The following is an 81,624-nucleotide window of genomic DNA, read 5'->3' on the forward strand; positions in this document are numbered from 1 at the left end:
CCTCCAGATAATCAATAGTTAAGAACCAATAAAATGAAAAAAGCTGCCTCAAATTAATGAGACAGCTTCTTTTATTTCCATCAACGCTATGTTTTATCCATGCCTTTTCTAAATATATAAGCCAAAACGGAGCCTCCTAAACAGACCTGTTTTTCTAATCTAAGCTTGACCCCCTCATTAGTTGCATCACGATTTTTTTAAGAGTTAAATCAATACTATAAAGTTTCGATCTTTTCCATTCTCCAAATCTTACACCTCGTAAATGTAAAAAAGCAGCTATCCTTCGGATTTCTAAATATTCAGGAAAAATAAAATGAGCACTGGCTACTAATTAAAAAGCTCTTAGTACTTAATTCATTTCATTGCCCTAAAACTTCAATTCACCTACACTTGAAAGGCATTCAACGAAAAATTAAAAAATCTACGCCCTTAGCTAGTAGTTTTACCTCATTATTAATCTTAAATCTTATTATTATGAAAAATTTTAAATCAATTTTCGCGTTAGCAGCAGTAATCGGTTTCCAGCAATTAAGTGCACAGGATAACAACGATACGAATATTGCTTCACACATTTTAGATGTAAACGTTCCTGAAGTTGCCTTATTGGATATTTATGATTCCAACACGGGAACTGAAGCAGCAGCTATTATGTTCGACATGACCAATGTAACGCTCTCCGGAACTAATGCGGAGGCCGGGCTTTATGCTTTTGAAGACATTAGTTATACAGATTTGTATCTGAATTATACGAGTGTTGTAGCTAATGCAGCGAATACGGAAGGCTATGATCTAACAAGGAAGATCAATGTGCAATTTGAACCAGGTAGTACCTTCCCCGGAAACCTTGATCTGAGAATTATGCCAGAAGCACCAGTAATCATTACTGATGGAGGAACAGCAGACTCTGCAGGGACCGTGATGCCAGGAGGTGTAGCCTTAGGTGCTACAGTGCCAGTTGGAACTGACGCTTTACTGGTAGATAGTATTGAAAGTGTATATACCGGTGACCAGGACTATGGTGTAAGACTTACTTATAGCCTGGAGCAGAATGGAAACTTCGCAGGATATAATGCAGGAAGCTACCAGTCTACCATTGTATATACCCTTACAGATTTATAGTACCTTTTTTGCCCCATTTTTTCCAAGGCTCTTTACATCTACGTAAAGAGCCTTTTTTTGATCAATAATGATTCGTTAGCATAGCTTTTCGGGTAGTGTCCCTGAAACAACCATTCAACTATACTAACATTCCATCTATCGAAAATAACCTGGTAAAGTAACCTTAGCTTCTAGCTTTGTAGATATATCATTTAAGACAAAACACATGAAAAATCTTATTCTAGCCACAGCCTTCTTTCTACTAGTTATAGGCGATGCCTTTAGCAGCGTAGTGATCTTAAACGGACTTACCCATACTTACTCTGGAAGACCAGGAGATTATATACAAGGAGAACTAGTCCTAATGAATACTACAGACCGGGAACAACGAATCACTTTCAGGCTAAATGATGTGCTATTCTCCTGCGGAACCACAAGAGTATTTAGTGAAAATACTTCACATGACCAGTCTTCAAAAACATGGTTTGAGGGGAGTCTTATGGATAAAGTCTTACTTCCCAGAGAAAAATACATTTATAAGTATAGTATTCATATTCCAAAGAATTCTACTCTAAAGGGGTCTTTCTGGAGTGCTCTTATGATTGAAGTTGAAAAACCGGTAAAGGAGGAAAGATTAACTGCTAACATAGATCTGAATACAAAAATTAGGTACGCTGTAGGACTTATTACGAATGTTAATCAATTCAGTGAAATAAGCCTTGATTTTGAAAATATTGAAATGGTTAGAGATACCCTAAAAAACAACATGTTGGAAATAAATCTATTCAATGCTTCAAGGTTTGTTGAAGGAGTAAGACTTTCTCTTGAAGTTTATGACGCCAAAGGTGAAAAGGTTTTGGAAAAAAATTCTGAAAGGCCAATGGTTTTTCCAAATATGTGCAAAGAATTTGTACTAGATATAAATGATCTGGAGAAAGGAGATTATGAATGTATTCTGATAGCAGATTCCAGAAAGGAATTTGTGGGAACAAATCTTAGCCTTAGCATTCAATAAATCGAAACCTGTCTAATCTTTAAAACTTAACCCATGAAAAATATCGCATCAAATATCAGTTATGTTATCCTGCTGCTTTTTTTTAGCTGTAAGGGAGAGTTGAAGAACGATAGTTTTGATGCAAATCCCAGTCCTATTTCTACAGAAGAGGAAAGCTTTATTATAGAGAACGAATTCATTGAGGAAGCTAGTGATAACAGCCAGGCTGGGGGAGAAAATTCCATTAAAGAAAAAGCGCCTTCTAAATCAAATCAGAAAGTTCAAAAAGAAATAGAAAGCGTTTTAACACCTTTAAAACAGCAAAGCAAACAAGTAGAGAAACAAACAATCGCGGCCTTTACTCCTTTGAAAAATAATTCTGAACCCGTAGAACTGGAGATTGAACTAATGAATACAAAGGAAATATATACACCTGGAAAAAAACAAACCCTTTCCCTGGAAGTGGAAATAAAAAAAGGTCAGGCAGATTCATTATTCATCCAGGCGAAAATGCCAGAGAACTGGAGTCTTATTTCATCAAGCACGCTGGAGAATATTCAGTCGGGAAACAAGAAGCTTGCTTTAATAAGCCTTTACATCCCGAAGAATGCATCTCCCGGGCAGAATACCTTTACTGTACTGGTGATAGATGCCAATGGCAGGCTTATTAAAGAAAAGGAAATAAACATTGAAATAGCTGAAAATTATGAGTTAGAGGTTTTTAATATTTCAAGTCCTCAAAGTGTAAAGGCTGGAGAAGAAATAGAGGCTATTTATGGGATTAGGAATAACGGCAACATGGTCCAGGAATTAATTTTGGATTCTAACGGTAAAATTAATGAAGAAGAATTCCTCATTATTGCCCCCGATTCTTTAATGACTATACAGGTGTCAAAAAAAACTGAGGCAAAGGTCTATTATCTTATGAACGTAAGCACTTATTTGAATGTAAAAAGCACTGCAGAAGATAAATCATATAGGGCATATTCCAGTACTACCGTTTTTCCCAGTAAGATCAAGGAGAAAGATGCATTTTTCAGGTTTCCCGTAAGAGCCAGTTTAAATTATAACAGCCATACTTTTAAAAAGAATCATTTTTCCACCATTTCAGCGGAATTAAGAGGAGACGGTTATCTTGACCTGGCGAAAAACCATCATCTTAACTTTATATTTAGAGCTCCGCAACAGCAAAACCTTAAAAGATTTGGAGTGACAGATCAATATAGCCTTATCTATAACTATAAAGACCAAACTACAGTCTATCTTGGCGACCATGCCTACTTCATCAATAGGTTGGGTTTTGACAGTAGATATGGAATGGGGTTCAGGATAGATCAAAAATATAAAGACTGGTTATTTACGGCCTATTATTCCAATCCACGATTGTACAGCTTTAATTCTGCTCCCTTGTATGGGGTGAAAAGTGTATACCGGGTGAATGATTCGCTATTTATAGGAGCCTCCCTGGCAGCTTCTAAAGGCACTTTACAAGGAGCCAGCCACCAGATCGAGGCCAACCCTGATGAAAAAGGCCAGATCGCTACGGTTAATCTGGATTATAGAAATCACGGAACAATCATAGAAGCTGAATTTTCGGGAAGTTTTACTAATAAGGCTTCAGACTTTGCCGGTTTCCTAAACCTTGTACAGAATTTTGGCAATTTAACCTATAGTGGCACATTTAGTATTTCAGGTGAAGATTATTTCGGAGCCATGAGAAACAGCCTGCAATATTCCAACAGTTTTTTCTATAAACTTAATAAATGGAATTTTGCTACAGGCCAAACCGTATCAAAGGTAAATCGGAATTTAGATCCGCTTTTTTATGCGGCAGAGCCTTACTATGAAAACTTCTATGGGCTTATTGGCTATAGATTCAATAAAAAACATTTTGTAAGCGTACGAGGTGATATGCGGCAACGAGAAGACCAGCTTGAACCCAAATCTTATTTTTATAAAGAGCACGGTTTGCTATATCGCTATTTATATTCTGGAGAAAGGTTCCACTTCAACTTCAATGGACGCATCGCAAAAACCCGTAATTTATTGCTGGAAGAAAATATTTATCGAAATTCTTTTTCCCATAATATTAATGGATCCTATCGCTTAATAGATGGAATAACAATAAGAGCAGGTGTTAATCATAACTATAATAATCGCTACGGGAGAAGTGGCAATAGCACCAATTATACCCGTTATCACCTAGGCTTCAACTACAATTTAAATAGAAACATACGTATTAATGCCACTTATAATAGCGGGTTTAGTCCTGATGACAGCTACCTGAGGAGAGATTTTATAAATTCCAATATTCTGTTAAGACTTAATAAAAACCATCAATTTGAACTCAGAGCAAATTATTATGAGAATGCTGGGGTTTTAAACAGAAAGGAACTTTTAGCGCTGGGAAAATATACCTATACCTTCGGTGTGCCTTTAAAAAGAGTACTTGAGCAGGGCAGTGTGGAAGGAGTGATATTTTCTGAGAATCCAGCAATATCAGTTGAAAATATTAAAATTATAGCTGCGGGGCATAAAATTGCTACCGATAAAAAAGGAAGATTTGAAATTAATAATCTTCCCTTGGGTAAAAACTATTTATTTATAGAGGAAGCTTCTCTGCCAGAAGGAGTAGTTGTTAGTAAAAAAGCTCCATTAGAAATAATCATCAGAAAAGATAAAACCCAAAATTTGTCTTTTGAACTGGTGCAGGGTGGAAAGGTGAACGGTAGCATTCAACTCATAAAGAGAAAAGATACTTTAGGATACCAGGGTTATATAAAACTTACCAATGAAGAGTTTAGCTATTTTGTAGAGTCTAATACCAACGGCCTGTTTTCATTTAAAAACATTGTGCCGGGTAATTACAATCTGGATCTGGTAAGGTTTAAAGAAGAAGACTATGAAAGTATGGAAAGTACGCAGGTAAATGTGAAAAGTGGAAGTATAGCTACTATTCTAATACCACTCACCGCGAGAGAACGGAAAATAAAATTCAGCAAAAAGAATTTCACCTTAGGTAAATAATTATGAAAAATAAGCACATACATAGCGCCCTTTTCCTTTTCTTGTTTCTTTGGATAGGAATAAGTTCCCGGGCTCAGGAAACACTTAACGCATTTGATCCCAATACATTTATTTTGGGTGGAGGCCAGGAATCTACTACCGCGGTTGTTGACTTACAGCGAATAGCGATCACAGATCTGGAGCCAGATCCTGCTACCGGTTTTTCCGACAGTACATTAGGAATGGAGGCTGGAAATCCTTTTACCGGAACCGGAAGTCCTACTACTGGAGAATTCTGGCTTAATTTCACTTATAGATCGCTGAACTTTCAAAATGCAAGAATTTTTGTACGGGTTAATCAGCCTATTCCCAGTGATATGACTATTAAAGTCCAGATCATTAACACTGCAAACATAAATGGAGTATATAATGCCAATCCCAACTCCAATCCAATTAATCTATCTACCAGTGAACAGATTATTGTCTATGATTTTGCCAGTGGATATACCGGTGATGGAGAAGGAACAGGATATCTTATAGAATATAATATTATAAACCCCAGTGCTCTTTCACTACCACCCGGTTTTGAAATAATATTTGAAATTAAATAAAACTGTTATGAAAAAGCTACTTACACTTTCGTTAATCCTTTTAATTTCCAGCTCAGTTTTAAGCCAGATTTTACCAGGCACTTTGGATGTTACAGGAATGCCTACTTTTATCCAATCTTTTGACGAGGTTGTGAAAGAAGCAGGACTTGATGATACTACCGTAGGTTTTGAGAGTGAGTTTGATGCCAACCTGGTAGGATTTGTTTTAAATCCTCAATTATTATTAGGGTCAGACTTGGTTTGTGAAGCTAACGTATTTAGATATAGTGTTTTTATACACACACAAAATGCTCCGGCTAATTTTATATTAGAGGCCAGAACATCTCTTAACAGCGGACAACGTTTTCCACAGGTTAGTACCTATGACAACTTACCACTTCAACCTTTGGGACCAAGAGATCTTACTCCGGAAAACGGTGGCAACTATATTCCTGTCCCAAATGACGGATCTCAGGCTATTAAAATTTTTGAATTCATTGGCTGTAGGACAGACATACCTGTTCAGTTTAGAATTAAGGGCAGTGCTTTGGTTCCTGCAGGCAACAGTAATTTTCAAATAGTTTACACAGTGGTGGGTAGTTTAATGTAATTTAATATGCCTTTCCAGTATTTTACCAGAATATGAATACCTTAATAAAAAGCAGTATAATTTTAAATGCACAACGGGTTCTATTATTTTATAAAAATGTGTTCATAAAAACTAAGGGGAATAGCAAGAGGATAACACGCTGCGCGATGTTATTAATTTTCAATACATTGTATTTCAGTACGTTATGTCTATTGAAAAGATGGTGTTGCAGCCAGTTTTTACTAAAATACCTCTGAAGCCCCTGTAAACTGGTTGATTTTTTAGTAAAATTTGATTTTAGATGAAGATTATGCTGTGATCCTCACCACTTTCCCTTCCATTGCATTCCAGGAAAAGCGGTTCATCCTATGGTCTTGGACACGAGCCAAAAAAGATGATGATTTTAATTATTAGAGAAAGGGAATAACTTTTTCGGCTCAAGTCCGCCGATGCTAACTAAGAACATTATTTTCTGCTTTGAAAGAGTTTTTTTTCAAAATTCACCCTTATACCTACAACTTCAGATGCCTTACCTTTTGATGTGAAAGGAACAGCATTTGAAATTAGCGGCCTGCATAAAGCCGCTATGCTTCGCGCCGCTTTTTATAAGGCCTTTCCTAATTTCAAATCCTGAAAAGTAAAGCCACATCAAAAGGTAATGCGAACGGCTCTGAAAGAAGTAAATGAAATGGTTAGCAGCCGTTTTCATTTTGAATTTGCAAATTCTATCATCAAGTAGTGCGGTAAATCAAAGGAAAATGCACCGGGTAAAAAAAGTAAATGTTAAATTAGTATGTGAGGGTATTGAAATCCAGTGTTTTAAATAGATTATTTTAAATCTTTTTTTAAATTAAACAAATCATTTTTTGCCCTATAAAAAATGATAAAATGAAGAGGGAATTACAGGTAACAGCGTAGTTCTCTCTTTTTATTTGGCAGATGATCTCCTGATAAATTGTAATTTTATACCTTATTACACAATGATTGCTTACTATACTTCTGTTGAACTGTAATCTTCCAAGGGTTTTTCTGACGTTTCATGAGGATTTATAATGAAGAGGTTTATTTCGCTGGAAAGATTTCATCCTTAAGTAGTCCAGGTGATGTTCGGTTATGTTTTCAGCTTCAGCAATAAATCGGGTACAGAGATGATATGCTTTCTCTGTGTCTTTTTCAGTTACTTTAAGCGGACAAGTATAATTAATATGCTGCTGGGCATGGGTGATCAAATAATAAATACGCTGAGATTCAAAAGAGGTGTTTAGAAGAATATCTTCTGGAAAATCACAAAAATTACCGCATAAATGAATTAGGTAAGGTAAGGAAGTGTAAGAAGGCTGGTATTCCCAAAATACGCATAACATTCCAATACAGGTTTGTACAAGCGCATTCTGTATAAGCACTAAATTAGCAAGAAGATCTTCCTTAAAATCAATAACATCAGCTAAACCAAGAATGTAGTTTGCGCGGGAGATCCTTGCTTTCCATCTTTTATTTATCTTTTGCCAGCTTTGCGGATAATAAGATGGCTTTCCATCCATAAATTTGGAAAGCTGTTCATCAGCCTGAAAAATAGTATTTCGCTAATTTAATACGTGATCCAGGAAATTATTCCCGTAATCCAGTTTAACCAGAATCTTAGGAAGGGTTTCAAAAATAAAATAAACTTTTATTCGCTTTTTGGTATGGTTAAACACCAGGTCCATAAGCTCAGCGGGATTTAATGATACAGGTTTTTTAGTGACCAGCAAAACCGTAGAGCAAAAGGTATGATGCTGAAATTCCTTTGTTTGGAAATATCGATTTTTAAAAATGCTCTGTTGCTCTTTACTGATTAAGAAAATGGAATGTACTTTAAATTTTAAACGTAAAAAATCCACGACTTCCTGAATTGCCACGTCAAAAGGAAGATGCAGATTTTCTCCAGATATAATTGGTTTTATCACCGGATTACGCTGTAGTTCCAGGTTGTAACAATCGGAAAGTATTCCTTCAGTGATATCGTATACCATTTGAAATACAACTTCTCCCAAAACAAAAATCTCGTGGCACTTACTACGGTAAATTTTATGCTCTCTAGGATCAAGTCCCGCCAAATAGATATCATCCAGAAAAAGTAGTATTTCCGTTAATCTATCGTTGCCGGGATCAAATAGCTTTTGAAACTCAGGATCTAAGGCAGCTAAATATTTTACGTGCTCCGAAAGGGAATTGACATTAATGGCTTCTCCTTTATATAAGGTTTCGGTATAATTAAATAACTCAAGGAAAATATCTATGACTTTAAGAGTTGCTTTGTCGTATTTTTCCTTTTGAAATAGATCATAAGTAGTACTGAAAAGTTCAACTACCTCATTATAATCATGCGTTGTTTTTTCTTTCGCTTTTTTAAGCAGCGTGCTGCCCTTTATTGTAGATTTAGCCAGAGGATCTTTTGAACTTTCGCTTAAATAAATAAGCTCAGCATAAAAGCATTGGCTAATATGATAGAGCTCCCCGGCCATTAAATGTTTTCTTACCTGGCCGGCCGTACTCCACTGAATAGAGAACTGCGGAAATTTTTCAACTAATTGTTTCAGTCGGTTCAACACCTCCGTGGAAAATTCATTTGCAGAACTTCTAATTAAATGCAAGGCATAGAATGAAGGTGGTTCTTTTCGAACTGTGCAAAGGTATATTGCATCGGGTGCAAAGACATCTGGCAGTTGCTGAATGAGTTCCTGGAGTTCCATTTTAAATGGAAAGAGCGGCGGAAGATTGAGATTTTGTTTCATATCTTAAGTTTTTGGTTCAACTTCATTTGCAGTACCTGGTTAAAAACTTGTTGAATAGTCTTCTGAACCTGTACCTTTCCAGTAGGATAAATTCCTATATTTGTTAATGCCTTCATGATGCTGATATTTTTATTCCTGTTGAAGGTAGAAGTGGACAAGGCGGTACCCTACCAAAATGCCTTGTATAATACCCGAAAGAGTTTGTATTTTACCCGTGAGGGTTACCCGTAAAATTTTAGAAGAAGAAATCGTTATATTTGAGCTATGACAACAACCACCAAATCAAACCACATCGGCCGTAAAATTGCCCGGATACGCGAACTACGCGGAATGAAGCAGGAAACGCTTGCCGAAGAATTAGGCATTAGCCAGCAAAGTGTTTCTATTCTAGAGAAAAGTGAAATCCTGGAAGATGAAAAATTAGAACGTGTTGCTAAGGTTTTAGGAGTGACTAAGGAAGCTATTCAGAATTTTTCTGAAGATTCTGTTTTTAATTATTTCAACAATTTTCACGATAACAGTGCTTTCAATACTCACTGTACATTCAATCCTCTAGACAAATTAGTTGAAGCTTACGAAGAAAATAAAAAGTTATATGAGCGCCTGGTTCAAGCGGAAAAGGATAAAAATGATTTTCTAAAAACTTTTCTGCAAAATAAGTAGTCTAGCTTTTAAAATGTCGAATTTTCGCATTTATACTATTTCTAATTATTCTTCCAAACTCATAGTAAATGGAGTCCATTGTTGTATTTAATAATAAGGGAGGTGTAGGAAAAACTACACTTCTTTGCAATGTTGCATCTTACCTGCAAATAATCGAAAACAAGAAAGTAATGATTGTCGATATGGATCCTCAGTGTAATGCAACGGCATATATGTTTCCATATCCTCAAATTGAAAATTTATATTCTAAATCGAAAAAAACAATATATGAAATAGTAAAGCCTTTACAACGGGGAAAAGGTTTTCAAAAAGGTGAATTGCCTATAATTAAAAGCCCGCATTTTAAAGTTGATGTCATAATTGGAGATCCAGATCTATCTCTAAGTGAAGATTTTCTTAGTAAGGACTGGTTAGATGGAAAAGCTGGTGATTTCCGAGGACTACAAACTACTTTAATGTTTAGGGATTTACTTTCTAAATTAGAAGAATATGACTATGTCTTTTTTGATGTAGGTCCCTCATTAGGAGCTCTTAATAGATCAGTTTTGGCCTCCTCCGACTATTTCATTGTACCTATGTCATCGGATATTTTTAGTATTCAAGCTATAGAAAATATTGCGAAATCCTTAAAAGAATGGAAGAAACAGCTTTCAAGAGGATTAAATGATTTTAAAGAAAGAGAAGGTGAACCATTTTTGATCGATGAAAAGGAAGTGCAATGGCACATTCAATTCGGCGGATACATAACTCAACAGTATACTGCTAAAACCGTTGGAGGTAAAAAACAGCCTGTCAAAGCCTATGAGAAAATTATAAAAAAAATACCGGGCACAGTAAAAAAACACCTAATGGAATTAAATAAAGATGACTTAAACACACCGAAACTTGGAGAAATTACAAATTTACATAGTTTAGTTCCATTATCTCAAAACAGCAGTGTTCCGATTTTTGCCTTAAAGGCTGAACATGGTGTTGTTGGTGCTCATTTTAATAAGGTTAAGGAATTTGAAAAGACGCTCAAAACAATATCCGATAATTTAATTACAAATTTAAATTATTTGTCATGATCGAATGGCCGAATAATTTAGTTGAAGATATTGCTCGGAGAAGATGTGTACTTGTGCTGGGTTCGGGAGTTTCAAAAAATTCAGTTAATGATGAAGGATTACGACCTAAAGACTGGAACGAATTTTTAAGAAGTGCTTCTGAAAATATTAATGGAAAAACTGAAATTAGAAAGCAAATAAAAGCAGGAGATTATCTTACTGCATGTGAACTTATTAAGAAGGAATTAGGAAGAGAAGATTTTAATACTTTGGTTAAAAAGGAATTCTTAACGCCAGGTTTTAAGCCGGCCAAAATTCATGAGCATATATTTAACTTAGACTCTAGAGTAATCATTACTCCTAATTTCGATAAAATTTATGATACATATGCCAACACCGCATCGCATGGTAATATAATTGTGAAGAAATTTACTGAACATGATATTGCTGACAATATTAGACGACCAGAACCTTTAATAATAAAAATCCATGGTTCAGTTGAATCGCCTGATGATCTCATTTTTACTCGCAAGGATTATTCTGAAGCGAGAACAAAATATCGTGATTTCTATCATTTAATAGATGCATTATCTGTTACACATACATTTGTCTTTATCGGGTGTGGAACAAATGACCCGGATATAAGATTAATATTAGAAGATTATTCGTTTAGATTTTCAAGAAACAAAAAACACTTCATGGTTATGCCCAAAAATGCTCTACATGCAAAGGTTAGAACAATTATAAATGAAACTATGAGCTTAAAATCTTTACTATATGATCCTAAAGATAACCACACATTATTAACTAGTTCACTCGAAAATCTAGTCAAGGAAGTTGAAATAAAAAGAGAAGATTTAGCAAATACAAGAAAATGGTAATTCTATATTAATTTGTATCTTTATGCAACTAAAGGCGATCAAATTAAATAGGATCGTGTTGTTCTTTCAAGTTTAGTGAATGATTCAGTGAATAAATCCACTCGATAAGAAATAAAGTGGCTGGTAGCGGGCATTCAAAGTCGCCTTCTTATTTCCTGCCACCCCGACTTTTACAAGTTATTTATAACATACATAAAGGGTAATTATATGGTTTTCATATAGTTACCCTTTATTTTTTGGTTTAAATATTAAATATTGTTAATATTAAGGTGAGTTTATCTTTAATTGATGAGCTAAAAATCTTATAATTTTACTTAATCTCCCCTAATGGCCCTTAGGAAATCCAAAATTTTATATTGAAGGAGTACGGAAATATCCTATTAACATATTTCAGAATTGATTAAAGCAGATTTAATTAGGGTTTAATTATTATCTAACTTACTACCACCCTTTAAAATCCTTTCGTGGTTTTATTCCAAATAAAATACATGTTATCTTAGATCTCTTTACAATTTCGAATAATAGCCATGAAACAAGAAATGTTACTATTGTTAGAATGATAAATTTTATCCCAATCATAAGGTCTTTGTCATACAAATAGTAAGCTGCAACCACCGTAACTGTCTGATGAAAAATATAAAAAGGGTATACTGCCCTGTTACAATATTGAACTAACTTACTCTTCCTGTTTAGGTATTTTGCAGCATACCCAAAAATTGCTATTATCCAGCTCCCGATATTCAAAAATTTTGAAATCACATAAATTGCCCGCTGCAGGTTCGTTTCCGGCTGATTTATGGATAATATAAAAATGAAAAATGAAATCATTCCTATGGCTAGTGCTGTTTTCCTACAGCGGTTTACCATTTTCCAAAAAGCATTTTTGAATGAAATAAAGAGATATCCATAGAAGAAAAATATAAAGTTAAGTGCCAGGTAGTACCAGTCTCCCACCAGGGAGTGTGTTACGGGGAATAGGGGTTCCAGTAAAAGGAAAATAAGTAGTAGCGGCAGCAGGAGTAAGAAGATCCCGCCTTTCGTGCTAATTAATTTCCTCATTAGGTGAACAAATATGTTTTGAGGAAATTTTCTAAATAAAATAAAAACGGGACTAAGAAGAATTGAATAAATAAAGAGATATGGCAAAAACCACAAATGGTGCCAACTAAAATTCCCTTCAGGATATGGCTTTTTTGTAAAATAATCGTACAGATAAAAATCCAGATAATTACCGGTGGCACTTCCATCTAGTATGCGTTCTATATAAACCTGCGGAGCTACCACCACTATCATTCCAACCAGTAAAGGGACCATTAATCGGTTATGACGTTCTTTTACGAACTGCCACCAGGTTCTTTTTGAAAGAGCAAAACATGTTCCCATTCCTGAAATTATAAATAAAAGGGGAATTCGCCACTGGTTTAAAAAAAGCATTGGTATGGTAAGACTTTCAGAAATCTCATTATTTTTAATATGCCATTCCCATGGAACAAAAAACATCCCTACATGATAGATAATAAGCAAAGCAAATACAAGAACACGTAACCAGTCTAAATCATACCTTCTTACATTTTTCATGACAAAACATTTTTAATTGTTTTATCAAATGTAGTTGCATGAAATGGCTGGATCCTAATCTATGTGATGGGCAACAAACTTTTGTGACGAATTACAGAAATAATGAAAATATTCACATTTATCCATTCATCACTTGCTTAAAAATTGGGATCTGCCTACGAGAAACAGGAATTTTTTCAGTATTTTTCTTTAGCGAAAGTTGTAATCCCTGTGCGTTTCCTTCCACTTTTTGAACATGTAATGTATTTACCAAATAGGCGCGGTGGGTTTTAACAACGCTTTGAATATCCTTAAATATCGCTTCCACCCGCGTGAGGGTAATTCTACATAATTTCTTGTCAATCACACCCTTATTCAGGAGAAAGAATTCCACATAATTTCCATCTGCCTTTGCAAAAAGAAATTCATCGATTGTAAGAGAAAAATAGTCTGATTCAGTATTCGTTTCAATAATAAGTTTAGTTTTATCTCGTGTTACCGGCTGCGGTTCCCTACTCACCTGTTCTGCAAATTTTTTATGGATCCTTAAAAGCCTCTCCGTATGGCTAATAGTAAAAATAACAGTTAGCAGGGTGCCTATCAAAAAGGTATGCACAACTTCTTCCAGAAAGTACTGGAAAGAAAAATTTTTAGGATTATTATAAATAAAGTTTCTTACCAGGAAATTTCCAAAACCTATCATGAAAAAAACCACGCACAAAAGCCCTATTTCTCTCAAAACCGTCCAGTGCTCTTCAACTTTTTTACCTACTAAACCATTGAAAGTTGCAATCGTCAAAAGAAAAACCAGACTGGAGCAAAAAGCCTGAATAAATACAGTGATTATATATGGATACCGGTGTTCGGTCTCTTCAATATTAAAAGGCCTGAAGAACACCAGAAAGATAAATACGATTAAGAATACCACCCCGGCTATTTTAATCAATCTTTTATTCTGAAAAAAATACGGATATGGCTGCCAAAGAATATATATATAGTTACCTTGGAACAATTTCTTGATCTATTTGCAAAACTATATTTTCAATTTCTATTTGTGCTTTCTCGTAAATATCTTCTTTTTCATTCATAAGCTCTATAAACAATACAAACATATTCTGATAGCGGTAGTCAAACAGCACTTCGGGTTTCTTAACTGTGAGCGTACTAAAATTCATTACATCCACAAGGGTAGGCACGGCAAAATTCATAATGGCCGTGTTGTGGGTTTCTTCGAGTCGGTTAATAAGCGTATAGGTCTCTTCAAGACTTTGCAGGTTTCCAATAATTTCATAATTAGTTATATATTTTACCTCCCCACTGTTTATGAGGCTTTGATAAACATTACTTTTCCTTCTGAAGTCTGAATACTTAGAAAGATCCGCGCTTATTTTTCCGAGGGTATCAACATTGGCCTGATCATTTAATTGAATAATTTTAATTGCAGTTGAAAATTCTTTCAGGTATTTTTGATTATATTCTTTATTACCCCTTATTTCTTCCAGATCTTCCTGAAGCTGGCGTTTTATATTTTCAAGATATTGCTTTTCTATCTGAGAATTTTCCCTGAGTTGTTTCCAGTTATGGATTTGGAGCGCCATTAATATTCCAAGCACAATGAGTAACATCTCTCCTAAAAGATAAAGGAGATACCTTTTAAACTTGCCGTCCTTTAAATTTACTTTCCTTAAGAATTTCAGCATACCTTAAAAATCTATTATTTAAAAGATTTACTTTTTTAAAAGAGGTATTTATTCTTCAATTTGTTCAATGGCCTCTTTATACAAACTTGATATTAATTCTTCCTGGCCGGTCAATTCCCAGAACCTTAATTGAAATTGTATAAGTATTTTATCGATATTCTCCAGATCGTGTGCTTCACTATTAAAGTAATAATCCAAAATTTTTTCAATGGTCTTTTGAGTAATTTCTTCCTGCATTGAATATACATTGGTAAGCTGTTGAATGGTTTCAAAGTCAAATTCCGAAATAATTCCCGTAGATTTTGCAGATTCCCATGCGGTATCTGTTAGAATAGCATCAATAAGAGATTCATTACCAGTAAGAATACCCAAATTTAAATACGGCTGATTTTTTAGGTCTTCCTTTAAACCGTTATTTTTTCCTTCTAAAATTGCTGAAATTCTATTTCTGATTTTAATGTGCCTTTCTTTCCAGTTTTTTAAGATCTCCTGGTTTTTATATAGTTCTTTTCTAATACTTTGTAAAGCAATTTCCTTTCTACTAGCTGTTTGATAATCATCAAATAATTTATTGATAAATAAAGCAAATAATACACTGAAAATAATTAAAGTACCTTCAGCTAAATATTTTTTATACTTATGTTTCATTACCATAATTTTTACAAGAGCGCAAGGTTTTAATTAAGGTTCAGGAACTCAGGTTTTTTAAAATGGTTTCGTGTAAATTGAATCTTCTTACATAAAAATATCTTAAATTTTTATATTATGAGGATTTTGGACAATTTCTTTTCCTATGCTTATCAGCATGAAAAATAATTTTTCACCGTTCCTTTACAATTAAACAGGATAGATTAGCCAAGCCAATAGTGGTACATAAATTTCTGAAAAAACATGTCTGACTTAAAATGGCAACTCTTTGACACAACCGGTCAATGCAAAATAATTCTTATCCCTGAAATTGGCCCTAAATCTTTCATTTCAGAATTTCCAGTGCAGGTACGTTCAATACATCCAATTCAATATTTAGAAGCCATAGCCCAGAGCTATTATACCCACCGTTCGAAGCGGGTAGAGGATAGTTAAAGCAAGCAATAATCAAAAGGTGATCACTTTTTCCAACACTTATTCAAAACTGGACAGGTCTTGGCCCTGTAGAACTCCGAAAAAAATTTTACGGATAGAGAATGTTAGGGAAAAGAATACAGGATTATACACTTTCGGTTTCTATGTTAGCCGAAGAAGCTCTTCCAATATAACCGTATGATACATTTAAAAAAACTTAATGTTTTTAGCTTCTGAGAGCTGCTTATCTTAAATTAAAGCCAAAGTGTCTTCATCTTGTTTTTAGCCATTAATTAATTCCTAATTTTAATTTGTACGTAAGCTTAAAAATTGGCCATTTCCGAAAGCTTTCGCACCATAAAAGCTGCAAAAAACTAAAAACATCAAGAAACTTTCAAATAATGCTGGAGATAACGGAATTATCTGAAAAATCAATTAAAAAAATTTTAACAAACCTGGAAGAGGAATCCGAAACTAACTGTAAGCTTCCGGGAAAAGGAATACTTCACATAGAAAAGGATTTGCCTTATCTTATTATTTACCGCGATAAATTAAAAGATCAGGGTACCAAACGAATGGTAATTAGTGAGGCTTCTTACCTGATTATTGGAAATAAAGATTTTGAAGATTACCAGAAGTTTATCTACACCCTTTCTGAACATTTTTCAGCTAAATTTAAATCCTACATGTTACTGGAAATGTACGCGGGGGATGAGGAAAGCCACACTTTTGTACTAAAAGGACCTGCGGAAAAGTTGCCAACAAGCCTGGGGGTACTCCAGGAGAAGTTAAATAATATTAACCAGATATATTCCGGTCTTTACCTAAAAGCTGAAATTAAAGATACCAAACAGCGGCAAAAGGAAGGCGACAGAGCCCTTCTCACGATAGAAGATGCCAAAAAAAGTGGGGCCGTGCTACTGGGGATGGAAATTCCCCCTGTATATCGTAGTGAAGAAGGGAAATTATACCCCGTATTCTTCAGGAATTTTAAAGACTATGTGATCAAATCTTTACATATCGCACTTTTTGATTTCCTGAGGGTACAAACTTCCAGCGGGGTTCCCAGCTATAATGCTCTGGGGCGGCAGGTCATAAAAGATAAAGTTTTTGAAATAGACCGTAAATTATCTGCCATAGAGAAGTCTTACCAGTTTCTGTGGCTGGTTTCTCCTGCCAATATCCATGATATAAAGGAGAAATTTTTTGAAAGTAATTTTGAAACAGTACTTGATTACCATTACCGGCTCCTTCCCGTAGATCCGGATGTACTGAAAAGAAAACTTTACAACCTCAAAATTGAGGATATAGATGATCCGGCCATGTCTTACATTTTCAGGGAAAAAAGGGAAGAGCTGGACCAACAAATTACCATGCTTGGGGAAAGAGGGACCAGAAACTTTTTTTACGACAGTATGCGCCTTCATAAGGGAGTGGAACATGAATTACAGGAAGAAGCCGAAGCTATCCTGCAGGCAGTTCCCGAGCAGGAACCTTCAGAGACTGTGGATCTCATAGATTCCAGGGAATTCAGCAGTATGGCAAGGCGTGAATTTGATTTTTTCAGGGAACAGGATGAAAATTTCAAATGTAAAGTCCACATACGCCAGGATGTAAATGTGATGATGGTTTCTCATGGCGAACTCTACATCCCGCGGGATTATAAGATGATCAAGAAAGAAGCCAACGCTCTTATCCAGCATGAAGTGGGAACGCACGTTCTTACTTACTATAATGGCAGCAGGCAGCCGCTTCAGCAATTAAGTATTGGCCTGGCAGATTACGATCCTTTACAGGAAGGCCTTGCGGTAATGGCTGAATATCTTGTAGACGGGCTTACCCCAAACCGGCTACGTACCCTTGCCGGAAGGGTTATAGCAGGAAACGCGGTGATGAACGGTGGGAATTTCCAGGAAATATTCCGCTTACTGGTTAAAGACTACGGTTTTTCTGCGGAAAGATCCTTCAATATTACTTCCCGGATAATGCAGGGTGGCGGCTTCTTAAAAGATATCATCTACCTGAAAGGATTGGTAAAACTAAGGGAATACCTCCAAAATGACGGGGAATATGAACCTTTGCTCGCAGGAAAATTCGGCCTTAAGCATACCGGCGTAATAAAAGAATTAACCGAAAGACAGGTTTTAAAACCTACAGCTCTAAAACCGAGCTACCTGTTAAATAAAGACGTAAACAAAAAATTAGAATTAATCAGAAAGGGGCTTCCCCTCTCAAAAATGATAAGCAAATGAAAATATGTTTTGTATTAAATGATGTTGCTACAGAAAAAAACGGCACATCAACAGCATTAATGGCAGAGGCTCACGCCCGCGGCCACGAAGTATATGCAATGGGTGTGGGTGACTTTAACTTTCATCATGATGCTCCAATAAGTATAAACAGTACCCACGTATCCAAGGATACCAAAACAAAATCCCCAGCGAAATTCCTGGAAGCACTTCAGGGTTCAAAAGCAAAAAAGAAGAAAATTTCTTCAAAGGATATTGATGTACTTTTTATAAGAAATAACCCTACAGAAGAAGATTCCCGCCAGTGGGCCGAGCAGGCCGGCGTGGCTTTTGGAAGGATGATCCAGCAGGAAGGCGTTTTGGTGCTTAATGATGCCTACGCTCTTTCCCATGCATTTATTGATAAATTATATTTCGAGGAATTACCGCAGTCTATAAAGCCAGATTCGATTATTACAAGAAGTAAGGAAGATCTTCTTGAATTCTGGGAAAAGCAAAATAAGAAAATGGTCCTGAAACCATTGGAAGGTTCAGGAGGTAAAGATGTTTTTCTTATAGATGAAAATGAAAAAAATGTAAATCAGATTATCGAAACCATCAGTGCACAGGGCTATGTGATCGCCCAGGAATTTTTGCCCGCAGTTAAAGACGGAGATGTGCGGGTTTTGCTGATGAATGGCCGTGTTATGGAACAGGATGGGAAAAAAGCCATTATAAGGAGAGTTGCCGGGGAAGGCGAATTCCGTAGTAATTTTTCCCAGGGAGCATCTGCAGACAGCAGTGACCTGACAGATGATATGAAGCGCATTATTGAACTTACCGCACCCAAATTAATCAGGGACGGGTTGTTTTTTGTCGGTCTGGATATCGTTAAGGATAAGCTTATTGAAATTAATGTTTTAAGCCCTGGTGGTATGGAGCGCTTTAAAGATATTGGTTTACCAAAATTTACAGATGTGGTAATTGAGGCTATTGAAAGAAAAGTGGCTTACAAAGAAGTTTACAAAGGCACATTAGCAAATCGTACGCTGGCTACAATGGACTAATTAAAACTAAAATCTATGAACGAGCAACTAAATGAAGAAATACCCAGAATAATTGGGAAATATACTTCCGGTAAAAAAGGGCCGCTGCTTTTTGTAACTGGAGGCATTCATGGGAACGAACCCAGCGGCGTGAAAGCCCTGGAAAAAGTTTTTAAAGAACTGGAAAAAACGAGTCCTGAAATTGAGGGAACCATTATTGGTGTTTCCGGGAACCACATGGCGCTAAACCAAAATAGAAGATATATTGAAGAAGACCTTAACCGTACATGGACAGAGGAAAATGTGAAAAGCGGCAAAAAGGATACCCAGGAGAAAAAAGAGATGTTTGAGATTATTGAACTCCTGGAAAAATATCCTGAAAAAGATTTCACCAAGAGATATTTCCTGGATTGCCACACCACCTCCTCCCCCAGCCTCCCGTATGTTTCTGTACAGGAGGTAAATGATAATGATGAATGGGCACATAAGTTCCCAACTTATATCATCAGGGGATTTAGCGATATTATTACCGGGGATATTGACCACTATTTAAGCAGGATAGGAATGACCGGCTTTGTTTTTGAAGCAGGACAACATACCAATGTGCGTTCTGTGGAAAATCATGAAGGAGTGATCTGGCTGGCTCTAAAAGAAGCCTGTAATCTCAACCTGGAACAAATATCCACTTATCCGGACTGTGTTAATAAATTTGCTGAAAAGAACGCTCCGCCTCAAAAAACTTTTGAGATCCTTCACCGTCACGGATTGGATGATGATGATATCTTTGAAATGCAACCTGGCTATGAAAATTTCCAAAAAATTGAAAAAGGAGAACTTCTTGCCAGGCAAAATGGCAATGAAATAAAAAGCGAATGGGACGCTTATATTTTTATGCCTTTATACCAGTCCCAGGGCAACGACGGATTTTTTGTAGTTCAGGAAGTATAATAACTATAGGATTACTAAAAAGGCTGCTTCGAAAAATATTCGGGCAGCCTTTTTTCTTTTCAATATTTTCGCGTCTTTAATTTTCGACAAACTCTATACAAACGGGAGTTTTCGCATCAAAATTGGTAAGTTCCTGTTCTAATTCCCCGGTTTCCCCGTCGATTTTAAATATCGAAATGCCCCCGCTATCTTGATTGGCCGCATAAAGAAAGTCTCCTCCCGGCGCAATGGCAAAGTTACGAGGAGTTTCCCCGTTGGTGGGGTAAAAGCCAATATTTATCAATTTCCCGTCATCACCTACGCGAAAAGCACAAATGCTGTTATCGCCCCTGTTAGAGCCATAAATAAATTTCCCGTTGGGATGCAGGTGAATATCGGCCGCCGAATTCTCTCCTTCAAAATCTTCAGGCAGCGTGGAAACCGTCTGGATTATTTCCAGCCCTCCCGAAGCTTTTCTTTTAAAAGCGGTAATGCTGCTGTTAAGTTCATTTATAACGTACGCGTATTCCTGGTTTTTAGAAAAAGTAAAATGTCTTGGGCCAGCTCCTTCTTCAACCTCAACAAAAGCCTGCTCGTTTGGCTCAATACTCCCCGTTGCGGCATCAAGATCAAAAATCCAGATCTTATCATTTCCCAAATCGGCTATATAAACATGCTCATTATCTTCATCTATATTTACCGAGTGCGCATGGGACTGCCCCGGGTTTTCAAGTTGAATTTTCTTATGATCACTAAGTCTGCCGTCTTCTTCTCTCCTGTACATCATCACCACTCCTCCCATATAATTGGCCACAAATACGTACTTCCCGCTCTGGTCTATGGCAATTTGAGCTGGCGCACCAGCTTCAGTAGAAAGCTTGTTCAATTCCTCTAATTCATAATTATCGTTTATGCTGTAGGCGTAAACTTCTCCTACTTCCCCTTCCCTGCTTCCAATTTCGGTCACCGCATAAAGATTTTTACCATCCTCAGAAACGCGTACAAAAGAAGGATTGGTGATCTTGGCAACAACTTCGCCAAATCTAAGGCTCCCACTTTCTGGGTCCTGGTAAAGGGTATAAATTCCCTCTGCTTTGCCTTCTACATGGCCTTCCATACGGGTATAGGTTCCTATAAAGGCAATTTTCAGGTTTTCCAGCATATCTTTGTTTTCTTCTTCAGGTTTATTTTTACAGGAGGTTAAAACAAGGCTTAGTAACAATGATCCCAAAAGGATATTTTTCATGATAATGTAGTAATTTAAAGTTTTTATAAAAGCTATTCTAAAGCCATTTTTTTCTTTTAAAATAGTAAAGCATGCCCAGAAATACAACTATCATTACTCCCCAAATGGCAAAATAGCCATACTTCCACTCCAGTTCTGGCATATATTCAAAATTCATCCCGTAGATTCCCGCAATAAAAGTGAGCGGAATAAAAATGGAAGCCATAATGGTTAATACCTTCATCACTTCATTCATTTTATTGCTAATGGTGGTCATGTACATATCCATCAAACTCCAGATCATTTCCCTGTAGATATCTATGTTTTCTGAAATTTGAACAATATGGTCATAAAGATCCCTGATGTAATTTACCGTCTTTTCCTCAATGAGGTTATTATCCATTTTCTCAAGCCGTCCCACTACTTCCCTTAGCGGAAAAACAGCTCTTCTAATTCGTAGGATGGTCCTCTTTAATTCCTGAATTTCCTGTACGAGGTTTTCTGCGGAATTATCCACGAAAAGCTGGTCTTCAAAATTTTCAATTTTATCGCTAATGTCGTCTATTACCGCAAAGTAATTATCGATTACGGCATCCAGCAGGGCGAACATCAGGTAATCTGCACCACTGTTCCTAATACGGCCTTTATCTTTCGCAATTCTTTCCCTCACCCCGTCAAAAACATCACCATCGGCTTCCTGGAAAGTCAGGACATAATCTTTTCCCACCACCATACTAATATGCTCGTTGCGCAAATTGCCATCCCCGTTGTAGTACAGCATTTTGGCCACAATAAAAATGTAATCGGGATATTCATCAATTTTGGGCCGCTGTCCCGTGTTTACAATATCTTCAAGAATAAGCGGGTGCAAATCGTAGTAGGCGCCCATCTTTTCAATCTCAGCGGTATTATTGAGCCCATTCACATTAAACCAGGTAACATTAAGCGGCTCTTCAAATTTAAAAGCATCTTCAGGAGACTTAGAGGCAAACCAGTTGTACTGCTGCTTGTTGTAATCTATCACCTCCAGGTGAACATCCGTAATTTCTTTACTCCCAACGTAAGTTACCGTTCCCGGAACCTGGTTCAAAGTTTTGGTATTCCTGGGACGCTTCAGCGAATACTTCTTCCTGAGTTTTGCCATGCTGCGGATAAAATTTTTATAAAAGTAAGAATATTTGCAGCCATAGCCTTTCCGGGGCGGTAGAAATCTGCTTAAATAAAACTGAAGAAAGGCAGTTACATTTCTTGTTTGGAAGTTCACGGAATTAAAAGTCAAATTTTACCTTTGCCGCTATGGAAGAAACGCGGCTTTTAGGCACATTAAAAGAATATTTTGGTTACGACAGTTTTCGCCCACTTCAGAAGAAAATTATCAACGCTGTTTTTGAAGGAAAAGACAACCTTGTCATTATGCCCACAGGAGGCGGAAAATCTATTTGCTATCAACTTCCCGCCATCCTTCTTCCGCAGATAACTTTGGTGATTTCCCCGCTTATCGCGCTCATGAAAGACCAGGTAGACGGATTAACCGCCAATGGCGTCGCCGCAGCTTATCTCAATAGCAGCCAGCAGGAGGCCGAACAGCAGGCTATTTTTCAGAAGATAGGAAAAAATGAATTAAAACTGCTTTATATTGCCCCGGAAAGCCTGCAGTTTGTAGATAAAATTCTGGCCAACGGTAAGGTGAGTCTTATAGCCATAGATGAAGCGCATTGTATTTCCAGCTGGGGCCACGATTTCAGGCCGGCGTATACCCAGCTGGGATACCTGAAGAACCGCTACCCTAATACCCCGGTAATTGCTTTAACCGCAACGGCAGACAAAGCTACCAGAAACGATATTTGCCGGCAGCTGAATATTCCCCTGGCCAAAAAACATGTGGCTTCTTTTGATCGCGCTAACCTTAGCCTGGAGGTAAGGCCCGGGGTGAAACGTTTTGAGCAGATTGCCAGTTTTATCCAAAACCGCAAAAAAGAAAGCGGGATTATTTATTGTTTAAGCCGAAAGACCACTGAAGAACTCGCTGCAAAACTCAAAGCCAAAGGCTTTAAGGCCGAAGCTTACCATGCCGGCCTTAAACATGAAGAAAGGATGAGCATTCAGGACGGTTTTATAAATGATGAAAACCAAATTATATGCGCCACTATCGCCTTTGGAATGGGTATAGACAAAAGCAACATCCGCTGGGTGATCCATTATAACATGCCCAAAAACCTGGAAGGTTATTATCAGGAAATTGGCCGTGCCGGGCGTGATGGTTTACCTTCAGATACATTGCTGTTCCATAGCTATGCCGATGTGGTACAACTGCAAAAGTTTGCCTCCAACGCGGCAAATGAGGAAATACAACTGGCTAAGCTGGAGCGTATGAAGCAATATTCTGAAGCGCTCACCTGCCGGAGAAAGATCCTGCTGAACTATTTTGGGGAACATAAACAGGAAGATTGCGGGAACTGCGATATTTGTAAGAATCCGCCGGAATTTTTTGACGGTACGGTGATCGCTCAAAAAGCCCTTTCCTGCATTTACAGATTAAAAGGAGCAGAACCTGTTACCACGCTTATCGATGTGTTGAGAGGTTCCCAGAATGAAGCCGTTCTTTCTAAAAATTACCAGCAACTCCCCACCTACGGAGTGGGCAGTGAACTTTCCTGGCACCACTGGCAGCAATACATCCTTCAGCTTATAAATTTAGGTTATGCTGAAATCGCTTTTCATAAAAACAACCACCTGCAGTTAACAAAAGCGGCGAAAAAGATCTTGTTTGAAGGGGAAAAGGTGCACCTCGCGCAGGCTCCGGATAGAAAAATCCTCCGGCAGGATTCCGCAGAAAGTATTAAGAAATCCGATAACTCCTTATTTGAAAAATTGAGGCAGCTACGCCTGAAGATTGCCCGTGAAGAAGAAATCCCGGCTTATTTGATCTTTAACGACGCCACGCTAAAGGAAATGGAAAAGGAACGGCCCATGACCGATGAGGATTTTATGCAGATTAACGGGGTGGGGCGTCGCAAAATGCAGGATTACGGATACCAGTTTATTAAAGAAATCATCGCTTTTCACAAAGACAAACGCGAACGTAAATCGGCTAAAAAAGGAAAAACTTATCAGGTTACAGGAGAACTTTATAAGGAAGGTTTAAGTGTGGAAGAAATTGCGCTGAAGCGAAAACTTGCCGCTACCACTATTTATTCGCATCTCATCAAGCTTTATGATGATGGCGAAGATATAGATTTGAAGAAACTCGTTTCAAGACCGGACCTGGAATCGGTTAGAAAAGCCAGAAAAGCGCTGGAAAACCCGGGTTCCCTAAAGGTTTATTTTGAACATTTTCAGGAAGCGATAAGCTATGAAAACATCAAAATTGCGCTGAAGATTTTAGAGAAAGAGGGATAGGATAAAACTCTGAAGAATAATATCCTGCACAAAATTCAAGAGATTTTTTGCTGAATTTGAATTACAAATCTTTAAATCCAACTTTATTTAATATTAAACCTGAAGCCGGGGCGATATAATCCATTTGATATTCAGGATCGCCGGTAAGGCTTTGTGCTATCTGCTCCAGGCCCAGCTCGCCCTTCCCAACAAGAACCAGCGCTCCCATCATAAGCCTTACCTGGTGCCGCAGGAAACCTTCTCCATGCACGTGGAAAACAAAATTGTTCTCCGGAAAAAAACTGGCGGTAAAAAGGTCATTCCTGGTAATTATAGCCTTTTTGATCTCCCTGTTAAATTTGCTTTTTTCTGAAACCCTTACGCAATAATTCCTGAAGTTATGGGTGCCTTCAAATAAAAGGGCCGCTTCCTTCATACGCTTAATATCCAGGTTCCCCATAAAATTGGCCATCATGGGCGCGCAAAAAGGATGATTTTTTTCACCAAAAGAAAACAGGTAAGCATATTCTTTAATTTTTGGATGCTGAATAATATTGAACTTCGCATCCACCTCCTGTACGGCTGTCGCCCTGATGTCCTGTGGCAAGTTCAGGTTGAAAACCTGTAGAAACTCCTCCGGGTCTGCCAGGGGTTCATGGTCCAGAAAAAGCTCAAAAGCCGATTCCTGTGCCGAGACCATGGCATCGGTACGGCTGCTCCCCAATATTTTAAATTTTTTACCGGGCATGGCCCAGCGCAGGGTTTTGGTTATTATACCTTCTACGGTTTTTACATCGGGCTGTTTTTGCCAGCCATGAAGCCTGTAGCCCAAGAATTGAATTTTTATGAGATAATAAAATCGCTTGCGTTGCAATTTGCCGGTTTTGGCGCAAAGATAGAAAGATAATAAGAAGGCCACGGCCCATAAAAAACTAAAGGCAAGGAAGCAGTAAAATTATATGTATTTTCGTAATCACTTTAGCCTGAAACCTGCTATAATTCATGAACAGTTCCTTCATCAGATTCTTATATAAACGCCGCCTGCTGCAATTCCTCACCAATTTTAGCGGAAGGGCGAACATAAACGGTAAAAGCTTCAGGATTCCCATTATTGGGGAAATGGGTTATACCAATATAGATATTTCGGAGGCCTGGATGGTGGAATTGTTCAGGATAATCCTGCCTCTTAAAAGTGGGGAATTTGTAGATGTTGGCGCTAATATTGGGCAGACCCTGCTAAAGTTGAGGAGTTTGAATTCAGAAATGCCCTATACGGGATTTGAGCCTAATGCCGCCTGCCTTTTTTACCTGCGCAGGCTTATTGAAAAAAATAACTTTACCAACTGCCAGATCTTTCCCGTGGGTATTTCAGAAAAAACCGAAATGGGAAAATTAAATTTTTATTACGGAGACGACGCCGACAGCTGTGCCTCCATGCTGGAAGGTTTTCGCACAAAAAGTGTCTTCAGAAAAGAATATGTCCCGCTTTACCATTTCAGCGAAGTTAAAAGCGCTTTGCAGGCAGACACAATTTCGATTCTGAAAATAGATGTTGAAGGAGGCGAACTGGAAGTGCTCAACAGCTTTTATCACGACATCAAAGAGCAGTCACCTATTATATTGCTGGAAATCCTGCCCGTTTATAAAGAAGAAAACAAAGAACGAAAAGCCAGGCAGGATAAGATACAGGAAATGCTCAGGGCGCTAAATTATAGCATCTACAGGATTTATAAAGAGAAAGGAAATATTCGCTCTTTAAAGGAAATTGCGAATATTGGTATTCATTCTAACCTTCAGGAATGCGATTATGTGGTAATCCCTGAAAATTTAAAACAAGACTTTCTTAAAGCCTGCGGAAACCTGGTACATATTTAATTTGAACCCGGTTTTTGAATAAAACGCCCTTTTTCCCATCTTTTCTGAAAATTATTATTTAGATTGGGATATCCCTACTCCACAAGATATTGTTCATCTGCCTGAAAATATTAAAATACTTCAATATTTCAGGAATTATTAATTACTCATGAAGCAAATTTTATTGTTAAGTATTGCGTTTTCCATTCTTGCCTGCGGTTCTACCGGAAATATAGCAACAAATTCAGTAGTCGGCCAGAATTATGGGTATAATGCATCCCATCCTATTCTAGTGGGTGGCCAAGATTTAAAATCGGGACCTGAATACGAAAGGAACTACCTTAACAACCTTAGCGGCCCAAATGGAGAAGTTATCACCTATACCCGAACTGGCAGCTGCTGTCAGTTTAAAACACCTAATGGTTTTATGGGGGGCGGAATGCTGGATAAATACGAGCTTAATTATGAAGGACTTGAAAAACCAGTTATTATCTACCTGAACATGTATGATCCCGCTCCGGGAGAAATTAAAGCACCCAAGGGCTTACAGCTTAAGAAGAATTAAATCAAGTAAGATAGAATTATTGCCGTTCGGTAATGAAAAAAAGACCATTTATAATAAATATAAATTATAAAAAATACCCATTCAATGTTTAATAGGAAAGTCGATAAAAAAATCCTAATCCTAGGCCTCAGCATGTTTATTTACGCTTGTAAATCAACTAAATCGAATGAAATTACCAATAACTACCCCGAAAATAGAAGCACAAGTTCGCAAGTACCACCAGGTACAATTCATTTAAAAGACAATCTTTATATTGATAAAACACCGGTCACCAACCAGATGTTCATGGAATTTTTAAAGAGTATAACAAATTTCTGGAGCATGGAAAAACATGATGCAATACAAAAATCTTCAAATTATGGTTTTAAGGGCAGCGAAATAGAAGAAAAATTATTAAAGGACATACCGCAACTGAAATTAGAAAATACTTCAAATCTTAAAATAGGCAAAAATTTAGTTTTTGACGATTATATAAATGATCATCATTACGATTATCATCCGGTCGTACAGATTTCGAAGGCGCAGGCTCAATTCTTCTGTTTATGGAGAACAGATATGGTCATGTTAAATTACTCTTATAAATCTGAAACTCCAGCTCAGCGAAGAAAATTTCCTTCAAGAGTTAATTATCGTTTACCAACGGTACAGGAAATGAAAAATGCAGTGGCTAAATTTCAGCCAGAGAAAATAGAAGTTATGGAACCAGAAATGGGTACAATACAGTTAAGGGAAAAACTCAGAGAAATTGATAGTATGGTGTTATTTAATATTTCTGAACATACTTTGGATAAAAAAGCTTACGGGATAAATTGGAGAAATAGTAATATCCAAGAATCCCAGAATGATTACACAGGTTTTAGATGTATCTGTGAAATTAAGAATTAGAGGTAAGCTATAGATGAATATTCAAAAGCAATTTAAAGGTTTCCTTTCCACTCCTCCGCTGTGGGATAATGGTAATTTCCTGGGTTTAAAACAATTCAATCTTCCTGTAGCTGAAATTCCACAGGAAATTCTTCAAAATTTGCATTCGTCCCGTTCCATTCTTGGAAAAAGGGTGGAAAATTTCTTTGAGTTCCTAATCAATAACACCAGCCGGTATAAAGTGCTTCTTTCCAACATACAGATACACCAGGAAAAAATAAAGCTGGGCGAGATCGATTTTTTACTGAAAGACCTGCAGGAAGAGAAGCCTTACCATATAGAACTGGTGTATAAATTTTATGTTTATGATCCTTCTTTTGAAGACGAGCTCCACCGTTGGATAGGCCCCAACAGGAGGGACAGTCTGCTTCAAAAGGTACAGAAGCTAAGGGAAAGGCAGTTTCCCCTGCTCTTTCGTCCCGAAACAGGAAACCTCCTGAAATCTGCCAAGCTGAAGGCGGGGAATATACATCAGCAGGTTTGTTTTAAGGCCAATCTCTTTCTTCCGAAGCAATTCAACTATAAAAAAATTGCTCATCTTAATAAAGCCTGCATTGCCGGTTACTGGATTAATTTTGATGCTTTTAAAGGTGAAGAATATGAAAAACATAAATTCTATTCCCCAAAAAAGCAGGATTGGCCGGTTAATCCCAGTTATGGCCGCACATGGGTGACTTATGAGCAAATACAGCTTCAAATTGCCAGTTTCATCAGCCGGGAAAAGGCTCCTCTTGTATGGATGAAAAAAGGCGATGAGACTTACGAACGTTTTTTCGTGGTATGGTGGTAAACTGATTGATGTAAATAGATTCCATCCGTTTCTTTTCAAAAGATAAACATTAATTAAGAAAGATTTAGCACCAGATAGCTTCCCCGCTCTTTGAATTGGGTTTAAATCGGCTTATCTTGAGATAACCAGAAAATTAAAGAAGAAAGAGCGTGAAAAAAATAATTTTTCATGCTCTTTTTTAACCAAAAAACAAAAACTATGTCATTAATAAGTCAGGAAGAATTTCAAAAAATCGCGAATTTTAAGGGAGAAAATTGTGTCTCAATCTTTATCCCAACAGACCGTGCGGGAAAAGAAGTACTGGATCAAAAGGATAAAACTTACCTCAAATCTTCTTGGGATGAAGTAAAAAAGAGACTGGAAAAAGAAGGAATTAGCGAAGACAAAATTGAAGCAATAGGAAAACCTATTGAGGAATTGATTAATGATCCGGAATTCTGGAGGCACCAGTCCGACGGCCTGGCAGTTTTCGCTGCAGAAGGTTTCTTTGAAAAATTTACTATTCCTGTTAATTTCGAAGCATACACCTATATTTCTAAAGAATTTTATGTGCGCCCCCTGGCACCGGTTTTAAAAAATGAAGGGAGATTTTATCTTTTGGCGATACAGCAGGATAAAGTAGATCTTTATGAAGCTACCAAACATAGCATTGGGCCCGTGTATATTGAAGATCTAACACCGGAGCGCCTGGAAGACAGGGTAGGTTATGATTACGAGGAAAAACACAGCAAGCACAAAACCCAGCATAATCTTTCCGGCCAGTCTACCACGCATGGATATGATGCCGCGAACAGGGATGAAAAAAATGAGATCCTTAGATTTTTCAGGGCCGTGGACAAAGGCCTGCATGAGGTATTAAAAGATGAGAATGTTCCTCTTGTTGTGGCCTGCCAGGATTATCTTTTTCCAATTTATAAAGAAGCGAATTCCTATAAGAACCTGTACGAACAGGTAATACCCGGAAATCCCTCAGATACCAATATGCTGGGACTGCACGATAAGGCCTTAAAAGTAATGGAGCCGCAACTGGAAAAAGAGAAAAGGAATAAACTGGCTACCTTTTCTGAATTGCCGCCGGAAAAAACTTCAACCGAAATTCATGATATTATTCCCGCCGCTTTTGAGGGAAAAATTGATACGCTTTTCCTTGAAAACCGGGCAGAAGTCTGGGGAACTTACGACGAGGAGAACCGTAAGGTGGAAACAAAGGAAGAACAATCTGATGATGCTACTTCCCTTATGAACCTGGCGGCAGCCAAGGTTGTGGAGACAGGTGGATCTGTTTTTCTGATTGAAAGCGCGTTTATGCCTGAAAAAGCATCTAAGCTAAATGCCATTTACAGGTACAGTTAAACAAACGATAATTTATGAGTAATGAAGGCGGCGATTGCCGCCTTTTCTGCTTAAAATAGTATCTTTATACAACAAAATTACAATACTTCATGGAGATTAATCTTGCCGTACTTATAGACGGGGACAATATTCCTTCTGCTTACATAAAAGAAATGATGGAGGAAATTGCCAAATTTGGCAACCCCACCATTAAGAGAATTTACGGAGACTGGACCAAACCCCATTTAGCCAAATGGAAAGCGGTTCTACTTGAAAATGCCATAAACCCCATTCAGCAATACGGCTATACACAGGGCAAGAACGCCACAGATTCGGCTATGATTATTGACGCAATGGACATCCTTTACAGCAATAAAGTTGATGGCTTTTGCCTGGTATCGAGTGACAGTGATTTTACAAGACTGGCCACCAGGTTACGCGAGGCGGGCAAAAAGGTGATTGGGATTGGGGAAAAGAAAACTCCCGAGCCCTTTATTGTAGCCTGTGACCGCTTTATTTATATTGAAATTTTAAAGGATAAAGACAAGGAAAACGGGCAGGAAGCCAGCAGGGAAAAGGCGGATAAAAAGAATAGCGTTGATAAAATTACCCCAAAGGTGGTGCGCCTGCTTGCCACAACCATTTCTGATGTTGCCGATGAGGACGGATGGGCCTTTTTAGGCGATGTGGGCAGCCTGCTCCAGAAGAAACAACCTAATTTCGATTCCCGGAATTACGGCTTTCAAAAACTGACGCCAATGATAAGCGCTATCGATAAATTTGAAGTAGAATCCCGGGAAAATCAGAATTCACGATTCAAACTCATTTATGTTAAGAACAAATAACAATCAGCATGCGAACCATAAAGAAAATTCATAAGGCAGAATACCGGCCTATCGCCGATTTAATTACCTATTCCCCCATGCCTACGGGAAGTATACAGATGATTGATCCATTTTTATTTTTGAACCACCACGGGCCACAAAAATACCCGCCCAATAATAACGGCCTGCCCTTTGGGCCGCACCCGCACCGGGGTATGGAAACCGTGACTTTTATTCTTGACGGGGATATTGCGCATAAGGATTCCGGCGGACATAAAAGCGTTATTGAAAGTGGTGGTGTGCAATGGATGACTGCAGGCAGCGGACTTATTCATGCGGAAGTTTCTTCTGAAAAATTTAAAAAAGAAGGGGGCGACCTGGAAATCCTGCAATTGTGGATTAACCTCCCAGCAAAGTATAAGATGACCGAACCTAAATATTTCGGTTTTCAAAAAGATCAAATTCCTGCGATTTCACTGGACGAAGGAAGAATTAAGGGGCAGGTGGTTTCGGGAAAATTAGAAGAAACGGCAGGTGCCTTTAATACCTTTACAGATGTAAACCTCGCTACCCTCAATTTTGAAGAAGGGGCGAAACTGGAACTTTCTATTCCTTCTGAACATAATATCTTCTTTTATGTAATTAAAGGAGAGTTTGAAGTAAATGGAAATCCTGTCAAGGCGCTAAATCTGGCAGAATTCAATAATGACGATGAAAAACTTGTTATTGAAGCCAGGGCCGAAAGCATTCTTTTATTTGGACATGCAAAACCTTTTGATGAGCCGGTGGTTGCCCGGGGCCCCTTTGTGATGAACAGTATGGAAGAAATAGACCAGGCTTACAGCGATTTTCAGGCGGGCAAGATGGGAAAATGGAGTGAGTAAACAATTCCTTTATTAGTCTTAAATGCCGCTGTCTTCCGTCTGAATTTTAATATTTTAAGGAAAACAAAAAATAAGCTTATGAATATTACTTTAGAACAGGCACAGGCGGCAATAAAAGCCGCTCAGCAAAAAGCAGGTGAAATAGATGTTCCCATGAATATTGCCATTGTAGACTCCGGAGCCAATCTTAAAGCTTTTGCCAGAATGGACGGGGCGTGGTTAGGTTCTGTAGATATTGCTATTAAAAAAGCGGAAACGGCAAGATATTTTGATATGGATACCGGCGAAATTGGAAAAATTTCCCAACCCGGTGAATCTCTTTATGGCATCGAGCATTCCAACGGAGGGCTTATTACATTCCCCGGAGGTGTTCCAATTAAAAGCGCTGATGGCGAAATAATTGGTGCCATTGGAGTTTCAGGCGGCCAGGTAGAACAGGATCATGAGGTAGCCACCTTCGGAATGAACGCTGTAAAATAATTTCTTGAAAATGCCATTTTCACATAAAAACCTGTTGCCTTACAAGACAACAGGTTTTTCTTCAATATTTGTAAAATTAATGCCTTTCTTCGAGCACCTTTACCACATCCTGTAAAGAATAACCTTTGGCCTTCAGCAGGATAAGATAGTGAAAAAGCAAATCGGCACTTTCATTTAAAAACAGAGCTTCATCATCATCCTTGGCCTCTATCACTGTTTCCACGGCCTCTTCCCCTACCTTTTGGGCAATTTTATTAATGCCTTTATCAAAGAGCGAAACCACGTAGCTCGATTTGTCTTCCCGCAGTTCCGGCTCAACTTCACTCATTCTTTTGCGTTTGGCAATTATTCCTTCCAGTTGGGAAAGAAATCCAAAATTAGGATTATTTTCTTCGCCCCAGCAGGTATCGGTTCCTTTATGACAGGTTGGCCCTTCAGGATGAACGCTTACCAGCAGCGTATCATTATCACAGTCATTCTTAATATCCACAAGGTGAAGAAAATTGCCACTCTCCTCCCCTTTTGTCCATAACCTGTTCTTGGTCCTGCTGAAAAAAGTAACTTTTTTGGTCTCGCTGGTTTTCAGGAAAGCCTCTTCATTCATATAGCCCAGCATGAGTACATTTTTTGTAGAAGCATCCTGAATAATTGCAGGAACCAGGCCGTCTTTATTTTTATTAAAATCTATGTTCATTATATTTTTTTTACTCCTTCTTTGGTATTATTTATTTCTTTTCTAAACCTCCAACTTCTAACGTCTATTTACTAAAGCCTTACAGCTATTCCATTTTTCTGCAACTCTTCCTTAAGTGCTTTGATCTCTATTTCCTTAAAATGAAAAACGCTTGCAGCCAGTGCGGCATCGGCTTTTCCTTCCTTAAAAGTATCGGTAAAATGTTGCATATTTCCTGCCCCGCCCGATGCTATGATGGGAATATTTAATTCTGAAGATAATTTGGCGAGGGCAATATTCGCAAAACCATCTTTGGTGCCATCATTATTCATGGAAGTAAACAGAATTTCCCCTGCACCACGCTCTTCCACTTCTTTTGCCCAGTCAAAAAGATCCAATTCGGTAGGTACCTTTCCTCCTACCAAATGCACCAGCCATTTCCCGTTTACCTGTTTGGCATCTATGGCAACGGTAATACACTGGCTCCCGAATTTTTGTGACAACTGGTTAATAAGCTCCGGATTTTTTACCGCGGAAGAATTTATGGAAACCTTATCGGCTCCATTCTGAAGCAATACATCCACGTCCTCAACCGAAGATATGCCGCCGCCAACCGTAAACGGAATATTCACTTTTTCAGCAACTCTTAAAACGAGCTCGGCAAGGGTTTTTCTTCGCTCTTCGGTAGCCGAAATATCCAGAAATACCAACTCATCTGCGCCAGATTCGGCATAAATCGCGGCAAGTTCCACAGGATCTCCTGCATCTCGCAAGTCTATAAAGTTAATGCCTTTTACCGTACGTCCGTTTTTTATATCAAGACAGGGAATTATTCTTTTTGTAAGCATCTTTGAGTATTGAGTATTGAGTAGTTAGTAATGAGTATTAAGAATTATTTCTGAATACCCAATTCTTATATCTAACTGCTTTTTAAAATATAACTTTCCAGTTGTTTTAAACTGATCCTTCCTTCATAAATAGCTTTTCCAATGATGGTTCCCTCACAACCAATTTCCTCCAGTTGTGGTAGCTCATCAAATTCTGAAATTCCGCCTGAAGCAATTAAACTGAGTTTTCCTTTTTCAGAAGTCTCCTTCAGGATCTTTTTATAAAGATCGAAACTAGGCCCTTCCAGCATTCCGTCTTTGGAAATATCGGTACAAATAACATATTTCACTCCATTTTGCTGATATTCTTGAATAAAAGGAATCAGTTCTTTCTTCGATTCTTCCTGCCAGCCGCTAATGGCTACTTTCTCATTATTGGCATCGGCGCCCAAAATAATCTTTTCTGAACCAAACTTCTGCAGCCATATTTGGAAAGTTTCAGGGTCTTTAACTGCAATGCTCCCACCGGTAATTTGATTGGCCCCGCATTCAAAAGCGATTTCCAGATCTTTATCAGATTTCAATCCGCCACCAAAATCCACCTTCAAACTGGTTTTTGAGGCAATCTCTTCCAAAATTTTATGATTTACAATATGTTTAGACTTTGCGCCATCCAGATCTACCAGGTGTAGATAGGCTATGCCATGTGCTTCAAATTTTTTGGCGACTTCCAGCGGATTTTCATTATACACTTTTTTCGTGTTATAATCGCCTTTGGATAGTCTTACACATTTGCCTTCAATAATGTCTATGGCGGGAATAATTCTCATGTTTAGAAGTTAGAATTTAGAAGTTTCAAGTACGAATTAATTTAAATTATTTTTTCTGGTTTTATTAATTGAAGTAACTATAATAGAAACTATCTCCATTAGCGTCTTTGTGCAAAACTCTTATTTCTTCCTGATTTTCTTTTAAAACTTCTGGTAAAAGTTCCAGAAAGTACATGCTTTCATCAGCTTCCTCTTCAACAATTTTAAGTTTATTTAGAAAATCAGCCTTAGATTTAGCTCTTTGTGCAACCCGATAATTTGCACCTACGGAACTTGAAGAGCGGATCAATTGATTCACAAATGCATTGTACTCACGGGAATGTGGAATATTAGAACAAAGCTTCCAGCAGTTTCCAGCAAATAACTTTGTTCTGTCTTTTAGATTTTGCACAGCTAATTAATTTATTTCTAATTGAATACTTTCCACTTCGTAATTTTACCTTCGTATCTCTAAATTCAAAAAGTTTTCCAGAATCTTTTCCCCGGCTGTACTGCTTTTTTCGGGATGAAACTGGACGCCGTAGAAATTATTCTTTTTGATAGCCGATGTATATTCCACCCCATATTCTGTAGACGCTATGGTCTCACCACATTCGGGAATATAATAACTGTGCACCAGATAAACATATTCTCCTTCCTGAATGCCCTCAAACAACTCCGATTTTAAATCGAAGATCCTGTTCCAGCCAATTTGCGGCACTTTAAGCTTATTATCGAATTTCACCACCTGGGCATCAAAAATACCCAGGCCGTTCGTATCTCCTTCCTCGCAATAGTCGCACATAAGCTGCATCCCCAGGCAAATTCCCAGTACCGGCTGCGTTAGATTAGGTATAAGTTTTTGAAGGCCGGTAGATTTCAGCATTTTCATGGCGCTGCCGGCTTCTCCCACACCCGGGAATATCACTTTATCGGCAGCCTTTATTTCTTCAGCATTATTGCTTAAAACAGCTTCAAAACCAAGCCTTTTTACCGCAAATTTGATGCTCTGGATATTTCCCGCACCATAGTCTATAATTGCTATTTTCAGGGGCCCTCTGGCTCCCCCAACGGGGGAGTAACCTTCATTATTGTTAATCATAATTTCAATGAATTAAAGAAGAATTTTAACTTCTAAATTCTTATTTCTAACCTCTTACTTCTAAAGCATTCCTTTAGTTGAGGGCAAAATCATTTTTTCGGCATCCCGCTTTACAGCCATCTTTATGGCCTTGGCAAAAGCTTTGAAAATAGCTTCAATTTTATGATGTTCGTTAGTTCCTTCTGCCTTTATATTTAAATTGGCTTTTGCGCCATCGGTAAAGGATTTAAAGAAATGATGAAACATCTCGGTTGGCATTTTTCCCACCATTTCACGCCTGAATTCCGCTTCCCAAACCAGCCAGTTCCGCCCCCCAAAATCGATGGCTACCTGTGCCAGGCAATCATCCATCGGCAGGCAAAAACCATAGCGTTCTATGCCCAGTTTATTTCCCAGGGCTTTGCTAAAAATTTCGCCTAAAGCAATGGCGGTGTCTTCAATGGTATGATGCTCGTCCACTTCCAAATCGCCCGCAACCTTTACCTCCAGGTCCATCTGCCCGTGGCGGGCAATCTGGTCCAGCATATGGTCAAAAAAGGCAATTCCTGTAGAAATTTTTGATTCCCCGGTGCCGTCCAGATTTAGCCTGATAAAAATATCGGTCTCATTCGTTTTTCGGCTAATTTCGGCTGTACGGTCCTTCAGCTTTAAAAATTCATAAATTTCCTTCCAGCTGTCAGTTTTTAGAGCAATGCAGCCATCCAGCGCTTCCTTCTTATTTTTCACTTCTTCGGCACCAAGGTCTTCATGAGTGTCTATAAAAATTCCTTTTCCGCCGAAATTAAATGCGAATTCCACATCGGTGAGCCTGTCGCCAATCATAAAAGAATTTTTCAGGTCGTAATCGGGATTATCAAGATATTTTTCTTTAAGCAAACCGAGGTTTGGCTTTCTGGTAGGGGCGTTATCTTTGGCAAAAGTCTTGTCGATTAAAGCGTCTGTAAATTTTATGCCCTCGTTTGCAAGGGTTTTGGTGATAAAATTCTGTATAGGCCAGAAATCGCTCTCCGGGAAAGCCTCTGTTCCCAAACCATCCTGGTTGGTCACCATTATCATTTCATAATCCAGTTCTTTGGCAATTTTAGTAAGGTAATAAATCGCCTCGGGATAAAATTCGAGCTTGTCCAGGCTGTCAATCTGGTAATCTTCCGGTTCGTGAATTAAAGTGCCGTCTCGGTCTATAAACAGGATTTTTTTCATCTTTGGGAATATCTTTTAGTTGATGCTTTTTAAAGCTGTAATCAGTTTTTCATTTTCAGGTTTGGTTCCCACCGTAAAACGAAGGGTATTTTCACAAAGCGGCTGGGTGGTCCTATTCCTTATTACAATCCCCTTTGCCAGTAACTGTTCATATCTTTTATTGGCGTTATCTACTTTTACCAGCACAAAATTAGCGTCGGAAGCATAAACTTCTTCAACAAAAGGGATTTCAAGTAACACTTTAGATAATAGTTCCCTCTGCTTTAGAATATCAGTTACTTCCGAATTTACCTGATCTAAATTTAAGACTCTGATCAGGGCCCGCTGCTGGGAGAGTTCATTTACATTATAAGGCGGCTTTATTTTGTTTAGTATCTGGATAATTTCTTCGGAAGCATAGCAAATCCCCAGTCTTATTCCAGCCATTCCAAAAGCCTTTGATAAGGTTTGGGTAACCACGAGGTTTGGAAATTCCTGAAGTTTTGTTAACCAGCTCTGCTTTTCCGAAAAATCGATATAAGCTTCATCAATAATTACCAGTCCGTTAAAGTTTTCCAGGATTTCCAGCACTTTTTCTTCGGAAAAAGAATTGCCTGTAGGATTATTGGGCGAACAAAGAAAAACCATTTTTGTACCCGCATCTGTTTCGCGCAGAATTTTATCTACATTAGGCTGAAAGCCTGGTTCCAGCAGGATTTCCCTGTTTTCGATATTGTTGATATTCGCCAGTACCTTATACATGCCATAGGTTGGCGGCAAAGTGACGATATTATCCTTTCCAGGTTCACAAAAAGCCCTGAACAGCAGGTCCAGCACTTCATCGCTCCCATTTCCCAGTAAAATATTTGCCCTGCTTACAGATTTTATCTTTGCCAGTTCAGCCTTTAAGTTTCTTTGCTGCGGATCGGGATATCGGTTTACATCGGTTTGAAAAGGATTCTCGTTGGCATCCAGAAAAACCATTTCCGTACCCGTACTCTGGTATTCGTCCCTGGCCGAAGAATACGGCTTTAAATCCTTTACGTTTGGACGAACTAAATTATTTATGTCGAAATTTTTAAGCATTGATTTACTTCTATTTTAATATGCTCTTTCACCAGCACTTTTTTCTGAGGAGGATGAGATCCGAAACAAATTTATCTGAAGTGATAAATTCCCATTAGAACATTAATTTTCAAACCTGTAATTAACTACATCTTCCAATTTTCAAACTTTCAGATTGGCACATTTCAAATTGGCCCGTCTTCAAATTTTCAAATTATTCCAGCTCCCTCAATCTTAAACTCACCGCGTTTTTATGCGCCTGCAGGCCTTCGGCTTCGGCCATTAATTCTATGGCGGGGCCTATTTCCTTTATTCCTTCTTCCGAAATTTTCTGAAAAGTCATGCTCTTTAGAAAACTATCCAGGTTTACCCCGCTGTATTGTTTGGCATAACCATTTGTAGGCAACGTGTGATTGGTACCCGAGGCATAATCACCTGCGCTCTCCGGCGTAAATTTCCCAATAAAAACCGAGCCGGCATTTTGCACATTTTCAATATAGAACTCTTCCGCTACACTGCAAATAATGAGATGTTCAGGGCCGTATTCATTGATAAGTTCCAGGGCAGTATCCTGGTTCTCCACGTATATTAGCCGCGAATTTTCTATGGCTTTTTCCGCGATTTCCTTTCTTGGAAGCTGCTGCAATTGCGTCTCAACTTCACCTTCAACCGCATCGATGAGCTCTTTTGAAGTAGCCACCAAAATCACCTGACTGTCGGCTCCGTGTTCGGCCTGGCTCAGCAAATCTGAAGCGATATAAGCCGCGTTTGCATCTTCGTCTGCCACCACCAGTAATTCTGAAGGCCCGGCAGGCATATCTATAGCTACATTATGCCGCGTAGAAAGCTGCTTGGCCACGGTTACAAACTGGTTTCCGGGGCCAAAAATCTTATATACTTTCGGGATGGTCTCTGTCCCAAAAGTCATCCCCGCAATGGCCTGTATTCCCCCAACTTTGTGAATGCGGGTTACCCCGCATAAATCGGCAGTATATAAAATAGCGGGATGCACCTTCCCCTCCCTGTTGGGCGGCGAACACAATACCACCTCTTTGCAACCCGCAAGAGCAGCTGGTACTGCCAGCATCAGAATGGTAGAAAACAAAGGCGCGCTGCCCCCGGGAATATACAGCCCCACCTTTTGAATAGGCCGTTTTTCCTGCCAGCATTTTACTCCCGGAGAAGTTTCCACGATAATTTTTTCAGTCTTCTGGGCTGAATGGAATTTTTCGATGTTCTGCTTTGCCAGGAAAATCGCGTCCTTCAGTTCCTGGGAAATAAGGTTCCTGCTTTCATCAATTTCCATAGCAGTCACGCGCGTTTCTTCGGTTTTAAAACCATCAAAAAGCTCGGTGTACTTGGCTATGGCCGCGTCTCCGCTTTTTTGTACTTCAGAAAAAATCTGGTTTACCGTTTCTTCAATATCTTCAACAGATTTGGTTGGCCGTTTCAGTATTTCCCGCCACTCTGAAGGCTCAGGGTTGAATATTTTATTCATAATCAGAAATGATATTATTTATAGCCTTTTTAGAACATCAAGCATCTTGACTCGGCCTAACGTGACTACTATAAGTTTTACCTGGTTCTATATCACCATTTTTTCTATTGGGGCCACCAGAATTCCTTCGGCACCATGGTTCTTCAACTCATCGATAACTTCCCAGAAGCGCTCTTCATTTATAACCGTATGTATGGAACTCCAGCCCTCTTCAGCTAAAGGCAAAACAGTGGGGCTGCGCATACCGGGTAATAATTTAATAATTTCATCCAGCTTTTGGTTTGGGGCGTTCAGCAAAATGTATTTTGAAGTGCGCGCATCCAGCACCGATTTAAACCTGAACTGAAGTTTTTCCAAAAGGGCTTTCCGCTCTTCAGAAATCATGGGCGAAATAGCCAGAACGGCCTCGCTTTTCAGCATTACTTCCACCTCTTTAAGATTGTTTTTGAAGAGCGTGCTCCCGCTGGAAACAATATCACAAATGGCATCTGCAAGCCCGATATTGGGCGCTATTTCTACCGAACCGTTAATTATATGGAGTTCTGCCGAAATACCTTTTTTCTCAAGAAATTCATTTACGGTATTGGGATAAGAAGTAGCGATCTTTTTCCCGTCCAGATCTTCTATGCCCTGGTATTTCATCGATTTTGGCACTGCAAGGGAAACCCGGCATTTGGAAAAACCGAGTTTTTCTCCCTGCAGGATATCCTTTCCTTTTTCGATAAGGACATTTTCTCCCAGAATGGCCACATCTACCACCCCGTCCCGAAGGTACTGCGGAATGTCTCCATTTCTAAGGTACATGACTTCCAGAGGGAAATTGCGGGCCGAGGCCTTTAGCTGTTCCTTACCATTGTCTATGGAAATACCGGCATCCTTCAGGATTTGCAGGGAATCTTCATTAAGCCTGCCCGATTTTTGAATCGCTATGCGAAGTTTTTCAGTGCTCATTTTTTACTGCTTCTTATTTTTTTAAACCTCCGTTTTTTAAAGTCATTGGAGGTTTATTTTTTTATTCTCAACATCAAAAAAAAACCCGTTTGATTTACTCAAACGGGTTTTGAAATATGGTAACATTACTACATACCAAATCTACCTCGCCTGAGCGCAGAAGTAAATATGATGGTGATGATGTAATTGTTTTGCTTTCATAACTTTCACAAATTTAAACATAAATTTGAAAAGGAAAAACAGCTTTTCATATTTTTATGAATTTGTTGCTTAATTGCTCCCTAAAATAAGTGGCAACCCTCCTTCTCCGGAGCCAATAATAACCGTTTTCGAATTGTTGGACTTTGCCAGCTCCAGCGTGGCCTGTATCCCTTTTTCCTGCAAAACCTTATCTGTTAAAGATTCGCTCAAAATACGGTTTGCACGGGCTTTACCTTCAGCATCAATACGCTGCCGCTCCGCTTCCTGCTCTGCCTTGGTGAGGCGGTATTCATATTCCAGAGATTCCTGTTCCTGCCTTAATTTGCGCTCGATAGCATCTTTAATAGTTGCAGGCAAAGAAACATCTCTCACCAGCACTTCATTTACCTGTACATACTGTTCACGCAGCAAAATTTGCGTTTCTTCCAGGATTTCTTTCTGAATCGCTTCTCTTTTACTGGAATACAGTTGCTCGGGATTATACCTTCCCACTACCGCACGGGCAGCAGAACGCACGGCCGGCTGCAGCAAACGCTCTATATAAGCTTCACTTTTTTCCTTGTGCAACTTACCCAAATCTTCATAAGCCGGCTGAAACCATACAGAGGCATCGAGATTAATCTCCAGCCCGTTCGAAGAAAGCACGTTCATTTGCTCGTCTATAGACTGCTGCCGCACTTCGTAAACAAAAACCTTGTTCCAGGGCGCCACTACATGAAAACCTTCGCTTAATGGCGGCTCATCGGTAACCACACCACCTCCAAAAGTTTTATAAAGCACTCCGGCTTCACCAGATTCTATGGTTACGGTAGATTTTGCCAGAAGGATAATGACGAATACTACTACAATAAATAAGGGGATTGCAATCTTTGGTAATCTTTCCATTTAAAATATTTAATTAATAATTGTTTTTTTTACCCGTTTCCAATAAAGCCGGGATAAAGCGACATGCCGCCATCTACAAAAATGGTGGTTCCGTTCACGTATTCCGATTTATCTGAAGCCAGCCAAAGCGCAACTTCAGCCACATCTTCGGGCTCTCCCAACCGGTTGTAAGGAATTAATTTTAGAAGCTGTTTTACCTGCTTTTCATCCTTCCACACCTCTTCGTTGATAGCGGTTTTAATTGCCCCCGGGGCTATGCTGTTAACCCGTATGAGTTTATTGGCTACTTCCTGGGACAAGGTTCTCATAAATTCTGTTAGCCCGCCTTTGGCCGCGGCGTAATTAATATGCCCCGCCCAGGGAATTTCCTGGTGTACCGAGCTCATAAAAATTATTTTCCCGGCAGACTTGCTGATGCCTTCCACCACGCCACGCTTCAGGAAATAACGAACGGCCAGCCGGCTGCATAAAAACGCGCCGGTTAGGTTGGTCTTTATCACCAGCTCCCAGTCTTTCAATGTCATTTCATCTAAAGGCGCGTCTTTCTGGATCCCGGCATTGCTCACCAGGATGTCCAGGTTATTATAGGTGTTAAATACCTTTTCGAACATTGCTTCCACAGATTGCTCATCGCCAACATCGGCCTGCACGGCAAAAGCCTCTCCACCTTCTTTTTTAATCGCATCAACAGTAAATTTGGCTCCTTCTTCATCGCTGTGGTAATTCACCGCTACCTTTGCCCCGGCTTTAGCCAGGTAGATGCAAATACTTTGCCCCAGGCCAGAGCTGCCCCCGGTAACCAGGGCCACCTGGTTCTTTAAACTCTTTTCCATACTCTGCTTTAAATTAAACCGGTATATTTCCTGTAAAACCACTCCCCGGCAAGAAAAAACACCAGCAGGAACAACAGGTAATACCAGTCTACCAAAGGTACTGTTTTTTCATGGCTTTTCTGTACAGGGGTAAAACGTTTGTCACTCAACAGGTCTTGAATAAGTTTTTCTGCGGAATTTGAAAAATAGAGCCGGGATTCATTATTATCGGCCAGGAATTTTAATTTTTCAAGGTTGGCCGAAGCAAACTGCTGCTCCACATTATAATCTACTACTGTAAAGCTGCCTGTTTCTGAAATTGCTGAATTTTCAACTCTTAGCGTAAATTCATATTCTCCCGGCTCCAGGTTCCCCAAATCCACTTCATAATAATTGTTTCTGAGCAATAAAGGGGCCTGTAGCGATTCATCTGAGTTTCTCTTTGAAATGGCAATATTTAAACGGGCATTTGCATCAAACTGGTAATTTTCATCAAAATACTGGGCCGAAACTATAATTTGGCTGTTGCCATAGTAAAAAGATTCATAATCTATCCGCAGCCTGTCCCTCCTCGCCCGTGAGGATAAATTCTGAATTATTTTTCCGAAGAAATTATCGAAGGCTTCAAAATTCTGATTCTCGAGATACGATTGCGCCCGCCATTTCCAGATGTTCTCCCCCAGGAGAAAGCCAGATTTTGAAGAAGTGCCTTCTGAAATTGCAAGCAAGGGCTCGCCGGTTTCCACTCCTTCTATTCGCTGGAACAGGAGTGGTTCTGCCGAATTTGAAGTTTCCACCGTTCCAAACCTGTCGAGCAAAGGAGGAAAATCTTCAAAACCTATATCTTCAAATTGGAAATTACTGAAGCCGGGATTCATCACAGCAAATATTTCCTGCTCCTGAAATGCGGCGTCCTTTTTAAAATTATCCTGAACATTATTTAAGAAATCCCACTCGGTCTGCGTCCCGGTAATTACGAAATAATTCTGGTTGTTCTCTTTAATTTTTTCAAAAACAGGTTTAAAGCTATTGTTTGGCTGATACATTATAACTAACTGAAAATCTTGTATTTCAAGTTCCTCATCTTTTAAATATTTTATTTCTGCCTGCCGCTGTTCATTAGTTTCAATAGCTTTTTTAAGCGCCCCTAGGTCGGGATGGGGTGTTGCTGAAAGGATAAGAACTTTGGTTCGCTCGTCAATCACTTCAACAGCGAAATTTTCGGAATTGTTCAGCTGATTTTTTTCATTTTCAGAAGGGGCCACTTCAGCTTTGTACGAAAGAACGCCCAATCGGGAAGCCGGTAAAGTGGTATTGATAATTGCTGAATTTTCTTCCGCAGAAAAACTGAGGCTTTTCGAAAACAGGATGTTTTCCCCTGAACGAATTTCAAAATTGGTGTTTACAGGTTCTTCCCCGGAGTAATTAATTATAGCTTCAACGGGAAAACGGTTGTTCAGGAAGGCGTAACGGTTTACATTCAGCGCCGCCAGGTTAAGATCGCTGTACCGGGTGGTATCCCCTACTACAACAGGAAACAGGGAAATATTAGCCGAGGCCTTAAAATAGCCAAAATCGCGGCCAATGCTCTGATTCCCGTCAGAAATCAGCACTAAAGCGGCATTGTTGTTTTTATAAATGTTATTTAAGTTATCCAGCGCTGAAAAAATATTGGTTTGCGGCTCATTAAAATCCAAATCCCCTTCCGCAGAAAGTTCTTTTCCGAAACTGAATTCCCGTACCTTAAAGCGCTCCCTGATTTCTTCATTACTTAGAAGCTGCCTCACGAAATTCCTTAGCGTATCTGCCTTCCGGAGCTGTGCTATGGATTGGGAATTGTCTATGGCTATTAATAAATCCGGTTTTTCAATCTCAAAGGCCGTAGACCTGATCTTTGGATTAATAAGCAGCAACAAAAGCGTGAAAATTGATAAGAACCTCAAAATAAAGAAGATATAAGCATTCCCAGCTTTCCCTTTTGCTTTGTACAGGTACTGAAAAAAAGCAAACCCCAGCGCGAAGATCACGGCCAGGGTTATGTAAAGGATATTGCATATTATCATAGGAAGTAAGAAGTTAGAGGTACGAGGTTTGAAGTACGAAGCTAGAAATAAAAGGTTCGAAGTTGGAAATTCGAAAATTGGAATTGTAAAGCAATCGCACTCTTACTCCTGAATTTTATGAGTTCAAGAGCTTTTATTAGTTTTATTACATACTCTCACCTGCACTTTCTTCATTCCAGTTTTAAAAAAATTCGTACTTCAAACTTCTAAATTCACACTTCTTATGTTAGCATTCCGCCGTTTACATGAAGCACCTGGCCGGTAACATAAGTACTTAAATCGCTGCCAAGAAAAACACAGGCATTGGCGATATCTTCAGGAGTTCCTCCCCTTTTTAGAGGAATGGAATCCCTCCAGCCTTCAACTACTTTCTCATCCAGCCTGTCGGTCATTTCAGTTTCAATAAACCCGGGAGCAATAACGTTTGTACGAATATTTCGGGAACCCAGTTCCAGCGCCATAGATTTGGAGAAACCAATAATCCCTGCCTTGGAAGCCGCGTAATTGGCCTGCCCGGCATTTCCTTTTACCCCTACAACAGAACTCATATTAATAATACTTCCGTTTCGCTGCTTTAGCATGGTGCGCTGCACAGCTTTGGTCATATTAAAAATCGATTTCAAATTCACTTCAATCACGCGGTCAAAATCCTCTTCGCTCATACGCATAAGCAGGTTATCTTTGGTGATCCCGGCATTATTCACCAGCACATCTATAGAACCAAATTCCTCAACAACTTCTTTTATAAGTGACTGGGCTTCTTCAAAATTGGCCGCGTTAGATTTATAGCCTTTGGCTTTTACGCCCATTTCTGATAATTCCTTTTCCAGCTCTTCTGCAGCCTGGGCAGAAGAAGCATAGGTAAAGGCAACATTGGCGCCATGTTGTGCAAAAACTTTGGCAATACCTTTTCCAATCCCGCGGCTACCGCCGGTTACAATGGTATTTTTTCCTTCTAATAGTTTCATATATTAAAATAAATTAGGTGTAAGTCTTTATAATTTTCAAATATAGCAAAAGCTAGAGGGCATCAAATAAAAAATCCTTCTGAAAATGGCTATTCTGCCTTATTTCAGAAGGATTTGATATATAAAGTTTGAGTAAATCTATGCTTTTAGGACCTCTGCCACGGTTTTCCCGATTTCAGCAGGAGAATCTACCACATGAATTCCGTTTTCTTTAAGAATCGCCTTTTTAGCCTGTGCGGTATCTTCGCTTCCTCCAACAATGGCCCCGGCGTGTCCCATGGTTCTTCCCGCAGGAGCAGTTTCACCGGCAATAAAACCTACAACAGGCTTTTTATTGCCATTTTCCTTCACCCATTTCGCGGCATCGGCTTCCAGCTGGCCACCAATCTCGCCTATCATAACAATACATTCTGTTTCAGGATCGTTCATAAGCAATTCCACCGCTTCTTTGGTTGTGGTTCCAATAATAGGGTCTCCACCAATACCAATGGCCGTAGTAATTCCAAGCCCCTGCTTCACCACCTGGTCTGCCGCCTCATAAGTAAGCGTCCCCGATTTTGAAACGATGCCCACTTTCCCTTTTTTGAAAACGAAACCTGGCATAATTCCCACCTTGGCTTCTTCCGGGGTAATTACACCCGGACAGTTAGGACCAATTAAACGGCAGTCTTTATGTTTAATATATTCTGAAGCCTTTACCATATCGGCTACAGGAATTCCTTCGGTAATAGTGATAATTACCTTAATCCCCGCATCGGCAGCTTCCATAATAGCATCGGCAGCGAATGCCGGCGGAACAAAAATTATAGAAACATCTGCCCCGGTTTCCTTAACAGCTTCAGAAACTGTATTAAAAACGGGTTTATCCAGATGCTGGCTTCCGCCTTTCCCCGGAGTTACCCCGCCAACAACGTTAGTTCCATATTCTATCATTTGCCCTGCATGGAAAGTACCTTCGCTTCCGGTAAATCCCTGCACTATTATTTTCGAATCTTTATTTACTAAAACGCTCATAAATATGTATTGATTTTTGCGAATACAAAAGTAGGTTTTTAAAAATAAAGTTTAAAGCCTTTTAAGAAGTTTATTGGGGAAGCAGGCTCAAAACAGGATAGTTTCAAAGACTTTTTCAGTCATTAAAAACCATAAAAGATAAAGCCGGAAATTTTCCGGCCCTATTATTATAATTTTTATCTGATGGAATCCCGCACAATGCGGTAAATAGAATCTCTTCGCGTTTCCATTTCCCGCCGTCTTTGCTCAAATTGCGCTTTTCGTTCTTCCATTTGCGCACGCATTTCTTCGCTCCTGGCCTCCATTCTTTTTTCTAAATCTTTTTGCCTGGCCTTAACGTTCTCCTGGACAACCTCAAATTCCTGCTGGCGTTCCCGCATTTGCTCCTCTCTCTCCTTCATCTGGGCCATTCTCCTCTCCATCGTTTCCTGCAGGCGCGCGCTGTCCCGGGCATGCCGCAGATGCATGGCCCTGGAAACCTGATGATTAATATAAACACTGTCTGGCACAGGGGGTGCTGGCGGCGCGGGAGGTGTGGGAACATTGGCGTCTTCCATAGCTGGCGGTGGTGGCGGAGCGGGAAAATCTTCATGAGGCGGTTCCGGCGGTGGTGGTGGCAACAAGCTGCCGCCTTTAATTTTGGCAAATCTTGTCTTTAGATATTCCTCATTCAGCTTCTTTAAAAAAACCTTTTCAGCATTGGAAATCGAAATATTAAGATTTGCTTTACCAATCTCTTCTTCTGTCCAGCCTGCAGTAAGTTCATTAAGTTTTCTCCTGAAATTTTTCAAATTTGCTGCCTCGCCGTTTAGCATCACACTTTCTCCACTTATTAAAAGGGAAACCGATTTTCCTTTTTGCTGAATGGGGTTTGCAGGTAAGTTCTCTTCAGTATAAGGGATGAGAATTCCATCTGAAGCGTTTTTGACTTTAGCTGAAGGTTTTGCCACAATATCATTATTAAATAACAACAAACATAGGGCAATTACCGGCAGCAGAAGGCCTAACCTTGCCGCCATTCTTTTTCCTGAAAATGGTCTTGAAATCATAAGTATTCGTTTTTTGACCTGGCGGCCCGGCTTCTCAGTAAATATCCTTTTGCCGAAAATCGTCAGGCGGGTTAATGAATGATTAAATGCGCTCGACAAAGCATTGTGATGAGCATCTGCCGAGTAATTGAGCAATAGTTGAGAGTAATCAAGAATTTGATGGTTTTTGATGATCACACTTTCATCCGCAAGGAATTCATGATTCACCTCCATCGCTTTTTTGTACAAAAGGAACAGCGGATTAAACCAGAAAAAGACTTGCAGCAGTTCTACTAAAATGATATCCCAGGAATGCTTCTGCCGCACGTGGGCCTGCTCATGCTGCAAAATTTCAGGCGCGATTTTATCTTCTTCAAAATCTTTTTTATTCAGAAAAATATACTTTAAAAAAGAATGTGGCGCAGTTTTGTTCCGCAGTAAAACATTTACATATTTTCCTGTGGCCACTTTTTTATTTTTGCTGATTTTTTCCTTAAAGCAAAATAAATTCCGAAGAAACCTAAAGCCAAAAATTAAAAATCCTACCGTATAAATAGTCCATAACATGAATGGAAAGAATCCTGAGAAACCCGAGACAGATTGCTGAAAATTATCATTTTCGGGATGGCTTATAGAGCCGGCAGATGTTGCAGTTTCTGCTGTAACGGGTGTAAAATCGGTTTCATAAGAAATGGTAATGAGCGGGATGCAAAAAGATAATAAAAGCGAACCCAGAAGGTAAAGCCTTTTGAATTTGTGCATTTTCTCACTTTCCAGGGCTATTTTGTAAAATGAAAGCAGCAAAAGGAGACAAAGAGCCGATTTTAAAAGATAAATTATCATGCTTTCTTCTTTTTAATTTGTTCATCTATAAGCTGTCTCAAATCTTCCAGTTCCTCCTGGCTTAAGTTCGATTCCTTAGTGAAAAAAGAAGCAAATTGTGAGGCAGAATCATTAAAGAAGTTTTTGATCATCCCGTTTACCTGCTTCGAAAAATAGTCTTTTTTCCTAACCAGGGGAAAATATTCCCGTGACCTCCCGAACTGGACATAATCTATAAAATTCTTATCCTGCATACGTTTAAGCAAAGTTGCAACGGTAGTAGTAGCCGGTTTGGGTTCAGGATAAGCGGCAATAAGGTCCTTCATAAATGCTTTCTCCTTCTTCCAAAGGATTTGCATAAGTTGTTCTTCTGAATTAGAAAGCTGCATTGTTCTACAGAATTAGAATTTACTCTACAAATGTAGAATATTAATTTAATTCTACAAACATAGAACATGTTTTTTTAATTCATAAAAAAATCCCTGCCGGTTTTCAGCAGGGATTTTAAAGTGTTTCTGTAAAATACGGTTAATCAGCCAACTGGCTTATCTGGTGGCCGGTTTTCAGCTTATCATTTTCAAGTTCCCAGATTGCCATGAAATGCGCTAAAGGAATTTCTTCATCAGGATTTTCAATTGTGCTTACGTGATATGTAAAATTGATTACCACTTTTTCAGCTTCCTGAATAATATTTTTTACTTCAATACTCAGGGATTCGTAAGAGCCGGACATTTCTGCAGCAAAAGCCGCAATATCCTCGTAGCCCATAAGCCTGTGGCCAGTGCTACTGTTCCAGGATAATTCGGCATCAGGATGCAGGTAATCTGTAATTACATCAGGATCTGTATAAAAACATTCATAAAATTTTTCAATGATTTCTTTAGCCTGTTTACTCATATCTGCTATTTTATTTTCTCGATCAATTTAGGCAATTGTCGTAAAAGCGCCAACTCTTTTAATTTTGCACGGGATTCCATAGCCGGATTGCCCGTATAGATCTTTCCTTCTTTGGTAGATTTGGTAATTCCGGCCTGTCCCATTAACACGCCTCCTTTCTTTACCACAATTCCACTACGCATTCCCACCTGTCCCCAAACGGTGACTTCATCTTCAATAATTACAGCACCGGCAATTCCCACTTGTGAAGCGATAAGGCATTTTTTACCAACTACAGTATCGTGGCCAATCTGGATTAAATTGTCCAGTTTTGTACCCTCGCCTATGGTGGTATCACCACTCACGCCTTTGTCTATCGTACAATTGGCGCCAATATCCACATTGTCTTTGATCACTACACGGCCGCCAGATTTTAACTTATCAAAACCTTCGGGACGGTTTTTATAATAGAAAGCGTCTCCGCCTAAAACGCTACCAGAATGAATAGTGACATTATTACCAATAATGGTATTATCGTAAATACTAACATTGGCATGAATAAGGCAATTATCGCCAATTTCTACATTATTTCCAATGAATACATTTGGCTGAATAATGGTATTCTCCCCTATTTTAGCTGAAGAAGAAATACTTTTCTCTGACTTCTGAAAAGGCTTAAAATAATCGGTGAGTTTATTGAAATCCCGGAAAGGATCATCGGAAATCAATAAGGCCTTTCCTTCAGGACATTCCACCTCCTTATTGATAAGGATAACAGTTGCTGCGGAATTTAAAGCTTTGTCGTAATATTTTGGGTGGTCAACAAAGACGATATCACCCGGCGTCACCACATGGATTTCATTCATACCTTCCACCGGAAAATCTTCATCTCCTACAAATTTGCAGGAAAGTATGGTGGAAATCTGCTTAAGTGTATGTTTTTGCTGAAATTTCATATTAGAGAATGAAAGTTAGAGGTTAAAGGTTAGAGGTTTGAAGTTTAAAAAGTTTTAGGTTTCAAGATTCAGGTTTTTTAAATGCTACTGACTGGTAATGTGTTTGTGGATTTTAAAATTTTCATTCTTCATTTAGATTTTCGGAATATACCACCCCGGCCTGCGGCCAGCCCCTCCTTTCTAGGAGGGGAGCTTTTTCAGCTACTTTTCACGCTTCACTCCTTACTTCCAACTTCATTCTTCTTACCTCGTACTTCAAAAAGCTATTCTTTCATCCTTTCTTTGTACGTACCTTTTTCAGTTTCGATCTTGATCTTGTCCCCTTCATTTATAAAAAGCGGTACGTTAACTTCTGCTCCCGTCTCAACTGTTGCCGGTTTTGTGGCATTTGTCGCGGTATTTCCTTTTACGCCAGGCTCTGTGTGGGTTACTTCCAATACGACGCTTGCAGGCATTTCGGTTGAAAGCGGCGCGTTATCTTCAGTATTAATAAGAACGGAAAGGACTTCACCTTCTTTTAAAAGCTGCGGCATATCCAATGCATTTTCAGTTAACCGGATTTGCGTATAATCATCTACATGCATAAAATGATAAAATTCGCCATCCTGGTAAAGAAACTGGTATTTATGGGTTTCCACGCGAACATCTTCAATTTTATGTCCTGCGGAAAAAGTGTTATCCACAACCTTCCCGGTAGTCACACTCTTTAATTTAGTACGAACAAACGCAGGGCCTTTCCCCGGTTTTACATGAAGAAATTCAATAATCTTATAAATATCGTTATTGTAGCGGATACACAATCCTTTTCTGATATCACTAGTACTTGCCATCTTTATATTTTAATTTGAACTGAAGTATCCTTTCATGATACCTCTTTGTGAGTTTTTAATAAATTCAAGAATTTCGTCTCGTTCAGCGCTGGCCTGCATTTCTGCTTCAATGATGGCTACCGCCTGTGAATTATTATAATTTTTTTGGTAAAGGATACGGTAAATATCCTGTACTTCCCTGATCTTTTCCGTAGTAAACCCTCTTCTGCGTAAACCTATGGAATTGATCCCTACAAAAGAAAGTGGTTCCCGCCCGGCCTTTACATAAGGAGGCACATCCTTTCTAACCAGGGATCCCCCGGTAACAAATGCGTGGTTCCCTATGCTGCAAAATTGCTGTACAGCTGCCATTCCCGCAAGAATCACATGTTCCCCAACATTAATATGCCCGGCTAAAGTACTGTTATTTGAAAAAATACAATTATCGCCAACAATACAATCGTGGGCAATATGGCAATAAGCCATGATCCAGCAATTTTTTCCGATCACGGTTTTCATCCTGTCAGAAGTACCACGATTAATCGTCACACATTCCCGGATGGTGGTATTGTCACCAATCTCGGTAACTGTATCTTCATCGTTAAACTTCTTATCCTGTGGAATAGCCGAAATAACGGCACCAGGAAAAATATTACAATTTTTCCCAATCCTGGCTCCTTCCATTATAGTAACGTTAGAACCAATCCAGGTTCCCTCGCCAATTACAACATTATTGTGAATAGTTGTAAAAGGTTCTATGACCACATTCTTGGCGATCTTGGCACCCGGATGCACGTATGCTAAAGGTTGGTTCATAAATTCTTTTATTTTGATTTTACAATTTGTGCCATTAAAACAGCTTCGGTCGCAATTTTACCGTTAACATAGGCGTAGCCCTGCATCTGGCAAATCCCGCGGCGGATTGGAGCAAGCAGCTCAAGTTTGAAAATGAGCGTATCTCCCGGAACTACCTGTTGCTTAAACCGTACATTGTCTATTTTCATAAAATAGGTAAGGTAGTTTTCCGGGTCCGGTACAGATTTCAGGGCAAGAATTCCGCCGGTTTGTGCCATTGCTTCCACCTGGAGAACGCCGGGCATTACTGGTTTTCCCGGAAAATGTCCAACAAAAAATGGCTCGTTCATCGTCACATTCTTCATTCCCACCACTGCACTTTCTGTTAACTCATAAATTTTATCTACGAGTAAAAACGGAGAACGGTGAGGGAGCGTATTCATAATATCGATAACGTCCATCAAAGGCTTCTGGGAAAAATCAATTTTTGGAGCATTATTTCTTTTGGAGTCTTTGATTTTCTTTGCCAGCTTTTTCGCAAACTGCGTATTTACATGATGCCCAGGTTTGTTGGCTATTACCTTTCCCCTTATCCTTGTTCCCACAAGAGCAAGATCACCAAGAACATCCAGTAGTTTATGCCTGGCCGCCTCGTTGGGATAGTGAAGGGTAAGATTATCCAAAATTCCATTTGGTTTTACGGCAATTTTATCGCGCCTGAAAGCGGCACGTAACTTCTCCATTGTTTCCTCCCCAATTTCTTTATCTACATAAACAATGGCATTGTTAAGATCTCCTCCTTTTATAAGCCCATGTTCCAGCAAAGCTTCCAGTTCATGAAGAAAACTGAAGGTACGGGCGTTTGCTATTTCATCTTTAAATTCGCTTAAATGAGAAATGGATGCATTTTGGGTACCCAAAACTTTAGTCCCAAAATCAACCATTGTGGTAACTTGGTACTCTTCCGCAGGCATTACAATAATTTCACTCCCAGATTTTTCATCGTGATAACAAATTACCTCGTCTACCACATACTCTTCCCTTTCAGCAGCTTGTTCCACCACACCTGCTTTTTCCAGCGCCTCCACAAAGAATTTAGAGGAGCCATCCATAATAGGAGGTTCTGAAGCATTAAGCTCTATAATAAGATTGTCAATTTCAAGGCCTACACAGGCGGCCAATACATGTTCAGAAGTTTGTATGCTAACCCCGTTTTTTTCTAGATTGGTGCCTCGCTGGGTATTCACCACATAATTAACATCGGCCTCAATAACAGGGCTGCCTTCAAGATCTAACCGTTTAAAAACGAAACCGGTATTTTCTTCAGCCGGTTTAAAAGTAAGGGTTACCTCCTGCCCCGTATGCAGCCCCACACCATTAAGTGAAACTTCATTTTGAATGGTCTTTTGCTTTGACACCTTTTCAGCCATTATTTTTAAGTTTTTTTTCCAGTTGGTTTAGCTTATCTACCGTTTGAGATAAATTTTTGAAATGTATGTAAGATTTATTGTAATTGCTATATCCTATGGCCGGAGATCCCTGCAGCATTTCATCATCCTTAATATTACGCCCTACGCCAGATTGAGCCTGGATTTTCACGCGGTCCCCGATGTTTAGATGGCCGGAAATCCCTACCTGCCCGCCAATAAGGCAATTTTTTCCAATCTTGGTAGATCCCGCAATTCCTGTTTGGGCAGCGATGGCTGTGTTTTCTCCTATTTCCACATTATGGGCTATTTGTATCTGGTTATCTAGTTTGGCTCCTTTTCTAATAATTGTAGAGCCTAAAGTTGCCCGGTCTATGGTTGTTCCCGCACCAATATCTACATTTTCTTCTATAACAACATTTCCTATTTGTGGTACTTTACTGTAAACCCCGCTTTCATCAGGACTAAACCCAAAACCATCGGCTCCTATTACAGCCCCGCCATGTATAGCGCAGTTATTGCCGATAATAGTTTCAGAATAAACTTTAACACCGGCAAAAATAGTTACGTTATCCCCAATCTTCACATTATCACCTATATAGGAATTGGGGTAAACCTTCACGTTATCACCAATTTTCACGTTATCACCTATATACGAAAACGCCCCCAGATAAAGGTTCTCCCCGTATTTTGCATTTTCTGAAATGTAACTTGGTTGTTCTATTCCGCTTTTATTCAGCTTGATCTCATTATAATATGCCAGTAAGGTGGAAAAGGCTTTATAAGCATCTTTTACCTTAATCAAGGTGGTACTTACAGGCTGATCTACTTCAAAATCTTTATTTACGATAGTAATTGAAGCATTGGTCTTATATATATAGGAGGTATATTTTGGATTACTAAGGAAAGTAAGCGAACCTTCAGAACCTTCTTCGATTTTAGCCAATTCAGAAACCTCGGCTTCAGGATTCCCCTCAACTTCCCCTTCCAGTATCTCCGCTATTTGTGCTGCTGTAAACTTCATTCTGGCAAAAGTAAAAAAAATGCGCTAATCTTCAGACTTCGGATAACAGATATAATATTTTACCACGGTTTTGGATAAGGCTTTTAGATTTAATTGGTCTGAAACCTTAATAACATCATTAATTTTACCGTTTTTATGAAGAATATTTATGTTGTTTTGTTCTTTCTTGTATGCCAGATTGGTGATGGCTCCACTAAAAACAAAATATCCTGCTTCATGTTCTGAAAGCCCGTGCTTCTGCTGAAGCAAATTTATATGCTTTACGATTTTTTGAGGTGAAGGCTTCTTTTTCTTGATTTTCACCTTCAGCAGGTCCCTGTTTATGATCATGCTGCAAAGATTCCGCAGCACAAAATCGTCACATTTCACCCACTCCTTCATCGCGCAAACCACATCGTAATCGTCCAGGCGGGCGAATTCAGCAAGAACTTCTTTATTAAAGCTTTCCCTGGAAACCTTATTGTTAAGAAAATAGTTTAAAGCTGAACTACACTCAACTTTTTTTCCATCATCAATCAATTCCTTGGCTCTTCTTAAAACCCTTATAAGCAACTGCTCTGCCACCAGGCTGGTTTTATGTAAATAAACCTGCCAATACATAAGCCTTCTGGCAATAAGAAATTTTTCTACGGAATAAATGCCTTTTTCCTCCACTACCAGTTCATCATTTACCACGTTTAGCATGGTGATAAGGCGCTCACTGTTAATGTTTCCTTCCGCAGCACCAGTATAGAAACTATCCCGTCTCAGGTAATCCAGGCGGTCCATATCCATTTGGCTGGAGATTAGCTGGTTCATAAAAGGGCGCTCATACTCTCCTTTAAACATGCTGATGGCCAGCGTTAAACTTTGGTTAAAGTTATTATTGAGTTCCTCCATAAAAAGGAGCGAAATACATTCATGGTCTACCCCTTCCACTATACTATGTTCCATGGCGTGGGAAAACGGCCCGTGTCCAATATCATGTAATAAAATGGCAATTTGCAGGGCTTCCTCTTCTTCCTCAGAAATTTTAACTCCCTTGTATTTAAGTATCCGCACGGCTTTCTGCATTAAATGCAAACATCCCAGGGCATGATGAAAACGGGTATGGTGTGCTCCCGGATAAACTAAGTAAGACAATCCCATTTGGGAAATTCTGCGCAGGCGCTGAAAATACGGATGCTCAATAAGATCGAATATCCTCTGGCTGGGTAGCGTAATAAATCCGTAAATTGGATCGTTTAATATTTTGAGTTTAGTTTGTGAAGCCAAGCTATATATTTTAGTATTACAAATATACATATTGAAGCCTACAACAGGCATTGTTAAACCGAAAAGCCGCATCAGCACAAAAAGGCATAAAAGAAGACATAATGAACAATATCAAAATACTTTGGGTAGACGATGAAATAGATCTGCTAAAACCACATATAATTTTTCTTGAATCCAGGGACTATAAAGTTTCCACCTGCAAAAGTGGTACGGAAGCTTTAGAAAAATTGGAAGAAGAAACTTTTGATATAGTTTTTCTGGATGAAAACATGCCGGGACTTACCGGCCTCGAAACCTTATCTGAAATTAAAGAGAAAAGCGAGAATCTTCCTATTGTGATGATCACAAAAAGCGAAGAAGAATATATCATGGAAGAAGCTATTGGTTCTAAAATAGCCGATTACCTTATAAAGCCTGTAAATCCAAATCAGATTTTGCTGAGTATTAAAAAGAACCTGGACCTGTCCCGCCTGGTTTCAGAAAAAACCACTTCAAGCTATCAGCAGGAATTTAGAAAAATTGCCATGGATATGGGCCAGGTAAATTCTTTTGAAGAATGGGCTGAAATGTACCAGCGGCTTATCTATTGGGAATTACAGCTTGAAAATATTGAAGACAGCAGTATGGGAGAGATCCTCGAATCCCAGAAGCTGGAAGCCAATACACAGTTCTGCAAGTTTATTGATAAAAATTACGCTTCCTGGTTTACCCAAGATGTAGAAGCGCCTATAATGTCTCATACCCTTTTTAAAAGAAAAGTAGTACCGGAACTTAACAAGGACCAGCCCACTTTACTTGTTGTGGTGGATAATCTAAGGTATGACCAGTGGAAAGCTTTTGAACCCATCGTGAGCAATTTTTATAAGAAAGAAAAAGAAGTACCGTATTACAGTATTCTCCCCACGGCCACACAATATGCCCGCAATGCTATATTTTCTGGCCTTATGCCAGGAGATATGGAAAAGCTTTTCCCCAAGTACTGGAAAAATGATACCGATGAAGGTGGTAAAAACAATTTTGAGGAAAATTTCTTACACGAGCAGATGAAGAGGCTGGGACTAGATTTTAAATATGAATATCATAAAATAAGCAGTTTAAAGGCAGGAAAAAAGCTCGTAGATAATTTCAGGTCCCAGAAGAACAATGACTTAACGGTGGTGGTTTACAACTTTGTGGACATGCTTTCCCATTCAAAAACCGAAATGGAAGTAATAAAGGAATTGGCCTCCAATGATAAATCCTACCGCTCCCTTACGCAAAGCTGGTTCAAGAATTCCCCGCTGCTGGAGATCATCCAGCAGGCACAACAGATGGGGTTTAAATTAATTATCACTACAGATCATGGTACTATTAACGTTAAAAATCCTTCGAAGGTAATAGGAGACAAAGACACGAGTTTAAATTTAAGGTATAAAACAGGCAAGAGCCTTACCTATGAAGATAAAGATGTGCTGGCTGCTGCTAACCCTAAAAGCATCCATTTACCTACCCTTACCATGAGCAGCTCGTTTATTTTTGCCAAAGGAGACCTCTTTTTTGCTTACCCCAACAATTATAATCACTATGTAAGTTATTACCGAAATACTTATCAGCATGGCGGTGTTTCTTTGGAAGAAATGATAATCCCCTACATAATTTTATCCCCAAAATAGCAAAACATCGATAAAGAGTAGTATTTTATCGATAAAATACATTAAGTAAACCAGCCTAGTTAACTGATATTCAGAAGCCTGTAATTTATAAGGATAAATTACTTACCTTTACAATCCCTAAATCTGAATATTAAATGTCGTTAACCTACGATCTGGACCAAATGGATATGGCCGTACACTATATTCTCAGTCATACTAAAAGCAGAACCCTGCTTTTTTATGGTGAGATGGGTGCCGGTAAAACTACACTTATTAATGCTCTTGCCCGTGAACTGGGTGTTGAAGAGCCTGCCTCCAGTCCTACTTTTTCTTTAGTTAACGAATATCATTCTCAGGAGGGCACCATTTTTCATTTTGATTTTTACCGTATAGAATCTGAAGCCGAGGCTTTAGATATGGGCATTGAAGATTATTTTAATACCGAAGCCTGGAAATTCGTGGAATGGCCTCAAAAAATTCAAAATCTTTTACCTCAGGATGTCCAAAAGGTGGAAATCACGGTCAAAAATGAATACAAGAGATTGTTAAAATTATGTTAAAAATCCTAGAAAAAAAGAAAAATTAGCCAAAATCGAGTTGTAAGAAAAATTGGACAAATAAATATTTCGAGTTAAGCTCGTAGAATATTTTTTGACAACTAAACGAAAATTCAAATATGTTTACCTTACTTTTGAAAAGTAAATTTTTCAGAAAGAAGGATTTTTTTGCTTAAAAAAAGGCTGCAAAGGTACGATTAATATATTTAGCGGCAGGGTTTTATGTTTTTTATAGGTTTGTATCAGAAACAAAACGAAATACCAATCTTTAAAAAACACAAATATGAAAATCAAAGCAGTATTATTCGCAGCAGCAATTTTTGGAGCAAGCTTTTTTGTAACTTCAACTACTGATAATAACCATGATAAAGAAATCATCAAAAAGCAAGCAGTCGACAAAAGGACGATCAGGATTCCTATTAACGGGTAGTTTTCTTGCTTTAGTCATAGCATTTTCACCATATATTTTTTATTTATATGAAATTTTCCCAGACGGACCTGTCTGGGAAAATTCTTTTTTTACCTATGAAAGCAAATATTATCTTAATGTAGCCACAGCTGCCTGGACATATTTAGGTAAAATAACACCATTAATACTTCTTCTTATATGGTTTTTTACCTGTAAGCACTGGTGGTATCATACTATACTTATTCCCATATCAATGTATGGTTATCAACTTTTTACTGGTTTTTATCAGGATGCTTATCTTCAGGAAATTGCTTTTATGGATACTAACCAGTTAGTTTATCTTGCCCCATTCTTTATTATTATTTTAGGTATTGTTTATTTGGTTCGGGTGAAAATTTTTGATCGCATCTATGGCCTGGAAGATATAGGTGAACTCGAAGAAACAGATGTTTCTGTTTTCTCCAATATTTCTGACCGGGACAGAAAAGAGATTAAATCTTTCCGAGAGGAGGATGAAGCTCAAAATGAAGAAATGATCCTCGAGGATTATTACCGCAAACTCTGATTACTGCTTCTTCTTATTTATTTTCCTAAATTAGTCGTACTTTAATTCTCATAGCAAAAGCAGTATGGCGAAACAGGTATCTCCTTTTACCAAAGAACAACTTATTCCGCAGGAGGAAACTCTTGAAATTCATAAAAATAAGGGGGAGCTTTTTATAGGTATTCCCAAAGAAACTTCTTACCAGGAAAAAAGGGTATGCCTTAGCCCCGATGCCGTAGCCGCTATTACATCCAACGGCCACAGGGTCTTAATAGAATCGGACGCCGGGAAATGGGGGCGGTTTAGTGACCGCGATTACAGCAATGCCGGCGCTGAAGTTACCAGGGACACCAGGAAAGTTTTTTCCTGCCCTACCATCTTAAAGATTGAACCACCTTCTATGGAAGAGCTGGAAATGATTAATCCGCAAACGGTTTTAATCTCTGCCCTTCAGCTAAAAACCCAATGCAAGGAATACTTCCAGAAATTAGCCTCCAAAAGAATAACCGCTCTCGGCTTTGAATTTATCCGGGATGAAGATGGCTCCTATCCTATCGTAAAAGCACTGAGTGAAATTGCCGGTACGGCTTCCGTGCTCATTGCTTCAGAAATTATGAGCAACCATGCAAAAGGAAACGGACTCATGTTTGGCAATATTAGCGGGGTTCCACCGGTAGAAGTGGTGATTTTGGGCGCCGGGACGGTGGGAGAATTCGCCACCCGTTCTGCCCTGGGACTGGGAGCAAATGTAAAAGTTTTTGACAGTTCCCTTACCAGGTTAAGGAGTATCCAGTCTAATTTAGGCCAGACCTTTTATACTTCCACTATTCAACCTAAAAATTTAAGTAAAGCGATTAAAAGATGTGATGTCCTGATTGGCGCGGTAAGAGGTAAAAACCGTTCTCCTGTTTTGATCACTGAAGACATGGTCTCTTCTATGAAGCGTGGCGCGGTAATAATAGACGTTAGCATAGACATGGGCGGCTGCGTGGAAACCAGCGAAATCACCTCTCATGATAATCCTATATTTGAAAGACATAACGTGATCCATTATTGCGTGCCCAATATCCCTTCAAGGTACGCGCGAACTTCTTCGCTTTCCATCAGCAATATCTTTACTCCCTACCTGCTTCATATTGCAGAAGAAGGAGGGCTGGAAAACACGCTGCATTTTGACAAAGGCCTGAGAAGCGGACTCTATTTTTACCACGGAATACTTACCAACAAGTCTATTGCCGATTGGTTCGATTTAAACTACCGTGATATCAATCTCCTTATTTTTTAAGATCTGCAGCTTTTTCAACTTTATTAACTTGTACTTTAGCTTCTGAAAAGAGTTTGATACTTTTGCCGTTATTCAAAAATCATCAATGAAATTAATCCATAGGACAGCATATTTTGGCTTTGGACTCACACTTGGTGTGATTTTTTTAATTTTCTTCCTTGGCGGAAAAAAAACTTCCTGCAGTTATTTTCCAAATGCCCGGGTCCTTAAAAATATCAGGGCGAATAAATGGTCATTTTCAGAAGAAGCTCTTAATTCCTTCAGAAATAAGGAAATTGACACGGCTGTGGTATCTGTTATTCTTCAAAATGGCGATGTGGATTTTGGAAAAAGCGAAACGCAGCGGGAACCCTGCCGCATTTATTATATTTCCGGTAAATCACAGGATTTGAAAACTCTGGAACTACAGGTAGAAAACTGTGATAGCACAGCAACAATCCTGGATGTAAAGCTGAAGAAGTGAAGAGTGGTAAAAGTCGTTAGTTGTCGGTTGTGAGTTGTGGATTATATAACCATCTGCTGAAGACAATTGACAATCCTTACAGCCTGAATCCTACAAAATTGAATCTTCCCGTTTTCAGGTGTTTCTATAAATATTAGTGAATTCGTGGAAGACAGGAATCCGGCTTCCATCATCTTCACCACGAATCCACTAACTACAAATTGTTAGCCACGATATATCACTACTACTGCCGGGTTATAAAATTTGTGCAGAATGTTCCTTGGTTTTTACTTTCTGGATCACTTCTTCAATTTTACCATTTTCATCTATAACAAAAGTTGTTCGGTGAATCCCTTCATATTCCTTTCCCATAAAATTCTTCGGCCCCCAAACACCATAAGCATTAATCACCTCCTTATCTTCATCTGCAAGTAAAGGGAAAGGTAGTTCATATTTATTTTTAAAATTCTGCTGCCTCTTTTTAGAATCGGCACTCACGCCAAGAATCGTATAACCGTTTTCCTTAAATTTTTCCCAGTTATCCCTAAGATTACAGGCTTCTGCGGTACATCCAGGCGTGCTTGCTTTCGGATAGAAAAACAGCACCAGTTTCCTACCTTCAAAATCCGAAAGCTGGATTTTATTTCCATCCTGATCTTCTGCTGAAAATTCGGGAGCTTTATCTCCTGCTTTTAATGTTGTCATAATTTCTATTTTTGCCTAAAATTAAACAATATGAACAAACAGCAAAAGGTAGAATTCGTTATAAAAACACTTAATGAGATTTATCCTGAAGTTCCCATTCCCCTGGATCATAAAGACCCCTACACTTTATTGATTGCTGTTTTGCTTTCAGCACAGAGCACAGACGTGAAGGTCAATCAAATAACTCCGCTGCTGTTTGAAGTCGCAGATACACCTTATAAAATGGTAAAACTTTCCGTAGAAGAAATAAAAGATATTATCAAACCCTGCGGACTTTCTCCCATGAAATCTAAAGGTATCCACGGATTATCTGAAATTCTTATTGAAAAATACAATGGCGAAGTTCCTGCGGATTTTGAAGCCCTGGAATCGCTTCCTGCTGTGGGGCATAAAACCGCCAGCGTGGTCATGTCCCAGGCCTTTGGTGTGCCTGCTTTTCCTGTAGACACCCATATCCACCGGCTTATGTACCGCTGGAACCTAAGCAACGGAAAGAATGTTGTCCAAACCGAAAAAGACGCGAAAAGGCTTTTCCCAAAGGACCTTTGGAATAAATTGCACCTGCAGATTATTTGGTACGGAAGACAATATTCACCAGCAAGGGGCTGGAACCTGGAAAAGGATATTATCACCAAAACCGTGGGAAGAAAAAGCGTTCTTGATGAGTATTATAAAAAAGCCGGTAAGAAAAAGTAGGAATAAAAAAAAGACCTGTCGGCTAATAAACAGGCCTTTTTGCACATTTCAATTAAGAAGTAAATTATACTTCCTAATTTTTCCATCTATCACACTTAAAGCTTTTGAATAGTTTAAAAGAAAATCTATGGTTTCTTTTTTCGGCTTTAAATTTTTCAGGTTCTCTTCTGCTGAAGATCTTTTAAAGTAAATTTTCCCCATTTAAAAATTTTTTGCGTTTGGTTTTTAATAAAACGCTTTTTAAACAGGGTTATTGTTTAGTGATTTGTTAAAATTATGTTACGCTTCTCTATCAGCTTTCGAAGATTGATCAACGCGTAACGCATCCGGCCCAATGCGGTATTTATACTCACTCCGGTGCGTTCAGAAATTTCCTTAAAACTCATGTCCTTATAAATTCTCATGGTGAGCACCTCCAGCTGATCTTCAGGAAGTTCTTTTATAAGTTCCTGTACATCATTTTCTATCTGATCTTTAATGAGCTGGTTTTCCGCATTTAGACCGGAGTCGCTCAAAACAGAAAAAATATTGAAGTCGCCATTATTTTCGAATTTTGGCATCCTTTTATTTCTTCTAAAATGGTCTATCACAAGATTATGGGCAATGCGCATTACCCAGGGAAGAAATTTTCCTTCTTCATTATATTTTCCACGCTTAAGAGTGTTAATCACCTTTATAAAAGTCTCCTGAAAAACATCTTCAGCGACATCACGATCAAAAACCTTGGAAAAGATAAAACTGTAAATTCTGTGTTCGTGGCGGTTGATTAATTGGGAAAGTGCCTGCTCATCACCTTGCATGTATGCTTTAACAAGATAAGCATCGGTTATCTGTTCATTTACCATTCTAGTTACTTTTTTAGGAACCAGGGTTCCAGGGTTAGGTTTTAGTTTAAAAGTAACTTTGTAGTATAGGCAAACAGATTTTTGTTGTATGGTGTCAAATATAGCAAGATATAATCGAGAAATACAAATAAAACCTTAACTTTTTAACACTACGCTAAGGATTGACTGGCTTTTTACACTGCTGCTTATTGAGTACCTTTGCATCCTTACTTTAGAAATAAGAACATGAACATTGACGTTGCGAAGGTAAACCCAAAACAAAATATCATAATTAAAGGTGCTAAACTGCACAATCTCAAAAATATTAATGTTGTTATTCCGCGGAATAAACTGGTTGTAATCACCGGCCTTTCAGGTTCAGGAAAATCGAGCTTGGCCTTTGATACCCTTTATGCTGAAGGCCAGCGGAGATATGTAGAAAGCCTTTCCTCCTATGCCCGGCAATTTTTGGGGCGTCTCAATAAGCCAAAAGTTGATTACATTAAGGGGATTGCGCCCGCTATCGCTATTGAACAAAAGGTGAATTCCACTAACCCGAGATCTACGGTTGGAACTTCTACTGAAATCTACGATTATTTAAAATTACTCTTTGCCAGAATTGGAAAAACCTACTCTCCTGTTTCCGGGAATGAAGTGAAAAAAAATACCGTTTCTGATGTTATTTCCTATATAAAATCCTTTGAGGAAGGCGAAAAGTTATTGCTCCTCGCCCCTATTCATATTGAAAAAGGCCGGTCCCTGGAAAAGAAAATCAACATTCTTGCGCAGCAGGGATATAGCCGTATAAAAGTTGGAGATAATGTACAGCGAATAGATGAAGCCGATCTTAAAAATGCCAGTCCTGAAGGAACTTCTTTGGTGGTAGATCGTATTATTACCAAAGATGAAGAAGATTTCTTTAACCGGCTTGCAGATGCTGTGGAAGCAGCCTTTTTTGAGGGGAAAGGAGAGCTTTATATTCAGAAGATGAAGGACGGGGAACTGCGGCACTTCAGCAATAAATTTGAACTGGACGGGATGAGTTTCCTGGAGCCAAACGTGCACCTGTTCAGTTTTAATAATCCATACGGCGCCTGCCCTAAATGTGAAGGCTACGGTGATGTGATTGGAATTGACGAGGATTTGGTGATTCCCAATACCGGCTTATCTATTTACGAAAATGCCATTTTTCCATGGAGAGGCGAGAGCATGAGCTGGTATCGCGATCAGCTCGTGAATAATTCCCATAAGTTCGATTTTCCCATTCATAAGCCATATTTTGAGCTAACTGAAGAGCAAAAAGCCCTGGTATGGAATGGAAATCAGTATTTTGAAGGCCTTAACCAGTTCTTTGAATTCCTGGAGAGCAAAGCTTATAAAATTCAGAACCGGGTAATGCTTTCCCGTTACCGCGGGAAAACCAGATGCTCTGTGTGCAAAGGAAAAAGGTTACGCCCGGAGGCTCATTATGTGAAAATTGGGGGAGCGAATATTACAGATCTGGTGGAAAAACCCCTGGATGAAGTACGTGCGTTTTTTAATAATCTTGAACTTAACGAATACGATGCGCAAATTGCCAAACGCCTCCTGACCGAAATCCGGAATCGCCTGGAATTTTTGTCCAATGTTGGGCTGGATTATCTTACCCTTAACAGGAAGTCCAACACGCTTTCCGGAGGGGAATCGCAGCGAATAAACCTTGCAACCAGCCTAGGAAGCAGCCTTGTTGGCTCTATGTATATTCTTGATGAACCATCCATTGGCCTGCACCCGCGGGATACCGAAAGGTTAATTGGCGTTCTCCAGCACCTGCGTAACCTAGGCAATACGGTAATTGTCGTGGAACATGATGAAGATATTATGAACGCAGCCGATGAAATTATAGATATTGGCCCCGAAGCGGGAACCAACGGCGGGGAGGTGGTGGCCACGGGAAACCTTCCGCAGATCTTAAAATCAGATTCTTTGACCGCCAAATATCTAAACGGAGGTATGCAAATTGAAGTTCCAAAGAAAAGAAGAACTTCAAAGCAATATATTACCGTAGTGGGTGCCCGCGAAAACAATCTAAAAAATATAGACGTTACTTTCCCTCTCGGAATATTTACAGCCATAACAGGTGTTTCAGGAAGCGGAAAAAGTACTTTGGTTAAAAAAATCCTTTATCCTGCGGTTCAGAAACATTTAGGGGGCTATGGCGAAAAAGCAGGGCAGTTTACTGAAGTAAAAGGGAATTTTAAAAATTTGGGCAGTGTGGAATTTATCGATCAAAACCCTATTGGCCGCTCTTCCCGTTCCAACCCGGTGACTTATATAAAGGCTTATGATGATATTCGTAATCTATTTGCAAATCAGCGTTTGTCCTCCATAAGAGGCTATAAAGCCAAACATTTTTCTTTTAACGTAGACGGCGGCCGCTGCGACACCTGTAAAGGTGAAGGCGAGGTAACCATAGAAATGCAGTTTATGGCCGATGTTCACCTGGAATGTGAGGCCTGCGACGGAAAACGCTTCAAAAAAGAAGTCCTGGAAGTTACCTTTGCTGATAAAAATATTGATGACGTGCTGAACATGACCATTGATGATGCAACGGAATTCTTCAGCGATCACAACGAGGACAAAATTGTAAATAAATTAAAGCCGCTTAAAGATGTTGGCCTGGGATATGTGAAGTTAGGGCAGAGTTCCTCTACCCTTTCCGGGGGGGAAGCACAACGAATTAAACTGGCTTCTTTCTTAGTGAAAGGAAATACCAAGGAAAAAGCGCTTTTCATTTTTGATGAGCCTACTACAGGTTTACATTTTCATGATATTCAAAAACTGCTGAAATCTTTTAATGCCCTTATCGAAAAAGGCCATTCTGTGGTGGTAATTGAGCACAACATGGACCTGGTAAAATGTGCAGACCATGTGATTGACCTGGGACCTGAAGGTGGCCAAAAAGGAGGAAATTTAGTTGCTGAAGGTACTCCGGAAGAGATTGTTAAAAATAAAAATTCTTATACCGCGAAGTACCTAAAAGAGAAGCTATGATTACAGGACGTTTTACGTTAAAGTTTTAAATTTCTTATAATCAATTATTTATAACTCTAATTTCAGCTTTTCCTTTTGCTTAAGGTAGGCTCAAAATTTTTCTGGCACGCACTTTGTTTTGTTTAAGATGACTTTCACAAGTCTTCACTTAAACTTAAGCACCATGAAAAATTTTACCTTTTTATTAGCTTTATTTTTTGTGGGTTTGTCGGCTTCGGCTTCCACAAAAACGACCACTCCAGCCGGTTACGGTGATTCTTTCATATTTGTTGAAGATGGGGTTGAATTTGCAGTTTATCCAAATGGTGAGTTTGATTTCTACTTTAACCCTGATTTTAGAAGAACCAGTATTGTAAATATCGCCACTCCCCATGTAAATATTAGTTATAACTCAGGTTATAATTACGATCCTTACGTGCAGTATGATGATTACGGTGCAGTAATTCAGATAGAAAATGTTCCTGTATATTACGATTATTACGGAAGAATTATCCAGGCGGGGAATGTAATTATTGATTATAACTACTATGGGCAGGTTGCCCGGGTAGGAAATCTTTTAATTCATTATGACAGGTTTAACCGAATCTCCTATTCAGGATATATTAACAGGTATAACAGGCGCTATATCCCAAGGCCATGGCATTCCTATTACACCAGGCCCGGGTCCAACGTAAGCATTGTATTTAATACTCCTTACAGGGCCTATTATCAGCCCCGCCGCATTGCTTATAATCAATATGTGACCTACTATAACAATTACTACTACAATAAGCCTGACAGGCAAAAGTTTTACAGGCCAAATGATAATGATGTTACTTATACCCGTGGAAGGCGTGTGACTGAGCAGAGAGAAGTAAGAACAAATAATGTAAGGTCTAACCGAAGCGTGGCGCAAAGAGATGATGTTGCCTCTTCTCCAAAACGTACCTCCTCATCCGGCATCAGCAGGAGTACCAGAAGTAACAGCAGGGAAAAAGTGCAAACCAATAATAGCAGAACGCGAACTGAAGTTAACAGATCCAGGACCTCTTCTGCCAGAATTGAAAGAAGTACAAATTCAAGAGGAAGTGAAGCAAGAACCAGTAGAAGGAGCGTGCCATCTTCAGGAGCAGTAAAAAGTACCAGCGGTAGAAGCACGCGGAGCAACAGCGTTAGAAGCAGTAGCCCGGTACAAAGCCAGGGGAATTCAACCGGAAGAAGATCGGTTTCCCGAAGCTCTTCAAGGTCCTCTGCAACTTCCGCACGCACTTCAGGAAAAAGTTCAAATTCTTCAGCTTCACGAAGAAGTTCGGCACGGAATATGAGAAGTAATAATTAAAATGTTCATAATTTAATTTTTTGGTTGGTTAGTTGGAAAACCCCCTTGATGTTGAGAGACACCTGGGGGTTTTCTGTTTGATTAAACTTTCAGCCTTAAATATCTCTTTAGAAGCTCGTTAATATCTGTCGAGAAACTGAATTTAAAGGCTACTACCAGATATATGGAACAAATCAGGAGAGATTTTAGGGCTATATTGATTAATGGATGAAAAGGAAATTCCCAAAAATAAAATCCTGCGCACATTAATGCTGTAAATAATAAGATAATCCAGGTTAGCCCTGTAAAAGGATACATTTTGAATTTCCTGTGTACCAGAAATATTTTTGCCGTATTATAAATAAAAAAAGCCAGGAAACTTGCTATTGCCGCCCCTTCTATTCCAAAAGCAGGAATAAATATTACATTAAAAACAAAAGCGAGAACGGTTAGAAAAACACCAATTCCCAGGACTATCCTGTAATAATCGGAATTAAAAAGGATGCTGTTGTTATTACCCAACATGTTATCGTAAAGTTTAACCAGGCTTATAAACAACACCACCCACACGCTCAACTCATATTCTTCAGGAATCATTTCATAAAGTTCATTCAGGTTGGTGATGATGAGGATAAAAATAATCCCGCTAACAATAAGAAGATTTACCGAACTTCTTTTGTACAAATCCTTCAGCCCTTCCTTGTCTTTAGCGTTTAAGAAGTTGGCCGTCATTGGATGGATGATCTGGTGCATGGCTTTCTGCGGAACAGAGATTACGGTGGCGATATAAATTCCTATCCCGTAAATCGCCACATTTTCAATTGGGAGATAATATTCAATCATCACTTTATCTAAATCCAGCAGCACCATGGCCACCGAAGAAGCAATAAGAATAAGCGCGCTGTACTTTATCACCGGCATTAAATTCCGAGGAAATTTTAATCCGAAATCAGGTGTATAAAGAACAAATGCGTAAACAGCCATTGCCATGGCGCGAAAAACAAAAACCCCGGCGGTGCAGTAAATAAAAGCATTCACGCTAATCCATTCGAAATACACCTCCAGCAACAGTACAGTTATACAAAAACGATGAAAAACTTCTTTCATAAAGTTCCCGAAAACGCTTTTATAGTAAATTTTGGACCAGGAAAAAAAGACTTCAAAATAAGCTGTGGCAACAGCAATAACATAGATAAGCCAGATAAATGGCTGTACCAGCTCATTCCCGTCAGAAAAATATTTTAGGAGGAGGTCATAGCTAAAAGTGCCGGCAAGGCCTATTAATATTGAAACACCAAGTGGCAGCAGCAATATCAGGTTAAAAAGCCGGTCCTGCTCTTCTTTGCTCTTATAAAAAGTAAAAAACTTAATAAGGGTACTGTTTACACCAAAAGCAAGGAAAGGCCAGATTAAATTAGCGGCCGAAAGCAAAAAACTCACCAGTCCGTAATATTCCTGTTCCAGAAAATAGGTGAAAAGAAAAAGCGTATTTACAGCACCAATTCCAAAACCGAAATAGGTGGTGATCAGGTTTTTAAAAGACTGGTTGATAATAATCCCCATAAGCCTATAATTCCTTTAGCAAATTAGCCAATTCTTCGGTAAGACTTCTTCGGTGATAGCGGTCTGTATTTTCGGAGTTTACTTGCAGCCGTCCATTTTTATAATCTGAATATAGCTGAAGTAAATAGCCTTTAATTTCTTCTTTTTCCGAATATTTAAAGAATTGCCCGGCGGCCGTTTCTTCAAGAATTTTCCGAACATCCCATTCTGCCGGCCCTAAAGCAAGAATTGGCCTCTTCGCGGCCATATATTCAAACACCTTTCCGGGAATAATTCCGGTGGTTTCGTTACTGTCTATTTCGATTAGCAGCAGTACCTCACTTTTTCTTTGAAATATTATCGCTTCGGGATGTGGAACATATTGCTGAATTTTAAGCTGCTTCTCCAATCCCTCGGCTTTAATGGAATTCAAAACTTCTTCGCTTACCGCTCCAACCAGTTTCAGCTCAAAATCTTTGGCAAAACCGCTATTTTCCCTTATTATCTCGCCGAGAGCTTTCCATAGATTCTGCGGATTTCGTCCCGAAAGTAAAGACCCAATGTGGGAAAAAGTAAATTTTTGATCAAGTTCAATATTTTCCGAAGCAATTTCTGTATCAAATCCATTGGTAATCACCGATACCGGTTTGGTGGTTTTAGCTTCAAACTCTTTTTTCGTGCTGAAACTGGTAACAAGTACATGATCTGCCGCATTTAGAACCTCTTTTTCCATGGCAATATGTTTTTGCCGGGAACTTTTAGTAAGCTTCAGTTTCTCGTGATAGCCAATATTGGTCCAGGGGTCCCGGAAATCGGCCAGCCACTTCATATTTTTCTTTTTTTTAAGCTGAAGCCCAATCAGGTGCAGGCTATGCGGCGGCCCGGTGGTAATTATGGTACTTATCTGCTCTTCTTCCAGCGACTTTTCGAGGTACTTTACTGAAGGTTTTATCCAAAATTTCCGCGCGTCTGGAATAAAAAAGTTTCCCCTGATGTAAAGCATCATTTTTTGCAGAAAACTTTGATTTTCCTCTTTTACAATAATACCGGAACTGATGGTTTGGGTTTCCTTTTTTGAAAAAAACTTTGCCGCGGCGTATGGTTCAAAAATTCTATGTTTTAGCACTTTAAGATTCTCCGGAACTTCTGCCTGCAGAGATTCATCTTTTAAGGGATATGTAGGGTTTTCAGGAATATAAACAACAGGCTCTATATTATAATCCCGGAGGTATTTTACAAATTTCAGCCAGCGTTGTACGCCGGGGCCACCTGCAGGAGGCCAGTAGTACGTAATGATGAGTACCTTTTTCATCCACTACTCTTCTTCATTTTTTCTGCGGAAACCGTAAAATATACCTCCTAGCACCACCAATCCTATAATAACAGAACTGGCCAGGGCTATGCTGCTTCCGGTTTGAATAACTTCCGGTTCAAATCTGAAGGTGACAGTATGGTCTCCTGCAGGAATATTCATTGCCCTCAACACATAATCGGCCTGTACATGCGGCACAGGTTCCCCGTCTATATAAGCCTGCCATCCCGGCTGGTAATAACTTTCAGAAAAAACCGCTAATTGGTCGGTTTCTGAAGAAGTTCTGTACACCAGTTCATTTGGCTGTTCACTTACCAGATTGATTTTAGCGTCGGCATTAAATCCCACATTTTCGCCCAACATGTCCTTAAATTTATTGTTGATTACCGCTGTATTCTGAAGGTCTACTTCTTTTAGCGCCAGGATTTCTTCATTTGCAGAATCAACCCATTGTACATTTTCCACATACCAGGCATTGCCAAAGGCATCCGGATTTTGCTGTGCCTGCACCCCACCCTGTTCTGTGGGAACAATAAAATATTTAATGTTGAGCATATTAAGCACTTCCATATTGTTTTGAGAGACGTAGAAATCAAAAATATCCTGCATTCTTCCCGGTTTGGCGCCATGATAGCCACCTATGGAATTATGGAAATAGGAAGCGCGGCTACTGCTGAAAGTACTGCCCGAAAGGTCAAAAACCCTGTAGCGGGAAGTATCCTGAAGGATCTGCCTGTCGGCTTCGGTTTTTTGAAAAGGCTGTTCCATTTGCCTTGCCTGCACAAAATCTTCATTATTTACATACCGGCGGTCCACTCCTACCAGATCAACTAAAAACAGGATCGCGAAGCCGGCAACCACAATTTTGTCAGAAATTTTCTTTTTCAGATAAAGCACAATGATTCCTGCGGAAAGGATCACGAAAACCAGGCTGCGCAAAGTGTCTGAGACCAGCAGTGATTTACGGTCTTCTTTTAAAGCCCTCACAAATTCTATCCCTAACTGCTGAATTAATGCCGAATCGCTATCGCCGCTAAAATCAAAGAGAACAGATTTCATGAGTAAAAACAAAACGCACAATCCGCCGGTGATTATTGTAGTCCACTTTAATGCTTCAGTCTTCACTTCGTCTTTTTCAACTTTGTTGAATAACTTATAAAGCCCAAAAACCGCCAAAAGCGGTACGCAGAGTTCAATAATTACCTGTATAGAAGTCACTGCCCTGAATTTGTCATATAACGGCACATAGTCGATAAAGAATTCAGTTAAAAAGGAAAAATTTTTACCCCAGGACAAGAGTAAAGCCAGAATACTTGCACCTGCTATCCACCATTTTAAGCGCCCCCTGATGAGGAACAGAGCGAATATGAAGAGAAAAAGAACACTTGCGCCAATATAGGCCGGAGCACCTACATAAGGTTGATTTCCCCAGTATGCCGGGGCATTTTCAGCAAAATCAGCTGCCTGGCTGGGAGAAGCGCCCAGGTTTAAAAGCGCCTTGTAAACTTCGGAATCTTTACCTATATCCTCCTGGCTGGAACCACCCATAAAACGGGGAATAAATAGATTGAGCGTTTCCGGGATACCATAACTGTAACTGGTGATGTATTCAAAATCCAGCCCTGAAGAAGTTTTTGGCGAACCATCAGGATTAATAGTGAGGCCGGTATCCCCACGCGTGCTAAAGGAGGTATATTCCTGCGTAGCCAGAAGATTGGTAGCATTCGCCCCTATAGCTAATATAACGGCTACCACCATGATTCCTATGGCTTTAAAATAGTGCGGGAGCATCTTTTTCCGGAAAGCATCAATTAAATAAGCAATTCCAAGGCACACCACGAGCAGGAGCAAATAATAAGTCATCTGGAAATGGTTGGCTCCAATTTCCAGGGCCATTGCCAGGGACAGCAGGATAAAGCCAGGGATAAACCTGGACCTGAAAATAAGGATAATTCCGCCTAAAACCGCGGGCATATATGCAATCGCATGGGCTTTGGCATTATGCCCCACGCCTAGAATAATGATAAAATAAGTGGAAAAACCGAAGGCCAAAGCGCCCAGAAAGGCTAGTTTGTAGTCAAGCTTTAGACACAGAAGAAGAATATAAAACCCTATAAAATACAGAAAAAGATAGTCTGCCGGCCGGGGCAAAAACCTTAGCACATCATCTAATTTTTTAATATAATTATGCGGATAATGCGCGCCCAGCTGGTAAGTGGGCATTCCGCCAAAAGCGGAATCTGTCCAGTAGGGTTCTTCTCCGGTTTGCGCCCTAAAATCGGATTGTTCTTTAGACATTCCAATATATTGGACAATATCACTCTGAAAAATTTCTTTTCCCTGTAGTACAGGATTAAAATAAGCTAAGGCAATAATTACAAAACCTGCCAGAACCAGCAGGTGAGGAAGAAATCTTTTCAAATTGACCATCAATCAGATTTTTGGGTTGAAACATATCCTGAATGTAATTTTTCAGAATTTGCGGCCAAATATATAAATTTAGGCCTTTGTCGATATTATAATGACCAGGCCGGTGCTTAAGCCGGTGATGGTTCGAAATTAATCAATTTCTTCGTAATCGATATACTCCCCAACATTTTTGTTGGATTTCCTGCCTCTGCGCGGTTTTTTATCTATACTTACTTTCCCTTCTTTCTCCTGCTGTGGTTGCTGGAACTGGCTGAACTGGTCCTGAAATTTCTTCCCCATCTTCTTCATAAAGTACTTTAGGATTAATGGACCAAAAAACCGGAATAATATTTTTATTCCAAAATACACCAACATTATAATCAAAATCGTTCTGAGTATCCCGGAAAATGATGCTTCGTACATGCTAAACATTTTTGCAAAAATAAAAAGATGTGTAGAGAATTCTCATTTTTCGTGCCATAAAAAAATAATAAATTCTCCTATCTTTGATCCTACTTAACACAGCAATTATGCGGAAAATACTTGCCTGCCTTAGCCTACTAAGCCTGATATCTTTTAGCCTCCAGGCCCAATATACCGAAACCATAAATTCCAACCGGCCCGGGGAGTCCCAGGGAGGATACGCGGTTGGCAGGGGAGTTTTGCAACTGGAAGCCGGTCCTTATTTCGGCAATGATGACCATGCCCTTTATCGTGAAGAAACGGACATTCTTGGGGCAAGCTACGGCCTTAGGTACGGGTTGTTAACGGAGAACCTGGAGCTTAATATTTTTGGCTCCTTCCAGGCGGAAACCACCACTATAAGAATTGGCAATACAGACGAAGAATTTAAAAGAAGTAATTTCAGGACCAATACCATAGGGGCAAAATATCTAGTTTTTGACCCTTATAAAAACGCCAAAGAGGATAAACCCAATCTTTACAGCTGGAAAGCCAATCAGCGTTTTAAGTGGAAAACTTTGATTCCTGCCATCTCTGTTTACGGTGGCGCCAATTTTTCTTTCGGGGATAATCCTTACTTATACGAGGGCGAAGGAAAATTTAGCCCCAAGGCAGCGATTATTACCCAAAATAACTGGGGAAGATGGGTGCTGGTAATGAACTTTATCGCAGATAAATTTACCGAAGAATTTCCTACTTATGGTGCAATAGCCACGGTTACTCATGCCGTTACTCCTAAATTCGCTGTTTTTGGGGAATACCAGGGATACATTAGTGATATTTATGCCGATGATATACTGCGAGGCGGCGCGGCATACCTTCTAATGGACAATCTCCAGGTGGATATCTCCGGACTGGTGAATTTTAAAGACACACCGCAGCGATGGCAAATAGCTGGGGGCTTTTCCTATAGACTGGATTTTCATGATGAAGATGAAGTGCTGGAAGATTCTTACGATGGCCCCAGGGACAGGAGAAAACAGCGCAGCCAGGACAGCGGCTTTCAGTTTGAAGAAGACAGCGATTAATACTCTTGTAGCAGTAACTGTTAAAACTGGAGAAAACCTTGTAGGTATTTACTTCACCTGAAGTCTTAAATTCTTTATTTTCAATCGCCTTTTTGCAGCTGTTTTATTTACTTTTGTATCCTATATAAGAGAGAAAGAATAGACATAAAAGAATTTTTTCTTTCCCTTTTATTGACTTTTCTACCTATGTTAGAACATAATTTCTGGCACTTTAACCTTTAAAATTTTAGATTTGAAATTTTCAAAGTTCCAGCCTTCTTCGCCGGCAAAAAATGCGCTGCCTAAGATTTTAAAAAAAATTTCCTTCTGGCTAAGCTTCCTGGCAATTTTTTTACTTATTACAGATTTAGGCTTCACGCATAGCCATGAAATAGACCAGGCATTAAAATTCTTTTATTTTACCGCTCTTTTTGTAGGCACAGCTTCCATACTTACCAGGTATGCATTTGCGAGCAGAAGATTTCAACTTAAGGTGAGAATTTTTGATGCGGTAATCATCAGCCTTTTTGCCCTTTTGATCTTTATACAGATAGACGGAGTGCTGGAAATGATACCATTTTTATCTTTTCTGAATAAAATGGGCTGGCTTTACCTCGCGTTATCGGTTTACTTCGTCCGGGAATTTTCCGAGATCCAGATTGGCTTTAACAGGGAATATCTTAATCCCGCCCAACTTTTTATTATGAGTTTCCTTTTAATAATAATGGTTGGCACCATTTTGCTAATGTTACCAAAGGCCACACATGAAGGGCTTTCTCTTGTAGATGCACTTTTTACCGCTACCAGCGCCGTTTGTGTTACAGGATTAATTGTAGTGGATACAGGCACTTATTTTACACAATTTGGTCAAATAATTATCCTGATTTTAATTCAGCTTGGCGGATTGGGAATTATGACCTTTGCCAGCTATTTCAGCTATTTTTTCAGGGGAAAAAGCTCCTATGAAAATCAGCTTATGCTCAAAGACATCACCAATTCAGAAAAGATAGGAGATGTTTTTGGAGTGCTTAAAAAAATTGTAGCGCTTACTTTTATTATTGAATTCTTTGGTGCCGTTTTTATTTTCTTCACCATAAATAAAGCTACCATTTCCTCTATTCCGCAGCGGATTTTCTTTTCTGTGTTTCATTCCATTTCAGGATTTTGCAACGCCGGATTTTCCACCATGGAAAACAGCCTGTACGAACCGGAGTTCAGGTTTAATTATCCCATGCAGCTTATTATTGCTGCTCTGTTTATTTTAGGCGGGATAGGTTTTCCCATCCTCTTCAATCTTTTTAAATATTTAAAGCATAATTTTCGTAACAGGATTCTTAACCTCGTTCACCACGAGAAAGCAGTATATACTCCCTGGATTCTTAACCTGAATACGCGTATTGTTCTTTTTACCTCGTTTCTTTTAACTGTGGTGGGGACCGCCTTGTTCTTTTATTTTGAATATAATAATACCCTCCAGGAACATTCGTGGTTTGGGAAACTTGTGACCTCGTTTTTCACGGCCACCACTCCAAGAACGGCAGGTTTTAACGCCGTGGACATGTCTGCATTAAATTTTGCCACATTAATGGTAATATTATTGCTTATGTGGATTGGTGCTTCTCCGGCATCTACGGGAGGTGGTATTAAAACCAGCACATTTGCCATTGCGACTTTAAATTTTTTAAGTATTGCCAAAGGAAAAGACCGGGTGGAAGTTTACCGCAGGGAACTTTCAGCATTATCCATAAGACGCGCTTTTGCCATCATAGCGCTTTCGCTAATGGTCATTGGAATAGCCGTTTTTCTTATCGCATCTTTCGACAGCGAAAAGAGCCTGCTAAGCATTGCTTTTGAGTGTTTTTCAGCATACAGTACAGTAGGCCTCAGCGTTGGGATAACGGCAAAACTAAGTGCTGCTTCCAAATTGGTTATTATCGCCACCATGTTTATTGGCCGGGTTAGCATGCTCTCAATTTTAATTGCTATAATGCGCCGCGTAAAACATTTAAATTATAAATATCCTACGGAAGAGATCCTGATTAACTAAAACAATAAAAGCCTTCAACGGGCATTGATAAAAGATGGTTGTATTCTTTAGTTGAAATAATGCTGAAGAAAAATAGCCGGAAAAATAAACACAGATGAAATATATTATAATAGGACTGGGGAATTTTGGCGCTTCTTTAGCTGAAAAACTTACAGGAATGGGAAATGAAGTGATTGGAGTAGACCTGAAGTTAAGTCGCGTGGAAGCTATTAAAGACCGTATAACCCATGCTATAAACCTTGATGCCACAGAAGCTGGTGCTGTTTCCAACCTCCCTTATAAAGATGCTGATGTAATTGTGGTTGGCATAGGCGAAGATAAGGGAGCCAACATCATGGCCACGGCGCTCATGAAGCAGCTAAAGGTAAAGCGGCTTATCAGCAGGGCGGTTTCCCCATTGCAGGAGACCGTGCTGGAAGCCATGGGCGTTGATGAAATTATACATCCCGAAGAAGAAACCGCAGACCGCTGGGCGAAAAAACTAAATTTACACGGCGTGGTGGATTCCTTCGAGGTAAACAAAGATTTCAGCATTGTTGAAACCACTGTTCCTAAAGAATATGATGGAAAAAGCCTGGAAGAAATAGGCCTCAGGAGAAATTATAATGTAATTGTCCTCACCACTATCAAGCTGATAAAAGAACAAAATGAATTAGGATCTATGAAAGAGATCCAGAGCGTGCAGGGAGTGGCTTCAGCAAAAACGGTTCTTAATGAAGGTGATATTATGGTAATTTATGGCCATAATAAAGATGTAAAGAAAATGATCAAAGATCAGCGGAAATTCAGCTAAAGCCCAATTTACAAGCTTTCTAAAACTAGAAAAGGTTCGGCGTAATTGCCGAACCTTTTGCTATTCTGAATATATAAATCTTAAGATTTCTCTGCCATAGCAGCAGAGACAGTTGCGGAAAGTCTTTTGTAAGTTCCGTTTTCCAATCTTTCCCGGATAGCGGAAAACGCGTCCAAAGTTTCTTCCACATCTTTTAAAGTATGTGATGCGGTAGGAATCATTCTAAGCAGAATAAGGCCTTTCGGAATAACCGGATAAACCACGATAGAACAGAAAACCCCATGATTTTCCCTAAGGTCCTTTACCAGGGCCATGGCTTCAGGAATACTTCCTTTAAGATAAACAGGAGTCACACAACTTTGAGTGGTACCAATATCAAAGCCACGCTCTTTAAGTCCGTTTTGAAGCGCGTTTACATTCTCCCAAAGTTTCTCTTTAAGCTCAGGCATTGTTCGCAACATTTCCAGGCGTTTTAAAGCCCCAACCACAAGCTGCATTTGCAGGGATTTAGCGAACATTTGGGAACGCAGGTTATACTTCAGGTAATCCATTATCTCCTTATCGCCGGCAATAAATGCCCCTGTACTTGCAAGGGATTTGGCAAAAGTGGCAAAATATACATCAATTTCATCCTGAACGCCCTGCTCCTCTCCTGCCCCGGCACCGGTTTTACCAAGTGTCCCAAAGCCATGAGCATCATCAACAAAAAGGCGGAATTGATACTTTTTCTTCAGCTCAACAATTTCCTTAAGCTTCCCCTGCTCCCCGCGCATTCCAAAAACACCTTCGGAAATGAGTAAAATCCCCCCTCCGGTTTGTTCAGCGATTTTGGTGGCACGCTGCAGGTTTTTTTCGATACTTTCCATATCGTTATGCTTATAGGTAAAGCGCTGCCCAAGGTGAAGCCTTACCCCATCGATAATACATGCGTGGGCATCTACATCATACACAATAACATCAGATTTTGACACCAGGGCATCTATGGTTGAAACCATTCCCTGGTAACCAAAGTTGAGAAGATAAGCAGACTGTTTATGTACAAAAGCAGCAAGTTCGTCCTGCAGCCTTTCATGAAGATCTGTATGGCCACTCATCATCCTGGCTCCCATAGGATAAGCAGAACCGTATTGTTTGGCGGCTTCAGCATCTACCTTACGAACTTCCGGATGGTTGGCAAGTCCCAGATAATCATTGATGCTCCAGGTAATTACTTCTTTCCCCCTAAACTTCATTCGGTTAGAGATTTCTCCTTCCAGTTTAGGAAAAACAAAATATCCTTCAGCCTGTTCTGCCCATTTTCCTAAAGGGCCCTTGTCCTTGTATATTTTATCAAATAAATCCTTCATTGATTCTTTTTTATACGAGCCACAAAAGTACTCAAAATCGGCAGAATTGCCCAAAGTTATTTTACTGCTGTAGCTGCTGCAAACAAAAAAGCATCCTTTTCCAGGGATGCTTTTTAATGTAATTTACAAAAGGTGAACTACAAATCTATTTAATAAACTCTATTTCCTGAGCCGCGGCTTCATTTTTTGTATCAAAAAAGCCCTGTTCGTTCATCCAGTCATCACTGTAAACTTTGCTCATGTAGCGGGAGCCGTGATCTGGAAAAATAGTAACTATTTTGCTGTTTTCATCAAATTCACCTTCTTCCGCCAATTGTTTAATACCCTGCATTGCGGCACCACTGGTATAACCAAGGAAGAGTCCCTCGGTTTTTGCAAGTTCCCTGGCGGTATGCGCACTTTCCTCATCGGTGACTTTCACAAATTGATCTATCACATCAAAATCAGTAGCCGTTGGAATAAGATTTTTGCCCAGGCCTTCGATCCTGTACGGATAAATTTCTTCGGAATCAAACTCACGGGTTTCGTGGAATTTCTTCAGAACAGAACCATAGGCGTCAATACCAATAATTTTTACTTCAGGATTTTGCTCTTTTAAATACCTGGCAGTACCTGAAATTGTCCCTCCCGTACCACTGCAGGCGATAAGGTGGGTAATTTTTCCTTCTGTCTGCTTCCAGATTTCCGGGCCGGTAGTACGATAATGCGCCTCCATATTCAGCTCATTAAAGTACTGGTTGATATAAACTGAATTTTTAGTTTCAGAATGTATCCTTTTCGCCACCTGGTAGTAAGAGCGCGGATCATCTGCCGCAACATGGGCCGGGCATACATAAACCTTGGCGCCCATAGTCTTCAGCATATCGATTTTATCTTTTGAAGCTTTGGAACTTACCGCAAGAATACATTCGTAACCTTTAATTACACTCACCATGGCAATACTAAAACCGGTATTTCCCGAAGTGGTTTCTACAATGGTGCTGCCGGGTTTAAGAATTCCTTTTCTTTCGGCTTCTTCAATAATATAAAGGGCAATGCGGTCTTTGGCAGAGTGGCCGGGATTAAAGGATTCTACTTTAGCAAAAAAATCCCCTTTAAAGCCTTTGGTTATTTTATTGATTTGAATGAGGGGTGTATTCCCAATAAGTTGTAATACATTATCATACACTTTCAACTCTTCTTTCATAAAATCAATTTATGTTATAGAAAAATGGTTTTAAAAAACATTTCTTCAGCAAAACGGCAGAAAAAACAGGGTCTTTTAAAACGTTTCAAAGTTAAGGCAAATATTTTAATTATTCTTTAATTCCTTCCAAATCCAGTAAAAACGCGTATTCTTCAGCCACTTCCCTTAAAGCTTCAAACCTGCCGGAAGCTCCTCCATGCCCTGCTTCCATATTAGTATGAAGCAGCAGGATATTATTATCCGTTTTTAACTCCCTTAATTTCGCAACCCATTTTGCCGGCTCCCAATACTGTACCTGGGAATCGTGCAAACCGGTAGTCACCAGCATGTTTGGATAATCCTGAGCTTTTACATTGTCATAAGGCGAGTACGATTTCATATACTCATAATAGCCTTCTTTATTGGGATTTCCCCATTCGTCATACTCCCCCGTAGTTAATGGGATACTATCATCCAGCATCGTGGTGACCACATCTACAAAAGGAACTGCCGCAATCACCCCGTTATACAGCTCTGGTGCCATGTTGATTACAGCCCCCATCAGTAAACCACCGGCCGAACCACCCATTGCATAAAGATGTTCCGGAGAGGTGTAACATTCTTTTATTAGATGTTTAGACACATCTATATAATCGGTAAAAGTGTTCATTTTATTGTAGAGCTTGCCTTCTTCATACCAGCCCCTTCCTAAATATTCCCCGCCGCGAATATGCGCAATAGCATAAATAAAGCCGCGGTCCAGAAGACTCAACCGCACCGAAGAAAAATATGGATCTATGGTAGACCCATAAGAACCATAGGCATATTGCAGCAGCGGATTTTTACCATTTCGCTGAATGCCTTTACGGTAAACCATAGTCACAGGAACCTTTGTCCCATCTTCAGCAGTAGCCCATATGCGCTCTGAAGTGTAATTCTCTTTATCAAATTCCCCTCCAAGCACTTCCTGTTCTTTTAGCACCGTTTTCTCCTTGGTCTCCATGTCAAAATCTATCACCGAAGTTGGTGTGGTAAGGGAGTTATAGGTGTAACGCAGCGTGCTGGTATTAAACGCCGGGTTTATGGAAGTATAAGCCGTATAGGTTTCATTATCGAAAGGAATGTAAAAATCCTCTTCATTGTCCCAGCGGATGATCCTTATTTTATTAAGGCCGTTATTCCTTTCGCTTACCACGAGAAAATCTTTAAAAATATCGATATCCTCCAGTAGGTAATCCTGCCGGTGAGGAATTACATCTGTCCAGTTCTCCTTAGCGGTTTGCGCAACCGGTGTCTTCATTAGCTTGAAATTAACCGCGCCATCTTTATTGGTCAAAATATAAAAATGATCTTCAAAATGGGAAATACTATATTCCAGCCCTTTTACCCGTGGCTGAAAAACGCGGAATTCCCCTTCAGGATTATCGGCTTCGAGAATGCGGTATTCTGTAGTTAGCGTGCTACTGGAGCCAATTATGATATATTTTCTGGACTTAGACTTATATACATAGGTATTAAAAGTCTCATCATCTTCCTGAAATACCAACTGGTCCTCAGCAGGGTCGGTTCCCAGGATGTGCTTGTAAATTTGAAAGGACCTCAGCGTTTGCTTATCCTTTTTAGTATAATATAAGGTCTTGTTATCATTAGCCCAGGTAGAACCACCGGTGGTATTTTTTATTTGTTCAGGATAGAATTCCCCGGATTGTAGATCTTTAATCCTGATGGTATATTTCCTTCGGCTCACGGTATCTGTGGCAAAAGCACACATTTTATTGTCCGGGCTCACATTTAAACCTCCAAGCCGGTAATAATCATAACCTTCAGCCATCTCATTTACATTGAACAGGATTTCTTCAGGCGCGTCCAGGCTTTCCTTCTTCCTGGAATAAATGGGATAATCTTTTCCCGTTTCATACCTGGTGAGGTACCAGTAGCTGTTCAGTTTATAAGGCACAGACTCATCATCTTCCTTTATCCTTCCCCTCATTTCTTCGAACAGCTTTTCCTGCAATGCCTGCGTATGGGCGGTCATTTGTTTATTATAACTATTCTCGTGCTCCAGGTATTCAATTACTTCAGGATTTTCACGGTCGTTCATCCAGTAGTAATTGTCTACTCTCACGTCTCCGTGAATTTGCAGCTTTTTCTCTATTTTTCGGGCCTTTGGTGGCAAAATATCTGTTTTCAACTTCTTATTATTTTGAGCATTGGCAAATGTAAAGCTTCCGAAGAAAATAATCGATATTGGCATCACAAGATGCTTAATTGAAAAGGTATTTTTGGTAAATTTGTTTTTAACCAAAAAAAGAAAGACTATGTTTGGAGATATGATGGGTATGATGAACAAGATCAAGGAAACCCAGGAGAAAGTTGAAGCAACTAAAGAAAGGCTAAAAACTGTACTTATTGATGAAGAATCCAGTGACGGACTGCTGAAAATTACCATTACCGCCACCCGTGAAATTAAAAATATTTCTATTGCCGACGAGTTGCTTGAAGACAAGGAGCAACTTGAAGATTATCTGGTGCTTACACTGAATAAAGCCATTTCCCGCGCTTCAGAAGTTAATGAAGCTGAACTTGGTGCTGTCGCCAAAGAAGGAATGCCGGATATTCCCGGAATGGATATGTTTAAGTAGGCTGTAGGCTAAAATAAAACC

At 39.3% G+C, this 81,624-nt stretch carries 75 protein-coding genes; 33 read left to right on the plus strand and 42 right to left on the minus strand.

The window, feature by feature from the left end; genetic code table 11:
• Positions 1 to 474: 474 nt before the first annotated feature.
• The 5 genes from RM553_RS14040 (at position 475) to RM553_RS14060 (ending at position 6,298) form a co-directional block, all read left to right on the plus strand.
• The gene (locus RM553_RS14040) at positions 475 to 1,119 is read left to right on the plus strand and encodes a hypothetical protein (protein WP_311535574.1); all 645 of its coding nucleotides are present in this window, start codon (positions 475 to 477) and stop codon (positions 1,117 to 1,119) included.
• Between the two features lie 205 nt (positions 1,120 to 1,324).
• Positions 1,325 to 2,113, plus strand: coding sequence for a hypothetical protein (locus tag RM553_RS14045; RefSeq protein ID WP_311535575.1), 789 nt, complete (start codon positions 1,325 to 1,327; stop codon positions 2,111 to 2,113).
• 33 nt (positions 2,114 to 2,146) lie between these two features.
• Positions 2,147 to 5,119 (plus strand): hypothetical protein, encoded by a 2,973-nt coding sequence (locus RM553_RS14050; protein ID WP_311535576.1) that lies wholly within the window; start codon positions 2,147 to 2,149, stop codon positions 5,117 to 5,119.
• Positions 5,120 to 5,121: 2 nt separating this feature from the next.
• Positions 5,122 to 5,709, plus strand: coding sequence for a hypothetical protein (locus RM553_RS14055; RefSeq protein ID WP_311535577.1), 588 nt, complete (start codon positions 5,122 to 5,124; stop codon positions 5,707 to 5,709).
• A 7-nt stretch (positions 5,710 to 5,716) separates the two neighbouring features.
• Positions 5,717 to 6,298: a hypothetical protein gene (locus RM553_RS14060; protein WP_311535578.1), complete on the plus strand. Its 582-nt coding sequence runs from the start codon at positions 5,717 to 5,719 to the stop codon at positions 6,296 to 6,298.
• A gap of 1,016 nt (positions 6,299 to 7,314) precedes the next feature.
• Here the strand turns inward: RM553_RS14060 and RM553_RS14065 are convergent.
• Entirely contained in the window at positions 7,315 to 7,818 is a 504-nt protein-coding gene (locus RM553_RS14065; protein ID WP_311535579.1) for a hypothetical protein, read from the minus strand.
• A 42-nt stretch (positions 7,819 to 7,860) separates the two neighbouring features.
• Positions 7,861 to 9,051: a hypothetical protein gene (locus RM553_RS14070; RefSeq protein WP_311535580.1), complete on the minus strand. Its 1,191-nt coding sequence runs from the start codon at positions 9,049 to 9,051 to the stop codon at positions 7,861 to 7,863.
• 264 nt (positions 9,052 to 9,315) lie between these two features.
• On the opposite strand from RM553_RS14070, the gene RM553_RS14075 reads away from it, so the two are divergent.
• The 3 genes from RM553_RS14075 to RM553_RS14085 all read left to right on the plus strand — a co-directional run bounded on the left by RM553_RS14075 (position 9,316) and on the right by RM553_RS14085 (position 11,641).
• Positions 9,316 to 9,714 (plus strand): helix-turn-helix domain-containing protein, encoded by a 399-nt coding sequence (locus tag RM553_RS14075; protein WP_311535581.1) that lies wholly within the window; start codon positions 9,316 to 9,318, stop codon positions 9,712 to 9,714.
• 68 nt (positions 9,715 to 9,782) lie between these two features.
• Positions 9,783 to 10,781 carry a ParA family protein gene (locus RM553_RS14080; protein WP_311535582.1) on the plus strand — a complete coding sequence of 333 codons (999 nt, stop codon included), beginning with the start codon at positions 9,783 to 9,785 and terminating at the stop codon, positions 10,779 to 10,781.
• On the plus strand, positions 10,778 to 11,641 hold the full coding sequence (locus RM553_RS14085; protein ID WP_311535583.1) for an SIR2 family protein: 864 nt from the start codon (positions 10,778 to 10,780) through the stop codon (positions 11,639 to 11,641). The genes RM553_RS14080 and RM553_RS14085 overlap by 4 nt, the downstream gene beginning before the upstream one ends.
• 441 nt (positions 11,642 to 12,082) lie before the next feature.
• Here the strand turns inward: RM553_RS14085 and RM553_RS14090 are convergent, their stop codons facing one another.
• The 4 genes from RM553_RS14090 to RM553_RS14105 form a co-directional block, all read right to left on the minus strand.
• Complete coding sequence (locus tag RM553_RS14090) at positions 12,083 to 13,219, minus strand: acyltransferase family protein (protein WP_311535584.1); 1,137 nt, start codon at positions 13,217 to 13,219, stop codon at positions 12,083 to 12,085.
• Between the two features lie 118 nt (positions 13,220 to 13,337).
• Positions 13,338 to 14,144, minus strand: coding sequence for a LytR/AlgR family response regulator transcription factor (locus RM553_RS14095; protein ID WP_311535585.1), 807 nt, complete (start codon positions 14,142 to 14,144; stop codon positions 13,338 to 13,340).
• 52 nt (positions 14,145 to 14,196) lie between these two features.
• A complete protein-coding gene (locus tag RM553_RS14100) occupies positions 14,197 to 14,898 on the minus strand; it encodes a hypothetical protein (RefSeq protein WP_311535586.1) in 702 nt (233 codons plus the stop codon).
• A 48-nt stretch (positions 14,899 to 14,946) separates the two neighbouring features.
• The gene (locus RM553_RS14105; protein ID WP_311535587.1) at positions 14,947 to 15,546 is read right to left on the minus strand and encodes a hypothetical protein; all 600 of its coding nucleotides are present in this window, start codon (positions 15,544 to 15,546) and stop codon (positions 14,947 to 14,949) included.
• An 815-nt stretch (positions 15,547 to 16,361) separates the two neighbouring features.
• Between RM553_RS14105 and RM553_RS14110 the strand changes: the two genes are divergently transcribed.
• From RM553_RS14110 to RM553_RS14120, 3 genes are read left to right on the plus strand one after another with little or no spacing between them, the layout of a single operon-like run.
• Complete coding sequence (locus RM553_RS14110; RefSeq protein ID WP_311535588.1) at positions 16,362 to 18,212, plus strand: peptidase MATCAP family protein; 1,851 nt, start codon at positions 16,362 to 16,364, stop codon at positions 18,210 to 18,212.
• Positions 18,209 to 19,255, plus strand: coding sequence for a glutathione synthetase (locus RM553_RS14115; RefSeq protein WP_311535589.1), 1,047 nt, complete (start codon positions 18,209 to 18,211; stop codon positions 19,253 to 19,255). The genes RM553_RS14110 and RM553_RS14115 overlap by 4 nt, the downstream gene beginning before the upstream one ends.
• Positions 19,256 to 19,270: 15 nt before the next feature.
• Positions 19,271 to 20,182 carry a succinylglutamate desuccinylase/aspartoacylase domain-containing protein gene (locus tag RM553_RS14120; protein ID WP_311535590.1) on the plus strand — a complete coding sequence of 304 codons (912 nt, stop codon included), beginning with the start codon at positions 19,271 to 19,273 and terminating at the stop codon, positions 20,180 to 20,182.
• A 76-nt stretch (positions 20,183 to 20,258) separates the two neighbouring features.
• Here the strand turns inward: RM553_RS14120 and RM553_RS14125 are convergent, their stop codons facing one another.
• Complete coding sequence (locus RM553_RS14125) at positions 20,259 to 21,407, minus strand: lactonase family protein (protein WP_311535591.1); 1,149 nt, start codon at positions 21,405 to 21,407, stop codon at positions 20,259 to 20,261.
• A gap of 37 nt (positions 21,408 to 21,444) precedes the next feature.
• Positions 21,445 to 22,530, minus strand: a complete 1,086-nt coding sequence (gene corA / locus RM553_RS14130) for a magnesium/cobalt transporter CorA (protein WP_311535592.1) — start codon at positions 22,528 to 22,530, stop codon at positions 21,445 to 21,447.
• 152 nt (positions 22,531 to 22,682) lie between these two features.
• Between corA and recQ the strand changes: the two genes are divergently transcribed.
• Positions 22,683 to 24,785 carry a DNA helicase RecQ gene (recQ, locus tag RM553_RS14135; RefSeq protein WP_311535593.1) on the plus strand — a complete coding sequence of 701 codons (2,103 nt, stop codon included), beginning with the start codon at positions 22,683 to 22,685 and terminating at the stop codon, positions 24,783 to 24,785.
• Positions 24,786 to 24,846: 61 nt separating this feature from the next.
• On the opposite strand, the gene truA is transcribed toward recQ, so the two are convergent.
• Positions 24,847 to 25,638, minus strand: coding sequence for a tRNA pseudouridine(38-40) synthase TruA (truA, locus tag RM553_RS14140; protein ID WP_311535594.1), 792 nt, complete (start codon positions 25,636 to 25,638; stop codon positions 24,847 to 24,849).
• 128 nt (positions 25,639 to 25,766) lie between these two features.
• Between truA and RM553_RS14145 the strand changes: the two genes are divergently transcribed.
• The 8 genes from RM553_RS14145 to RM553_RS14180 all read left to right on the plus strand — a co-directional run bounded on the left by RM553_RS14145 (position 25,767) and on the right by RM553_RS14180 (position 32,417).
• Positions 25,767 to 26,639: an FkbM family methyltransferase gene (locus RM553_RS14145; protein ID WP_311535595.1), complete on the plus strand. Its 873-nt coding sequence runs from the start codon at positions 25,767 to 25,769 to the stop codon at positions 26,637 to 26,639.
• A gap of 148 nt (positions 26,640 to 26,787) precedes the next feature.
• Positions 26,788 to 27,183, plus strand: coding sequence for a 2-dehydro-3-deoxyphosphooctonate aldolase (locus RM553_RS14150; RefSeq protein WP_311535596.1), 396 nt, complete (start codon positions 26,788 to 26,790; stop codon positions 27,181 to 27,183).
• Positions 27,184 to 27,267: 84 nt separating this feature from the next.
• Positions 27,268 to 28,068 (plus strand): SUMF1/EgtB/PvdO family nonheme iron enzyme, encoded by an 801-nt coding sequence (locus RM553_RS14155; RefSeq protein WP_311535597.1) that lies wholly within the window; start codon positions 27,268 to 27,270, stop codon positions 28,066 to 28,068.
• Positions 28,069 to 28,081: 13 nt separating this feature from the next.
• Positions 28,082 to 28,897 (plus strand): DUF1853 family protein, encoded by an 816-nt coding sequence (locus tag RM553_RS14160; RefSeq protein ID WP_311535598.1) that lies wholly within the window; start codon positions 28,082 to 28,084, stop codon positions 28,895 to 28,897.
• Positions 28,898 to 29,095: 198 nt separating this feature from the next.
• The gene (locus RM553_RS14165; protein WP_311535599.1) at positions 29,096 to 30,250 is read left to right on the plus strand and encodes a baeRF7 domain-containing protein; all 1,155 of its coding nucleotides are present in this window, start codon (positions 29,096 to 29,098) and stop codon (positions 30,248 to 30,250) included.
• 89 nt (positions 30,251 to 30,339) lie between these two features.
• Positions 30,340 to 31,074, plus strand: a complete 735-nt coding sequence (locus tag RM553_RS14170) for an NYN domain-containing protein (RefSeq protein ID WP_311535600.1) — start codon at positions 30,340 to 30,342, stop codon at positions 31,072 to 31,074.
• 8 nt (positions 31,075 to 31,082) lie between these two features.
• Positions 31,083 to 31,937, plus strand: coding sequence for a pirin family protein (locus RM553_RS14175; RefSeq protein WP_311535601.1), 855 nt, complete (start codon positions 31,083 to 31,085; stop codon positions 31,935 to 31,937).
• 78 nt (positions 31,938 to 32,015) lie between these two features.
• Entirely contained in the window at positions 32,016 to 32,417 is a 402-nt protein-coding gene (locus tag RM553_RS14180) for a GlcG/HbpS family heme-binding protein (RefSeq protein ID WP_311535602.1), read from the plus strand.
• Between the two features lie 76 nt (positions 32,418 to 32,493).
• Here the strand turns inward: RM553_RS14180 and hisIE are convergent, their stop codons facing one another.
• From hisIE to RM553_RS14295, 23 genes are all read right to left on the minus strand, one after another.
• Positions 32,494 to 33,114: a bifunctional phosphoribosyl-AMP cyclohydrolase/phosphoribosyl-ATP diphosphatase HisIE gene (gene hisIE, locus RM553_RS14185; protein ID WP_311535647.1), complete on the minus strand. Its 621-nt coding sequence runs from the start codon at positions 33,112 to 33,114 to the stop codon at positions 32,494 to 32,496.
• Between the two features lie 68 nt (positions 33,115 to 33,182).
• Positions 33,183 to 33,938, minus strand: coding sequence for an imidazole glycerol phosphate synthase subunit HisF (hisF, locus tag RM553_RS14190; protein ID WP_311535603.1), 756 nt, complete (start codon positions 33,936 to 33,938; stop codon positions 33,183 to 33,185).
• 71 nt (positions 33,939 to 34,009) lie between these two features.
• Positions 34,010 to 34,747, minus strand: a complete 738-nt coding sequence (gene hisA / locus RM553_RS14195) for a 1-(5-phosphoribosyl)-5-[(5-phosphoribosylamino)methylideneamino]imidazole-4-carboxamide isomerase (protein WP_311535604.1) — start codon at positions 34,745 to 34,747, stop codon at positions 34,010 to 34,012.
• A gap of 64 nt (positions 34,748 to 34,811) precedes the next feature.
• The gene (locus RM553_RS14200) at positions 34,812 to 35,138 is read right to left on the minus strand and encodes a four helix bundle protein (RefSeq protein ID WP_311535605.1); all 327 of its coding nucleotides are present in this window, start codon (positions 35,136 to 35,138) and stop codon (positions 34,812 to 34,814) included.
• A 45-nt stretch (positions 35,139 to 35,183) separates the two neighbouring features.
• A complete protein-coding gene (gene hisH / locus RM553_RS14205) occupies positions 35,184 to 35,777 on the minus strand; it encodes an imidazole glycerol phosphate synthase subunit HisH (protein WP_311535648.1) in 594 nt (197 codons plus the stop codon).
• A 111-nt stretch (positions 35,778 to 35,888) separates the two neighbouring features.
• Positions 35,889 to 37,028 (minus strand): bifunctional histidinol-phosphatase/imidazoleglycerol-phosphate dehydratase HisB, encoded by a 1,140-nt coding sequence (hisB, locus tag RM553_RS14210; protein ID WP_311535606.1) that lies wholly within the window; start codon positions 37,026 to 37,028, stop codon positions 35,889 to 35,891.
• Positions 37,029 to 37,043: 15 nt separating this feature from the next.
• Positions 37,044 to 38,093, minus strand: coding sequence for a histidinol-phosphate transaminase (gene hisC / locus RM553_RS14215; protein WP_311535607.1), 1,050 nt, complete (start codon positions 38,091 to 38,093; stop codon positions 37,044 to 37,046).
• A gap of 193 nt (positions 38,094 to 38,286) precedes the next feature.
• Positions 38,287 to 39,570 (minus strand): histidinol dehydrogenase, encoded by a 1,284-nt coding sequence (hisD, locus tag RM553_RS14220; protein WP_311535608.1) that lies wholly within the window; start codon positions 39,568 to 39,570, stop codon positions 38,287 to 38,289.
• Positions 39,571 to 39,657: 87 nt separating this feature from the next.
• Complete coding sequence (gene hisG / locus RM553_RS14225; protein WP_311535609.1) at positions 39,658 to 40,521, minus strand: ATP phosphoribosyltransferase; 864 nt, start codon at positions 40,519 to 40,521, stop codon at positions 39,658 to 39,660.
• Positions 40,522 to 40,791: 270 nt separating this feature from the next.
• Positions 40,792 to 41,607: a prohibitin family protein gene (locus RM553_RS14230; protein ID WP_311535610.1), complete on the minus strand. Its 816-nt coding sequence runs from the start codon at positions 41,605 to 41,607 to the stop codon at positions 40,792 to 40,794.
• 29 nt (positions 41,608 to 41,636) lie between these two features.
• Positions 41,637 to 42,440: a 3-oxoacyl-ACP reductase FabG gene (gene fabG / locus RM553_RS14235; RefSeq protein WP_311535611.1), complete on the minus strand. Its 804-nt coding sequence runs from the start codon at positions 42,438 to 42,440 to the stop codon at positions 41,637 to 41,639.
• 8 nt (positions 42,441 to 42,448) lie between these two features.
• Complete coding sequence (locus RM553_RS14240) at positions 42,449 to 44,482, minus strand: vWA domain-containing protein (protein ID WP_311535612.1); 2,034 nt, start codon at positions 44,480 to 44,482, stop codon at positions 42,449 to 42,451.
• 221 nt (positions 44,483 to 44,703) lie between these two features.
• Positions 44,704 to 45,450: a 3-oxoacyl-[acyl-carrier-protein] reductase gene (fabG, locus tag RM553_RS14245; RefSeq protein WP_311535613.1), complete on the minus strand. Its 747-nt coding sequence runs from the start codon at positions 45,448 to 45,450 to the stop codon at positions 44,704 to 44,706.
• A 138-nt stretch (positions 45,451 to 45,588) separates the two neighbouring features.
• Complete coding sequence (gene sucD / locus RM553_RS14250; RefSeq protein ID WP_311535614.1) at positions 45,589 to 46,464, minus strand: succinate--CoA ligase subunit alpha; 876 nt, start codon at positions 46,462 to 46,464, stop codon at positions 45,589 to 45,591.
• 176 nt (positions 46,465 to 46,640) lie between these two features.
• A complete protein-coding gene (locus RM553_RS14255; RefSeq protein ID WP_311535615.1) occupies positions 46,641 to 48,335 on the minus strand; it encodes a M56 family metallopeptidase in 1,695 nt (564 codons plus the stop codon).
• Positions 48,332 to 48,703 carry a BlaI/MecI/CopY family transcriptional regulator gene (locus tag RM553_RS14260; protein WP_311535616.1) on the minus strand — a complete coding sequence of 124 codons (372 nt, stop codon included), beginning with the start codon at positions 48,701 to 48,703 and terminating at the stop codon, positions 48,332 to 48,334. Before RM553_RS14260 ends, RM553_RS14255 begins: the two co-directional genes overlap by 4 nt.
• 139 nt (positions 48,704 to 48,842) lie before the next feature.
• Entirely contained in the window at positions 48,843 to 49,211 is a 369-nt protein-coding gene (locus RM553_RS14265; RefSeq protein WP_311535617.1) for a nuclear transport factor 2 family protein, read from the minus strand.
• A 5-nt stretch (positions 49,212 to 49,216) separates the two neighbouring features.
• Entirely contained in the window at positions 49,217 to 50,146 is a 930-nt protein-coding gene (locus RM553_RS14270; RefSeq protein ID WP_311535618.1) for a UDP-3-O-(3-hydroxymyristoyl)glucosamine N-acyltransferase, read from the minus strand.
• Positions 50,147 to 50,409: 263 nt separating this feature from the next.
• A complete protein-coding gene (efp, locus tag RM553_RS14275; protein ID WP_311535619.1) occupies positions 50,410 to 50,976 on the minus strand; it encodes an elongation factor P in 567 nt (188 codons plus the stop codon).
• A gap of 9 nt (positions 50,977 to 50,985) precedes the next feature.
• On the minus strand, positions 50,986 to 51,771 hold the full coding sequence (gene lpxA / locus RM553_RS14280; RefSeq protein ID WP_311535620.1) for an acyl-ACP--UDP-N-acetylglucosamine O-acyltransferase: 786 nt from the start codon (positions 51,769 to 51,771) through the stop codon (positions 50,986 to 50,988).
• A gap of 8 nt (positions 51,772 to 51,779) precedes the next feature.
• Positions 51,780 to 53,180 carry a bifunctional UDP-3-O-[3-hydroxymyristoyl] N-acetylglucosamine deacetylase/3-hydroxyacyl-ACP dehydratase gene (locus RM553_RS14285; protein ID WP_311535621.1) on the minus strand — a complete coding sequence of 467 codons (1,401 nt, stop codon included), beginning with the start codon at positions 53,178 to 53,180 and terminating at the stop codon, positions 51,780 to 51,782.
• Positions 53,173 to 54,201: a UDP-3-O-(3-hydroxymyristoyl)glucosamine N-acyltransferase gene (gene lpxD, locus RM553_RS14290; protein ID WP_311535622.1), complete on the minus strand. Its 1,029-nt coding sequence runs from the start codon at positions 54,199 to 54,201 to the stop codon at positions 53,173 to 53,175. The genes RM553_RS14285 and lpxD overlap by 8 nt, the downstream gene beginning before the upstream one ends.
• Positions 54,202 to 54,225: 24 nt before the next feature.
• Positions 54,226 to 55,455: an HD domain-containing protein gene (locus RM553_RS14295; protein WP_311535623.1), complete on the minus strand. Its 1,230-nt coding sequence runs from the start codon at positions 55,453 to 55,455 to the stop codon at positions 54,226 to 54,228.
• 101 nt (positions 55,456 to 55,556) lie between these two features.
• Here RM553_RS14295 and porX point away from each other — a divergent pair, with 101 nt between their 5' ends.
• The 6 genes from porX to RM553_RS14325 all read left to right on the plus strand — a co-directional run bounded on the left by porX (position 55,557) and on the right by RM553_RS14325 (position 60,344).
• Positions 55,557 to 57,107: a T9SS response regulator signal transducer PorX gene (porX, locus tag RM553_RS14300; RefSeq protein WP_311535624.1), complete on the plus strand. Its 1,551-nt coding sequence runs from the start codon at positions 55,557 to 55,559 to the stop codon at positions 57,105 to 57,107.
• Positions 57,108 to 57,241: 134 nt separating this feature from the next.
• Positions 57,242 to 57,646, plus strand: a complete 405-nt coding sequence (gene tsaE / locus RM553_RS14305) for a tRNA (adenosine(37)-N6)-threonylcarbamoyltransferase complex ATPase subunit type 1 TsaE (protein ID WP_311535625.1) — start codon at positions 57,242 to 57,244, stop codon at positions 57,644 to 57,646.
• A 280-nt stretch (positions 57,647 to 57,926) separates the two neighbouring features.
• Positions 57,927 to 58,073, plus strand: coding sequence for a hypothetical protein (locus RM553_RS14310; protein WP_311535626.1), 147 nt, complete (start codon positions 57,927 to 57,929; stop codon positions 58,071 to 58,073).
• 232 nt (positions 58,074 to 58,305) lie between these two features.
• On the plus strand, positions 58,306 to 58,617 hold the full coding sequence (locus tag RM553_RS14315; protein WP_311535627.1) for a hypothetical protein: 312 nt from the start codon (positions 58,306 to 58,308) through the stop codon (positions 58,615 to 58,617).
• 64 nt (positions 58,618 to 58,681) lie between these two features.
• Positions 58,682 to 59,881 (plus strand): alanine dehydrogenase, encoded by a 1,200-nt coding sequence (locus tag RM553_RS14320; protein WP_311535628.1) that lies wholly within the window; start codon positions 58,682 to 58,684, stop codon positions 59,879 to 59,881.
• Between the two features lie 85 nt (positions 59,882 to 59,966).
• Positions 59,967 to 60,344 (plus strand): DUF4258 domain-containing protein, encoded by a 378-nt coding sequence (locus tag RM553_RS14325; RefSeq protein WP_311535629.1) that lies wholly within the window; start codon positions 59,967 to 59,969, stop codon positions 60,342 to 60,344.
• A 234-nt stretch (positions 60,345 to 60,578) separates the two neighbouring features.
• On the opposite strand, the gene bcp is transcribed toward RM553_RS14325, so the two are convergent.
• Entirely contained in the window at positions 60,579 to 61,028 is a 450-nt protein-coding gene (gene bcp / locus RM553_RS14330) for a thioredoxin-dependent thiol peroxidase (protein ID WP_311535630.1), read from the minus strand.
• 30 nt (positions 61,029 to 61,058) lie between these two features.
• Between bcp and nth the strand changes: the two genes are divergently transcribed.
• Entirely contained in the window at positions 61,059 to 61,724 is a 666-nt protein-coding gene (nth, locus tag RM553_RS14335) for an endonuclease III (RefSeq protein WP_311535631.1), read from the plus strand.
• A gap of 48 nt (positions 61,725 to 61,772) precedes the next feature.
• Here the strand turns inward: nth and RM553_RS14340 are convergent, their stop codons facing one another.
• Together RM553_RS14340 and RM553_RS14345 are read right to left on the minus strand one after the other, a co-directional pair.
• The gene (locus tag RM553_RS14340; RefSeq protein ID WP_311535632.1) at positions 61,773 to 61,925 is read right to left on the minus strand and encodes a hypothetical protein; all 153 of its coding nucleotides are present in this window, start codon (positions 61,923 to 61,925) and stop codon (positions 61,773 to 61,775) included.
• Positions 61,926 to 61,981: 56 nt separating this feature from the next.
• Positions 61,982 to 62,569: an RNA polymerase sigma factor gene (locus tag RM553_RS14345; RefSeq protein ID WP_311535633.1), complete on the minus strand. Its 588-nt coding sequence runs from the start codon at positions 62,567 to 62,569 to the stop codon at positions 61,982 to 61,984.
• A gap of 225 nt (positions 62,570 to 62,794) precedes the next feature.
• Here RM553_RS14345 and uvrA point away from each other — a divergent pair, with 225 nt between their 5' ends.
• Positions 62,795 to 65,581, plus strand: a complete 2,787-nt coding sequence (uvrA, locus tag RM553_RS14350; RefSeq protein ID WP_311535634.1) for an excinuclease ABC subunit UvrA — start codon at positions 62,795 to 62,797, stop codon at positions 65,579 to 65,581.
• A 163-nt stretch (positions 65,582 to 65,744) separates the two neighbouring features.
• Positions 65,745 to 66,899 carry a hypothetical protein gene (locus RM553_RS14355; protein WP_311535635.1) on the plus strand — a complete coding sequence of 385 codons (1,155 nt, stop codon included), beginning with the start codon at positions 65,745 to 65,747 and terminating at the stop codon, positions 66,897 to 66,899.
• An 81-nt stretch (positions 66,900 to 66,980) separates the two neighbouring features.
• On the opposite strand, the gene RM553_RS14360 is transcribed toward RM553_RS14355, so the two are convergent.
• The 4 genes from RM553_RS14360 to RM553_RS14375 form a co-directional block, all read right to left on the minus strand.
• Positions 66,981 to 68,441: an oligosaccharide flippase family protein gene (locus RM553_RS14360; protein WP_311535636.1), complete on the minus strand. Its 1,461-nt coding sequence runs from the start codon at positions 68,439 to 68,441 to the stop codon at positions 66,981 to 66,983.
• Between the two features lie 4 nt (positions 68,442 to 68,445).
• Positions 68,446 to 69,732 carry a glycosyltransferase family 4 protein gene (locus tag RM553_RS14365; protein WP_311535637.1) on the minus strand — a complete coding sequence of 429 codons (1,287 nt, stop codon included), beginning with the start codon at positions 69,730 to 69,732 and terminating at the stop codon, positions 68,446 to 68,448.
• Positions 69,733 to 69,735: 3 nt separating this feature from the next.
• The gene (locus RM553_RS14370) at positions 69,736 to 72,162 is read right to left on the minus strand and encodes a YfhO family protein (RefSeq protein WP_311535638.1); all 2,427 of its coding nucleotides are present in this window, start codon (positions 72,160 to 72,162) and stop codon (positions 69,736 to 69,738) included.
• A 129-nt stretch (positions 72,163 to 72,291) separates the two neighbouring features.
• Complete coding sequence (locus RM553_RS14375; protein ID WP_311535639.1) at positions 72,292 to 72,564, minus strand: DUF4834 family protein; 273 nt, start codon at positions 72,562 to 72,564, stop codon at positions 72,292 to 72,294.
• A 107-nt stretch (positions 72,565 to 72,671) separates the two neighbouring features.
• Between RM553_RS14375 and RM553_RS14380 the strand changes: the two genes are divergently transcribed.
• The 3 genes from RM553_RS14380 (at position 72,672) to RM553_RS14390 (ending at position 76,450) form a co-directional block, all read left to right on the plus strand.
• On the plus strand, positions 72,672 to 73,631 hold the full coding sequence (locus RM553_RS14380) for a transporter (RefSeq protein WP_311535640.1): 960 nt from the start codon (positions 72,672 to 72,674) through the stop codon (positions 73,629 to 73,631).
• 232 nt (positions 73,632 to 73,863) lie between these two features.
• Positions 73,864 to 75,657, plus strand: a complete 1,794-nt coding sequence (locus RM553_RS14385; RefSeq protein ID WP_311535641.1) for a TrkH family potassium uptake protein — start codon at positions 73,864 to 73,866, stop codon at positions 75,655 to 75,657.
• 94 nt (positions 75,658 to 75,751) lie between these two features.
• Positions 75,752 to 76,450, plus strand: a complete 699-nt coding sequence (locus RM553_RS14390; RefSeq protein ID WP_311535642.1) for a potassium channel family protein — start codon at positions 75,752 to 75,754, stop codon at positions 76,448 to 76,450.
• An 80-nt stretch (positions 76,451 to 76,530) separates the two neighbouring features.
• Here RM553_RS14390 and capB read toward each other — a convergent pair whose 3' ends face one another.
• The 3 genes from capB to RM553_RS14405 form a co-directional block, all read right to left on the minus strand.
• Positions 76,531 to 77,796 carry a cysteate-C-fatty acyltransferase gene (gene capB, locus RM553_RS14395; RefSeq protein WP_311535643.1) on the minus strand — a complete coding sequence of 422 codons (1,266 nt, stop codon included), beginning with the start codon at positions 77,794 to 77,796 and terminating at the stop codon, positions 76,531 to 76,533.
• A gap of 145 nt (positions 77,797 to 77,941) precedes the next feature.
• Positions 77,942 to 78,982, minus strand: a complete 1,041-nt coding sequence (capA, locus tag RM553_RS14400) for a cysteate synthase (protein WP_311535644.1) — start codon at positions 78,980 to 78,982, stop codon at positions 77,942 to 77,944.
• Between the two features lie 109 nt (positions 78,983 to 79,091).
• On the minus strand, positions 79,092 to 81,215 hold the full coding sequence (locus RM553_RS14405; protein WP_311535645.1) for a S9 family peptidase: 2,124 nt from the start codon (positions 81,213 to 81,215) through the stop codon (positions 79,092 to 79,094).
• A gap of 64 nt (positions 81,216 to 81,279) precedes the next feature.
• On the opposite strand from RM553_RS14405, the gene RM553_RS14410 reads away from it, so the two are divergent.
• On the plus strand, positions 81,280 to 81,603 hold the full coding sequence (locus RM553_RS14410) for a YbaB/EbfC family nucleoid-associated protein (RefSeq protein ID WP_311535646.1): 324 nt from the start codon (positions 81,280 to 81,282) through the stop codon (positions 81,601 to 81,603).
• Positions 81,604 to 81,624: the final 21 nt, after the last annotated feature.

This window comes from Autumnicola tepida (assembly GCF_031846485.1).
Taxonomy (GTDB): Bacteria; Bacteroidota; Bacteroidia; order Flavobacteriales; family Flavobacteriaceae; genus Autumnicola; species Autumnicola tepida.

Excerpts from the sequence above, each read along its gene's own strand:
- RM553_RS14040 (WP_311535574.1), top strand. The coding sequence starts at position 475 with ATGAAAAATTTTAAATCAATTTTCGCGTTAGCAGCAGTAATCGGTTTC.
- RM553_RS14045 (WP_311535575.1), top strand. The coding sequence starts at position 1,325 with ATGAAAAATCTTATTCTAGCCACAGCCTTCTTTCTACTAGTTATAGGC.
- RM553_RS14050 (WP_311535576.1), top strand. The coding sequence starts at position 2,147 with ATGAAAAATATCGCATCAAATATCAGTTATGTTATCCTGCTGCTTTTT.
- RM553_RS14055 (WP_311535577.1), top strand. The coding sequence starts at position 5,122 with ATGAAAAATAAGCACATACATAGCGCCCTTTTCCTTTTCTTGTTTCTT.
- RM553_RS14060 (WP_311535578.1), top strand. The coding sequence starts at position 5,717 with ATGAAAAAGCTACTTACACTTTCGTTAATCCTTTTAATTTCCAGCTCA.
- RM553_RS14065 (WP_311535579.1), bottom strand. The coding sequence starts at position 7,818 with ATGGATGGAAAGCCATCTTATTATCCGCAAAGCTGGCAAAAGATAAAT.
- RM553_RS14070 (WP_311535580.1), bottom strand. The coding sequence starts at position 9,051 with ATGAAACAAAATCTCAATCTTCCGCCGCTCTTTCCATTTAAAATGGAA.
- RM553_RS14075 (WP_311535581.1), top strand. The coding sequence starts at position 9,316 with ATGACAACAACCACCAAATCAAACCACATCGGCCGTAAAATTGCCCGG.
- RM553_RS14080 (WP_311535582.1), top strand. The coding sequence starts at position 9,783 with ATGGAGTCCATTGTTGTATTTAATAATAAGGGAGGTGTAGGAAAAACT.
- RM553_RS14085 (WP_311535583.1), top strand. The coding sequence starts at position 10,778 with ATGATCGAATGGCCGAATAATTTAGTTGAAGATATTGCTCGGAGAAGA.
- RM553_RS14090 (WP_311535584.1), bottom strand. The coding sequence starts at position 13,219 with ATGAAAAATGTAAGAAGGTATGATTTAGACTGGTTACGTGTTCTTGTA.
- RM553_RS14100 (WP_311535586.1), bottom strand. The coding sequence starts at position 14,898 with ATGCTGAAATTCTTAAGGAAAGTAAATTTAAAGGACGGCAAGTTTAAA.
- RM553_RS14105 (WP_311535587.1), bottom strand. The coding sequence starts at position 15,546 with ATGAAACATAAGTATAAAAAATATTTAGCTGAAGGTACTTTAATTATT.
- RM553_RS14110 (WP_311535588.1), top strand. The coding sequence starts at position 16,362 with ATGCTGGAGATAACGGAATTATCTGAAAAATCAATTAAAAAAATTTTA.
- RM553_RS14115 (WP_311535589.1), top strand. The coding sequence starts at position 18,209 with ATGAAAATATGTTTTGTATTAAATGATGTTGCTACAGAAAAAAACGGC.
- RM553_RS14120 (WP_311535590.1), top strand. The coding sequence starts at position 19,271 with ATGAACGAGCAACTAAATGAAGAAATACCCAGAATAATTGGGAAATAT.
- RM553_RS14125 (WP_311535591.1), bottom strand. The coding sequence starts at position 21,407 with ATGAAAAATATCCTTTTGGGATCATTGTTACTAAGCCTTGTTTTAACC.
- corA (WP_311535592.1), bottom strand. The coding sequence starts at position 22,530 with ATGGCAAAACTCAGGAAGAAGTATTCGCTGAAGCGTCCCAGGAATACC.
- recQ (WP_311535593.1), top strand. The coding sequence starts at position 22,683 with ATGGAAGAAACGCGGCTTTTAGGCACATTAAAAGAATATTTTGGTTAC.
- RM553_RS14145 (WP_311535595.1), top strand. The coding sequence starts at position 25,767 with ATGAACAGTTCCTTCATCAGATTCTTATATAAACGCCGCCTGCTGCAA.
- RM553_RS14150 (WP_311535596.1), top strand. The coding sequence starts at position 26,788 with ATGAAGCAAATTTTATTGTTAAGTATTGCGTTTTCCATTCTTGCCTGC.
- RM553_RS14155 (WP_311535597.1), top strand. The coding sequence starts at position 27,268 with ATGTTTAATAGGAAAGTCGATAAAAAAATCCTAATCCTAGGCCTCAGC.
- RM553_RS14160 (WP_311535598.1), top strand. The coding sequence starts at position 28,082 with ATGAATATTCAAAAGCAATTTAAAGGTTTCCTTTCCACTCCTCCGCTG.
- RM553_RS14165 (WP_311535599.1), top strand. The coding sequence starts at position 29,096 with ATGTCATTAATAAGTCAGGAAGAATTTCAAAAAATCGCGAATTTTAAG.
- RM553_RS14170 (WP_311535600.1), top strand. The coding sequence starts at position 30,340 with ATGGAGATTAATCTTGCCGTACTTATAGACGGGGACAATATTCCTTCT.
- RM553_RS14175 (WP_311535601.1), top strand. The coding sequence starts at position 31,083 with ATGCGAACCATAAAGAAAATTCATAAGGCAGAATACCGGCCTATCGCC.
- RM553_RS14180 (WP_311535602.1), top strand. The coding sequence starts at position 32,016 with ATGAATATTACTTTAGAACAGGCACAGGCGGCAATAAAAGCCGCTCAG.
- hisF (WP_311535603.1), bottom strand. The coding sequence starts at position 33,938 with ATGCTTACAAAAAGAATAATTCCCTGTCTTGATATAAAAAACGGACGT.
- hisA (WP_311535604.1), bottom strand. The coding sequence starts at position 34,747 with ATGAGAATTATTCCCGCCATAGACATTATTGAAGGCAAATGTGTAAGA.
- hisB (WP_311535606.1), bottom strand. The coding sequence starts at position 37,028 with ATGAAAAAAATCCTGTTTATAGACCGAGACGGCACTTTAATTCACGAA.
- hisC (WP_311535607.1), bottom strand. The coding sequence starts at position 38,093 with ATGCTTAAAAATTTCGACATAAATAATTTAGTTCGTCCAAACGTAAAG.
- hisD (WP_311535608.1), bottom strand. The coding sequence starts at position 39,570 with ATGAATAAAATATTCAACCCTGAGCCTTCAGAGTGGCGGGAAATACTG.
- hisG (WP_311535609.1), bottom strand. The coding sequence starts at position 40,521 with ATGAGCACTGAAAAACTTCGCATAGCGATTCAAAAATCGGGCAGGCTT.
- RM553_RS14230 (WP_311535610.1), bottom strand. The coding sequence starts at position 41,607 with ATGGAAAGATTACCAAAGATTGCAATCCCCTTATTTATTGTAGTAGTA.
- fabG (WP_311535611.1), bottom strand. The coding sequence starts at position 42,440 with ATGGAAAAGAGTTTAAAGAACCAGGTGGCCCTGGTTACCGGGGGCAGC.
- RM553_RS14240 (WP_311535612.1), bottom strand. The coding sequence starts at position 44,482 with ATGATAATATGCAATATCCTTTACATAACCCTGGCCGTGATCTTCGCG.
- fabG (WP_311535613.1), bottom strand. The coding sequence starts at position 45,450 with ATGAAACTATTAGAAGGAAAAAATACCATTGTAACCGGCGGTAGCCGC.
- sucD (WP_311535614.1), bottom strand. The coding sequence starts at position 46,464 with ATGAGCGTTTTAGTAAATAAAGATTCGAAAATAATAGTGCAGGGATTT.
- RM553_RS14255 (WP_311535615.1), bottom strand. The coding sequence starts at position 48,335 with ATGATAATTTATCTTTTAAAATCGGCTCTTTGTCTCCTTTTGCTGCTT.
- RM553_RS14260 (WP_311535616.1), bottom strand. The coding sequence starts at position 48,703 with ATGCAGCTTTCTAATTCAGAAGAACAACTTATGCAAATCCTTTGGAAG.
- RM553_RS14265 (WP_311535617.1), bottom strand. The coding sequence starts at position 49,211 with ATGAGTAAACAGGCTAAAGAAATCATTGAAAAATTTTATGAATGTTTT.
- RM553_RS14270 (WP_311535618.1), bottom strand. The coding sequence starts at position 50,146 with ATGAAATTTCAGCAAAAACATACACTTAAGCAGATTTCCACCATACTT.
- efp (WP_311535619.1), bottom strand. The coding sequence starts at position 50,976 with ATGGCAAGTACTAGTGATATCAGAAAAGGATTGTGTATCCGCTACAAT.
- lpxA (WP_311535620.1), bottom strand. The coding sequence starts at position 51,771 with ATGAACCAACCTTTAGCATACGTGCATCCGGGTGCCAAGATCGCCAAG.
- RM553_RS14285 (WP_311535621.1), bottom strand. The coding sequence starts at position 53,180 with ATGGCTGAAAAGGTGTCAAAGCAAAAGACCATTCAAAATGAAGTTTCA.
- lpxD (WP_311535622.1), bottom strand. The coding sequence starts at position 54,201 with ATGAAGTTTACAGCAGCACAAATAGCGGAGATACTGGAAGGGGAAGTT.
- porX (WP_311535624.1), top strand. The coding sequence starts at position 55,557 with ATGAACAATATCAAAATACTTTGGGTAGACGATGAAATAGATCTGCTA.
- tsaE (WP_311535625.1), top strand. The coding sequence starts at position 57,242 with ATGTCGTTAACCTACGATCTGGACCAAATGGATATGGCCGTACACTAT.
- RM553_RS14310 (WP_311535626.1), top strand. The coding sequence starts at position 57,927 with ATGAAAATCAAAGCAGTATTATTCGCAGCAGCAATTTTTGGAGCAAGC.
- RM553_RS14315 (WP_311535627.1), top strand. The coding sequence starts at position 58,306 with ATGTATGGTTATCAACTTTTTACTGGTTTTTATCAGGATGCTTATCTT.
- RM553_RS14320 (WP_311535628.1), top strand. The coding sequence starts at position 58,682 with ATGGCGAAACAGGTATCTCCTTTTACCAAAGAACAACTTATTCCGCAG.
- RM553_RS14325 (WP_311535629.1), top strand. The coding sequence starts at position 59,967 with ATGAAATTAATCCATAGGACAGCATATTTTGGCTTTGGACTCACACTT.
- bcp (WP_311535630.1), bottom strand. The coding sequence starts at position 61,028 with ATGACAACATTAAAAGCAGGAGATAAAGCTCCCGAATTTTCAGCAGAA.
- nth (WP_311535631.1), top strand. The coding sequence starts at position 61,059 with ATGAACAAACAGCAAAAGGTAGAATTCGTTATAAAAACACTTAATGAG.
- RM553_RS14340 (WP_311535632.1), bottom strand. The coding sequence starts at position 61,925 with ATGGGGAAAATTTACTTTAAAAGATCTTCAGCAGAAGAGAACCTGAAA.
- RM553_RS14345 (WP_311535633.1), bottom strand. The coding sequence starts at position 62,569 with ATGGTAAATGAACAGATAACCGATGCTTATCTTGTTAAAGCATACATG.
- uvrA (WP_311535634.1), top strand. The coding sequence starts at position 62,795 with ATGAACATTGACGTTGCGAAGGTAAACCCAAAACAAAATATCATAATT.
- RM553_RS14355 (WP_311535635.1), top strand. The coding sequence starts at position 65,745 with ATGAAAAATTTTACCTTTTTATTAGCTTTATTTTTTGTGGGTTTGTCG.
- RM553_RS14360 (WP_311535636.1), bottom strand. The coding sequence starts at position 68,441 with ATGGGGATTATTATCAACCAGTCTTTTAAAAACCTGATCACCACCTAT.
- RM553_RS14365 (WP_311535637.1), bottom strand. The coding sequence starts at position 69,732 with ATGAAAAAGGTACTCATCATTACGTACTACTGGCCTCCTGCAGGTGGC.
- RM553_RS14370 (WP_311535638.1), bottom strand. The coding sequence starts at position 72,162 with ATGGTCAATTTGAAAAGATTTCTTCCTCACCTGCTGGTTCTGGCAGGT.
- RM553_RS14375 (WP_311535639.1), bottom strand. The coding sequence starts at position 72,564 with ATGTACGAAGCATCATTTTCCGGGATACTCAGAACGATTTTGATTATA.
- RM553_RS14380 (WP_311535640.1), top strand. The coding sequence starts at position 72,672 with ATGCGGAAAATACTTGCCTGCCTTAGCCTACTAAGCCTGATATCTTTT.
- RM553_RS14390 (WP_311535642.1), top strand. The coding sequence starts at position 75,752 with ATGAAATATATTATAATAGGACTGGGGAATTTTGGCGCTTCTTTAGCT.
- capB (WP_311535643.1), bottom strand. The coding sequence starts at position 77,796 with ATGAAGGATTTATTTGATAAAATATACAAGGACAAGGGCCCTTTAGGA.
- capA (WP_311535644.1), bottom strand. The coding sequence starts at position 78,982 with ATGAAAGAAGAGTTGAAAGTGTATGATAATGTATTACAACTTATTGGG.
- RM553_RS14405 (WP_311535645.1), bottom strand. The coding sequence starts at position 81,215 with ATGCCAATATCGATTATTTTCTTCGGAAGCTTTACATTTGCCAATGCT.
- RM553_RS14410 (WP_311535646.1), top strand. The coding sequence starts at position 81,280 with ATGTTTGGAGATATGATGGGTATGATGAACAAGATCAAGGAAACCCAG.